General features: G+C 63.8%; 97 protein-coding genes, 4 tRNA genes and 1 pseudogene (2 of these 102 only partly in view). 64 read left to right on the top strand and 38 right to left on the bottom strand.

What is annotated here, in order from left to right; all coding sequences use genetic code 11:
• The 4 genes from EYV96_RS05160 to EYV96_RS05145 form a co-directional block, all read left to right on the top strand.
• Positions 1 to 545 carry the 3' portion of a Csu type fimbrial protein gene (locus EYV96_RS05160; RefSeq protein WP_205746093.1) on the top strand. 64 nt of this gene lie to the left of the window's left edge, so the window shows 545 of its 609 coding nt (coding positions 65-609); its start codon lies off the left edge, out of view; it ends in the stop codon at positions 543 to 545.
• Between the two features lie 4 nt (positions 546 to 549).
• The gene (locus EYV96_RS05155; protein ID WP_131150396.1) at positions 550 to 1,278 is read left to right on the top strand and encodes a fimbrial biogenesis chaperone; all 729 of its coding nucleotides are present in this window, start codon (positions 550 to 552) and stop codon (positions 1,276 to 1,278) included.
• Between the two features lie 63 nt (positions 1,279 to 1,341).
• The gene (locus EYV96_RS05150; protein ID WP_131150395.1) at positions 1,342 to 3,693 is read left to right on the top strand and encodes a fimbria/pilus outer membrane usher protein; all 2,352 of its coding nucleotides are present in this window, start codon (positions 1,342 to 1,344) and stop codon (positions 3,691 to 3,693) included.
• On the top strand, positions 3,690 to 4,664 hold the full coding sequence (locus EYV96_RS05145) for a Csu type fimbrial protein (protein ID WP_131150394.1): 975 nt from the start codon (positions 3,690 to 3,692) through the stop codon (positions 4,662 to 4,664). The genes EYV96_RS05150 and EYV96_RS05145 overlap by 4 nt, the downstream gene beginning before the upstream one ends.
• Before the next feature lie 155 nt (positions 4,665 to 4,819).
• Here the strand turns inward: EYV96_RS05145 and EYV96_RS05140 are convergent, their stop codons facing one another.
• Together EYV96_RS05140 and EYV96_RS05130 are read right to left on the bottom strand one after the other, a co-directional pair.
• Positions 4,820 to 5,095: a hypothetical protein gene (locus tag EYV96_RS05140; protein WP_131150393.1), complete on the bottom strand. Its 276-nt coding sequence runs from the start codon at positions 5,093 to 5,095 to the stop codon at positions 4,820 to 4,822.
• A 551-nt stretch (positions 5,096 to 5,646) separates the two neighbouring features.
• Positions 5,647 to 6,600, bottom strand: a complete 954-nt coding sequence (locus tag EYV96_RS05130; RefSeq protein ID WP_131150392.1) for a hypothetical protein — start codon at positions 6,598 to 6,600, stop codon at positions 5,647 to 5,649.
• A gap of 208 nt (positions 6,601 to 6,808) precedes the next feature.
• Here EYV96_RS05130 and EYV96_RS05125 point away from each other — a divergent pair, with 208 nt between their 5' ends.
• The 3 genes from EYV96_RS05125 to EYV96_RS05115 all read left to right on the top strand — a co-directional run bounded on the left by EYV96_RS05125 (position 6,809) and on the right by EYV96_RS05115 (position 10,043).
• Positions 6,809 to 7,135, top strand: a complete 327-nt coding sequence (locus EYV96_RS05125) for an EF-hand domain-containing protein (protein WP_240732344.1) — start codon at positions 6,809 to 6,811, stop codon at positions 7,133 to 7,135.
• Between the two features lie 582 nt (positions 7,136 to 7,717).
• Complete coding sequence (locus EYV96_RS05120; protein ID WP_205746092.1) at positions 7,718 to 7,957, top strand: hypothetical protein; 240 nt, start codon at positions 7,718 to 7,720, stop codon at positions 7,955 to 7,957.
• A 409-nt stretch (positions 7,958 to 8,366) separates the two neighbouring features.
• Positions 8,367 to 10,043 carry an amidohydrolase gene (locus EYV96_RS05115; RefSeq protein WP_131150391.1) on the top strand — a complete coding sequence of 559 codons (1,677 nt, stop codon included), beginning with the start codon at positions 8,367 to 8,369 and terminating at the stop codon, positions 10,041 to 10,043.
• 153 nt (positions 10,044 to 10,196) lie between these two features.
• On the opposite strand, the gene EYV96_RS05110 is transcribed toward EYV96_RS05115, so the two are convergent.
• Positions 10,197 to 10,778, bottom strand: coding sequence for an FMN-dependent NADH-azoreductase (locus EYV96_RS05110; protein ID WP_131150390.1), 582 nt, complete (start codon positions 10,776 to 10,778; stop codon positions 10,197 to 10,199).
• 115 nt (positions 10,779 to 10,893) lie between these two features.
• Here EYV96_RS05110 and EYV96_RS05105 point away from each other — a divergent pair, with 115 nt between their 5' ends.
• From EYV96_RS05105 to EYV96_RS05095, 3 genes are read left to right on the top strand one after another with little or no spacing between them, the layout of a single operon-like run.
• On the top strand, positions 10,894 to 11,859 hold the full coding sequence (locus EYV96_RS05105) for a LysR substrate-binding domain-containing protein (RefSeq protein ID WP_131150389.1): 966 nt from the start codon (positions 10,894 to 10,896) through the stop codon (positions 11,857 to 11,859).
• 52 nt (positions 11,860 to 11,911) lie between these two features.
• Positions 11,912 to 13,057, top strand: coding sequence for a pyridoxal phosphate-dependent aminotransferase (locus tag EYV96_RS05100; RefSeq protein WP_131150388.1), 1,146 nt, complete (start codon positions 11,912 to 11,914; stop codon positions 13,055 to 13,057).
• On the top strand, positions 13,045 to 13,848 hold the full coding sequence (locus tag EYV96_RS05095; RefSeq protein ID WP_131150387.1) for an amidohydrolase: 804 nt from the start codon (positions 13,045 to 13,047) through the stop codon (positions 13,846 to 13,848). The genes EYV96_RS05100 and EYV96_RS05095 overlap by 13 nt, the downstream gene beginning before the upstream one ends.
• Before the next feature lie 72 nt (positions 13,849 to 13,920).
• Here EYV96_RS05095 and arsC read toward each other — a convergent pair whose 3' ends face one another.
• From arsC to EYV96_RS05075, 4 genes are read right to left on the bottom strand one after another with little or no spacing between them, the layout of a single operon-like run.
• Entirely contained in the window at positions 13,921 to 14,271 is a 351-nt protein-coding gene (arsC, locus tag EYV96_RS05090) for an arsenate reductase (glutaredoxin) (RefSeq protein ID WP_131150386.1), read from the bottom strand.
• A 12-nt stretch (positions 14,272 to 14,283) separates the two neighbouring features.
• Positions 14,284 to 15,936 carry a pseudouridine synthase gene (locus EYV96_RS05085; RefSeq protein WP_131150385.1) on the bottom strand — a complete coding sequence of 551 codons (1,653 nt, stop codon included), beginning with the start codon at positions 15,934 to 15,936 and terminating at the stop codon, positions 14,284 to 14,286.
• Positions 15,933 to 16,925, bottom strand: a complete 993-nt coding sequence (gene scpB, locus EYV96_RS05080; protein ID WP_131150384.1) for an SMC-Scp complex subunit ScpB — start codon at positions 16,923 to 16,925, stop codon at positions 15,933 to 15,935. Before scpB ends, EYV96_RS05085 begins: the two co-directional genes overlap by 4 nt.
• Positions 16,926 to 16,961: 36 nt before the next feature.
• A complete protein-coding gene (locus EYV96_RS05075; RefSeq protein WP_131150383.1) occupies positions 16,962 to 17,867 on the bottom strand; it encodes a segregation and condensation protein A in 906 nt (301 codons plus the stop codon).
• A gap of 481 nt (positions 17,868 to 18,348) precedes the next feature.
• On the opposite strand from EYV96_RS05075, the gene EYV96_RS05070 reads away from it, so the two are divergent.
• Together EYV96_RS05070 and EYV96_RS05065 are read left to right on the top strand one after the other, a co-directional pair.
• Positions 18,349 to 19,524: a DNA polymerase IV gene (locus tag EYV96_RS05070; RefSeq protein WP_165488599.1), complete on the top strand. Its 1,176-nt coding sequence runs from the start codon at positions 18,349 to 18,351 to the stop codon at positions 19,522 to 19,524.
• A gap of 74 nt (positions 19,525 to 19,598) precedes the next feature.
• The gene (locus EYV96_RS05065; RefSeq protein ID WP_131150381.1) at positions 19,599 to 19,970 is read left to right on the top strand and encodes a PilZ domain-containing protein; all 372 of its coding nucleotides are present in this window, start codon (positions 19,599 to 19,601) and stop codon (positions 19,968 to 19,970) included.
• Between the two features lie 103 nt (positions 19,971 to 20,073).
• Here the strand turns inward: EYV96_RS05065 and EYV96_RS05060 are convergent, their stop codons facing one another.
• Positions 20,074 to 21,756, bottom strand: a complete 1,683-nt coding sequence (locus tag EYV96_RS05060; protein WP_131150380.1) for an AMP-binding protein — start codon at positions 21,754 to 21,756, stop codon at positions 20,074 to 20,076.
• 126 nt (positions 21,757 to 21,882) lie between these two features.
• Between EYV96_RS05060 and EYV96_RS05055 the strand changes: the two genes are divergently transcribed.
• Complete coding sequence (locus EYV96_RS05055) at positions 21,883 to 22,335, top strand: hypothetical protein (RefSeq protein ID WP_131150379.1); 453 nt, start codon at positions 21,883 to 21,885, stop codon at positions 22,333 to 22,335.
• 56 nt (positions 22,336 to 22,391) lie between these two features.
• On the opposite strand, the gene acnA is transcribed toward EYV96_RS05055, so the two are convergent.
• Positions 22,392 to 25,142 (bottom strand): aconitate hydratase AcnA, encoded by a 2,751-nt coding sequence (acnA, locus tag EYV96_RS05050; protein WP_131150378.1) that lies wholly within the window; start codon positions 25,140 to 25,142, stop codon positions 22,392 to 22,394.
• 407 nt (positions 25,143 to 25,549) lie between these two features.
• On the opposite strand from acnA, the gene EYV96_RS05045 reads away from it, so the two are divergent.
• Together EYV96_RS05045 and EYV96_RS05040 are read left to right on the top strand one after the other, a co-directional pair.
• Positions 25,550 to 28,141 (top strand): bifunctional aconitate hydratase 2/2-methylisocitrate dehydratase, encoded by a 2,592-nt coding sequence (locus EYV96_RS05045; protein ID WP_131151501.1) that lies wholly within the window; start codon positions 25,550 to 25,552, stop codon positions 28,139 to 28,141.
• Between the two features lie 215 nt (positions 28,142 to 28,356).
• Entirely contained in the window at positions 28,357 to 29,265 is a 909-nt protein-coding gene (locus EYV96_RS05040; RefSeq protein ID WP_131150377.1) for a LysR family transcriptional regulator, read from the top strand.
• 5 nt (positions 29,266 to 29,270) lie between these two features.
• Here the strand turns inward: EYV96_RS05040 and hflD are convergent, their stop codons facing one another.
• Genes hflD through EYV96_RS05025 form a run of 3 tightly spaced genes read right to left on the bottom strand, consistent with a single transcriptional unit; the run spans position 29,271 to position 31,520 of the window.
• Entirely contained in the window at positions 29,271 to 29,894 is a 624-nt protein-coding gene (gene hflD / locus EYV96_RS05035; RefSeq protein WP_131151500.1) for a high frequency lysogenization protein HflD, read from the bottom strand.
• 10 nt (positions 29,895 to 29,904) lie between these two features.
• Complete coding sequence (mnmA, locus tag EYV96_RS05030) at positions 29,905 to 31,041, bottom strand: tRNA 2-thiouridine(34) synthase MnmA (RefSeq protein WP_131150376.1); 1,137 nt, start codon at positions 31,039 to 31,041, stop codon at positions 29,905 to 29,907.
• Positions 31,038 to 31,520: an NUDIX hydrolase gene (locus EYV96_RS05025; protein WP_131150375.1), complete on the bottom strand. Its 483-nt coding sequence runs from the start codon at positions 31,518 to 31,520 to the stop codon at positions 31,038 to 31,040. The genes mnmA and EYV96_RS05025 overlap by 4 nt, the downstream gene beginning before the upstream one ends.
• A 134-nt stretch (positions 31,521 to 31,654) precedes the next feature.
• Between EYV96_RS05025 and clpS the strand changes: the two genes are divergently transcribed.
• Both clpS and clpA read left to right on the top strand, forming a co-directional pair.
• A complete protein-coding gene (clpS, locus tag EYV96_RS05020; protein WP_131150374.1) occupies positions 31,655 to 31,981 on the top strand; it encodes an ATP-dependent Clp protease adapter ClpS in 327 nt (108 codons plus the stop codon).
• A gap of 65 nt (positions 31,982 to 32,046) precedes the next feature.
• Positions 32,047 to 34,317: an ATP-dependent Clp protease ATP-binding subunit ClpA gene (gene clpA, locus EYV96_RS05015; RefSeq protein WP_131150373.1), complete on the top strand. Its 2,271-nt coding sequence runs from the start codon at positions 32,047 to 32,049 to the stop codon at positions 34,315 to 34,317.
• Between the two features lie 99 nt (positions 34,318 to 34,416).
• Here the strand turns inward: clpA and infA are convergent, their stop codons facing one another.
• On the bottom strand, positions 34,417 to 34,635 hold the full coding sequence (infA, locus tag EYV96_RS05010; protein ID WP_019466733.1) for a translation initiation factor IF-1: 219 nt from the start codon (positions 34,633 to 34,635) through the stop codon (positions 34,417 to 34,419).
• 83 nt (positions 34,636 to 34,718) lie between these two features.
• A complete protein-coding gene (locus EYV96_RS05005) occupies positions 34,719 to 34,994 on the bottom strand; it encodes a polyhydroxyalkanoic acid system family protein (protein ID WP_131150372.1) in 276 nt (91 codons plus the stop codon).
• Positions 34,995 to 35,097: 103 nt separating this feature from the next.
• Between EYV96_RS05005 and EYV96_RS05000 the strand changes: the two genes are divergently transcribed.
• The 12 genes from EYV96_RS05000 to EYV96_RS04945 all read left to right on the top strand — a co-directional run bounded on the left by EYV96_RS05000 (position 35,098) and on the right by EYV96_RS04945 (position 44,218).
• A complete protein-coding gene (locus tag EYV96_RS05000; protein WP_131150371.1) occupies positions 35,098 to 35,865 on the top strand; it encodes an FHA domain-containing protein in 768 nt (255 codons plus the stop codon).
• Positions 35,866 to 35,936: 71 nt separating this feature from the next.
• Complete coding sequence (gene serC, locus EYV96_RS04995; protein ID WP_131150370.1) at positions 35,937 to 37,022, top strand: 3-phosphoserine/phosphohydroxythreonine transaminase; 1,086 nt, start codon at positions 35,937 to 35,939, stop codon at positions 37,020 to 37,022.
• Between the two features lie 78 nt (positions 37,023 to 37,100).
• Positions 37,101 to 38,204: a prephenate dehydratase gene (gene pheA / locus EYV96_RS04990; RefSeq protein WP_131150369.1), complete on the top strand. Its 1,104-nt coding sequence runs from the start codon at positions 37,101 to 37,103 to the stop codon at positions 38,202 to 38,204.
• A gap of 42 nt (positions 38,205 to 38,246) precedes the next feature.
• Positions 38,247 to 39,554: a 3-phosphoshikimate 1-carboxyvinyltransferase gene (gene aroA, locus EYV96_RS04985; protein WP_131150368.1), complete on the top strand. Its 1,308-nt coding sequence runs from the start codon at positions 38,247 to 38,249 to the stop codon at positions 39,552 to 39,554.
• 57 nt (positions 39,555 to 39,611) lie between these two features.
• Positions 39,612 to 40,388 (top strand): 3-deoxy-manno-octulosonate cytidylyltransferase, encoded by a 777-nt coding sequence (gene kdsB / locus EYV96_RS04980; protein ID WP_131150367.1) that lies wholly within the window; start codon positions 39,612 to 39,614, stop codon positions 40,386 to 40,388.
• A complete protein-coding gene (locus EYV96_RS04975) occupies positions 40,385 to 40,861 on the top strand; it encodes a low molecular weight protein-tyrosine-phosphatase (protein WP_131150366.1) in 477 nt (158 codons plus the stop codon). The genes kdsB and EYV96_RS04975 overlap by 4 nt, the downstream gene beginning before the upstream one ends.
• Before the next feature lie 39 nt (positions 40,862 to 40,900).
• Positions 40,901 to 42,727 carry an excinuclease ABC subunit UvrC gene (uvrC, locus tag EYV96_RS04970; protein ID WP_131150365.1) on the top strand — a complete coding sequence of 609 codons (1,827 nt, stop codon included), beginning with the start codon at positions 40,901 to 40,903 and terminating at the stop codon, positions 42,725 to 42,727.
• A 126-nt stretch (positions 42,728 to 42,853) separates the two neighbouring features.
• Positions 42,854 to 43,483, top strand: coding sequence for a CDP-diacylglycerol--glycerol-3-phosphate 3-phosphatidyltransferase (gene pgsA, locus EYV96_RS04965; protein ID WP_131150364.1), 630 nt, complete (start codon positions 42,854 to 42,856; stop codon positions 43,481 to 43,483).
• Between the two features lie 37 nt (positions 43,484 to 43,520).
• Positions 43,521 to 43,596: transfer RNA gene (locus EYV96_RS04960), tRNA-Gly, on the top strand.
• Positions 43,597 to 43,749: 153 nt separating this feature from the next.
• Positions 43,750 to 43,825, top strand: a tRNA-Gly gene (locus EYV96_RS04955).
• Between the two features lie 81 nt (positions 43,826 to 43,906).
• Positions 43,907 to 43,980 (top strand) — tRNA-Cys (locus EYV96_RS04950).
• 151 nt (positions 43,981 to 44,131) lie between these two features.
• A tRNA-Leu gene (locus EYV96_RS04945) sits at positions 44,132 to 44,218 on the top strand.
• Between the two features lie 224 nt (positions 44,219 to 44,442).
• Here EYV96_RS04945 and EYV96_RS04940 read toward each other — a convergent pair.
• On the bottom strand, positions 44,443 to 44,787 hold the full coding sequence (locus EYV96_RS04940) for a hypothetical protein (RefSeq protein ID WP_131150363.1): 345 nt from the start codon (positions 44,785 to 44,787) through the stop codon (positions 44,443 to 44,445).
• Between the two features lie 736 nt (positions 44,788 to 45,523).
• Between EYV96_RS04940 and EYV96_RS04935 the strand changes: the two genes are divergently transcribed.
• The gene (locus EYV96_RS04935) at positions 45,524 to 46,177 is read left to right on the top strand and encodes a response regulator (protein ID WP_131150362.1); all 654 of its coding nucleotides are present in this window, start codon (positions 45,524 to 45,526) and stop codon (positions 46,175 to 46,177) included.
• Between the two features lie 76 nt (positions 46,178 to 46,253).
• Here the strand turns inward: EYV96_RS04935 and rne are convergent, their stop codons facing one another.
• On the bottom strand, positions 46,254 to 49,460 hold the full coding sequence (gene rne, locus EYV96_RS04930; protein WP_131150361.1) for a ribonuclease E: 3,207 nt from the start codon (positions 49,458 to 49,460) through the stop codon (positions 46,254 to 46,256).
• Positions 49,461 to 49,797: 337 nt separating this feature from the next.
• Here rne and EYV96_RS04925 point away from each other — a divergent pair, with 337 nt between their 5' ends.
• Positions 49,798 to 50,766 (top strand): RluA family pseudouridine synthase, encoded by a 969-nt coding sequence (locus tag EYV96_RS04925; protein WP_131150360.1) that lies wholly within the window; start codon positions 49,798 to 49,800, stop codon positions 50,764 to 50,766.
• Here EYV96_RS04925 and EYV96_RS04920 read toward each other — a convergent pair.
• Both EYV96_RS04920 and EYV96_RS04915 read right to left on the bottom strand, forming a co-directional pair.
• Positions 50,744 to 52,222 carry a CPBP family intramembrane glutamic endopeptidase gene (locus EYV96_RS04920; RefSeq protein WP_131150359.1) on the bottom strand — a complete coding sequence of 493 codons (1,479 nt, stop codon included), beginning with the start codon at positions 52,220 to 52,222 and terminating at the stop codon, positions 50,744 to 50,746. The genes EYV96_RS04925 and EYV96_RS04920 overlap by 23 nt on opposite strands.
• Positions 52,223 to 52,244: 22 nt before the next feature.
• Entirely contained in the window at positions 52,245 to 52,586 is a 342-nt protein-coding gene (locus EYV96_RS04915; RefSeq protein ID WP_131150358.1) for a 4a-hydroxytetrahydrobiopterin dehydratase, read from the bottom strand.
• Positions 52,587 to 52,733: 147 nt separating this feature from the next.
• Here EYV96_RS04915 and EYV96_RS04910 point away from each other — a divergent pair, with 147 nt between their 5' ends.
• Positions 52,734 to 53,342: an NfuA family Fe-S biogenesis protein gene (locus tag EYV96_RS04910; protein ID WP_131150357.1), complete on the top strand. Its 609-nt coding sequence runs from the start codon at positions 52,734 to 52,736 to the stop codon at positions 53,340 to 53,342.
• 66 nt (positions 53,343 to 53,408) lie between these two features.
• On the opposite strand, the gene EYV96_RS04905 is transcribed toward EYV96_RS04910, so the two are convergent.
• Together EYV96_RS04905 and EYV96_RS04900 are read right to left on the bottom strand one after the other, a co-directional pair.
• Complete coding sequence (locus EYV96_RS04905) at positions 53,409 to 53,762, bottom strand: c-type cytochrome (protein WP_131150356.1); 354 nt, start codon at positions 53,760 to 53,762, stop codon at positions 53,409 to 53,411.
• A 21-nt stretch (positions 53,763 to 53,783) separates the two neighbouring features.
• Positions 53,784 to 54,107 (bottom strand): c-type cytochrome, encoded by a 324-nt coding sequence (locus EYV96_RS04900; protein WP_131150355.1) that lies wholly within the window; start codon positions 54,105 to 54,107, stop codon positions 53,784 to 53,786.
• Positions 54,108 to 54,303: 196 nt separating this feature from the next.
• On the opposite strand from EYV96_RS04900, the gene EYV96_RS04895 reads away from it, so the two are divergent.
• The gene (locus tag EYV96_RS04895) at positions 54,304 to 55,389 is read left to right on the top strand and encodes a glycoside hydrolase family 18 protein (protein WP_165488598.1); all 1,086 of its coding nucleotides are present in this window, start codon (positions 54,304 to 54,306) and stop codon (positions 55,387 to 55,389) included.
• 74 nt (positions 55,390 to 55,463) lie between these two features.
• Here EYV96_RS04895 and EYV96_RS04890 read toward each other — a convergent pair whose 3' ends face one another.
• The 4 genes from EYV96_RS04890 to EYV96_RS04875 all read right to left on the bottom strand — a co-directional run bounded on the left by EYV96_RS04890 (position 55,464) and on the right by EYV96_RS04875 (position 59,272).
• Positions 55,464 to 56,702: a TraB/GumN family protein gene (locus EYV96_RS04890; protein ID WP_131151499.1), complete on the bottom strand. Its 1,239-nt coding sequence runs from the start codon at positions 56,700 to 56,702 to the stop codon at positions 55,464 to 55,466.
• Positions 56,703 to 56,803: 101 nt separating this feature from the next.
• The gene (locus EYV96_RS04885) at positions 56,804 to 57,694 is read right to left on the bottom strand and encodes a carbon-nitrogen hydrolase (protein WP_131150353.1); all 891 of its coding nucleotides are present in this window, start codon (positions 57,692 to 57,694) and stop codon (positions 56,804 to 56,806) included.
• Between the two features lie 115 nt (positions 57,695 to 57,809).
• The gene (locus EYV96_RS04880) at positions 57,810 to 58,847 is read right to left on the bottom strand and encodes an agmatine deiminase family protein (RefSeq protein WP_131150352.1); all 1,038 of its coding nucleotides are present in this window, start codon (positions 58,845 to 58,847) and stop codon (positions 57,810 to 57,812) included.
• A gap of 83 nt (positions 58,848 to 58,930) precedes the next feature.
• A complete protein-coding gene (locus EYV96_RS04875) occupies positions 58,931 to 59,272 on the bottom strand; it encodes a hypothetical protein (RefSeq protein WP_131150351.1) in 342 nt (113 codons plus the stop codon).
• A gap of 291 nt (positions 59,273 to 59,563) precedes the next feature.
• Here EYV96_RS04875 and EYV96_RS04870 point away from each other — a divergent pair, with 291 nt between their 5' ends.
• Genes EYV96_RS04870 through recJ form a run of 3 tightly spaced genes read left to right on the top strand, consistent with a single transcriptional unit; the run spans position 59,564 to position 64,100 of the window.
• The gene (locus tag EYV96_RS04870) at positions 59,564 to 61,471 is read left to right on the top strand and encodes an ABC-F family ATP-binding cassette domain-containing protein (RefSeq protein ID WP_131150350.1); all 1,908 of its coding nucleotides are present in this window, start codon (positions 59,564 to 59,566) and stop codon (positions 61,469 to 61,471) included.
• Positions 61,468 to 62,388 carry a phosphoglycerate mutase gene (locus EYV96_RS04865; protein WP_131150349.1) on the top strand — a complete coding sequence of 307 codons (921 nt, stop codon included), beginning with the start codon at positions 61,468 to 61,470 and terminating at the stop codon, positions 62,386 to 62,388. Before EYV96_RS04870 ends, EYV96_RS04865 begins: the two co-directional genes overlap by 4 nt.
• Entirely contained in the window at positions 62,385 to 64,100 is a 1,716-nt protein-coding gene (gene recJ / locus EYV96_RS04860; RefSeq protein ID WP_131150348.1) for a single-stranded-DNA-specific exonuclease RecJ, read from the top strand. Before EYV96_RS04865 ends, recJ begins: the two co-directional genes overlap by 4 nt.
• Before the next feature lie 4 nt (positions 64,101 to 64,104).
• Here recJ and EYV96_RS04855 read toward each other — a convergent pair whose 3' ends face one another.
• A complete protein-coding gene (locus EYV96_RS04855; RefSeq protein WP_131150347.1) occupies positions 64,105 to 65,265 on the bottom strand; it encodes a GGDEF domain-containing protein in 1,161 nt (386 codons plus the stop codon).
• A 258-nt stretch (positions 65,266 to 65,523) separates the two neighbouring features.
• Here EYV96_RS04855 and EYV96_RS04850 point away from each other — a divergent pair, with 258 nt between their 5' ends.
• On the top strand, positions 65,524 to 65,898 hold the full coding sequence (locus EYV96_RS04850; RefSeq protein WP_131150346.1) for a SpoIIAA family protein: 375 nt from the start codon (positions 65,524 to 65,526) through the stop codon (positions 65,896 to 65,898).
• 2 nt (positions 65,899 to 65,900) lie between these two features.
• Here the strand turns inward: EYV96_RS04850 and EYV96_RS04845 are convergent, their stop codons facing one another.
• Genes EYV96_RS04845 through EYV96_RS04825 form a run of 5 tightly spaced genes read right to left on the bottom strand, consistent with a single transcriptional unit; the run spans position 65,901 to position 71,011 of the window.
• Positions 65,901 to 67,055: an ABC transporter permease gene (locus tag EYV96_RS04845; RefSeq protein WP_131150345.1), complete on the bottom strand. Its 1,155-nt coding sequence runs from the start codon at positions 67,053 to 67,055 to the stop codon at positions 65,901 to 65,903.
• Entirely contained in the window at positions 67,052 to 68,224 is a 1,173-nt protein-coding gene (locus EYV96_RS04840) for an ABC transporter permease (RefSeq protein WP_131150344.1), read from the bottom strand. The genes EYV96_RS04845 and EYV96_RS04840 overlap by 4 nt, the downstream gene beginning before the upstream one ends.
• Positions 68,221 to 69,219, bottom strand: a complete 999-nt coding sequence (locus EYV96_RS04835) for an HlyD family secretion protein (RefSeq protein WP_165488597.1) — start codon at positions 69,217 to 69,219, stop codon at positions 68,221 to 68,223. Before EYV96_RS04835 ends, EYV96_RS04840 begins: the two co-directional genes overlap by 4 nt.
• Positions 69,216 to 70,625 (bottom strand): TolC family protein, encoded by a 1,410-nt coding sequence (locus EYV96_RS04830; protein ID WP_165488596.1) that lies wholly within the window; start codon positions 70,623 to 70,625, stop codon positions 69,216 to 69,218. Before EYV96_RS04830 ends, EYV96_RS04835 begins: the two co-directional genes overlap by 4 nt.
• Before the next feature lie 50 nt (positions 70,626 to 70,675).
• Positions 70,676 to 71,011: a hypothetical protein gene (locus EYV96_RS04825; protein WP_131150342.1), complete on the bottom strand. Its 336-nt coding sequence runs from the start codon at positions 71,009 to 71,011 to the stop codon at positions 70,676 to 70,678.
• Here EYV96_RS04825 and asnB point away from each other — a divergent pair.
• The 11 genes from asnB to EYV96_RS04770 all read left to right on the top strand — a co-directional run bounded on the left by asnB (position 70,992) and on the right by EYV96_RS04770 (position 85,953).
• Positions 70,992 to 72,659 carry an asparagine synthase B gene (asnB, locus tag EYV96_RS04820; RefSeq protein WP_131150341.1) on the top strand — a complete coding sequence of 556 codons (1,668 nt, stop codon included), beginning with the start codon at positions 70,992 to 70,994 and terminating at the stop codon, positions 72,657 to 72,659. The genes EYV96_RS04825 and asnB overlap by 20 nt on opposite strands.
• Positions 72,660 to 72,770: 111 nt before the next feature.
• Positions 72,771 to 73,896, top strand: a protein-coding gene (gene prfB, locus EYV96_RS04815) for a peptide chain release factor 2 (RefSeq protein ID WP_131150340.1) whose coding sequence is annotated in 2 segments (ribosomal slippage) — positions 72,771 to 72,845 and positions 72,847 to 73,896 — 1,125 coding nt in all. Because the reading frame shifts where the segments join, the coding sequence is not laid out codon by codon here.
• 109 nt (positions 73,897 to 74,005) lie between these two features.
• Entirely contained in the window at positions 74,006 to 75,523 is a 1,518-nt protein-coding gene (gene lysS / locus EYV96_RS04810; protein WP_131150339.1) for a lysine--tRNA ligase, read from the top strand.
• 3 nt (positions 75,524 to 75,526) lie between these two features.
• Entirely contained in the window at positions 75,527 to 75,832 is a 306-nt protein-coding gene (locus EYV96_RS04805; RefSeq protein ID WP_131150338.1) for a YciI family protein, read from the top strand.
• Positions 75,829 to 76,092, top strand: a complete 264-nt coding sequence (locus EYV96_RS04800; RefSeq protein WP_131150337.1) for a BolA family protein — start codon at positions 75,829 to 75,831, stop codon at positions 76,090 to 76,092. Before EYV96_RS04805 ends, EYV96_RS04800 begins: the two co-directional genes overlap by 4 nt.
• 238 nt (positions 76,093 to 76,330) lie before the next feature.
• Positions 76,331 to 79,840 carry a chromosome segregation protein SMC gene (gene smc / locus EYV96_RS04795; RefSeq protein ID WP_131150336.1) on the top strand — a complete coding sequence of 1,170 codons (3,510 nt, stop codon included), beginning with the start codon at positions 76,331 to 76,333 and terminating at the stop codon, positions 79,838 to 79,840.
• A gap of 147 nt (positions 79,841 to 79,987) precedes the next feature.
• Positions 79,988 to 81,037 carry a cell division protein ZipA gene (gene zipA, locus EYV96_RS04790; protein ID WP_131150335.1) on the top strand — a complete coding sequence of 350 codons (1,050 nt, stop codon included), beginning with the start codon at positions 79,988 to 79,990 and terminating at the stop codon, positions 81,035 to 81,037.
• A 420-nt stretch (positions 81,038 to 81,457) separates the two neighbouring features.
• Positions 81,458 to 81,838 carry an HU family DNA-binding protein gene (locus tag EYV96_RS04785; RefSeq protein WP_131150334.1) on the top strand — a complete coding sequence of 127 codons (381 nt, stop codon included), beginning with the start codon at positions 81,458 to 81,460 and terminating at the stop codon, positions 81,836 to 81,838.
• A gap of 234 nt (positions 81,839 to 82,072) precedes the next feature.
• Positions 82,073 to 82,843 carry a response regulator transcription factor gene (locus tag EYV96_RS04780; protein WP_131150333.1) on the top strand — a complete coding sequence of 257 codons (771 nt, stop codon included), beginning with the start codon at positions 82,073 to 82,075 and terminating at the stop codon, positions 82,841 to 82,843.
• A 336-nt stretch (positions 82,844 to 83,179) separates the two neighbouring features.
• On the top strand, positions 83,180 to 85,492 hold the full coding sequence (locus EYV96_RS04775) for a YadA C-terminal domain-containing protein (RefSeq protein ID WP_131150332.1): 2,313 nt from the start codon (positions 83,180 to 83,182) through the stop codon (positions 85,490 to 85,492).
• A 107-nt stretch (positions 85,493 to 85,599) separates the two neighbouring features.
• Positions 85,600 to 85,953: a hypothetical protein gene (locus EYV96_RS04770; protein ID WP_131150331.1), complete on the top strand. Its 354-nt coding sequence runs from the start codon at positions 85,600 to 85,602 to the stop codon at positions 85,951 to 85,953.
• A gap of 19 nt (positions 85,954 to 85,972) precedes the next feature.
• Here the strand turns inward: EYV96_RS04770 and EYV96_RS04765 are convergent, their stop codons facing one another.
• Positions 85,973 to 87,070, bottom strand: coding sequence for an OprO/OprP family phosphate-selective porin (locus tag EYV96_RS04765; RefSeq protein WP_240732424.1), 1,098 nt, complete (start codon positions 87,068 to 87,070; stop codon positions 85,973 to 85,975).
• A 560-nt stretch (positions 87,071 to 87,630) separates the two neighbouring features.
• Here EYV96_RS04765 and EYV96_RS04760 point away from each other — a divergent pair.
• The 5 genes from EYV96_RS04760 to EYV96_RS04740 all read left to right on the top strand — a co-directional run bounded on the left by EYV96_RS04760 (position 87,631) and on the right by EYV96_RS04740 (position 94,425).
• Positions 87,631 to 89,073 carry a DUF3300 domain-containing protein gene (locus EYV96_RS04760; protein ID WP_131150329.1) on the top strand — a complete coding sequence of 481 codons (1,443 nt, stop codon included), beginning with the start codon at positions 87,631 to 87,633 and terminating at the stop codon, positions 89,071 to 89,073.
• Between the two features lie 11 nt (positions 89,074 to 89,084).
• Positions 89,085 to 89,975 carry a DUF2950 domain-containing protein gene (locus EYV96_RS04755; RefSeq protein WP_205746091.1) on the top strand — a complete coding sequence of 297 codons (891 nt, stop codon included), beginning with the start codon at positions 89,085 to 89,087 and terminating at the stop codon, positions 89,973 to 89,975.
• Positions 89,976 to 90,012: 37 nt separating this feature from the next.
• Positions 90,013 to 91,284, top strand: a complete 1,272-nt coding sequence (locus EYV96_RS04750; protein ID WP_131150328.1) for a BamA/TamA family outer membrane protein — start codon at positions 90,013 to 90,015, stop codon at positions 91,282 to 91,284.
• Between the two features lie 22 nt (positions 91,285 to 91,306).
• Positions 91,307 to 93,883 (top strand): hypothetical protein, encoded by a 2,577-nt coding sequence (locus EYV96_RS04745; RefSeq protein WP_131150327.1) that lies wholly within the window; start codon positions 91,307 to 91,309, stop codon positions 93,881 to 93,883.
• A gap of 86 nt (positions 93,884 to 93,969) precedes the next feature.
• Complete coding sequence (locus tag EYV96_RS04740; RefSeq protein WP_131150326.1) at positions 93,970 to 94,425, top strand: hypothetical protein; 456 nt, start codon at positions 93,970 to 93,972, stop codon at positions 94,423 to 94,425.
• A gap of 107 nt (positions 94,426 to 94,532) precedes the next feature.
• Here the strand turns inward: EYV96_RS04740 and EYV96_RS04735 are convergent, their stop codons facing one another.
• The 3 genes from EYV96_RS04735 to EYV96_RS04725 form a co-directional block, all read right to left on the bottom strand.
• A complete protein-coding gene (locus EYV96_RS04735) occupies positions 94,533 to 95,000 on the bottom strand; it encodes a YybH family protein (protein ID WP_131150325.1) in 468 nt (155 codons plus the stop codon).
• Positions 95,001 to 95,088: 88 nt separating this feature from the next.
• Entirely contained in the window at positions 95,089 to 95,556 is a 468-nt protein-coding gene (locus EYV96_RS04730; protein WP_131150324.1) for a glycine zipper domain-containing protein, read from the bottom strand.
• A gap of 68 nt (positions 95,557 to 95,624) precedes the next feature.
• Complete coding sequence (locus tag EYV96_RS04725) at positions 95,625 to 96,209, bottom strand: DUF4136 domain-containing protein (RefSeq protein ID WP_131150323.1); 585 nt, start codon at positions 96,207 to 96,209, stop codon at positions 95,625 to 95,627.
• Between the two features lie 439 nt (positions 96,210 to 96,648).
• Here EYV96_RS04725 and EYV96_RS04720 point away from each other — a divergent pair, with 439 nt between their 5' ends.
• The gene (locus EYV96_RS04720) at positions 96,649 to 97,308 is read left to right on the top strand and encodes a hypothetical protein (protein WP_131150322.1); all 660 of its coding nucleotides are present in this window, start codon (positions 96,649 to 96,651) and stop codon (positions 97,306 to 97,308) included.
• Between the two features lie 8 nt (positions 97,309 to 97,316).
• Positions 97,317 to 98,321, top strand: a complete 1,005-nt coding sequence (locus tag EYV96_RS04715; RefSeq protein WP_205746090.1) for a hypothetical protein — start codon at positions 97,317 to 97,319, stop codon at positions 98,319 to 98,321.
• 12 nt (positions 98,322 to 98,333) lie between these two features.
• On the opposite strand, the gene EYV96_RS04710 is transcribed toward EYV96_RS04715, so the two are convergent.
• Complete coding sequence (locus EYV96_RS04710) at positions 98,334 to 100,583, bottom strand: patatin-like phospholipase family protein (protein ID WP_165488594.1); 2,250 nt, start codon at positions 100,581 to 100,583, stop codon at positions 98,334 to 98,336.
• A 272-nt stretch (positions 100,584 to 100,855) separates the two neighbouring features.
• Here EYV96_RS04710 and EYV96_RS04705 point away from each other — a divergent pair, with 272 nt between their 5' ends.
• The 3 genes from EYV96_RS04705 to EYV96_RS04695 all read left to right on the top strand — a co-directional run bounded on the left by EYV96_RS04705 (position 100,856) and on the right by EYV96_RS04695 (position 103,589).
• A complete protein-coding gene (locus tag EYV96_RS04705) occupies positions 100,856 to 102,466 on the top strand; it encodes a sensor histidine kinase (RefSeq protein ID WP_131150320.1) in 1,611 nt (536 codons plus the stop codon).
• A 23-nt stretch (positions 102,467 to 102,489) separates the two neighbouring features.
• On the top strand, positions 102,490 to 103,068 hold the full coding sequence (locus EYV96_RS04700) for a response regulator (protein WP_240732343.1): 579 nt from the start codon (positions 102,490 to 102,492) through the stop codon (positions 103,066 to 103,068).
• Positions 103,069 to 103,166: 98 nt separating this feature from the next.
• Positions 103,167 to 103,589, top strand: coding sequence for a response regulator (locus EYV96_RS04695; protein ID WP_131150318.1), 423 nt, complete (start codon positions 103,167 to 103,169; stop codon positions 103,587 to 103,589).
• Between the two features lie 13 nt (positions 103,590 to 103,602).
• Here EYV96_RS04695 and EYV96_RS04690 read toward each other — a convergent pair whose 3' ends face one another.
• Positions 103,603 to 104,799, bottom strand: coding sequence for a hypothetical protein (locus tag EYV96_RS04690; protein WP_131150317.1), 1,197 nt, complete (start codon positions 104,797 to 104,799; stop codon positions 103,603 to 103,605).
• 274 nt (positions 104,800 to 105,073) lie between these two features.
• Between EYV96_RS04690 and EYV96_RS04685 the strand changes: the two genes are divergently transcribed.
• From EYV96_RS04685 to EYV96_RS04660, 6 genes and pseudogenes are all read left to right on the top strand, one after another.
• Positions 105,074 to 106,048: a sulfate ABC transporter substrate-binding protein gene (locus EYV96_RS04685; protein ID WP_205746089.1), complete on the top strand. Its 975-nt coding sequence runs from the start codon at positions 105,074 to 105,076 to the stop codon at positions 106,046 to 106,048.
• Entirely contained in the window at positions 106,045 to 106,872 is an 828-nt protein-coding gene (cysT, locus tag EYV96_RS04680) for a sulfate ABC transporter permease subunit CysT (RefSeq protein ID WP_131150315.1), read from the top strand. The genes EYV96_RS04685 and cysT overlap by 4 nt, the downstream gene beginning before the upstream one ends.
• The gene (cysW, locus tag EYV96_RS04675; RefSeq protein WP_131150314.1) at positions 106,872 to 107,756 is read left to right on the top strand and encodes a sulfate ABC transporter permease subunit CysW; all 885 of its coding nucleotides are present in this window, start codon (positions 106,872 to 106,874) and stop codon (positions 107,754 to 107,756) included. The genes cysT and cysW overlap by 1 nt, the downstream gene beginning before the upstream one ends.
• A pseudogene (locus EYV96_RS04670) lies at positions 107,753 to 108,811 on the top strand (sulfate/molybdate ABC transporter ATP-binding protein); the annotation flags it as partial. The gene cysW and the pseudogene EYV96_RS04670, both read left to right, overlap by 4 nt.
• Positions 108,812 to 109,081: 270 nt before the next feature.
• The gene (locus EYV96_RS04665) at positions 109,082 to 109,627 is read left to right on the top strand and encodes an HdeD family acid-resistance protein (RefSeq protein ID WP_240732342.1); all 546 of its coding nucleotides are present in this window, start codon (positions 109,082 to 109,084) and stop codon (positions 109,625 to 109,627) included.
• A gap of 383 nt (positions 109,628 to 110,010) precedes the next feature.
• Positions 110,011 to 111,672, top strand: coding sequence for an MASE1 domain-containing protein (locus EYV96_RS04660; protein WP_131150311.1), 1,662 nt, complete (start codon positions 110,011 to 110,013; stop codon positions 111,670 to 111,672).
• 231 nt (positions 111,673 to 111,903) lie between these two features.
• On the opposite strand, the gene EYV96_RS04655 is transcribed toward EYV96_RS04660, so the two are convergent.
• Together EYV96_RS04655 and EYV96_RS04650 are read right to left on the bottom strand one after the other, a co-directional pair.
• Complete coding sequence (locus EYV96_RS04655) at positions 111,904 to 112,368, bottom strand: hypothetical protein (RefSeq protein ID WP_240732341.1); 465 nt, start codon at positions 112,366 to 112,368, stop codon at positions 111,904 to 111,906.
• A 282-nt stretch (positions 112,369 to 112,650) separates the two neighbouring features.
• Positions 112,651 to 113,111, bottom strand: partial view of a methyltransferase, TIGR04325 family gene (locus EYV96_RS04650; RefSeq protein ID WP_165488592.1) — the 3' portion only. The gene runs 352 nt beyond the window's last position; the window shows 461 of its 813 coding nt (coding positions 353-813); the start codon falls outside the window, past its right edge — the gene reads right to left on this strand; it ends in the stop codon at positions 112,651 to 112,653.

Raw genomic sequence — 113,111 nt, 5'->3', positions numbered from 1 at the left:
CTGCGTTCCGGAGAATTGCTTTGAAGTGCTTTCAACTTGCCTCGTCATCCCTCGTCGCACTGATCATGTTGGCGTTACCTGCGGCCCATGCGGAGATGCGTGTCAACGCCACGGCCACCGCCAACTTCAATGTCACTCTCACCCTGACGGCCGGCTGCACGATCGCGGCCAATCCCCTGAATTTCGGTTCGGCCGGTGTACTGGGCACGGCAATCAATCAGCAGACGACGCTGTCGATCACCTGTACGAATACAACGCCCTATAACGTCGGCCTTGATGCGGGTTCGGTGCCGACGTCGACGATTGCGAATCGACTCATGGCAGGTACGGCGGCGGGCAACACGGGCTCCACGGTGCAGTTCCAGTTGTTTACGGATGTGGCGCGTACGACGATCTGGGGCAATACGCCAGGCACGGACACGGTGACCGGTACGGGTACGGGCGTCACGCAGACACTCACCGTCTACGGTCAGGTGCCGGTGCAGGCGTTTACGCCGCGACCGGATAACTACCTGACCAGTATCACTGCGACGGTGAATTTCTAAGCCGATGCGATTCGCGCGAAAGGCGGCAGGGATCGTCGCCCTGGGCGTCGGGGTGTTGGCTACCGATGCGCTGGCGACGTCCTTGCAGATATCGCCGGTCCTGATCGAGATGCCGGCCCACGCCAATGCGGTGGGCATGACCTTGACCAATCCGGGCGATGAGCCGGTTTACGGGCAGGTGCGGGTGTACCGCTGGGACCAGAGTGTCCTGGACGACACATTGGAACCGACGCAGGAAATCGTCGCCAGCCCGCCGCTGGTCAAGGTGCCACCGCACGGGGAACAGCTGATCAGGTTGATTCGCCCGGTGCGGGAGCCGGTGTCGGTCGAGCGCAGCTTTCGCGTCTTGATCGATGAGATCCCGCAGCCCGGTACGGTCGCCAGCGACAGCATCACGATTCGTTTGCGCTACTCCGTGCCTGTTTTCGTCCAACCGCCGGCATTGGCAGGTGCGCCGGTGCTGTCGTGGCAACTGAAGCGTGCTGGCGAAGGCTGGCTGCTCTGCGCGACGAACTCGGGCGAGCGCCACGGCCAGGTGGGCGAGGTGACGGTGGTGACAGACCGCGGCGAACAGGCATTGAACCAGGGGCTGCTTGGTTACGTGCTGCCCGGTCACGAACGGCACTGGAAGGTACCGCTGGCGGATGCATCGATCCGGGGGCCATTGCGCCTTCGCGCGAAGATCAACGGCCAGTCGGAAGAGGCAACGGTTCAGGTGTTGCCGTCGGAATGAAGGGTGCGTGTTGCGTGGTGAGGTCGCCTCCGGCGGTCGCGCGACACGCCGCCCGTTTGGAGCATGGATCGCGAAGTGCAGGAAACCCCCGCCGCCATCCGCTGCATGGTCCTGGCCATGCTGGCGATACCCACTGCGGATGCAGAGACGCCCAGTCAGCCGATCGATGCCGTGGACGCCATGGCATTTGAGCAGGCGAGCGTGCATTCGCAGTCGGTCTATCTCGAGGTGATGCTCAACGGCGAGCCGCTACCTTCGTTGCTCCGGTTCTCCGATCTTGGCGGCCGGCTGTTTGTCGACCGGTCGACGCTCGACGCCATGGGACTGGACATGAGCAAGGTGGATACGGGCCGCATGGATGAAGTGGCCCTCGATGCGCTGCAGGGTCTGACGTATCGCTACGACGCCGCCAGCCAGCGCGTGGATATCGATGCAGATTGGCGCCTGCGTGGCACGCATACGGTCAACGCGAGACAGGTTCAGGAGGCGCCGTCGGCAACATCGGGTCGCGGATTTCTCGTGAACTACGACGCGCTTGTCCAATCGGATGCCCATTCGCGCGCAGCCTTGTGGTCCGAACAACGCTACTTTGATCAGCGTGGCGTGTTCAGCAACATTGGCGTGGCGTATGTCAACACGACGCGTCGCCGATATATCCGCTTCGACACGTCGTGGAGTCACTCCGATCCCGCGTCGCTAACGACCATCCAGCTAGGCGATTTCATTTCGACGTCGCTGACATGGTCGCGATCGGTTCGCATGGCGGGCTGGCAGTGGCGCAGCAATTTCGCGTTGCGGCCGGATCTGGTCACCTTTCCCCTGCCGACGTTGTCAGGTTCGGCGGCGGTGCCGTCATCGGTGGATGTCTATATCAACAACGTGCGCCAGATGCAGACCGAAGTGCCCTCGGGCCCGTTCGATGTCATCCAGGTGCCCGGTATCACGGGCGCGGGGCAGGCGACGCTGGTCACTCGCGATGCGCTGGGTCGATTGTCGACCACGGTATTGCCGCTGTATGTGGATTCGCGTTTGCTGACCAAGGGACTGTCCAGCCATTCGATGGAGGTGGGTTTGGTGCGTCGGCGTTATGGCTGGGTTTCCAACGACTACGCGTCGAGTCCGTCGGGTAGCGGTTCCGTGCGTTACGGCGTGAGTAATCGCCTGACGCTCGAAGGCCACGCGGAAGGAGCGTCTGGCCTGTTCAACGGCGGCGCAGGCGCACTGCTTGGCCTGGGGTCGGTTGGCGTGGTCAATGGCGCGCTGGCTGTCAGTCGCGGTCGCTGGCGGGGCAGCCAGCTCAACCTGGGCTACCAGTGGATTTCGCCAAGGCTTTCGATCAGCGTCGAAGCGACGCGCAGCTTCGGACGTTATGGCGATCTGGCCGTTCGTGAAGGTGCGCCTGTGCTGGCCTCCACCGAGCAAGTGAGTTTCGCCTTGCCATTTGGCGGCCAGCAGACCTGGGCGGTGAGCTATATCGGTTACAAGTTGCCGGGCCGGGCGAAGTCGCGCGTGGGTTCCATGTCGTACAACGTGACCCTGTCTCGGCGCATGTCGATGTTTGTCAGTGGCTACCGGGACTTCGCGCGTTCGCGGGATCAGGGCTTCTTCGCAGGCTTCAACATCGCGCTGGACGATCGCATCTCCGTGAACCTGGCGGCGGGGCGCCAGGACGGGCGTCCCTATACCCATGCAAGTGCCTTGCGCTCGCCGGACTATGACGGTGGGTGGGGTTGGTCGTTGCAGTCCGGTGGCAGCAGTGGGTCGACGTATCGACAGGCGCAGCTGCAGCGCCTTGGCAGCGTTGGGCAATGGAACACCACGGTGGATGCCATGGCAGGGCGGCGCACGGCGTCGATGGAATGGCTTGGTGCCGTGGTTTTCATGGATGGCCGCATGAAGCCCGCGCGCACCGTGCAGGACGCATTTGCGCTGGTCTCGACCAGTGGCCAGGCCGGCGTTCCGGTGCTGCATGACAATCGGGTCATCGGTACGACGGATGGGGGAGGGCATTTCCTTGTTCCCGATTTGAATGCGTACCAGATCAACCGTGTCTCCATCGATGCGATGAACATTCCCCTTGGGGCGCAGATCGAACAGACGCGCATGGCGGTGGTGCCGCAGGCGCAGTCGGGCGTGCTTGCTCGCTTTGGCATTACGCATCGCCCCGGAGCATATCTCCTGCTGCGGGACGTGGATGGCAAGCCGCTGCCGCCGGGTCTTCGCGTAAGACACGCGGAGAGTGGCGCGGAGACGGTGACCGGATACGACGGAGCGACCTACGTGGAAGACGTGCATGCTTCGAATCGGCTGATTGTCGAAGGGCCGGGGCGCCACTGCATCGTTCGGTTCGATGCGTCCCCGCTGAATGGGCCGGGCACGCAATCAGCGGAGCACCTCACGTGTCATTCGCCATGAGTCGCTGTGCCGCCAAGTGGTTGGTGTGCCTTTCCGTTGCGCTGGCCTGGTTGTTGTTCGGTGAGAGTGTCCGCGCAGAAACCTGCTCGGCCACCGCGACATCGATCGACTTTGGCAATGTCAGTCCTGTCTCAGGGGCTTCGGTCGATGCGGCAGGAACCGTCACCGTTCAGTGCACGTGGTCGGCGATCACGCTGACACCTTCCGCGCTCGTCTGCCTCAACCTGGGTGGCGGTACGAGCCCGCGCTCGCTGACGCACGCCAGTCGGGGCATGACTTACGATCTTTACCAGGACGCCGCGCGCAGCCTGATCTGGGGATCGGTCTACAACGCAAGTAATCCGATGCCGGTCATTCTCACCAAGCCCGCCACGGGCACCACGGCGAGCGTGACGGTCCCTTATTACGGACGCATAGCGGCAAATCAGCCAACGATTCCCATCGAGGCGAGCGCCAATACGGTCTATAGCCAGGGTTTTCAGGGCAACCAGACATCGCTCAATGTCGCCTTCTACGCGCTTATCGCCCCTACGTGCGGGACGCTGACCATATCGAACGGTACGTTTCCATTCACGGCCAGTGCAACGGTGGTCAGCAACTGTCTGATCTCCGCGACGAACGTCAGCTTCGGCACGGCGGCATCGCTACGCAGCAACCTGAGCGCCAAGGGTACCGTATCCGCGCGCTGTACCAACGGAGGTGCATACCGCATATCGCTCAATGGCGGAAGCAGTGGCAATGTCGCCGCAAGGACCATGAGGAAGACGGGCGGTAGTGCGGTGAGTTACCAGCTATATCTCGACAGCGCCCTGACGACGCCATGGGGCGATGGAACATCCGGTACGAGTCGCGCTACGGGCACGGGGACCGGTCTGGCGCAAAGTCTCAGCGTGTACGGAAGGGTGCCGGCGCAAACCGCTCCTGCGCCGGGAAGTTACAGTGACACCATCATTGCCACCATTGAGTTCTGAGCGAGTCGCTTTAATCCTCGGTACCCCGGAGGCTCTGGCTCGGTGCGTGCGGTCTTGGGCGTTGGCATGGGGCCGATTGCGGCGCACAGCGTGAGTCAGTCGTTGCGCGTTGTCTTTGCGTCAGATGCCTTGACGAACTTCAGCACGTGGCGGCATCAGAACTCGACGAGCCAATAGTCGACGCTCGGCTCGTCGGGTGCTGAAGGTTCATCGACGGGTAGTCCGCGTGACACAAAGCGGATCTGCGCGGCCGCGTGGTGCAGGCATGAAACATCGGGACGTTCTTTCGGGCTGACAGCGGGCGCTGGCCGCTCAATCAGGCAACTCTCGCGAATGGTCAGGCTAACCGGCACGGCGGCAGATTCTTTCCCGTGCGCGGTCCAGGGCAGCGCACACAACGACAATCCAAGGGCAATGGCGAGATTGCGCATGTCTGCTGATCAAGTGGTGGTCTCTGCTTGATTGACGGCAGTTGCGGGGAAAGCTTTAACGTCAGGGTGGGGGAAGGACTGAGTAAGGGCCGTGAATGCGGGGAGAGTAGTGAACGGTGAACTGTGAACGGTGAACGGTGAACGGTGAACGGTGAACGGTGAACGGTGAACGGTGAACGGCGAACAGCGAACAGCGAACAGCGAACAGCGAACAGCGAACAGCGAACAGCGAACAGTGAATAGTGAATAGTGAATAGTGAACAGCCAACAGCCAACAGCCAACAGCCAACAGCCAACAGCCAACAGCCAACAGCCAACAGCCAACAGCCAACAGCCAACAGCCAACAGCCAACAGCCAACAGCCAACAGCCAACAGCCAACAGCCAACAGCCAACAGCCAACAGCCAACCGCCAACAGCCAACCGCCAACAGCCAACCGCCAACAGCCAACAGCCAACCGCTAACCGCTAACCGCTAACCGCTAACCGCCAACCGCTAACCGTTGACTGTTCACTGTTCACTGTTCACTGTTATCTGCTAACTGCGCCTCCTCAGCTGTCGCGCTTGAGTTCTTCGAAGAACGCCATCGGATGCAGGCAAAGCATGTCCAGGTTGCTGGCGTCGAAGTTGATGAAGATGCGGTCACCCTTGGTTGGATGCTGCGTCGTTCGCACCTTGGGAGTCGCATAAACGAAAGCAAGCACGGGCTTCTTGCCTTCTGCGGCTTCACGCAGCTGGGGTTCGAGCAGGCGTTGGGTCCGGTAGCTTTCGAGGCTTGATTTGTCGACGAAGATGGCGGGCTTTTCGTGGGCGAGTGGGGCACCTGCATCGTCTTGCAGCTCGATGCCGGAATGGAAGGCGATGCGATAGTCGCCGTTGTTCATGGCGGTGACCCACGCTTTGCCCCAATAAACGCGAGGACGCACCAGGATGGGCGCTTTCCGGTTTGGGTAGATGGATTCGAAGAGCGTGTTGTAGGGAACGCCTTCCGCTTCACCGACGCTCACCGTCGCCCGGGTGTCGGTATCGGACTGCCGGTGCTTGACCCATCGGGTGACCAGACTGCGCACGGTAAACAGTTGGCGTCGAACCGGGCCGCGAGTGCGATTGCGTGCAGGCGAAGTGCCCTGGCCGATGCGGAAGCCGCTGCCAGCAGGCTCACCCTTGTCTCGGGCGTCGTGGCTCGCGGGGCGGGAAAGCTGGAAGACGTCTTCGCCCAGGCCCTCTGCCGTTGGGTCGCCGCCTTCTGCTGCCTGGTCGCGGGACTGCTCGGCCAAGAGGATCGGGCAGGCAGGTGAGTGCGAGTAAGCCTTGAAGTATGGCTGCACCTTAAGGCTCTGCTCGGGTTTGTCCATGTTGGCGCAGGTCACCTGGCCGTCGCACACGTCTTCAGGGCACTGAAAGGCGCGTTTGTCCTTGATGTGGGCTGACCAGAAGAGCTCGTAGGCCTCTTCGGCCGTGATGTAGTCCTTCCACTCCAGGCTGTAGGCGACATCAAGGTGCATGGGGGCTCCTGGCCGTCAGTCGTGTCCGCATCCCAAAAGCATAGCGGACCGGACGAACGTTGCTTGAGCTGGGTCAGGCGCGTGGTTCTCTTACACGCTGGTCGGCGCGCACCCTCCTGCAGGTTGGCTGAATCAGCCCTCGACCTTCGCATTTTGCCGACTGACGGCGGTGCCATACTGATAAGGCATTTTCCTCCGGAGACGACACATGCAGACGATGCGTTACTGGGTGCTGGCCCTGGCCCTGGGTGCGGCGATGCCGGTCATGGCGCAGAGCGGCTATGGTGCCATTGCGAACAAGATGGCCAACGCGGCGAAGAATTTCGACGTCGCCGACAAGGATCACGACGGCTTCCTGACCAAGGAAGAAGCGAACTCCGGTTCGACGCCCTTTATCGGCGCGCACTTCGACAAGATCGACAAGAACCACGCTGGCAAGGTGTCCAAGGAAGACGTCGTCGAATACATCAAGTCCGTGCGCAAGCCCGCTCCCGCGGCCGCACCGGCAGCGGCTGGATCAACGGCCAAGCCATGAGGCAGGGCAACTCCACGGATGACTGACATCCGTGGAGCTGCGTCTGTCGGCCCGCGCTGATCGTCGCGCCTTCAGTTGATGGATTTCGAGCTCGTTTTGTAAGTCGTCCATGTCGAAAGAATTTGTGCCGGGAGAAACACAGTTTCACTGGGTTTTCCTCACAAAGTCTCCACACAGATCAGAATTCCCCTACATGACCTGACGGGGATGCCTGCTTGGTCGGAATATTCGTTGAGAGCATTCTGATCATGCCCCGTGAGTCAGGCGGTGTATCCCACGATTCACGTCAGCCGATGACCGGGGCGTTCTTCATGCATGGCTCATGCCCCTGAGCCTCTGCTTTGGCGCCTCGCCCCCCGAGGCGCTTTTTTCATTCTGGGCCCCTGGCTTTCTGCGGTGTTGCACTTCCGATACATGCGCGCGTTGAAGTAGTCGTTCGCCTACATGCGTAAGTGTCTGTGTCCGATAGGCGGATATGGCAATACACGTCAGTATTTACTTGCTCAGTTGTAAGGACACAGCTGCATTCGAGCAAAGGGTCATGTCCGAGCAATTGGCTCCTTCCCTACAAAGGACCCACTGATGATCGTGTACTCGCTCAAGCAGTCCCCTGAAGGTCATTGGAGCGTTTGTCGTTCCGGCTTTTCCCTTTTCAGCAATCTTCGCCTTGGTGCGGCGATCAACCTCGCCCGCGAAGTCGCGCGTGATGAACACGCCCGCTCGGGTCGCGCCGTGTGCGTGGAGATGCCTGGCCTGGAATCGAGCATTCGTCTTGCGCAGTACGCACGGCCGGAGATGATGCTGCAGGCGGCGGCGGCCTGAGAGCTTGCACGTGACGTCAGCGGCCCGATGCCGGTCGCTCCGTCATCGCTGCATTTTCCGTTCTCCCGAAGTGCTGAGCTTTTTCCGCCACGCAGCGCCGCGCTGCCAGCGCGAAGCTGCCGACCATCCGGTCAGCTCCCGAGCATCCTCACTTTCCAGGCTTCGCGACGCACCTGTTATCGAAACGGCGCATTCGGGTTTTCGATCCTTCATTCGCCCTCAGTTCGAGTCAGCTGACTGCAGAGCCTTCCCTTGCGGGTAGGCCACCCGATGATCCGGCGCCGTGCATGACCGTGTTGCACAGCACCATGGGCCGCAGACGGCACATCGGCTTCCACGACACCCTCCGAATCTTGTTTCACCGATATGAAGTCGGCAAAGTGCGACGGTCCTTTGTCGGAATCCGCCCATGAATGTGTCGCTTCGTCGTGCTGTCCTGTCCGCTCTTGCCTTTGCCGTGCTGCCGTTGCACGCCACCACCTTGCTGTACAACGCACGCATCCACACGATGGATCCCGACAAACCGCAGGTCTCGGCCATGGTGTGGGGTAACGACGGCCGCCTGGAGGCCCTGGGCGACGCCAAGGACCTGACGGCGAAATTTGCCGACGCCACCAAGATCGATGCTCAGGGCGCCACCATCATTCCAGGGCTGATTGACGCCCACGGCCACTTGTTGGGTCTGGGCATGGCACGTAGCCAGGTGGATCTGGTGGGCGCCAATTCGCGGGCCGAAGTGCTGCAGCGTTTGAAGGATTGGGCGGCCAAGTTGCCCAAGGACGCGTGGCTGATCGGTCGCGGCTGGGATCAGAACCGCTGGCCGGAAAAGCACTTCCCGACGGCCGCCGATCTCGACGCCGCCTTCCCGGATCGCCCGGTCTACCTGGAGCGCATCGACGGACACGCCGCATGGGTGAACACCGCCGCCATGAAGAAGGCCGTCAAGCCGCTGGATGGCGACTGGCAGCCGGACGGCGGTCGTATCCTGCGTGTCGGCAAGCGCGCGAATGGCATCCTGGTCGACGGAGCCGTGTTACTGGTCTCCGACGCCATTCCGCCGATGACCCCGGCGCAGACGCGCGAGGCATACCAGCTCGCCTTCAAGGAGGCTATCTCCTACGGTCTGACGGGCGTGCACGACGCGGGCGTCAGCCTGAAGGACTTCAAGGTCCTGCAGGCCATGGCGAAGGATGGCGAAATCCCGCTGCGCCTGTACGAAATGGCTGACGGCAACCACGAGGCACTCGCGTGGCTTTGCTCACAGGGCGGTCACTGGGCCGATCCTACGGCACGACTGCGCATGCAGACGGTCAAGCTCTATATGGACGGCGCGCTCGGCAGCCGTGGCGCCGCACTGCTCACGGACTACAGCGACGATCACGGCAACAAAGGCATCTTCGTGACTTCGCCGGAGGACTATCGCGTCGCCGTCGAAAAGGCGCACGGTTGCCATGTCCAGGTAGCGACGCATGCGATCGGCGACCGCGGGAATCGCATGGTGCTGGATACCTACCAGGCCGTGCTGGGCAAGGATTCGGCGACCGACCATCGCTGGCGTGTTGAGCACGCGCAGATCGTGGCGCTGGACGATATTCCGCGCTTCGCTCAGTTGGGTCTGATCGCTTCGATGCAGCCGACGCATGCCACCTCGGACATGCCGTGGGCCGAACAGCGCCTGGGCAAGGATCGCCTCAAGGGCGCATACGCCTGGCAGCGCTTCCTGCATGAAAAAGTGCCGCTCGCCTTTGGTTCGGACTTCCCGGTGGAAAGCGCCAACCCGATGCTTGGCTTGTATGCCGCAGTGACGCGTCAGGATCTGGCAGGTCATCCGCCGGGTGGTTGGTATCCGGACCAGCGCGTCAGCCGCATTCAGGCCATCGCCGGCTTCACGCGCACGGCCGCCTATGCGGCCTTCATGGAGAACGAAGTAGGCATGCTGAAGGCCGGCATGCGCGCTGACTTCGTGATGCTCAATGCCGATCCGCTGACCATCGAGCCGCGCCAGATTGCCGAGCTGAAGCCGCTCAGTACCTGGGTCGACGGTCAGGTCGTTTACAAGGCCGGTCAGGCAAGCACGAGCAAGTAAGCGACAACACCGACACGGCTGACGGCAAAGTCGTCGGCCATGTCAGGCCCGTGCTGTCAGGTCATGCCGAGCTGAAGAGTCGGTCCACGCAGGCCAACAACAGAAAGCTCCCCCTGCAAGCAGGGGGAGTCCGTCATCGTCCGGCCAACCGTCTTACGCGGCCTTGCGAATCACGCCACCGATGGCGGCTTGCGCCGACTGCAACGCTTCGTTCTTGTGATCGGCGCTGACGTTCACGCCTTCGGCGCGGACGAATTCAACGTCGGTGATGCCGATAAAGCCCAACACGGCGCGCAGGTAGCTTTCCTGGAAATCCATGGCGGCAGCGGCACCGGCGCTATAGAAGCCACCGCGGCTGGAAGCCACGATCACGCGCTTGCCCTTGGCCAGGCCTTCCGGGCCTTCGGCGGTGTAGCGGAAGGTCTTGCCGGCGACGGCGATGCGATCGATCCACGCCTTCAGCGCGCTGGGGATACCGAAGTTGTACATCGGGGCGCCGATGACGACGACGTCGGCGGCCAGGAATTCGTCCATCACGTCGGCGCCCATGGTGGCGGCCGGGTCGGCGGCGTCGGCTACGGGGGCCCAGTGCGGCAGGGGATTGGCGGCCACGTCGCGGTAGGTCACGTTCAGGCCCGGCTGTTCATGCTTCAGCTCAGTTACGATGGCTGCGGTCAGGCCGCGCGACACAGAGTGGGCACCCAGGGCGCTGGAGTCGATGTGCAGGACGTTCATGGCTATTCCTCGATGACGAGCCGGCGGGGCCGGCGACGTGAATAAGGATGCTCCTTGAACAATCAGGCGATAAGTCGGGTATTCTTGAACGTATTGTTCGCACAAGAGAACACTAATGACGGTATTGGACGGCGCCCTGCAGGACCTCAATGACCTGTATTTCTTCGCCTCCGTGGTGGAATACGGTGGTTTCTCGGCTGCCGGGCGCGCCCTTGGCATCCCCAAGTCGCGCCTGAGCAAGCGTATCGCGCAGTTGGAAGATCGCCTGGGCGTCCGACTGCTCCAGCGCACCACGCGCCGTTTCGTGGTCACCGAGGTCGGCGAACGCTTTTATACGCACTGCCGGGCGGTGCTCGAAGAGGCCCGGGCTGCCCAGGATGCCGTCGATGAGCTGCGCGCCGAGCCGCGTGGCGTGGTCCGCGTCAGTTGCCCCAATTCACTCGCCCAGACCGTCGTGGGGCACGTGCTGCCAGAGTTCCTGGCTAAGTACCCCAAGGTCCAGGTGCGCCTGCAGGCCACCAATCGTCGTGTCGACGTGATCGGCGAAGGCTTCGACGTCTCCATTCGCGTGCGCAACAAGCTCGACACCGACGCCATGCTGGTCGTGCGCACTTTTGGCCAGTCGCGCGTACTGCCGGTGGCAAGCCCCGAGCTGCTCAAGCGCCTGGGGCACCCCAAGTCGCCCGACGAGCTGGCCACGATGCCCGCCCTGACCATGAACGAGCACGAAGGCGCCCACAACTGGGAACTGATCGATGCGCAAGGCCAGCGCGTGGTGGTGGATATCCAGCCCCGGCTCATCTGCGGTGAATTTGCGGCTCTGCTGCAGGCGGCCATCTATGGCATCGGTGTGACGCTGCTGCCGGAATTTGTCTGCGCGCCCGCGATCAAGGCCGGTCAGCTTGAGGTGGTGCTTCCGGACTGGAGCGTGCCCCAGGGCACCATGCATTTTGTCTACCCCAGCCGTCGCGGCCTGCTGCCGGGCGTGCGCGCCTTCGTGGACTTCCTGGCCGAGCGGTTGCCTGAAGCGACACGTGAAAAACACGAGCAATGCAGCAAGCGGCCCGAGCCGGCAGCCTGAGCGGCGCGGCGTGCTAGCATCCTTGGTTTAGCCTTCCATACCCCCAAATCCCATGCATATCGATACCAAGCTCCCGAAGGTGGGAACCACCATCTTCAGCGTCATGAGCCAGCTCGCGGTCGAGCACAAGGCCGTCAATCTCGGCCAGGGCTTTCCGGATTTCGAGCCGCCGCAGGCGCTGCGCGATGCGGTGGCCCGCGCGATGGGCGAGGGCAAGAATCAATACGCGCCGGGTATCGGCCTGCAATCGCTGCGCGAGCAGATCGCGCTGAAGACCGAGCGCATGTACGGTCGCCGCATCAACGCCGATACGGACGTGACGGTGACCTCGGGCGCGACCGAGGCCCTGTTCGCCGCCATCGCAGCCGTCGTGAGCGCGGGCGACGAAGTGATCGTGTTCGATCCGGCGTATGACAGCTACGAGCCGGCGATTGATCTGCAGGGCGCGAAAGCGGTGCACATCCCGCTGACGGTGCCGAGCTTCGGCATCGATTGGCAGCAGGTACGCGACGCGATTACGCCGCGCACGCGCATGATCCTGGTGAACAGCCCGCACAATCCGTCTGGCGCGGTGCTGTCTTCCGGCGACCTGGATGAACTGGCCGCCATTGTGCGCGATACGAACATCATCGTGCTGTCGGACGAAGTGTACGAACACATCGTGTTTGACGGCGCGCTGCATCAGAGCGTGCTGCGCCACGCGGAGCTGGCCGAGCGCAGCATCGTGGTGTCTTCGTTTGGCAAGACCTATCACTGCACCGGTTGGAAGGTCGGCTATGCGGTGGCGCCAAAGGCCTTGTCGGCGGAGTTCCGCAAGGTGCACCAGTACCTCACGTTCTGCACCTTCCATCCCGCGCAGGTCGCCTTTGCCGAATTCATGGCGAGCACGCCGGAGCATTACCTCGAACTGCCGGCGTTCTACCAGGCCAAGCGCGATCGTTTTCGTGATCTGATCAAGCCCTCGCGTCTGAAGCTGCTGGACGTGCCCGGCGGCTACTTCCAGCTGGTCGATTACTCGGCCATTCGCGACGAGTCCGACGTGGCCTTCTGCGAGTGGCTGGTGAAGGAAGGCGGCGTAGCGGCGATTCCGCTGACACCGTTCTACGACAAGGCGCCGAACACGCGCCTGGTGCGCCTGTGCTTCGCCAAGAGCGATGCCACGATGGAAGCCGCTGCGGAGCGCCTATGCAAGCTCTGAGAGTCTCGCTGATTCAGGGCGCCACGCGTTGGCATGACGCGCCGGCGAACCGCGATTACTACGGCAAGCTGGCGCGCAGCGTGGCAGGGCAGAGCGATCTGATCGTGCTGCCGGAAACACTGTTGTCAGGCTTCAGCAACGACACGCGTGCAAGTGCGGACACGATGGATGGCGAAGGCGTGGCGTGGATTCGCGCGCTGGCCCAGGAAGTGGATGCCGTGATCTGCGGCAGCCTGGCCATTCGCGAAGGCGGCACGGTTTACAACCGTCTGATCTGGGCGCGTCCCGACGGCACGTTCGCGCAGTACGACAAGCGACATCTGTTTCGCATGGCCGGCGAGCACACGCGTTACGGCGGTGGCAACGAGCGCCTGGTCGTGGAGCTGAAGGGGTGGCGCATTCTTCCGCAGGTTTGCTATGACCTGCGCTTCCCCGTGTGGCTGCGCAATCGTCGGCTTGAGAGTGCAGCCGGTGGCATGGATTACGACCTGGCGATTTTCGTCGCCAACTGGCCGGCGCCGCGTCGCCAGCCGTGGCGCACATTGTTGCGGGCACGCGCGATCGAAAACCTCAGTTACGTCGTGGGCGTCAACCGCGTCGGCGTGGATGGCAATGATTTGCCGTATGCGGGCGACAGCGCAGTGATCGACCCAGTGGGTGAAGCGCTGGTCGAACTGGGTTCGCAGGAGCAGGTCACCACGGTGACGCTGGATCCGGCACCGCTGTTGGCACATCGCGAGCGCTTCCCGGCGTGGATGGATGCGGACGAGTTTTCGCTGTCGCTCGACTGACGCGTTATCGAAGCTGGAAAAGAAAAGGCCGGGCATTTGCCCGGCCTTTTTCGTGCAGCGACCCGCGCGTCATCAAAGAATCGACAGCACCGCTTCCGGCGGACGACCGATGGCCGCCTTGCCGTTCGACACCACAATGGGTCGCTCGATCAGGTGCGGGTGCTCGGCCATCGCGGTGATCAGCAGGGTGTCGCTGAGCGTCGGATCATCGAGACCCAGCTCAGCGTACTCGGCCTCACCTTTGCGGATCAGTTCGCGCGGCGTCATGCCCAGCTGCGTCAGCAGCTGGGTGAGTTCCTCAATGCTCGGAGGCGTTTCGAGATAATTGACGACGTCGCACACGCAGCCGCGTTCTTCCAGCAACGCCAGCGTGGCACGCGATTTGGAACAACGGGCGTTGTGGTAGATCCGAACGTGGTTCATCGCTGGGGCAACTTAAAAGTTGCCGCCACGATTGCCGCCGCCGCTGCGTCCACCGCGACCGCCACCGCCGCCGCCATGGGGGCGACCGCCGCCGTGACCCTGGGGACGATTGCCGCCGCGCTGCTGCGGACGACCACCCTGGCCACCGGCGCTGCGATTGCCGCCGCCGGCACCGCCGCCACGCGAACGATTGCCTTCGCCGCCGCCGAAGCCGCCGTAGGGGCTACCGCCGCCCTGGCCCTGCGGCTTGCCGCCACGACCACCGGCACGATTGCCATCGCGGGCCTGACCGCCGCCGAAGCCGCCGCGGTTGCCATCGCGCTGCTGACCGCCGCCGAAACCACCACGGCCGCCTTCGCGCTGACCGCCACCGAAGCCGCCGCGATTACCTTCGCGCTGGCCGCCGCCGAAGCCGCCACGACCGCCTTCACGCTGGCCGCCGCCGAAACCACCACGACCGCCATCACGCTGACCACCGCCAAAGCCGCCGCGACCACCGCCGCCGGCACCGCCTTCGCGCGTCTCACCCGCGAACCAGGTGCGCACCGACGGCAGCTCCTGACCCGGCGCCACGCCGCGCTTGCCACCACCCTTGCGACCACGACCGGGGCCGCCTGCTCCGCCCGCGCGCTCGGGGCGTGCGACGTTACCGTTCACTTCCTTGCCCGGCTTGCGGCGCTGCTGCTTGCCGCGCGCGGGTTCTTCGCGAATACGATCGAAGGCGCGAATTTCGCGGGCTTCGTCGTGGTACGAACCGCTCCAGTTGGCACCGGCGCCGCGCTCGGGGCGGTACTCGGTGACGTTGCGGTTGGCGCGGCGCTGATGCAGCACCGGGCTCAGCGTCAGCACCGGCTGGGGTGCGCCCAGGCCGCTGGTCTGGCGCAACTGCTTGACGGCTTCTTCGCCCAGCGCTTCGCAGTCGCCGCGACGGAGCATGCGCGGGAGTTCCACGCTGCCGTAGCGGATGCGCTTGAGGCGGCTGACCAGGAAACCCTGCGAGTCCCACAAACGACGGACTTCGCGGTTGCGACCTTCGCGGATGACGACGCGGAACCAGCTGTGGCTGCCGCCGCGGCTGATGATGCCGATTTCGTCGAAGCGGGCGGGGCCGTCTTCCAGCTCCACGCCCGCCTTGAGCTTTTCGATCATCTCGTCGGGCACTTCACCGTGGACGCGGCAAAGGTATTCACGTTCGAGGCCGCTCTTCGGATGCATCAGCGCGTTGGCGAGTTCGCCATCGGTGGTGAGCAGGAGCAGGCCGGTGGTGTTGATGTCCAGGCGACCGACGGCGACCCAGCGCGCGCCCTTCAGTCGCGGTAGCTGTTCAAACACCGTGGGACGGCCTTCGGGATCTTCGCGGGTGGTCACCACGCCTTCGGGCTTGTGGTAGACCAGCACTTCGGTTTCGTCGCGGTTATCGGTGGCGACGACGAACTGCTTGCTGTCGATGACCACGCGGTCGCCGGCATGGACGCTGGCGCCGATGGTGGCGGGCGTGCCGTTGACTTCGACTTCGCCATTCTGGATGCGCTGTTCGAGCATGCGACGCGAGCCGAGGCCGGCATTGGCAAGCACCTTGTGCAGGCGCTCTTCCAGGGCGGGGGCGGCGGTTTCGGTGCGCGCTTCGCGCTTAAGGGTCAAAACGGATTTCTGTGGCGCATTCATGCGCGGTACTCCTCAGTGTCTTCTGTCGCGTCGCCTTCGTCGGCGTCCGCGGCGGTCTCTGCCTCGGCGGCAGTGATGGTTTGATTCTCGGCGAGTGCGTCGCCGGGTTCGGTCGATTCGCTGGCATCACTGGCCAGCTCGGGTTCTTCGATGGGTTCGACGGAATGGGGGGCTTCGTCGACCTCGGCGTCGGCGACGGCGATGCCGCCAACGTGGAATTCGGAGTCTTCTTCTTCCGTGGTGTTGTCCGATGATTCGTCATCGGGCGTCATGGCTGCGTCTTCGCCGGATTCGGTGTGCGTGATGCTGGCTTCGCCGGCTTCCGATGTTTCCCCGGCTTCCGCCTCGGCTGCCGCACGGGCCAGCGCTTCGGCTTCTGCTTCGGCATCGCCATCCGGATCGATCGGAAGATCCTTCGCCTTGGGCGGGACGCTTTCATCCGCAAAGCGCATCTGCGGATCTTCCATGTCGCGGATTTCGGCCAGCGGCGGCAGCTCGTCCAGCGACTTCAGGTTGAAGTAGTCGAGGAAGGCGCGCGTGGTGCCAAAAAGGGCGGGCTTGCCCGGCACGTCGCGGTAGCCCACCACGCGGATCCACTCGCGCTCTTCCAGGGTCTTGATGATGTTGGACGACACCACCACGCCACGAATCTGTTCGATTTCAGGTCGGGTGATCGGTTGGCGGTAAGCGATCAGCGACAGGGTTTCCAGCAGAGCGCGCGAGTAGCGGCTGGGCTTTTCCGTCCACATGCGCGAAATCCACGGATGGACGTCGAAGCGCACCTGGTAGCGGAAACCCGAGGCGACCTCCCGCAGCTCGACGCCGCGACCGGTGCAATCCGCGGCCAGCGCTTCGAGCGCCTTGGCGATCTGCTCGCGGTCGACTTCGTCTTCTTCGACGAAAAGATCGCCCAGCTGCTGCACCGTCATGGGCTGGCTGGCGGCAAGCAGGGCTGCCTCGATGATGTTCTTCAGTAGCTCGATCTGCATGGCTGATCGGATGCGGTTGCCTGGTGGAGAGCCGGCTTATTCGCCGGCGGAAGCCCGTTCGGGCGTGTCTTCTTCGATGGACTCGTCGGCCTGGGTGACCTTGGCTTTCACGTAGATCGGGCCCAGTGATTCTTCCTGCACGATTTCCACCAGCATTTCCTTGGCCAGCTCCAGCATGGCCAGGAAGGTGACCACGACGCCAAGGCGGCCTTCGGTGACGTCAAACAGCGTCTCGAAGCGATGGAAACTGGCGTCGTTGAGCTTGCCCAGCAACTCGCCCATGCGCTGGCGGACGCTGAGGGCCTCACGTTTGATCGCGTGGTGGCCGAACAGCTCTGCCCGGTGCATGACGTCCTTGAGCGCGAGCAACAGCTCCTTGAGGTCCAGCGGCGGCGGCAACTTGATGACCGTGCGCTCACCCGAATCGGCGTGCACCGGCACCGTGTCGCGCTCGACGCGGGGCAGGGCTTCGATGTCCTCGGCGGCTTTCTTGAACCGCTCGTATTCCTGCAACCGGCGGACCAGCTCGGCGCGGGGATCTTCTTCCACCCCTTCTTCCGCGGGTGGACGCGGCAACAGCAGGCGCGATTTGATCTCGGCCAGGATCGCGGCCATGAGCAAATACTCAGCCGCCAGTTCCAGTCGCATGACGTCGCGCATCATGTCGATGTATTCCATGTACTGCCGGGTGATCTCGGCGATCGGAATATCGAGGATGTCGAGGTTCTGTCGACGGATCAGGTAGAGCAGCAGATCCAGGGGACCTTCAAACGCCTCCAGGATGACCTCGAGGGCATCCGGGGGGATATACAGGTCTTGCGGCATCTGCAGCAGCGGTTCGCCGCGCACGATGGCCAGCGGCATTTCCTGCTGTTGCGGAATGGACGCAAACGCGTCCATCGATGCTGCTACGGGCTGAGGCTCGACTGGCTCAGTGCTCATCAATAATGTCGTTGGGCCGCTCAAAGTCGGCTTGCTGTGCGTTCAACACGTTCGGAACGTTTCGTTCCACCGGCATTCGCTCAGGAATGTCCCCGCTCAGGTGAGGGCCGTCAGGCGACACCCGTATAGCTACTTGCGCGATGCCCAGCCGTTGCGCCGATTGCGCCAACGTCACGGAACGCCATGATGAAAACGCGCTGCGGCGATTTCAGGTCATGCTGGCCGAGAGGGACCTTTGTGCGTCGTTGCCGAAACTGCGGGCAGGGCGCAAGCCGAGGCGCGTGATAGCTGCGTCACGGACGATACAAGAGGTCTGCTGAGTGCATCGGGCGGGTGCTCAAGGCGCCGGGGCTAAACCGACGCGTGTGCACCCTCTGACCCACGCGATTCCAAGATTAACGGCTACATGGGCTTAAGTCCAGTGTGTGGGCATGAACGCTTCCAGTACACAGCGGCGTAAGGCCTAGGCAAAATGTCTCCGATGGCAGCCTCTGAACGATCGATCATCCACGTCGACATGGACGCGTTCTACGCGTCAGTGGAGCAGCTTGATCGCCCGGAGCTGCGGGGGAGGCCGGTGATCGTGGGCGGCCTCGGGCCGCGCGGGGTGGTCTCGACCTGCAGCTACGAGGCCCGACCGTACGGTGTCCGCTCGGCCATGCCGACAGCGCAAGCCCGGCGGCTGTGCCCGGACGGGGTCTACCTGGTGCCCCGGATTGAGCGCTACAGCGAGGCGTCGGCCATCGTATTCGAGGTGTTCCATGAGGTGACGCCCCAGGTCGAGGGCTTGTCCCTGGACGAAGCGTTCCTGGACGTCACCGCCAGTCTCAAGCTGCTTGGGACCGTTGAGTCGATCGGACGGCGGATCAAGCGGTCCATTCTTGAGCGCACCGGGCTGGTGGCGTCCGTCGGCATGGGACCGAACAAGCTGGTGGCCAAACTGGCCAGTGAAATGTCGAAGCCCGACGGTTTCCTGCGCATCCGCGGAGGCGAGGCGCGTACGAAACTGGCGCCGCTGCCGGTGGGGCGCCTGTGGACTGTGGGCAAGGTCACCGAGCAGACCCTGCATCGCATCGGCATCCATACGATCGGCGAATTGGCAGCATGTGACCCTTCGCGTCTGACCCGTGCGCTGGGACGTCAGGCGCCGGTATTGCAGGCGCTGGCGCGAGGCGAAGACAGCCGTGCCGTGGAGTCGGAGCGGGCCGAGCAGTCCATCGGTTCGGAGCACACGTTTGACACCGATGTGGCCGACCGCAACCTTGCCGAAGCGTGGCTGCTCAAGCAATGCGAGCGCGTTGCGGCGCGCGTACGAGCCCGCAACTTGCGCGGCGCCACCGTGACAGTGAAGCTACGCGAACCGCCCTTCACGACGTACACGCGGCAGGCCTCGCTGGCTGCGCCAAGCGCATCGGCCAGCGAGATTTTCGAGGTGGCACGACGCTTGCTTGGTGCTTGGTGGCAGACGCAGCCCAAGCCGCGCCTGCGCCTGCTCGGTGTCAGTCTCTCGGGGTTTGATCGGCTGCCACAGGAGGACATGTTCGTCGAAGGCGCCAGGGGAGCGGCGACCGATCAGGTGCAGGACCGGATCAATCTGCGCTTTGGCAACGGCAGCCTGGTTCGCGCGGGGAGTCTTCGCACCCGCGAGCCGGAATGAGACCCGACCCATCTGGCATGGTGGGCGGGGGTACGAAAAGCATCGCGGGAAGGCGTTGCGACGGGAGGAACAGCATGACCAAAACCGATGGCAAGACCAGCAGTGGTCAAGAACCGGAGCACCTGCGCCCCGCGCGCATGCGCATCGAGACCACTGTGCTCATGAGCCGTGGCAGTCAGTCACAGCCCACAGAGCTGGTCGATATCTCCGCCACCGGTGCACTTCTGCGCCGCCCCTTGGGCTGGCAAGGCGAAGTGGGACAGAGCTGGGTGCTGGACATCATTTTCGGCCACGACCTCCATATCCATCTGGAAGCACAGGTGGCCCGCGTCTCCGATCGCCATATCGGGCTGGCCTATACCCGGATCCCCGAAGACAAGCAGGTGCCGTTGTGGAACCTGCTCGGGGGCTACGCCGACATCCTGGAGATGTGGCGGGACGACTAAGGGAGGAACGGTAAACGGTCAACAGTAAACGGTAAAAGCTCTGCTCTTACTGTTTACCGTTTACGGTTCACAAAAAAAGCGCCCCGAAGGGCGCTTTTTTTACTCAGGCGCTAGCCTTCTTCTCGTCGCGCAGTTCGCGACGAAGGATCTTGCCGACGTTCGTCTTGGGCAGGCTGTCGCGGAACTCGATCACCTTCGGGCGCTTGTAGCCGGTAAGGTTTTCGCGGGCGAATTCCTTGATCTGCTCCACCGTCAGCGACGGGTCCTTGCGGACCACGAAGAGCTTCACGACTTCGCCTGAATGCTCATCCTGCACGCCGACGGCGGCCACTTCGGCCACGCCGGGGTGCTGCATGATGATGTCTTCGACTTCATTGGGGTACACGTTGAAGCCGGACACCAGGATCATGTCCTTCTTGCGATCGACGATATAGACGTAGCCGCGCTCGTCCATGCGGGCGATATCGCCGGTGTGCAGCCAGCCGCTGGGCTCGAGCACCTTGGCGGTTTCATCGGGACGCTGCCAGTAGCCCTTCATGACCTGCGGGCCGCGCACCATCAGCTCACCCACTTCGCCGATCGGCAGCGGCTGGCCTTCTTCGGACCAGATGGCGACGTCGGTGGACGGGATCGGCAGGCCGATGGAGCTGTTGTAGTCGGGGATATCCAGCGGATTGATGCAGACCGCCGGCGAGGTTTCGGTAAGGCCGTAAGCCTCGGCGAGCGTCACACCGGTGACCTTCTTCCAGCGTTCGGCCACGGCGCGCTGCACGGCCATGCCACCACCGAGGGTCAGATGCACCTTGGAGAAATCGACCTCGGCAAAGCCGGGCGTATTGAGCAGGCCATTGAAGAGTGTGTTCACGCCGGTCATGGCGGTGAAGCCGGACTGCTTCAACTCCTTGACGAACTTCGGCATGTCGCGCGGGTTGGTGATGAGCCAGTTCAGGCCACCGAGGCGCATGAAGACCAGGCCGTTCGCCGTCAGCGAGAAGATGTGATACAGCGGCAGGGCCGTGATGATCACTTCTTCACCCGGCTTGGCGCTGGCGCCGATCCAGGCACTGGCCTGCAGCATGTTGGCGATCATGTTGCCGTGCGTGAGCATCGCGCCCTTGGCGACGCCGGTGGTGCCGCCGGTGTACTGCAGGAAGGCGATGTCGTCGTGGGTCAGCTCGACCGATGGCAGCGCGTGCGATGCCCCCTGGCTGAGCGCATCACGGAAGCGCACGGCCTGCGGCAGCGAGTACGCCGGCACCATCTTCTGCACATGCTTGACAACAAAGTTGTAGACCAGGCTCTTCGGGAAGCCGAGCAGGTCGCCGATGCCGGTGGTGACGATGTGCTTGACCTTCGTCTCCGCGACGACTTCCTGCAGCGTGGCGGCGAAGTTGTCGAGCACCACGATGGCCTTGGCGCCGGAGTCTTCAAGCTGGTGCTTAAGCTCGCGCGCGGTGTACATCGGGTTGGTATTGACCACCACGAGGCCAGCGCGCAGCGCGCCGAACAGGGCGATCGGATACTGCAGGACGTTGGGCATCATGATCGCGACGCGATCGCCCTTGGCGAGCTTGAGGACGCCGGTGAGGTAGCCGGCGAACTGACGACTGGCGGCATCGATCTCGGCGTAGGTCAGCGCCGTGCCGAAATTGGAGAAAGCAGGGCGACCGCTGAAGCGCTCAAAGGCTTCATCCAGCACCGCGGCAACCGAGGCGTAGGCGTTGATGTCGATCTGCGCGGGTACGCCTGCCGGGTAGTGGGCCAGCCACGGACGCTCATTGCTCATGTTGGATCCTTAGCTCCTGTTTCGACTGCCGGGCGCGCCCTGTGACGCGCATGGCATGATGTTGTCACGGCATTGGAGCATACGCCCGCGTATAGCGGCAAGCCGCGCTGCAACGAGGAAATTTCCATGCCCCGATGGACGCAAGTGCTTCATCGCCTTCTGTTTGTTTCGCTGGCCCTGACGGCGCTCGCCGCCTGTCGCGGCACGCCTGACGAAACCCGCATCCGCGAAGCGATCGCCGAATCGGCCAAAGCGGCGGGCGCGGTTGACGCTTCCGGCACGCTCGCGCATCTCACCGACGATTTCGATGGCAATGGTGGCGAGCTGGTCCCCAAGGACTTCGCCAACATGCTCCGCCTGGCGAAGCTTCGCGGGGAGACGCTGCATGTGCTGATGGGGCCGGTCGAGGTGGAGCCCCGGGGCGATCGGTACGTGGCGCGTTTCACCGTCACGCTCGGAAGCGGCGGCAAGCTGCTGCCGTCGAGCATCGGCATGTACAAAGTGGAGACGGCGTGGCGGAAAGACGGCAAAGAATGGAAGTGCTTCTCCGCGACGTGGGAACGTCTTGGCGATGGCTAGCCGCTCGCATCGTCCATAGAAGAACGCCGCCCTCGGGCGGCGTTCTTCGTTGAGCCTCAGGCCGCCTTCTTGCTGGCGAGCTGGCGCAGCACGTACTGCAGGATGCCGCCGTGGCGGAAGAACTCCCGCTCCTTCGGCGTCAGCAGCAACACCTTCACCGTGAACTGCTTCTTGCTGCCATCCGGGCTGGTCGCCGTGACCTTGGCTTCCCGCGACTCGCCGCCGTTGAGGCCGAAGATGTCGAAGGTTTCGTTGCCCGTGAGGCCCAGGCTCTGCGCGTTCTCGCCATCCTGGAACATGCACGGCAGCACGCCCATGCCGACCAGGTTGGAGCGATGGATGCGCTCGAAGCTCTCGGCGATCACAGCCTTCACGCCGAGCAACAAGGTGCCCTTGGCCGCCCAGTCACGCGATGAGCCGGTGCCGTATTCCTTGCCGGCGATCACCACCAGCGGGGTCTTGTCGGCCTTGTATTTCATGGCCGCGTCGTAGATGGCCATCTGTTCGCCGGTCGGCACGTACTTGGTGTAGCCGCCCTCGACGCCATCGAGCATCAGGTTCTTGATGCGGATGTTGGCGAAGGTGCCGCGCACCATGACGTCATCGTTGCCGCGACGCGAACCGTAGGAATTGAAGTCCTTCGCATCGACGCCCTTGCTGATCAGGAAGCGGCCGGCGGGGCTGTCCTTCTTGATCGAGCCGGCGGGCGAGATGTGGTCCGTCGTGATCGAGTCGCCGAACAGGCCCAGCACCTTGGCGCCGTGGATGTCCTCGATGCTGCCCGGCTCCTTGGTCATGCCGTCGAAGTAGGGCGGGTTCTTGATGTAAGTGGAGTCGTCCCACTTGTAGACCGAGCCGTCCGGCGAGGCGATCTGGTTCCAGCGACTGTCACCCTTGAACACGTCGGCGTAGTTCTTCTCGAACATGGCCGGATTGATGGCGCCGGCGATGGTGTCCGAGATTTCCTTGTTGGTCGGCCAGATATCCTTGAGGTAGACCGGGTTGCCTTGCTGGTCGTTACCCAGCGGATCCTTGGTGAGATCGATATCCAACGTGCCGGCAATCGAGTAGGCCACGACCAGCGGCGGCGAAGCGAGATAGTTCATCTTCACTTCCGGGTGCACGCGGCCTTCGAAGTTGCGGTTGCCCGACAACACCGATGCCACGGCGAGATCGCCCTCGGCAATGCCCTTGCTGATTTCCGGCGGCAGCGGGCCGGAGTTGCCGATGCAAGTGGTGCAGCCGTAGCCGACGATGTAGAAGCCGACCTTTTCCAGTTCCTTCAACAGGCCGGTCTTTTCGAGGTAATCGGTGACCACCAGCGAGCCCGGGCCGAGCGAGGGCTTCACCCACGGCTGCGCCTTGAGGCCCTTGGCCGCGGCCTTCTTCGCCAGCAGGCCCGCGCCCAGCATCACCGCCGGATTGGAGGTGTTGGTGCACGAAGTGATCGCGGCGATCACCACGGCGCCATCGCCGAGCTTGAAGGTTTCACCGTTGCGCTCCACGCGCACGCCGCTGTCGGTGATGTCGTTCGCCGGATTGCCGATGGCGGCCGTGCCACCTTCGCTGATGAAGTTCGACGTGTCCTGATTGCGCGGCTTGCGATGCGAGGTGAGCGGGCCGACGGCGTCTTCGAAACTCTTCTGCACGCCTTCGAGCAGCACGCGATCCTGCGGGCGCTTCGGGCCGGCGAGCGAGGGACGCACGTCGCCAAGATTGAGTTCCAGCGTGGTGGTGTACGTCGCATGCGGCGTGCTGTCGTCATGCCACAGGTTCTGCGCCTGCGCGTACGCTTTGACTAGCTGGATCTGCTCGTCGCTGCGGCCGGACAGGTGCAGGTAGTTGAGCGCTTCCTGGTCGATCGGGAAAATGCCGCAGGTTGCGCCGTATTCCGGCGCCATGTTGGCAATGGTGGCGCGATCGGCCAGCGGCAGATGCTTGAGGCCATCGCCGAAGAATTCGACGAACTTGCCCACCACGCCCAGCTTGCGCAGCATCTGCGTGACGGTAAGCACGAGGTCCGTTGCGGTGACGCCTTCGGACAACTTGCCACTGAGCTTGAAGCCCACCACCTGCGGAATCAGCATCGACGACGGCTGGCCGAGCATGGCCGCCTCGGCCTCGATGCCACCCACGCCCCAGCCCAGCACGCCGATGCCGTTGATCATGGTGGTGTGCGAGTCGGTGCCGAAGACGGTGTCCGGATACGCCCAGGGCTGGCCGTCCTTGTCCGCGGTAAACACGACGCGTGCGAGATGCTCCAGGTTCACCTGATGCACGATGCCGGTACGCGGTGGCACGACCTTGAAATTGTTGAAGGCCTTCTGGCCCCAGCGCAGGAACGAGTAACGCTCCTGATTGCGATGGAATTCGATCTCGACGTTCTTCTCGAGCGCGGCTTCGGAGCCGAACACGTCGACCTGCACGGAGTGGTCGATCACCAGTTCGGCGGGTGCCAGAGGGTTGATCTGGTTGGCGTCGCCGCCGAGCTTGACCACGGCGTCGCGCATCGCGGCCAGGTCCACCACGCAGGGCACGCCGGTGAAATCCTGCAACACCACGCGCGCCGGCATGAACGCGATTTCGACGTCAGGCTCCGCCTTGGGGTCCCACGTCGCCACGGCCTCGATTTCTTTCGACGTGACGTTGAGCCCGTCCTCGTGCCGCAACAGGTTCTCCAGGAGGATCTTCATGGAGTAGGGGAGTTGCTTGAGGTCGAAGCGTTGGCCGAGCTTGGCCAGGCTGGCGATCTGATAGGAGCTGCCGTTGACGGTGAGGGTGTCGCGGGTGGCGAATGAATCCAGCATGGGGATAACTCCTGTTGCGTAAGTCTGGCGGACGCCCCGGGGGGAGCGAAGCAGAACGATCCTAGAAGACCGAACGTGAGAGTTATTGCAAGGAAAGGCAACCCCTCCCTTCGTATTCCGGCGAGTTTGCGCCTTCGTCGTGACCGTTCAAGCGCTCAGGTCCGCAATTTGGCCCTGTCCCCATGCAAGATTTCGAACGCAGGCGGAAACGGCGTCTCGGATTGCGGCCGTTTGGGCCCGGCTGGCAAAATAGGCAGCTGTAACAACGCCGGGAAACCGCATGGCGGCGGGCTTCGCGCCCCGTCCGACCCACGCAAGGTCCACACGCGACGCTGCACAAGCACCGTCCTGCCGAGGGCTGGATGACCGGCGATGTCATCCTCGAGTTCAACCATCAGGACGAGAACATGCTCAACGCTTATCGCCAACACGTCGCCGAACGCGCCGCCCAGGGTATCCCCGCGCTGCCGCTGTCGGCCCAGCAGACTGCCGACCTGATCGAACTGCTGAAGAACCCGCCGGCTGGCGAAGAGACTTTCCTGGTCGACCTGATCACCCACCGCGTGCCGGCTGGCGTGGACGATGCCGCCAAGGTCAAGGCGTCCTACCTCGCCGCCGTGGCATTCGGTACCGAAAAGTGCGCGCTGATTTCGCGCGAGAAGGCGACCGAGCTGCTGGGCACCATGCTCGGCGGCTACAACATCCACCCGCTGATCGAGCTGCTCGACGACGCGCAGGTCGGTGGCATCGCCGCCACGGCGCTCAAGAGCACGCTGCTGATGTTCGACGCGTTCCACGACGTCAAGGACAAGGCCGACAAGGGCAATGCCAACGCCAAGGCCGTGCTGCAGAGCTGGGCCGATGCCGAGTGGTTCACCAGCCGCCCGGAAGTGCCCGAGAGCCTGACCATCACCGTGTTCAAGGTGCCGGGCGAAACCAACACCGACGACCTGTCGCCGGCCCCCGATGCCACCACGCGTCCGGACATCCCGCTGCACGCCCTGGCGATGCTCAAGAACAAGCGCGACGGCGCGCCGTTCCAGCCGGAAGAAGACGGCAAGCGCGGTCCGATCCAGCAGATCCTCGATCTGAAGAACCAGGGTCACCTCGTGGCTTACGTCGGCGACGTCGTCGGCACGGGTTCCAGCCGCAAGTCGGCCACCAACTCGGTGCTGTGGTGGACGGGTGAGGACATCCCCTTCATTCCGAACAAGCGCTTCGGTGGCGTGTGCCTGGGCAGCAAGATTGCCCCGATTTTCTACAACACGATGGAAGACGCCGGCGCGCTGCCGATTGAACTCGACGTGTCGAAGATGGACATGGGCGATGTGATTGAGCTGCGTCCGTACGACGGCAAGGCGCTGAAGAACGGTGAAGTGATCGCCGAGTTCCAGGTGAAGTCCGACGTGCTGTTCGACGAAGTGCGCGCCGGTGGCCGCATTCCGCTGATCATTGGCCGTGGCCTCACCGCCAAGGCGCGTGAAGCGCTGGGCCTGGCTCCTTCGGAGCTGTTCCGCCTGCCGCAGAACCCGGCCGATACCGGCAAGGGCTACACGCTGGCGCAGAAGATGGTCGGTCGTGCATGCGGCCTGCCGGAAGGCGAGGGCGTGCGTCCGGGCACCTATTGCGAGCCGAAGATGACCTCGGTGGGTTCGCAGGACACCACCGGCCCGATGACCCGCGACGAGCTGAAGGACCTGGCCTGCCTGGGCTTCTCGTCTGACCTCGTGATGCAGTCGTTCTGCCACACCGCCGCCTATCCGAAGCCCGTGGACGTGAAGACCCACCACGAGCTGCCGGCCTTCATCTCGACCCGTGGCGGCATCTCGCTGCGTCCGGGCGACGGCGTGATCCACTCCTGGCTCAACCGCATGCTGCTGCCCGACACCGTCGGCACCGGCGGCGACAGCCACACGCGTTTCCCGATTGGCATTTCGTTCCCGGCCGGCTCGGGCCTGGTGGCCTTCGCCGCTGCCACGGGCGTGATGCCGCTGGACATGCCCGAATCCGTGCTGGTGCGCTTCAAGGGCGAACTGCAGCCAGGCGTCACGCTGCGTGACCTGGTCAACGCCATTCCGCTTTACGCCATCAAGCAGGGCCTGCTGACGGTGGCCAAGCAGGGCAAGCAGAACATCTTCTCGGGCCGCATTCTGGAAATCGAAGGCCTGCCGAACCTGAAGGTGGAGCAGGCGTTCGAGCTGTCCGATGCGTCGGCCGAGCGTTCGGCCGCCGGCTGCACCGTGCATCTGGACAAGGCGCCGATCATTGAATACCTCAACAGCAACATCACGCTGCTGAAGGTCATGATCGCCCAGGGTTACCAGGACGCGCGTTCGCTGGCACGTCGCATCAAGAAGATGGAAGAGTGGCTCGCCAACCCGCAGCTGCTTGAGCCGGATGCCGATGCCGAATACGCCGCCGTCATCGAGATCGACCTGGCTGACGTGCATGAGCCGATCGTGGCCTGCCCGAACGACCCGGATGACGTGAAGACGCTCTCCGACGTCGCCGGTGCCAAGATCGACGAAGTGTTCATCGGCTCGTGCATGACCAACATCGGCCACTTCCGCGCCGCTTCGAAGCTGCTCGAAGGCAAGCGCGACATCCCGACCCGCCTGTGGGTGGCCCCGCCGACGAAGATGGACCAGCAGCAGCTGACCGAGGAAGGCCACTACGGCGTGCTCGGTACCGCCGGCGCGCGCATGGAAATGCCGGGCTGCTCGCTGTGCATGGGCAACCAGGCACAGGTGCGCGAAGGCGCCACCGTGATGTCGACCAGCACCCGCAACTTCCCGAACCGCCTGGGCAAGAACACCAACGTGTACCTCGGTTCGGCCGAACTCGCCGCCATCTGCTCGCGCCTCGGCCGCATCCCGACCAAGGACGAGTACATGACCGACATCGGCGTGATCAACGCCAATGGCGAGAAGATCTACCGCTACATGAACTTCGACCAGATTGCCGAGTTCAAGGATGTGGCGGATTCGGTGACGGCATGACGGCATGACGGCCTGTAAACGGGAAACGGGGAACGGTAAGAGCTCGTTTCCCCAACCCCTGAGGCAACTAAGAGAGCCCGGCTTCGGCCGGGCTCTTTTTTTGGGGAAGTGAAAGCCACAAGGTGAAGTCACGGCTTCACCCCATTCACCATTCACCATTGACCGCTCTTCCGTTCCCCGTTCCTCCGTTCCCCGTTTCTCCCTACTATGCCCCCATGATTTCCTCCCACCTCTCCGTCGTCTCCCTCCGCGACCTCATGCTGGTCCAGGCCGTGCGGCGGCATGGCAGCTTCAACAGCGCGGCGCGTGCCATGCACATCAGCCCCTCGGGCTTGTCGCACCAGGTGCAGAAAGTGGAGCAGGCGCTCGGGACGCCCTTGTTCGAGCGTGGTGGCCGACGTGTCGTGCCGACCGCCGGTGGGCAGCGGCTCCTTGAGCAGATCGATGCGGTGCTGCTGGCCGCCGAGCATCTGCAGCAGGCGGCGAAGGCAGGAGAAACCGCCTTTGGGGGCGAGTTGCGACTGGGTGTGCTGGCCACGCTTGGGCCGTATCTGCTGCCGCATCTGATCGCGCCGTTCCCGCAGCATTTTCCCGGCGCGCGCCTGAGCATTTCCGAAGGCAAGCCACGCGGATTGATCCGGCGTCTGCAGGAGGGTGAGCTGGATGCGGTGTTGGCACCGCCGTCCGCGGCGGTCAGCGGTATCGCGATGCGCCCGCTGTTTTTCGAGCCCTGGGAGATCATGCTTCGCACCGATCATCCGCTGGCATCGCGCAAGACGATTGCGCTTGATCAGCTGGACGCAGGCGAGGCGACGCTGATGACCGAAAGCCACGCCGACCATGTGCTTGGTGGCGGTCACGTGCAGGATGTGAGTCTCGAGAGCCTTGCGGCGCTGGTGGGATTGCGTGGCGGTTACGCGCTCGTCCCGGCGCTGGCTCATGATCGACTGGCATCCATGCCCGACGTGGCACTGGCCAAGATTCGAGGGCAGGCGCCTGGGCGCGAAATTGCGCTCTATTGGCGTGAAGCTTCGCCGTGGCACACCGATCTGCAGGCTTTCGCCGATCTGCTTCGCAAAGTGGCCCGGCAGCGCCCGGGCCTGCGCGTTATCGAGACAGGCTGAAGAACTCAGCCGTTATCCAGCGTCGATCCCGTCAGCAATCCACGTGCAATCATGCTGCACTGTTTGCGATTGATCAGCAGCTGCCACTGGCGGCCACCGACCTGACGCCAGAGCACGGCCGAGCGAACTGCGGCGAGCAGACTCGCGCGCACCTTCTCGACAACGGCCGGTTGCTGAAGCTGCTGCGGATTGCCGGTCACCATGACGCGCGGCTTGAGCGTGGACAGCGTGGACGCATACAGATCGGCCAGTCGCTTGGTGACCTGGGCCGAATTCTGACCGAAATGCTCGACCTGGCGCTGGGCCGACACGATGCCTTTCTGCAGGTCGTCAGTCAGCGCGCGATTGCGCGAGAGGCTGCGCTCGAGTCGCATCACCGTGACGGCCATGCGCGTGATGGCCATGTCGCGCGCGTTGTCATCCAGCTGGGCAATCAACTGGCGCAGGCCAAGGCGAACCGCCGAGACATGTCCATAAACGCCAACGACTGACGGCGCATCGATGCGAAACACGCTGGCGATGCTGGCGTCGAAGGCCGTCTCGTCGCAGCGTCCTTCGCTGGCGAGTTGTTGGGTGAGGGCGGTGGCCTGGAAGAGGCCGGCCAGCGCGACAACGCGCTCCTCGGTCATGGTGAAGGCATCAAACACGATCGGGCAACTCGTTGGCGAGGGGGGATTCGATGGCTTTCCAGCCACCGTAGGGAGCATCGGTCACGGCAATGACGGCACCACCGAGACAGGCCTCGCCATCGTAGAACACGACGGACTGGCCGGGTGTCACGGCACGCTGGGGTTCGTCGAAATGGACCTCCAGCAAGCCCGGATACACGGTAACCGTGCATGCCTGGTCCTGCTGGCGATAGCGCGTCTTGGCGGTGCAGCGGAACGACGTGGCGGGCGGGCGCCCGGCCACCCAGGTCGGTGCCTCCGTGCGCAGGCGGGTCGAGTACAGCCACTCGTTCTCGCCACCCTGCGCCACGAACAACACGTTGGCTTCGACATCCTTGCCAACGACATACCAGGCTTCACCGCTGGCGCCGTGACGGCCGCCGATGCCCAGGCCGTTTCGCTGGCCCAGCGTGTAATACATCGCACCCTGGTGGTGTCCGATCAGTTCGCCGTCGGGGCTGCGCATCTCGCCGGGACGGGCGGGGATGTACTGCCCCAGGAATTCACGGAAGTCGCGCTCGCCGATAAAGCAGATGCCGGTGGAATCCTTTTTGGCGTGCGTCGGCAGGGCCGCTTCCTGGGCGATCTGGCGAACTTGCGACTTTTCGATCTCGCCGACGGGAAACAGCGTAAAGGCGAGTTGCTCCTGTCCCAGCGCGTGCAGGAAATAGGTCTGGTCCTTGGACGCGTCGACCGCACGCAGCAGGCGATATTCGCCATCGACGCCGTCGACGCGCGCGTAATGGCCCGTGGCGATCTTTTCGGCGCCCAGCGTGCGCGCTTCATCCAGGAAGGTCTTGAACTTGATCTCGCGATTGCACAGCACGTCGGGATTGGGCGTGCGGCCCGCGCGGTATTCGGCCAGGAAATGCTCGAAGACGCCGTCCCAATACTCGGAGGCGAAATTGCGCGCGTGGAAGGGAATGCCCAGGCGCCCGCATACGGCAACGGCATCCTTGCGATCGGCATCGGCCGTGCAGGGGCCGTTGCGATCGTCTTCTTCCCAGTTCTGCATGAACAGGCCTTCGACCTGATGGCCGGCCTGCTGCAACAGCAAGGCAGCCACCGAGGAATCGACGCCGCCGGAGACGCCAAGCATGACCTTCACGAGGAGGGATCCTCCGGAAGCAGGCTGGCGATCGCGGACAGCGGCAGGCGCTGGCCGGCAAGCCAGGTGTCGATGCTTTGCAGGACGAGAGGGCTGCGTAGCCTGTCGCCCAGGGCGGCAATCTCGGCGCGGGTCATCCAGAGCGCGCGGCAAATGCCGTCGTCCAGGCGTCGGCCGGGGTCGTGGCTGACGGGGCGGGCGGAGAAACTGAAGCGGATGACCCCGTCACCGTGTTCGGTGCTTTGCCACTGGTGCACGCCGATCAGATGTTCCAGTTCGACCGTCCAGCCGGTTTCTTCCAGGGTCTCGCGCACGGCAGCTCGCAACAGGCTTTCGCCGTCATCCAGATGACCGGCCGGCTGGTTGTAGGCGATGCGGCCACCGACCTCTTCCTCGACCATGAGGTAGCGATCGCCGTCCGCTACGACGCAGGCGACGGTCACATGGGGGCACCAGATGGGGGCGGGGGTGTCGTTCATGGGCGTGTATATGGCGCCGGTGACGGCACTGGAAAAGGCGTCATTGTGCCACTACCTGAAGGGTCAGCGCCCGGGCGGGGTCGATCCACCTGCCCGGCGTTATACTGCCCACCAGGATCTGAAACCTCGAAACCATGGCGCACGAACCCGAACACGAGCAAGGAAATCAACACGGCCTGGCACTGGAAGTGTCCCGCCCGGAGGTGGCACGGCCACCGCTGTTCCAGGTGGTGCTGCTCAACGACGATTTCACCCCGATGGATTTCGTGGTCGAAGTGCTGCGCAGCTTCTTTAGCCTGGACCAGGAAAGAGCGGTGCAGGTGATGCTCCATGTACATACCCGTGGCAAAGGTGTGTGCGGCGTCTTTACGCGGGAGGTAGCCGAAACCAAGGTGACCCAGGTGAACGAATATTCACGTGCTCATCAGCACCCTTTGTTGTGCACTATGGAAAAGCTCTGAGCGCCCCCATTTCGTGGTCATCGCGGCCTTAGCGCCGCCCTGCCATTCAAGCGGAGAAGGTCCGGATGTTCAGCAAGGATCTCGAAGTCACCATAGGCCAGTGCTACAAGCAGGCCCGCGAGCAGCGCCACGAGTTCATGACGGTGGAGCACCTGCTGCTGGCGCTTACCGACAACCAGTCCGCCCTGGGTGCCTTGCGCGCCTGCGGGGTGGACCTGCCGCGCCTGACGCACGAGCTGGAAAAGATCATCGCCGAGACCGTACCGGTCCTTCCCCATGGCGATGAGCGCGATACGCAGCCGACGCTGGGCTTCCAGCGCGTCCTGCAGCGCGCGGTCTACCACGTGCAGTCCTCGGGTCGAAAGGAAGTGACTGGCGCCAACGTGCTGGTGGCCATTTTCGGCGAGAAGGACTCCCACGCCGTCTACTTCCTGCACCAGCAGGAAATCACGCGTCTGGACGTGGTCAATTACATTTCGCACGGCATCGCCAAGATCGGCGACGAGCCGAGCGCCGGCATGTCCGGTGCGGAGCGTGAAGGCGAGGAAGGCGGCGAGTCGCGGGGCAACCCCCTGAGCGAGTACGCCAGCAACCTCAATGAGCTGGCGCTCGAAGGCAAGATCGATCCGCTGATCGGTCGTCAGGACGAGATCGAGCGCACGATCCAGGTCCTTTGCCGCCGCCGCAAGAACAACCCGCTTTACGTGGGCGAGGCTGGCGTGGGCAAGACGGCCCTGGCAGAGGGCCTGGCCAAGCGGATCGTCGACGGCGACGTCCCGGAAGTGCTGGAAAACGCCACCATCTGGTCGCTCGACCTGGGCGCGCTGGTGGCTGGCACCAAGTATCGTGGCGACTTCGAGAAGCGCCTGAAGGCGGTCATTTCCCAGCTGAAGAAACAGCAGGGCGCGATCCTCTTCATTGATGAGATCCACACCATCATCGGTGCCGGTTCGGCGTCGGGCGGCACCATGGATGCCTCCAATCTGATCAAGCCGATGCTGGCGTCGGGCGAGCTGCGTTGCATCGGGTCCACCACGTTCCAGGAGTTCCGCGGGATCTTCGAGAAGGATCGCGCGCTGGCCCGTCGCTTCCAGAAGATCGACGTGGTCGAGCCGACCGTGGCCGACAGCATCGAAATCCTCAAGGGCCTGCGTTCGCGCTTCGAGGAACACCACAACGTGGTGTACACCAATGAGTCGCTGAAGGCGGCAGTGGACCTGTCGGTCAAGCACATCCCCGACCGCCTGCTGCCGGACAAGGCCATCGACATCATCGATGAAGCGGGTGCCCGCCAGCGTCTGCTGCCGGCGGACCAGCGCACGGGCAAGATCGACGTGCCTGAGGTCGAGTACATCGTTGCCAAGATGGCGCGTATCCCGGCCAAGCAGGTCTCGGCATCGGATCGTGACGTCCTCAGGAACCTTGAGCGCAACCTGAAAATGGTGGTGTTCGGGCAGGATGCCGCGATCGAGGCGCTGGCCGCGTCGATCAAGATGGCCCGCTCCGGTCTGGCCGACCCGGCCAAGCCGATCGGCTCTTTCCTGCTGGCCGGCCCCACCGGCGTGGGCAAGACCGAAGTCACCCGTCAGCTTGCCATGCAGCTGGGCATCGAAATGATCCGTTTCGACATGTCCGAGTACATGGAGGCGCATTCGGTGTCCCGCCTGGTCGGCGCACCTCCGGGTTACGTGGGTTTCGACCAGGGTGGTTTGTTGACCGAGGCGGTCACCAAGCACCCGCATGCCGTGCTCCTGCTCGATGAAATCGAGAAGGCGCATCCGGACGTCTACAACATCCTGTTGCAGGTGATGGACCGCGGCGTGCTGACCGACACCAACGGTCGCGAGGCGAACTTCAAGAACGTGGTGGTGGTGATGACCACGAATGCCGGCGCCCAGCAGGCATCGCGTCGCGGCATCGGCTTCGTCAAGCAGAGCCACCAGATGGACGCGATGGAAGTCATCCGTCGCACGTTCACGCCGGAGTTCCGCAACCGCCTGGACGCCATCATCCAGTTCAATGCGCTGGACTTCGACCACATCCTGCGTGTGGTGGACAAGTTCATCATCGAGCTGGAGTCGCAGCTGTCGGAGAAGCACGTCACGCTCGACGTGGATGCCGATGCCCGTCGCTGGCTGGCCGAGCATGGCTTCGATCCGCAGATGGGTGCCCGCCCGATGGCGCGCGTCATCCAGGAGAAGGTCAAGCGTGCGCTTGCGGACGAACTGCTGTTCGGCAAGCTGGCCGAGGGTGGCAAGGTGCACCTGAGCGTCGCCGACGGCGAGCTTAAGGTGGATACGGAAGCCGCTGCACCGGTCCCGGCCGAGGTCTCCTGACCTCGGCGCCTGGACCACAGGCATGCAAAAAGGCCGCGCCTGGTGCGCGGCCTTTTTTGTTTGTACCGCCAGCCCGGCGACAAGCGCCCTGAGCTGGAATTACTTCATGCGGTACGTGATACGACCCTTGGTCAGGTCGTAGGGGGTCATCTCCACCTTGACCTTGTCGCCGGTCAGGATGCGGATGTAATGCTTGCGCATACGGCCGGAGATATGGGCGGTGATGACATGCCCATTTTCCAGCTGCACGCGGAACATGGTGTTGGGCAGGGTCTCCTGGACCGTGCCTTCCATTTCGATGACGTCGTCTTTGGCCATGCGTTCCGGTCGGTAGGGAGGCGGCCGTCATGGCCGCGTAAGCCTTCGATTATGCCACGGATGCGGCCGTGGTTAAAGATTCATCATGCGAAGTATTCATCCAGCTTCCGGCGGATTTCCTGTTCCACCATGCCCTTGAGGGGCGCCAGCATCATCCCGAGCTCTGCATGGACCTGGATCTGGGCGGGTTCGACGGCGATCGAGCCGTTCACGCCCGGACGGGAAAAGCTCAGGACGTCGCCGTTCCAGGTCCCATCCATCCCAAATTTCTCACGCATGCGGTCGGCGACCTTGTCGACCACGGCACGTGCCTCGGCCACGGAGAGCTGATGCGGGCGGCGGATGTCGATTTTGGGCATGACGTGAAGACCTCGCAGTAAAAGTCGGGATATTAAGCGAATTATGGTCAGACAAGTCTCAATGTTCTGCTAGAGTCCTGCCCGTCAATCGACTGGTTCACAGATGCGTATCGAGTTTCCCAATTCGGCCCGTGAAGACTTCCGTTGGGATCAGGCGCAACTGCGGATTGGCAGCGCGCCGGACAACGATCTGATCCTGGCCGCGCATCAGGCCGGACCGCATCACCTTCGCATCCAGCAGGACAAGCGTGGCTGGGTGCTCCAGGTCCTTCCCGCCGGCAATCGCATTTATCTCAATGCCCGCCCCGTGCGCGAGCGCGCCATCCTGCGGGCGGGCGACATCCTCAGCGTCGGCGACTGCCGCATGGTGCTGTGCGCCGATGAGCCGCCCCAGGGGCGCAAACCGCTGACCGTGCCCGCGCTGGAGCGCTGCACGGTGGGGCTGCGCGTCGTGGCAGGGCCGCACTCCGGTCGCGTGTTCCCGCTTCAGGAAAAGCTTGAACTGGGGCCGCATGGCCGCATCCCGCTGGAACTGCCCCAGGGTGAGCAAGCGGCCCTTCGGGTCGTCTGGCGCGCCAGCCAGCTGTGGTTGGAGTCGGCACAGCAATCCGAGCGCTACCCGCTGCGGGTCAACGGCGTGGTGACCGACGAAGTGGCCCTGTTGCCTGGTGACCAGATCGGCCTGGCCATGCACCGTTTCGTTGTGGATGCGCCGGGCATGGAGCCCGAGCCCGAGATCGTCGCTCCGCCTGCCATGCCGGAGCACTTGCCCGAGGAGGACGCCGGTCCTCGCGGGGAGGTGTGGTGGCTGATCGTGACAGCGGCCGTTCTGGCGCTCGGCATTGCCCTGATCTTGCTCGTTCGTTTCTGACGTAACCGTTGACGCAGGCTTGTTGCGACGCGGCATAATGCGGCGTTTCAGCCCTCCGCGAGGCAGTGTCAGTGAGCAGGCTTTGGAATTTCAGTGCAGGTCCGGCGGCCATCCCCACGGCCGTGCTCGAGCAGGCGCAGCGCGAGCTGCTCGAATGGAATGGAAGCGGTGCATCGGTGATGGAGCTTTCCCATCGCGGCAAACGCTTCATTGCATTGGCAGCCCAGGCTGAAGCTGACCTTCGCGAACTGATGAGCATACCGGCGGACTATGCCGTGCTGTTCCTCCAGGGGGGTGCCACCCAGCATTTCGCCCAGATTCCGATGAATCTCGCCGCCGAAGGCGCCCGCGCTGACTACATGGTCGCTGGCCACTGGGGTGAAAAGGCCGCCAGCGAGGCGGCGCCCTATGTGCGCGTGAACATCGCGGCGAGCAGTAAGTCGGACCAGTACCTGCACCTGCCGTCGCCCGAGTCGTGGACGCTCGACCCCGGCGCGGCCTACGTTCACTACACGCCCAATGAAACGATCCACGGCGTCGAGTACCACGACATTCCGGACGTGGGTGAGGTACCGCTGGTGGCCGACATGTCGTCGAACATCCTGTCCGGGCCGGTCGACGTATCGCGCTTCGGCCTGATCTATGCTGGCGCCCAGAAAAACATCGGCCCATCGGGCCTCGTGGTGATGATCATTCGCCGCGATCTGCTGCAGCGCGCCACGCGCCCGATGGCCAGGATCTTCCGCTATGCCGAGCATGCCGCGGCCGACTCCATGCTCAACACACCCAATACCTGGGGCTGGTACCTGGCCGGGCTGACGTTCCAGTGGCTCAAGGATCAGGGCGGCCTCGTGGCGATGGCTGAGCGCAACCGCGCCAAGGCCGACCTGCTTTACAACGCCATCGACGGCTCTGGCGGTTTCTATCGCAATCCGATCGCCGTGGCCGACCGGTCGCGCATGAACGTGCCTTTCACGTTGCACGACAGTGCGCTGGATGCGGCATTCCTCCAGGCGTCGGAGGCTGCCGGCTTGCTGGCGCTGAAAGGTCACAAGGCACTCGGCGGCATGCGCGCGTCGCTGTACAACGCGGTGCCGCTGGAGGCCGTGCAGGCACTTGTCGGCTTCATGGCGGATTTCGCCCAACGTCACGGATAGGCTTGGCAAGGGTAGGCAGGGGTGCCGATCAAAGGCACACTGCGACCATCATTTGGACATCTAGACATCCAGACACTCATGACCGAATCAGGCAAGACCGAACCTTCCAACCCGCTGGGCCAGGTGCGCGAGCGAATCGACAGCATTGACCGGCAGATCCAGGAGCTCATTTCCGAACGCGCCAACTGGGCGCAGGAAGTGGCGCGCGTGAAGGGCGAGGGTCTTTCCGCCATCGACTATTACCGCCCCGAGCGCGAAGCGCACGTGCTGCGCATGGTGGTTGATCGCAACCACGGCCCGTTGTCGGACACGGAGATGGTGCGCCTGTTTCGCGAAATCATGTCCTCCTGTCTCGCGCAGGAAGATCCTCTCAAGGTGGGCTTCCTCGGGCCGGAGGGCACCTTCAGCGAGCAGGCCGTGCGCAAGCATTTCGGCCATGCCGCCTATGGCCTGCCACTGGGCAGCATCGAGGAAGTTTTCCAGGAAGTCGCCGCCGGTCACGCCGATTTCGGCGTCGTGCCGGTGGAGAACTCCGGGCAGGGCATGATCCAGGTCACCCTGGACATGTTCCTGACATCCGAAGCCACCATCTGCGGTGAAGTCGAACTTCGCGTGCACCAGTGCCTGCATTCGCTCAATGGTCGTCTGGAAGACATCAAGCGCGTTTACGCGCACGCGCAGTCACTGCAGCAGTGCAAGACCTGGCTTCGCATCAACCTGCCGGGTGTCGAGTGCATCGCCGTCAACAGCAATGCGGAAGCCGCGCGCCTTGCCCGCCATGCTGACGATGCGGCGGCCATTGCCGGCGAAACGGCCGGTCGCGTCTATGGACTCAAGACGCTCGCCAAGGGCATTGAGGATCGCGCGGACAACACGACCCGCTTCCTCGTCATCGGTCGCTCACTGTTTCCGCCGTCGGGCAACGATCGCACGTCGCTGTTGATTACCGTCAACGACAAGCCTGGCGCGCTGTACGACGTGCTGAGTCCGTTCGCCAAGCATGGCGTCAGCATGAACCGCATTGAGTCTCGCCCGGCGCATACCGGCAAGTGGCAGTACGCGTTCTTCATCGATGTGTCCGGCCATGTGCAGGACGTGCCGATCCAGGCCGCGATGCAGGAAATGGGTGGTGCGGCGGCGACGGTGCGCGTGCTCGGTTCCTACCCGGTGGCCTTGCCCTGATTTGAAGCCGTGGGCGCGGCCCGGGCTGTGGAGAATGGTTTCGTGAAACAGTTGGATTGGATCAGCCGGCCCGGACATGGCCTTCACGGCGTCGTGCGCGTGCCGGGCGACAAGTCGGTGTCCCATCGCGCCATGATGCTGGGCGCCCTGGCGAACGGTCGCTCGCACGTGCGTGGTTTTCTCGAAGGCGAAGACACGCGCGCAACGGCAGCGGTGTTGCAGCAACTTGGCGTGCGCATCGAGACGGTTGGCGATGGCGAGCGCATCGTGCACGGCGTGGGCTTGCATGGTTTGCGCGGCGCGGATACGCCGTTGGACTGCGGCAATGCCGGTACCGGCATGCGCCTGCTTGCCGGTCTGCTGGCCGGTCAGTCGTTTGACAGCGTCCTCGTAGGCGACGAGTCGTTGTCGAAGCGCCCGATGCGTCGCGTCACCGAGCCGCTCGCGGCCATGGGTGCAAGCATCGATACGCAGGATGGCCTGCCACCCTTGCAGGTGCACGGCGGGAAAAACCTTCGTGGCATTCGCTACACCTTGCCGGTGGCCAGTGCCCAGGTGAAGTCGGCCCTCTTGCTGGCGGGACTTTACGCCGAGGGCGAAACGGAAGTCATCGAACCGCATCCGACGCGCGATTACACGGAGCGCATGCTGGCGGCCTTTGGTTGGCCCATTGCGTTCGAGCCGGGTCGCGCACGCTTGTCCGGTCGTCATGAAATGAAGGCGACTGATATTGATGTGCCGGCCGATTTTTCATCCGCGGCATTCTTCCTCGTCGCTGCCAGCGTGGTGCCGGGCTCGGAGCTGCGGTTGCCGGCCGTCGGACTCAATCCGCGCCGCACGGGCTTGCTGCACGCGTTGCGCCTCATGGGGGCCGACATTCGTGTGGAGAACGAGCGTGAAAGTGGCGGTGAGCCGGTGGGCGACCTGATCGTTTGCCACGCGCCGCTGCACGGCATCGAACTTCCGGTCGAGTGGGTCCCGGACATGATCGATGAGTTCCCGGCGTTGTTTGTCGCCGCGTCCGTGGCTTCGGGCCGCACCGTGGTGCGTGGCGCCGCGGAATTGCGGGTCAAGGAATCCGATCGCATTGCCACGATGGCGGCAGGCCTTCGCGCCATTGGCGCACGCATCGAGGAAACGCCCGATGGCGCCATGATTGATGGCGGTTCGCTCGCCGGTGGCACGGTCGAAAGCCATGGCGATCATCGCATCGCCATGAGCTTCGCCATCGCGGGACTGTTGTCGCGCGACGGCATTCGGATCGGTGATTGCGCCAATGTGGCGACGTCGTTTCCGGGATTCGTCGAGTTGGCCAGTGCCTGCGGTTTCCAGCTCGGCATTGCCGACTGACACCCTCGTGTGGCGGGGCGCGAACCGTTAGGCTTGGCTCCTTGCAGAGAGGTCGCCATGTCCGAACGCGTTCCGCCCTTTATCGTCGCCATTCCTGCCCGCTTTGGGTCCACCCGCCTGCCGGGCAAGCCACTGCGTTTGATCGACGGTGTGCCGATGGTGGTGCGTGTGGCGCACCGGGCCCTGCAGGCAGGCGCGACCGATGTGGTAGTGGCCACGGATGACGAGCGCATTGTCCAGGCGCTGGACGGGCAGGGCGTCAGGGTCTGCATGACGCGCGCCGACCATGCCTCCGGCAGCGATCGCCTGGCGGAAGTGGTCGCGCACTACGGCTGGCCCGATGATGCCATCGTGGTGAACCTGCAGGGCGACGAGCCGTTTGCACCGGCCGCGGGTATTCGCGAAGTGGCGCGTGCGCTGGCCGAAGACGATGCGCCCATGGCGACGCTGGCGACGCCGATCGAAAGCGCCCATGAGCTGTTCGATCCGAACGCGGTGAAACTGGTGCGCGCAGCCAATGGTCGCGCCCTCTACTTCAGCCGCTCGCCGCTACCGTGGGCGCGCGACGCCTTTGCCATCGACCGCGACCGGTTGCCGGCCGACGTGCCGTTCCTCAGGCACATCGGCATCTATGCCTATCGCGCCGGTTTCCTGCATCGCTACACCAGCCTGTCCCGCACGCCCCTGGAGCATGCCGAGTCACTGGAGCAGTTGCGCGTCATGGAGCATGGCTTTCCCATCGCGGTCCGCCTGACGCCTGAGCCGTTCCCACCTGGCATCGACACGGAAGCCGATCTCATTCGCGCCGAGCAATGGCTGGCCAGCCAGGGATGAGCGCACCGCGCCTGCTGTTTCTTTGCCTGGGTAACATCTGTCGTTCGCCGCTGGTGGAGGCCGTAGCGCGGCAGCGCATGGCGGAAGCAGGTCTGGATGTGGAGGTGGCTTCCCGGGGGACGGGCAACTGGCACGCAGGCAACCCTGCCGATGCGCGCATGTGTGAGGTGGCGCACGTTGCCGGAATTGACCTTTCCCCCCATCGCGCGCGCCAGCTTTCCCGCGCGGACGGGAACCACTTTGACCTGGTTTTCGCCATGGACGAAGACAACCTGCGTGAAGGACAGGCCATCGTCGACGCAGTCCGTCGGGACAACGTCGTGCTCTACCTGCCGTGGGCCGGCGTCTCCGAGCCGCGCGAGTTCCCTGATCCCTATTACGGCGGCCTCGAGAGTTTTACCCGGTGCGTCGCGCTGGCCGAGCGTTCGGTTCAGGGCCTGATCGAGCGGTTGAAGCGGGACGGCCTGGTCTGAACACGGCCAGGGTGTCGCAAAACCGCTAGAATTAAGGGCATGCAGCCCGATCCGATGCCGGCCTTCGATGGAAAGGCCTTCGTTCGTACCCTCACCACGTCACCCGGCGTTTACCGCTACTTCGATGCGGACGGTGAGCTGCTGTACGTGGGCAAGGCGGGCAATCTCAAGAAGCGTGTCGGCAGCTATTTTCTCAAGCCACGGATGGAGCCGCGCATTGCGGCGATGGTGGCTCAGATCGCACGCGCCGAAATCACCATCACGCGCACGGAAGGCGAGGCGCTGCTGCTCGAATCGCAGCTGATCAAGTCGCTCAAGCCGCGTTACAACATCCTGCTGCGCGACGACAAAAGCTATCCGTACATTTATCTGTCGGGTGGCGAGGACTATCCGCGACTGGCTTTCCATCGCGGCGCGAAGAACATGCCGGGGCGCTACTTCGGGCCGTATCCGAGTACGTTCGCCGTGCGCGAAAGTCTCAATCTGATGCAAAAGCTGTTCAAGGTGCGGCAGTGCGAGGACAGCTATTTCCGCAATCGCTCGCGCCCGTGTCTCCAGCATCAGATCGGCCGTTGCACGGCGCCATGCGTCCAGTTGATTACCGTCGAGGATTACCGCAACGACGTGCGTCATGCGGAGATGTTCCTCGAAGGACGGAGCAGCGCCGTCATCGATGAGCTGGCCGGGGACATGGACAAGGCCGCCAGGGCGCTGGAGTTCGAGCGCGCAGCCGCCATGCGCGACCAGGTGGCCTCGCTGCGTCAGCTGCAGGCACAGCACCACGTCCAGGGCGCAAGCGCGGACATGGACGTGATTGCCTGCCGCATCGAGTCGGGCATGGCATGTGTGAGCGTGCTGTTTTTCCGCAACGGCATCAGTCTGGGCACGCGCGACTTCTTTCCGCGCCTGCCGCTGGACGCCGAGCCCGCCGATGTCCTGTCCCAGTTTGTCGCGCAGTATTACCTCGACCGTCCGGTACCGCGGGAGCTGATCCTGGGCGAACCCATTTCCGATCAGGACATTCTTGCGGATCTGCTGACGCAACAATCCGGTCGGACCGTTGAGCTGAAGCACAGCGTGCGGGGCGAGCGCGCGCGCTTCCTGCAGATGGCAGAGCGCAATGCGCAGGCGTCGCTGACGGCTCGTCTCGCCAGCCGGCAGACCCTGGGCGCCCGCTTCGACGATTTGCAGAAGCTGCTCGAGCTGGACGAATCGCCGCGGCGCATCGAGTGCTTCGATATCAGCCATACCATGGGTGAGGCAACGGTGGCCTCGTGTGTGGTCTTCGGTCCGGAAGGTCCTGAGAAGTCCCATTACCGTCGCTTCAACATCACCGGCATCACACCGGGCGACGACTACGCGGCTATGCACCAGGCGCTGACGCGCCGGTTCCGCAAAGTGGCCGAAGGCGAGGGTGCTTCACCGGATGTCTTGCTCATCGATGGCGGTAGCGGCCAGGTGGCACAGGCGCTGGGCGTCCTGAAGGAGCTGGGCGTTGCAGGCATTCACGTGGTCGGTGTCGCAAAAGGGCCCGGTCGTCGCGCGGGTGAGGAAACCCTCGTGCTGGCGGATTCGGGCCGGAATCTGCACCCCGGTCCGGCTTCGCCCGCGTTGCATCTCGTCGCGGCGGTGCGTGACGAAGCGCACCGGTTTGCCATCAGCGGGCATCGCAAGCGGCGTGAAAAGGCGCGCGAACGAAGCGTGCTGGAGGACGTGCCTGGCATTGGCGCGCGTCGGCGCTCGGCGCTGCTCAAGGCCTTTGGTGGTCTGGCGGGCGTGGAAGCCGCGGGCGTCGAAGAACTGATGCGCATCAAGGGGATTGATCGCGGCCTGGCTGAACGCATTTATGCGGCATTGCATGGCTGAGGACGCAGGTTGCCACGTTCGCCTTCGCAAGATTGTTGCGGTATCGCACGGATGGCCAGCGGCAATTCCTCACCCCCGACCAGGCTCGGGCGTGCGACACTGCTCCCACTGGATTTGAAGAACGACATGCACATCAATCTCCCCACCTGGCTGACCCTGTTCCGCGTCGCGTTGCTGCCGGTGATGGTGGTGGTGTTTTACTGGCAGTTCCCCGGGCACAACATCACGGCGGCGATCGTATTCATACTGGCTGCCATCACCGACTGGCTCGATGGCTATCTTGCGCGACGCCTCAACCAGACCTCGGCTTTCGGCGCGTTCCTGGATCCCGTCGCTGACAAGCTGATGGTGGCGGTGACGTTGTTCCTGCTGGTCGAAGCCCATCGCGGTGGGTGGCCGGGTATCGTGATGGCGGTGACTGCGGCGATCATTGTCGGTCGCGAAATCAGCGTGTCGGCCTTGCGTGAATGGATGGCCGAGATCGGCATGCGGGCGGCCGTGAAAGTCGCTTTTGTCGGCAAGCTGAAAACCGCCATGCAGATGGTCGCCCTGGTGGTGTTGATCGTGCAGCACGAAAAGAGTGCAGAAGCGCTTCGCCTTTATCACATTGGTGAAGGACTTCTGGTGATTGCCGGCGTGCTTACGATCTGGTCCGGTTTCTACTACCTGCGCGCCGCATGGCCCATGATGCGCGGCGAGCCGCCTCATCGTGATGGCGTGGAAACGGATTCCACGTCGCATTCAACGAATGCTTGACGACTGTCATTTAGCCATTACAATGCGCGACTCCGATGCGGGAATAGCTCAGTTGGTAGAGCACGACCTTGCCAAGGTCGGGGTCGCGAGTTCGAGTCTCGTTTCCCGCTCCAGATTCAAACAAAGCCCTGGACCCTGTCCGGGGCTTTGTTTTTCCGGTCTCCGGAACACCGCGATCAGGGCGCGTCTCAGCGGTGAAATGTGAAAAAAAGTTGTCGCAGGGTCTTCACAAAGTCAGATTTGCTGCTATTATTTCTGACTCCGATGCGGGAATAGCTCAGTTGGTAGAGCACGACCTTGCCAAGGTCGGGGTCGCGAGTTCGAGTCTCGTTTCCCGCTCCAGATTCTGCAAAACCTCGGTTTTCCGGGGTTTTGTTTTTTAAGGCGAAGCGTAATTTTTTTGGTTACGATTCGTGCGTCATCGGCCAGATGGCAGAGTGGTTATGCAGCGGCCTGCAAAGCCGTGTACGCCGGTTCGATTCCGACTCTGGCCTCCAATGACGATCATCAAAGCGCCCATGGGCGCTTTTTTGTTGCATGTCGCTCAGACGACGGGCGAAGCTCATAACGGCGGTCATGCCGCATGTTTTGATGCGTCAGGGCCGGGGCAATCTCACATGTTAGGATGCGCCGCGATCGCAGCTCCGTGCCCGGATGGCGAAACTGGTAGACGCAAGGGACTTAAAATCCCTCAGCCGCAAGGCTATGTGGGTTCGATCCCCACTCCGGGCACCATATCTGCAAGATGCGATGGAGACGCCAGCGGCGTGCGTATCACTTCACCTCGGCGAAGTGCGCGGATTTGCCGCTTCTGTCGAAAGCTGATTGTTGCGGCCCCTGCACACGGAAATATACAGATCATCCTTGGCGGGAAATCGTCTTGATCCCGTGTGATTCCTGGCCCGCGAGCGCCTTCGGTCCCACACAGAGATCGGCGGATCCGGATGTGGCGGCATTCTTCAGTTCAAGCAACGAGCGCCATGCCGCCTTGCCTTGATCGTGAGGACCTGACTGCGGGTTTCGACGTCATGCACGATGACTGACCAGGACAATTTGTCCGGCGCGGGCGGGGGCACGCTGAGCATGCAGGTCTTCCCGGCTTCGAGACACATGCCCTTGTCATAAGGTAGTGCCCGGCCGCAGTCGGAGCTCGCTTCGGCGCCACGGCGGAACATGGTGGGCGAGGCGCCGAAGGCATGGCAGAACCATAGGCCACGTGCTTCGAGGTCGGTGCTGGGCGCGGCGTCGAAATGACCGTTGTCCAAAATCAGGCCCGCCCATTCCTGCTTGCGATCGGACCACACGGTGCGATCAGGCTGTCGATCGGCGAAGTCCCGACGTGGCTCTTCCGAAGAATTACTGCAACGGATCAAGGGGTTCGACGCTGTGCGCCGAGTGTTAGCTGGGCCAACCGCCTTGGTCTGAGGTGGGTGGCGTCGCATCGGATGCTCCTATTGCTGCGCCGCAGCTTGGCCTTGTGGATAGATTTCGCTCAAATTTGCGAACCAGCGCACATTTTTGCTGGTATTCCTGTAGGGGGAATCCGTGCTCTTCAAAATTGCGTGCTACAGCGCCTCGGTGGCGTTTCCTATTTTCCTGGCTGTTCGATCAGCCATCGACGGTCCTTTCATGCGCCACCGCGACGCCCGGCGTGATGCGGAGATGCATCGCCGTCGTTGAAATTTGGCAAGGCGCGTTTCCGTGCACATGGCGGCACGATCTTAGGGATTCGTCGCGACTTGGGATCGGTGGCTGGCATCAGGGTGCCTGGGCGGATGTCGATCGGCCCCGATGCGGTGTACTGCTGAAAAAACAAGGCTCTTTTGCGCTCATGATTGGCTCATGAGGCGCCAAGTAACCGTAGGTCCGCGCTGACAGACCCCCTTGGGGGGATGAAACATACTTAGGACGCCTCAGACGAAACCCAGCGGTAGTGGGCATGAGGGAAGGTCTCAACCAGACGGGTGCGACTTTCGGTGCTTGCATTGGACTAATGCATGCAGCCTAATTTCCTAATAGTTTCCCAAGGAGGGTGGCCGGGTGATCAATCTGGTCTTGATCGACGATCACGAACTCGTTCGCACGGGCTTTCGGATGATCCTGCAGCAGCAGCCAGATATTCGGGTTTGCGGTGAGGCGGGCACGGCCGAAGAGGGTCTGAAGCTGATTCGAGCACATGAGCCGCACATCGCCCTCGTGGATGTTCATATGCCCGGCATGAGTGGCATCGAGCTGACAGAGCGCGTGGCACGCAGCAAGCTGGCGACCCACATCATCATCATTACGGTGGTTGATGACGCGCGTTTTCCGAAGCGTCTGCTTGACGCCGGCGCCCTGGGTTACCTCACCAAGGGCTGCACGGCTGAGGAGCTGGTGAATGCGGTTCGCCAGGTCGCAGGCGGTCGACGCTATCTCGCGCCGACGGTGGCACAACAGCTGGCTCTGGCAACCCTCGATGGTGAGGGCTCGCCGTTCGACGCGTTGTCGAGCCGTGAGCTGGAGGTCGCGATGATGCTGGTCAGGGGCAAAGCCCTCACCATCATTGGTGAGCAACTCAATCTGAGTCCGAAAACAGTGTCCACCTACAAGCAGCGGCTGATGGAAAAGCTCCAGGTCGACCATGTGGTGGGGTTGGCCCATCTGATGACCATCCACGGTCTGCTCGATACGCATAACAATCAGGTGGGCGGATAGCCCCCGACAACGGATAACAGCTACAAAAAAAGCCGGACGCAAGGTCCGGCTTTTTCATGCGTCAGTACAGGCTGGATCAGCCGCCGGAATGACGATGCTGGTCCTGCTTGTCGCTTTCGCTGTCCACCGCGGGTTCCTCGGATGCGGCAGGCTCGGCATCGTGGTGATGCAGGCCTGCATGGGCCAGGAGGTCACCCTGCTTGGGCAGGATGGCCGGAGCCGTCTCGGCCGGCTGCTCGACCGGGGCGGGGACGTCCTGTCCGGTCTGCACCGTGGAAGCTTCCGGTTCGACGGCGGCCACCGACGTCTCCTGCGCCGGAGCAGCGACCACGTGGGTCACAACAGGCTCAGGCGTCTCGGCCAGGGCTTCCGCTGGCGCAGACACGATTTCCTTCAGCGCAGGAGCTTCGAAGACGGGCTGCTCGAAGTGCGTAACCACGGCTTCGGCCTGCTGGGCCTCAAGGACCGGGCTCGCGTCCGTCGTGACGACTGTGGCGGCCTCGACAATGGTATCGACCACCGGAATCGCACGCGACGATTCGGTTACGTCGGAAGCGACGTGCTCGACATGCGTTTCGACCGCGTGGGTTGCATGGGCGACCACGGCAGCCGGTGCCTCCGCAGCTTCCGCCGGTTCCTCGTTGCGCGCCGGAATCGGCGGCAGCACGGGCAGGTTGAAGGCGGCCGGGACGGGGGCGGCGGTTTCGATCACGGGCGCCGGCTCAACCGGGCCGGCAATGGGCATGACCGGTTGCGCGGCTTCAGCCACGGCAATGCTGGCGGCGGCCGTGGCCACCGTTGCTGCCATCACGCTATCGGCTGACTTCGCCGTCGGCGCGACTTCCGCATGAGGCGCGGCCGAGGCATGGCTGTCCGTGATGTCTTCCTCACGATCTTCATCGTCCAGATCGACGCCGTCTTCCGACGCGTCCGTCTGGGCATGGGCCGGATTGGCATCGTCATGACGGCGGCGGCGGCGACCACCACGACGGCCACGGCGACGACGCGGCTGACTGCCGTCGCCTTCCGTGGAGGTTGCAGGTGCGCCGCCCTCGACCGTGACGTCGGTCGCGGCCTGGGCCAGTTCCAGTTCCTTCGCTTCATCGGCCACGGGCGCCGCCGGGATCGGGCGGGGCTGCTGGGCTTCTGCGGCAGGCTGCGAGGCCGCGGCCTGGCGCTGCTGGCGCGGTTCCTGCGCCTGCTTCTGTGCCTGTTCCTGCTTCGGCTGCTGCGGATTCTGCTGCTTGCGTTCGTTCGGCTGGCCCTGTTCCTGCCGGGGCTGACGCGGCTGCTGATCCTGCTTGCCCTGATCCTGCTTGGGCTGCTGCTGGCGCGCGTTCTGCTGCTCGTTGCCGCGCTGGCCCTTTTTGCCCTGCTGCTGTTGCTGGTTTTGCTTGGGCTGCTGCTCGCGCGGTTCACGCGGCTCACGGCGCTGCTGTTGCTGCTGGCGACCCTGGCCCGAGCCCTGCTGACCGCGACCACGTTCGTCGCGGCGCTGGTTGCGCTGTTGCGGCTGCGAGGACTCGCGCTTGGTTTCGACCGGGGCCGGAGCCGGCTCGGAAGCGCCACGGAACCAGCCGAGGAGGCGCGAAACAATGCCGCCCGACGGCGCCGGGGCGGCGGCCGGACGAGCAGCCGGCTGTGTTGCTGCGGCAGCAGCGGCGACTTCTTCGCGCAGCGGGGCCGGCGAGGCCGGGACCACGCCGCTGACGGCTGGCTGTTCGCTGCTACCCAGTGTCTGGCCCATCTTCGGCAGCGGCGAGGCTTCGACCGCCGTCAGGCGCTCGTAGCTCGGCTTGCTGTGGTCGCCCATGTCCGCTTCGCGGATGCGCTGGATTTCGATGTGCGGCGTTTCAAGCTTGTCATCGGCCACGATCACCACATGGACCTTGTTGCGCAGCTCGATCTCAACGACGCTGGCGCGCTTCTCGTTGAGCATGAAGTTGGCCACGGTCGCAGGGGCCTGCACCAGCACCTGGCCGGTGTTGTCCTTCATGGCGTGCTCTTCGATCAGACGAAGGGTCGACAGCGCCAGCGACTCGACGCTGCGGATATGGCCGTGGCCATCGCAACGCGGGCAGACATTCTGAGTGGCTTCGCCCAGCGAAGGACGCAGGCGCTGGCGCGACATCTCCAGCAGGCCGAAGCGCGAGATACGACCGATCTGCACGCGGGCGCGGTCCAGCTTGAGGGCCTCCTTGAGGCGCTCTTCGACTTCGCGCTGGTGCTTGGGGCTGTCCATGTCGATGAAGTCGATCACGATCAGGCCGCCGGCATCGCGGATGCGCAGCTGGCGGGCGATTTCCACCGCCGCTTCCAGGTTGGTGTTGAACGCCGTTTCCTCGATGTCGCTGCCCTTGGTGGCCTTCGAGGAGTTGATGTCAACGGCGGTCAGCGCTTCGGTCTGGTCGATGACGATCGAGCCGCCGGAGGGCAGGCGCACCTGGCGGTCGAACGCGCTCTCGATCTGTGTTTCGATTTGGTAGCGCGAGAACAGCGGGGTGTCGTCCCTGTACAGCTTGAGCTTGCGCAGGGCATTGGGCATGACCTGCTGCATAAACTCACGGGCGTCCTGGTACAGCGATTCCTCGTCGATGAGGATCTCGCCGATGTCATTGCGCAGGTAGTCGCGCAGGGCGCGGATGAAGAGCTTCGATTCCTGATAGATCAGGAAGGGCGCCTTCTGGGCGCTGGCGGCGGCCGAGATGGCCTTCCACAGCTGCAGCAGGTAATCGAGGTCCCACTGGAGCTCTTCGGCGTCGCGGCCCATGCCGGCGGTGCGCACGATGAGACCGACGTCGTCCGGCACGGTGAGGTGCTCGAGCGCCTCCTTGAGGGCCTGGCGATCTTCACCCTCGATGCGACGGGAGACACCGCCGGCCTTCGGGTTGTTCGGCATCAGGACCATGTAGCGGCCGGCCAGGCTGATGAACGTGGTCAGGGCGGCGCCCTTGTTGCCACGCTCTTCCTTTTCGACCTGCACGACCACTTCCTGACCTTCCTTGATGAGGTCACGGATGTTGGCCTTGTTGGGATCCAGGCCCGGCGTGAAGTACTCGCGGGCCACTTCCTTCAGCGGCAGGAAGCCATGGCGCTCGGCGCCATAGTCGATGAAGCAGGCTTCCAGGGAGGGTTCGACGCGAGTGATGCGGCCTTTGTAAATATTGGCCTTTTTCTGTTCGCGAGAGGGGATTTCGATATCGAGATCGTAAAGAGTCTGGCCATCGACGATGGCCACACGCAACTCTTCCCGCTGAGTTGCGTTGATCAACATGCGCTTCATTGTGAGATTCCCTTGGCTTGCCGCGCGTCGCGTGCCGCGGTGGCGCCGAAAGGGCGGCCTGCCGGGGATCGCGCCGCTGCGGTTAAGCGGCAAAATGACGGCACCGTTTCCGGTTCCGGGGTATTCGTGGCATTGCGCCAGCCGCCCCGGCACGTCATTCGAGCCGGACAAACGACAACCCGAACCGTTACGATGAAAGGGAGCAGCGACCGGCTGCCGGGGTGGCGAACCGTCGCTATCCTCGCCGGCGTCACGGGCGGGCGTCCTCGCAACCGCCGAACATCGGCGGGCAGGACATAGCGCTGGCCGAGTATCCTATCTAGTCAGGTTTTTTTCAATGCAGACGGTAACTTCCCATGACGCACCTCAAGGTGTGCGTCAAGTTGAGATCGGCCCCGAGCGGGACGGCCAGCGCATCGACAACGCGCTCATGACCATCCTCAAGGGCGTGCCCAAGAGCATGATTTACCGGCTCCTGCGCACCGGGCAGGTGCGTGTGAATGGCAAGCGCGCCAAGCCGGATCACCGTCTCGTGGCGGGTGATACGCTGCGAATTCCGCCGGTTCGCGTCGCCGAACGACCGGTGGACAAGGGGCCGCCGCCGTCCATGGTTCAGGCTGTCCTGGATGCAGTCATCTTCGAGGACAAGCATTTCATCGTCATCGACAAGCCGGCCGGGATTGCCAGCCACGGTGGCAGCGGCGTGAGCCACGGCGCGATCGAGCTTATCCGCGCGGGTCGCCCCAAAGACCACATCGAACTGGTCCACCGCCTCGATCGCGACACCAGCGGGGTATTGGTGTTCGCCAAGACCCGGGCTGGCCTGACCGGCCTGCAGGCCGCGATTCGCGAAGGCACGGTCACCAAGCAGTACCTCTGCCTGATGACCGGTCATCCGGGCAAGGCCAAGTTCGACGTTAACGCACCCCTGCTCAAATCCATCCTCCAGGGTGGCGAGCGCATGGTAAGAGTGGCGGATAACGGCAAGCCCTCACTCACTTTTTTCCGCGAGATGGAGCAGTACACCGGCGCGCGCCTGATGCAGGCGACGCTGGGCACCGGCCGCACGCATCAGATCCGCGTGCATGCGCAACATGTCGGCCATCCGCTGGCAGGTGACGAGAAGTACGGCGATCGTGATGCGAACAAGCGCTTTAAAGCCAAGGGCCTGCAGCGCTTGTTCCTGCACGCCGCGCACATGAGCTTCGAGCTGGATGGCAGGGCTTACGGGTTTTCCGCGCCGCTGCCAGATGACTTGAAGACATTCCTGGATCGGCTTGGAACTAAAGGAAAAAGCGCGCGCTGACCTCGAGCGAGCGGATTAGTCCGCCGGTCAGGCCCGCCTCAACGATCAGGGCGCACAGCGCGTGTGCGACGGCGATGGGCAGGATGCTGCGCCAGCGCAGGAAGCACGCCGCCCAGGCCAGCTCAGCCAGGAAGCACAGCTGCATGACCGCCCCATTGGGGGTGTGCAGCAGGGCAAAGACCAGGGCGGTGGCAATCCAGGCCACCGGCTTCGGTGTTCGCCACGCCTCGGCGCGTGGCAGCACCACGGCCAGCATCAGCCACTGTTGTAGCGCGGCCCAGCCGAGGTAGGTCAGGGCGTGCCGCCACAGGGGCGCCGTCCATCCGGATCCTTCCAGCCAGGCGAGCAATACGGCCACCGGCACCAGTGCCAGCGGTGACAGCCATGCCGGAAATGACGATCCGAGCCAGCGCCAGGGATGCGGCCGTGTCCGCCAGCCTCGCCAGGCCGCGAAGAGCACGGCAGCCAGAAAGGCGAGTGCGGCAGGTCGGGCGAAGTCCGTGCCCCATTGCAGCCCGGCGATCAGCCAAAGCAAGCCGAAGAGGATGGCCGGAAGTTCCCATCGGGGACGGGGACGCCATGCGAGCCAGGCCAGCACGGCCAGATAAGCGGCGCAGAGCGCAGCAGCCCCGTGTTCCAGGTGACCTTCCGCCGGGGCGGGCTGCGCATGATCGCCATCGACGGTGATGACGGCCGAGGGCGCCCGGGGCAGGAGGCGATCACGCGTGGCCAGCCAGTCATTGGCTCCCTGTCGCCCATCGAGATGGACGCGCGCCAGCGGAGGTAGCGCCAGCATGTCGCCCGGCTTCATCCCGGAGGCGCTGGCGGGCTGGCTCGGCGTGACGGGCGGGGCGCGCGTGATCAGCGCTGCGCGACGAAAGGCGACGCTGGCCTGGGCGGGCATCGTCATCCGTAACCGAAGCAGCCAGGCGATCACCGTCGGGCGTGGGCAGGCGCTGCCATCGGCTTGTCTGCCCGTGACGTCGTCCAGGGGGATGGCAAGCATCGGTTCATCGGCATCGACGTCGTAGGACTGATCGGAGGTGCAGATGGCGGCGGTGCGATCAACCTGCCAGAGGACTCGCACCTGCGTCGGTGCTGAGACATGCAGGACAACCTGCAGCAGCGGCCAGTGCGCGACGTCCATGGGCGAGCGAACAGGCAAGCCCACTTCAAATGCCGAGCCATCGGTCGAGGTGGCAAGCAGGCCTTCGTCATCGGTCGACAGCTGCACATGGCCGAAGATTTTCTGCGCCACCAGGTCGCGTGGCTTACGCAGCTCCCACGACCACAAGGGGTCACCGTACTCAGCGACCCAAAGACGATGCTCGGCCTCGTGCAGGAGATGCGCGCGCGTGGTTTCCCTGCCGATCCAACCCAGCAGCCACAGGCACGCCAGCACGGCCGCCACGCAGCTTGCCGCGATAAGCCAGCGGCGTGTGGAGGTGTCGGTCATGCGGGCTGCGGGTAAGGGGCGATCAGTGGGCGAGGAGGGTTTCGACGCGCGCGGCGCAGATGAAGTCATTCAACGAGAGACCGCCGACATCGTGCGTGGACCACAGCACCTGGCAGTGGCCGTAACCCGCCTCCAGGTCCGGATGGTGATCTTCCTGGTTGGCCATGAATCCCACCGCATTGATGAAGCCCAGCGTGTGGTGAAAATCCTTGAACTTGAAGTCCTTGACCATCGCCTTGCCATCGGCCGTCACAGTCCAGCCCGGAAGCTCGGCCAGCAGTGCCTTGACCTGGGTGGCATTGAGCGCGTTTTCGGGGCCCTTGCGCGGGATGCAATGCTGGTTGGCGAGGTCGGCGATCGTCATGGCAGTTCCTGGAGCGAGGCAAAGGTCGCAAGGGTCGAAGTTGCCCGATAAAAAGTAAAGCGATGGATCGTTTGCCGAAATAGGACTAAAATGGTGCTGTTTCGGTCGCCGGAGTCAGACGGCACCTGGATCAGACGTGGAGCAGGCATGATCGACATTTCCGAACGCGCGCAGCAACACTTCCTGCGCCTTCTTTCCCAGCAAGGCATCGAGGGGCTGAGCATTCGCTTGTCAGTAACCTCGCCGGGTACGCCTGCAGCCAATTGCGAACTCGAATTCTGTGAGCCCAACGAGCTCTCCGGCAACGAATGGACGGTCGAGTGCGAGGGCTTTCTGTTCCACATCGACGGCAACAGCGCCTCGTGGCTGGACGGTGCCAGCATCGACTACGAGCCCAATCTGACCGGTGGCCAGCTCAATATCAGCGCCCCACGCATCAAGGGCGAACTGCCGGGCCTGGAGTCTGGCCTGGTCGAGCGCGTGCGCTATGTGCTTGAGGCGGAAGTGAATCCACGCGTCGCTTCCCATGGTGGCCGGATCACGTTGCTTGAAGTGAGTGCGGACGGCGTGGTGCTTCTTCAGTTCGGCGGGGGTTGCCACGGGTGCGGCATGGTCGATGTCACGCTCAAGCACGGCGTGGAGAAGACCCTGCGCGAGCGCGTGCCGGAGATTACCGAGGTACGCGATGTTACGGATCACCAGGGCGGCGAAAATCCCTACTACCGCAAGAAAGAAGGACAGTCCGCGCTGGGCTGAGCACCACGAAGTCGCCCACAAAAAAGCCCGCCGATCGGCGGGCTTTTCGCATCCGGGCTGGACGAATTACTTGTCGCCCTGGATATGACCGTTGAGCGTATCGAGCTTGGTCGGCAGGCTCGAGAAGTAAGCCGCGACGTCTTCGATGTCCTGCTCGGACAGCGTGGCGACAAAGCCCTTCATGATGGCGTTGTTGCGGTGGCCGTCCTTGTACTCATGCAGCACCTGCTGCAGGTACACGTTGTACTGACCCGCCAGTCGCGGGTACTGCGGATCAACCGCATTGCCGTCGGTGCCGTGGCAGGCAAAGCACGTGGCGGCCTTGTTCTTGCCGGCTTCGATGTTGCCCGAGGCCATGGACTGGGTGGAAGCGAACGCCAGGATGGCGCCGAATGAAATCAGGGTAAGAGCGCGATTCATGCGGGTGAGATCCTTGGCGGCTTACTTGGTAAGGCTGGAGAGATAGGCGGCGATGTCTTCGATGTCCTTGTCGGACAGACTCTGCGCCTGAGCCACCATGGTCGGGTGGGTGCGGTCGCCGCTCTTGTAGCCATGCAGCGCATTGACGATGTACTGCTCATTCTGGCCGGCGATCTTCGGCACCGGGTAGCGCGGGTAGGCGTTCTCGTAACCTGGCACGCCGTGGCAGCCGTTGCAGGTGTACACGAGTTTGCGGCCAGCGGCCTTGTCGCCTGCGGCATGAGCGTTGCCAGTGACGAGTAGTGCGGCGGCGACGGTCAGGCCGAGCAGTTGCAGTCGATTCATCGAGATCATTCCCACGATTCCGGCGGGTACATGGCGGTAAGTCGCGGAAGTATAGTGTCTGGGTCCAAGCAGGAACAACTTTTCGTCCGAGCCCTCCCCAAAACCGGGCCCGGCCCTCACGACTGTGCGAAAGAGGATGGCCATGCAGAAACTGATCCGAACGGGCCGGAAGGCCTTGGCTTGGCTGGTATTTGCAATGCTTGCGGGCGCCGCTCAGGCCCAGCCGGCCGGCGCGCCAGCGCACCCTTACCGGATCGTCGGCTACGTGGCCGACGCCAGGCCGCTGCCGCCCATCAGCGCAAACAAGCTGGACGTGATCAATTACGCCTTTGCGACGCTCGATCCCAAGGGCGACATCGTGCTGCAGAGCCCCAACGCCGCTGAATCCCTCGCGGCGCTGACGGCGCTTCGCAAGATCAACCCGCAGCTGAAGATCGTGGTGTCCGTGGGCGGTTGGGGCGCGGATCATTTCTCCGAGGCTGCCCTGACTGACGCCTCGCGCACCAGGTTTGCCGACGACGGCGCGCAGCTCATAGAGAAGTACGACCTCGACGGCATCGACATCGATTGGGAATACCCAACGCTCCCCGGCGACAACATCAGTCATCGCCCTGAAGACAAGCGCAATTTCAGTCTGATGCTCGAAGCGCTGCGCGCGCGACTGGACAAGCTCGGTGCCACGCATGGAGGTCGTCATTACCTGCTGACCATTGCCGCGGCTGACAGCGAATTCGTCGCCGGCATCGAGATCGAGCGTGTGTCGCGCTCGCTCGACTGGATCAACTTGATGACCTACGACTTCCACAACGGCCTCACGCCAACCACCGGGCATCACGCGGGGCTGCATCCTTCGGCGCTGGATCCGGCGAATGATCGCGCCGCAGACAAGGCGGTCAAGCAGTTCCTCGATGCAGGCGTCCCGGCGAAGAAGCTCAATCTGGGCGTGCCGTTCTACGGTCGCGCATTTACCGACGTAACCGCGACACACAACGGCCTGCAGCAGAAGTACGGCAGATTCCTCTCTGCACCCACCTGGGATGAGCTCAAGGCGAACTTCATCGGCAAAAACGGCTATGTGCGTTTCTGGGATGCCAGGGCTCAGGTGCCCTATCTCTGGAATGCCAGCACGCGCACCTTCGTGACCTACGAAGATCCGCAGTCGCTCAAGCTCAAGATGGACTACGTGAAGCGGCACAAGCTCGGCGGTGCCATGTACTGGGAGCAGGGCCTCGATAAGCAAGAAGAGTTGCTTGACGTGATGGACAAAGCGCTCCGTCACTGAGTTTGCGGCAACAGATACCACATCGCCCCGTCAAGGACGGGGCGATGTAAGCCAGCCAGCCGGACCCTGCAGGATCAGAACAGGCTTTTGAAGATGTGGATGCCCGCGATGTACTCAGCGGCCACCGTGCCGATGCATACGAGGAAGAAATTCAGCAGCGTGCGGGCGATGCGATTGCGCCACCAGCCGCGCCAGTGACCGATGTCGTCGCGCAACGTGTCGAAGTCCGCCACGCGCGGCTTGCGCACCCAGGCCTCGACCATCGCGCTGATGCCGCCGGAAGGAATGCCGGGGCGGAATGGCTTGATCGGTCCGGCAATGGCGGCCGCAAGCACGCTCAGCGGATGGCCGCCTGCGACGATGGCGCCCAGGGCCGAGAGGCCCGCTGTCCACATCACCCAGTCGCGCAGTGCCTGAGCCCCGAGCGCCGCATTGCGATGAAACGCAAAAGCAATGGCGGCGAACACGGCCAGCACCAGGCCGATCGCCAGGTACTTCGGCCACTTTGACTTGGGAGGCGACTTCGCGAGCTCCGCAGCGAGCGTTGCCGGATCGTCCTGCTGCGAACGCAGGGCTTCGCACATTCCTTTGAGATGGCCCGCGCCGATGACCACCAGGACGCGACGCTGCTCGGCAAATCCTGAGCGTTTTGCCTCCTCGCGCAGGCGCGCCGCCATGTAGGCGTCACGTTCGGCGATCAGTGCCTGGTAAAGCGGTGCGGAGTCGCGGGCAAACTCGCCGAATGCACTCTCCAGCATGTCGCCCTGCTTGAGCTTTTCGATCTCCTGCTCTTCGATGTTCTCGCGTTCGAAGACACTGGCAATCAGGCCACCCAACAGGCCAAAGCGCTGCATGAAACTTACGCCGCGCCATGCGCGCTTGAGCGTCGTGCCGACTTCGCGATCAACCAGCCACACCGGAACGCCGCGCAGGTCCGCGCCGTCCATGGCCGCCTTCATTTCCGCGCCGGGCTGGATGCCGTACTGGTCGGCCAGGCGCTTCTGGAACGAGGAAAGCACCAGGCTGGCGCCCACCATGCCGGCCTTGCCCTGGCGGATGACCTGGAACAGGTCCATCTGCTTGATGGCGTCGGGATGGCGCATGCCCTGCGCGCGACTTGGGCAAAGCTCCACGGCAACCGCGTCGAAATGCTCGAGATCCAGCAGGGCGTCGACCGCTTCCACGCTGGTACGCGACACGTGCGCTGTGCCGAGCACCACGTACTCCACGCCATCGCGGAACACCCGCTCGATCGGCTGGCCCTGCAGGGCCGCTGGCAAGGTGTCGGCAGGCAACGTGTCGTCCAGGCTCATGCGTTCGTCATCGTGGGGTGGAAAGTCCTGCATGGGGGCAATGCCGTTCCGGGCAAGACCGGGGTGTCATCAGACACCCCGTTTAGGAAATTTCGTTCGGCTCAGTCGCGGAAACGCTTCAGCAGATCGCCGTAGGCGTCGATGCGGCGGTCACGGAGGAACGGCCAGATGCGGCGAACGTGCTCGCTACGCGCCATGTCGACATCCACGATCAGCAACTGACGACCTTCCGTCCCGGCCTGGGCCAGGAACTCGCCCTGGGGACCGGCAACGAAACTACTGCCCCAGAACTGAATGCCGGCGCCCACGCCGGACACATCCGGCTCATAGCCCGTGCGATTGACCGACAGCAGCGGCAGGCCATTGGCGACGGCATGGCCGCGCTGGACGGTAACCCAGGCCTCGCGCTGGCGTTCCTTCTCGGACGGCTCGTCGTTCGGATCCCAGCCGATGGCGGTCGGATAGAGCAGCAGGTCCGCGCCAGCCAGCGCCATCAGGCGGGCGGCTTCCGGGTACCACTGATCCCAGCACACCAGCACGCCAAGCCGGCCCACGGAGGTTTCGATGGGATCGAATCCCAGGTCGCCCGGCGTGAAGTAAAACTTCTCGTAGAAAGCCGGATCGTCGGGGATATGCATCTTGCGATATTTGCCCGCGATCGCCGCCGAACGATCAAAGACCACGGCAGTATTGTGGTACAGGCCGGTCGCGCGCTTCTCGAACAGCGAGGCGACGACCACCAGCTTGAGTTCCTCGGCCAGCTTGCCCAGACGCTCGGTGCTCGGGCCGGGAATCGTTTCAGCAAGGTCGAATTCCGTCACCGACTCGTGCTGGCAGAAATACGGGCCGTTGTGCAGCTCCTGCAGCAGCACCAGTTCCACGCCCGCCTTGGCCGCTTCGCGCAGCCCGGCTTCGATGGCGTCGAGATTGGCGTCGCGGCTGCCGCGATCGGTTTCCTGCAGCAGCGCAACTTTGAGAGTCTTGCGGGTCATGCCGATATTCCTGTTCGCCCCCAAAGGGATGGAGATGGGGATGGGGAAGAGTCTAGCGGACGGGCGTCAGGGCCCTGTCCATGCGCCCGAGATGTGCGGGCGCAAGGGGCTTCAATCAATGCGCGATGCCGGCTGGCAGCTGCATGGTGATGCAATGCAGGCTGCCGTTCTGCCAGATCAGCGGGCGGCAGGGCACCTGCACGATTTCGCGGCCCGGATGGGCCTGGCCAATGATGCGCGCGGCTTCGTCATCCGCCTTGTCGCCATAGGCCGGTACCAGCACGGCACCGTTGACGATCAGGTAATTGGCGTAGGACGCGGCGAGGCGTCGACCTTCGTCGAGAATCGGTTGGGCCCAGGGCAACGGATACAGCGTGTAAGCCTGGCCGTCCCTGGTGCGCAGGGCGGCAAGCTCGTCGCCCATTCGCTTGAGTTCGTCGAAGTGCGGGTCGCTCGCGTCGTCGCAGGCCTGGAACACGATGCGATGGCCTGGTGCGAAGCGGGCCAGCGTGTCGATATGGGCGTCGGTGTCGTCGCCTTCCAGATAGCCGTAGTCCAGCCACAGGATGCGATCGGCGTGCAGGCCATCGCGCAGGATCGCGCTCATGTCCTCGCGCGACTGCTCCGGATGGCGCTGGGTCAGGCACTTCCACGTCGTCAGCACCGTGCCTTCGCCGTCGCTCTCGATGCCGCCGCCTTCCAGCGCCCAATCGATACGCTTGTGGCCGGCCTGGCCAAAAATGCCGGCCTGCACCAGGCCCGCGACCAGCGCGTCATCCTGTTCCGCGCCGAACTTGCCGCCCCAGCCGGTGAAGCGGAAATCTGTCAGCTGGAAGGCACCGTGGCCGTCGTTGAGGGTGATGGGGCCGGAGTCGCGCAGCCATGTGTCGTCGTAGGGCAATTCGACCAGGCGCACGCGCGACAGATCGACCCTGGCCTCGCGCAACAGGGCTTCGACGTGGGCGCGAAGCGCCGCATCGGCCACCACGATGATCAGCGGCTGGAAACGGGTCACGGCGCCAGCCAGGGCCACATAAGTGGTTTCCACCTCGGCCAGGCGGTCGGCCCAGTCGGTATCGGCGTGCGGCCAGGCGATCAGAACCGCAGACTGCGGTTCCCATTCCGCCGGCAGGCGCAGGGAAGAAGTGGTCATGGGGAAACTCGCGCTGCAGAAGGGCAAACGCGAATTGTAGGGGAGGGGGGGAGGGTTGAGTAGCGCTCCCCCTGGAAAACGGCTTAGTTCACCAAGGCAGGATTGGTGTTATTGCCCGCCGGGGTGTTCAGCACGGCGTGAATCACGTGGCTGTGCTCGAAATACACGATGAAGGTCGAGTATTCCCAGCGGTTGATCGTCGGGTGCTTGGAGGTGTCGCCGCCGCGCGGCGTGAGCTTGCGCTCCGGAGCGCCGTATTTCTTCTCCACCTGGCCCATCGACATGCCGCGCTGGGGCAGATCCATGCCCTTTTCCTGCTGCACGCGGTTGACCAGCAGGTTATCCGCGTGGGCAACGGGCGAGGCCGACAGGCCGGCCAGGGCCAGCAAGGCAACGACGGGCAGGCTGATGCTGAACTTGTTCATGGTCCCCTCTCCACGCGACAGGGCGCAGTCACACTGCGCGTCTGCTGGTTAATCCGGCGTCCCGGCGGTGTATCCCCTAGGTCTGCGTCGCCGGGCCATTCAGCCGCAGCGTGCAATGCCGCGACGTTGTATCAGATGACCGGCTACCGCGCCATGTGGTGTCGCGACTTGTGCGATGGGTTACTCAGTTGGCCGACCGTGGCGCTACGGTGGAGCGCCAGCCTTGAGCGCCCATCCCCGCTATCATTCCCCCTTTGGGCGAAGCCCGCCCCGCCAAGACGTCCCTTCATCATGATCTCCTTCCGCCATTTCGCGCTTCGCCGCGGCAGCCGGCTGCTGCTCTCCGACATCGACCTGGTCATCCAGAGTGGGTGGCGCCTGGGCGTGGTGGGGCGCAACGGCTGCGGTAAGTCCAGTCTCTTCGCGGCCCTGCAGGGTCAGGTGGAAGCCGACTCCGGCGACCTGGACATGCCCGCCCGCCTGCGCATGGCCTCGGTGGCCCAGGAAACCCCGGCCCTCCCTGATCCGGCCATCGAATATGTGATGGCCGGCGACGTTGAGCTGGCCGCGGCCCTGCGTGACGAACTGGATGCGGAGGCGCGCGGTGATACCGAAGCCATGGCCAGGGCGCACCACCGGATCGAGGAGCTGAACGGTTACGACGCCCGTGCGCGTGCCGGTCGCTTGCTGCATGGCCTGGGTTTCACGGCCGATACGCACGAACGCGCGGTCAAGGAGTTCTCCGGCGGCTGGCGCGTGCGTCTGAACCTGGCCCGCGCGCTGATGGCGCCGTCCGAACTGCTCCTGCTCGACGAACCGACCAACCATCTGGATCTGGACGCTGTGCTGTGGCTGGAAGAATGGCTGCGCCGCTACCAGGGCACCTTGCTGGTGATCTCGCATGACCGCGAATTCCTCGACGGCGTGATCACCCATACGCTTCACCTCAACGAAGGTCGCGGCAAGCTCTACACCGGAAACTACAGCGCCTTCGAGCGCCAGCGGGCCGAGCAGTTGCGCCTGCAGCAGATCGCGCATGATCGCGAACAGGCTGAGCGCGCGCATTTGCAGTCTTTCATCGATCGCTTCAAGGCCAAGGCCAGCAAGGCCAAACAGGCACAGTCGCGCATGAAGCGACTGGAGAAGATGGAGGGCACCGAAGCGGTGCGCGCCGAGCGTGCGTTCCACTTCCAGTTCGCCAAGCCCGACCGCCTGCCTGATTCCATGCTGCAGCTGGAAGAAGTCACCGCCGGCTACGCCGATCCTGAGGGCGGCCCACCGGCCGAGATTCTGGTTGACGTGCGTTTTCGCCTGGAAGCGGGCGAGCGTATCGGTCTGCTCGGCCCCAACGGCGCCGGTAAGTCCACGCTGGTCAAGACGCTGGTAGGCGAGCTGACGCCGCTCGCCGGCGAGCGCAAGGCGCACAAGGATCTGAAGATCGGTTACTTCGCCCAGCACACCGTTGAAAGCCTGCATGAGGGCTCCAGTCCCTTCAACCACCTGCAGGAAAAGGCGCCGGGCGTCGCCGCCCAGGTGCTGCGCGACTTCCTCGGTGGCTGGAATTTCGCTGGCGATCGCGCCTTCGAATCGGTCGATGGATTCTCCGGCGGAGAACGTGCGCGCCTGGCGCTGGCGCTGATTGCGTGGGACAAGCCGAACCTCCTGCTGCTCGACGAACCGACCAACCACCTGGATCTCGACATGCGCGAGGCCCTGGCCGACGCCCTGGCGGATTTCGATGGCGCGCTGGTGCTGGTGTCGCACGACCGCCACCTGCTCGGCATGGTGTCCGACAGTTTCTGGCGCGTCGCCGACGGCAAGGTCGAAGCTTTCGACGGCGATCTGGACGACTATGCGCGCTGGCTGAAATCGCGCAACAGCGAGGCGAAGAAGCGCAACAAGACGGTCGACAAGACCGTCGAAACGCCGGTTGAGTCGGCCGCTGATCGCCGTCGCGCCGATGCAGTGCAGCGCGAGAACGAAAAGGCCGCACGTCAGAAGGTCAGGAAGCTCGAAACACGCATCGCCACCATCGACAGCGAATTGAAGGCGCTGGAGGCGAAACTCGCCGACCCCGCGACTTACAACGGTTCCACGGCAGAGATGATGAAACTCGGCCAGCGCCAGACCGAGCTTCGCCGCGAAAAGGAAACGCTCGAGGGTGAATGGATGGAACTGTATGAGACGCTCGACGCATGAGCGCCGTTGATGGCCGCCCTCCGCTGACCTGGTGGCTGCCGTCCCTGCAGCGATTCGACATCCGTTCGCCCGTCCGGGCCTGGTTGCGTCGCGCGGACCGGCTTGCCGATGGCGCGGTCGGCTATATCGATGGATTGAGGGCAGCGTTTCCGCTTGAGGGTGAACTTCCCGCCGCTGCACTGACGCGTGAGCTGCTTGCCGGTGACGCGGGCACCGATGTCTGGCTGAGCGCCGACCCGGCGTGGATCCAGCCCGATATCAACGGTGCCCGTCTGCTTGCCTGCGGGCGGCTCGGGCTGACGATGGACGACGCGCTGGCGCTGGCCGAGGCCTTGTATCCCACGTTTGCCGAGGTCGGCATGGCGCTGGAGGTCACCTCACCCGACCGCTGGCACGTTCGCGTCGATGCGGACGATGTGCCCGCCTTTGCTGCACCCGAGCAAGCGCTGGGTGAAGACCTCTACATGCATCTGCCGCAAGGTCCGCAGGGGCGTCGATGGCGCGCGCTGATCACGGAAGTGCAGGTTGTCCTTCACCAGCATCCGCTCAATGAACAGCGCCGCGAGCGAGGCATGCCGCCGGTCAACAGCCTCTGGCTGTGGGGTGGTGGTGTCTTGCCACCCCGTGTCCGGACATCCTTTGAAGGCGTGGTCACTGACGATGTCCTGATGCGTGCATTGGCGCAGCGCGCAGGGGTGTCCGCCATGGCATGGAAGGACGCTGATGTCGAGCGGCTGCAAACCGGATGGCTGATGGACCTGCAGGGCTTGCCCTGGCAGGACATCGAAACGAACTGGCTTTCTCGCATCGAGGCATCCGGCCGTCGCCAACCGGTGAAGGTTCATTTCGCCAGCGGCGAAATCTGGCTCCGCAAGCCCTGGCATCAGCTGCGATTCTGGCGAGGCAGCGCGACATGAGCGCGAGCGAAGTCCGGCGTCGCGTGGCTGCGGGCGTGCCAAGCGGGTGGGGGCATGAGGTCCATCCCGTGCTGCAGGCGATCTATGCGGCGCGCGGCGTGCTGACGCCCGCACAAGCGGATCATCGCCTGGCCTGCCTGCTCACGCCGACCATGCTGGGTGGCATGGAGCGGGCCGTCGAGCTGCTGATGAAGGCCGTGGCGGAAGACTGGTCGATTCTCGTTGCGGGCGACTACGACTGCGATGGCGCCACCGGTACAGCTGTGGCTGTGCGTGGCCTGCGTCTGCTGGGCGCGCGTCACGTGAACTACGCCGTGCCCAATCGGTTCTTGCATGGCTACGGACTCAGCCCGGCGCTGGTGGAATCGCTGGAGCCCAAGCCAAGGCTGATCATCACGGTCGACAACGGCGTGGCCAGTATCGCAGGCGTGGCTTGTGCGCAGGCGCTCGGCATCAAGGTGATCGTCACCGATCATCACTTGCCTGGCGAACAGTTGCCGGCGGCCGATGCGATGGTCAATCCCAACCTGACCGACGACACATTTCCCAGCAAAGCACTGGCGGGCGTCGGCGTCGTGTTCTACCTGTTGCTGTCCTTGCGCGCCGCCTTGCGTGAACGCCAGGCCTACGCGGATGGCCCGGAGCCGGATCTTTCGAGTCTGCTTGATCTGGTGGCCCTCGGTACCGTCGCGGATCTGGTTCCACTGGATTACAACAATCGCGTGCTGGTCGAGGGCGGACTCAAGCGCATCCGCTCGGGACGCGCTTGCGCCGGCATTCGTGCATTGATCGAGACCGGCAAGCGCAGTGTGTCCACGCTATGCGCGAGCGACATGGCCTTTTCGGTGGGTCCGCGCCTCAATGCCGCAGGCCGACTCGAAGACATGCGCCTTGGCGTGGAATGCCTGCTGACTGACGAGCCGGCCATGGCTCGTCGCTATGCCGAGCAGTTGAGCGCGATCAACCAGGAGCGCCGCGACCTGCAGGCGTCGATGGTCGCCGAGGCTGAGGTGATGGTCGGCGTCGCCACCAGCAGCGACGCTGTGGGCGTGGCCTTGTATGAGCCCACCTGGCATGCAGGTGTCGTCGGCCTGGTTGCCTCCAAACTGAAAGAGCGGCTGCATCGGCCGATCTTCGCCTTTGCGCCGGCAAGCGAAGACAACGTCGACGAGCTGCGTGGATCGGGGCGCTCCATCGCAGGATTCCATATCCGCGATGCGCTGGCGGCCATCGATGCGCGCGAGCCGGGCCTGATTGAGCGCTTCGGCGGCCATGCAATGGCCGCCGGGCTGAGCCTGAAGGCGGTCGATTTCCCCCGCTTTGCAGCGGCATTCGATGCCATCGCGCGACAGTGGCTGAGCGAAGAGCAACTGCAGGCGGCGCTCTACACCGATGGTGAGCTGCCCATGGGCTCGGCGACGCTGGACCTGGCGCGCCAGATCCGCTTTGGCGGCCCGTGGGGTCAGGCCTTCCCGGAGCCGTTGTTCGACAACGAGTTCGAATGCGTGAGCTGGCGCGTCATGGGCGAAACGCATCTGCGCTTCGATCTGCGTGACCCTCGCGATGGCTCACGCCTGGAAGCCGTGATGTTCAACGCTTACAAGGGGACGCCGCCCCCGGCGCGGATGCGTGCCGTCTTCGAACTGGGCATCAACGACTGGCAGGGGCGTGAAAGCGTGCGGCTTCTGCTGCGGCAGATCGAAGCCGTGTGAGGGTTCAGGCCTGACGGGCCTGGATCACTTCGTTACGCCCCTGGGATTTTGCCTGGTACAGCGCTTCGTCGGCGCGCGCCACGATGGCCTGAAATGTTTGCCCGTCCAGCGCCGTCGCCACGCCGATGCTGGTCGTCATGGCGATGGACTTGCCACGATAGGCGAACGGTACATCGGCCAGTTCCGCGCGCAGTTGCTCGGCCATGGACGACGCCTCATGCATGGACCAGCCAGGCAGGCCCACCACGAATTCTTCGCCGCCATAACGGCCGGCGACCGCATCGCCTTCGGGCAGGTGGCGACGAATCATGCGCGCCACGTGGCACAGCGCGGCATCACCCGCATCATGGCCCCAGGTGTCGTTGACCTGCTTGAAGTAATCGAGGTCGATGACCAGCAGGGAAAACGGCTGGCCGGCCTGCCGTGCGCGCCCCAGGCTGAGGACGCCGTCGTTGATGACCGCGCCGCGATTGAGCAGGCCGGTAAGCGAATCCATGCGCGCCGTGCGCCGTAGATCGACCATCAGTCGCTCCGTCACCATCAGCAGCAGCGAGAAATAGCCGGCCAGGCCCACCACGATGCCGGCGACGTAAGTGATGATGATGGGCGAGCCCGCCGCGAAGGCGTTCTGTCCGGCGTCGGGATTGAGCGGCAGCGTCGCGCGATAGGCGAAGTGCAGGGCGTCGGCCACCATGATGGCGGCGGCGATGCGGCAGCTGAGCCGGACATCGCGCGGCGCGTAGCGAAGCAGATAGGTGACCGTCCATGCATCCCATGCGACGGACACCGCGCTGAAAAGAACAACGCGCGTTCGAAGGTCGGGCGTGACGTAGGTGAACCAGATATTGAGCGCCGAGTAGAGGGCGACCAGCATGAGTGGCCAGCGCCACCGAAGCGGGCGGCCGACATGCAGTGCCACGCCTTTCAGCAGCAGTGCCGACGCCAGGGTGACCGTGACGTTGGCGACGCTGATCGACAGCCAGTCGGGGATCTGGTTGCGCAGCCCGAGCAGGATGATGCCGATCGTGCCGATCCACAGGCTGGTCACCCACCAGCGCAATACCGGCAACCCGCGCAGCACCAGCATCAGGGACGTGAACCCGATGCACGCGCCAAGGCTGCAAAGGAATCCGACGATGGCGAGAGTGGGTAGATCCAGTTGCATGTCTGCTCCTGCGGAGCCGCCCGCCAGCCATGCGTGCGAAATGAAGACCTTGGGGGGTTCTGCTTGGGTTGTATTGCGCCGGGAAGCGCCTGACGAGCGTACACGGCCCGCCCCGACATCGCATCCCACGGCATGCCAGAAGGAGGATCGGCCGTCTTCGGGAAAACTTGAGCGCACGGCTTAGCATGCATTTCACATGATGTTTCCGTCGCATGCGCGAGCGTGGCAGTCAGGTTTCCAGCGCGAAGGGCCCCCGCCATGATCGTTCAGATGACCGGCCTGCCTCCGGGTGTGATCGGCTTTACGGCCCACAACCAGGTTACGGCAGCGGATTACGAACGGGTGATCATCCCGGATATCGAGGCCGCATTCGCCATCAATCGAAAACTGCGCGTGATCTTCCACATCGACCAGGACTTCACCGGTTTCGACGCCGCGGCCATGTGGGATGACGCCAAACTCGGCATGCGTCACTTCAGTGGCTGGGAACGCGCTGCGCTGGTGACGGACGTGGGCTGGCTGCGCACGTTGTCCAAAACGCTGGGCTTTCTTTCGCCCGGGGAGTTTCGCCTTTTCAGCACGGCGCAACTCGATGAGGCGCGCGCCTGGGTGTGCGAGGCGGAAGGCGGTTGATCTTAAGGGTCGGTAAGAACGGTGGTGGTGGATGCGTGAGGTCGCGGTGACAGGGCCAGCAATCGCCACGCACCCAGCCCGCCGTACAGTACGACCAGCAACGCCATCTGCCCCAGTTCGGGCGCAATGTCACGCAGGCTCGCTCCCATCTGATTGAGCTTCACCATGGCCTGGATGCCCGGTGTGCTCGGTGCCAGTTTGCCTAGCCACCCCATGGCCGTTGGCATGGCGTCGAGTGGCCAGGAAATGCCACTCAGGAAAAAGATCGGAACGGAAGTCACCGACAGTGACTGCAGCACGCGTGCCTCGCGCATGAAAAAGCTGCCCGTGAACAAGGCCAGCGCCACGATCGATGCAATGAACAGCGGCATCGCGACGAGCAGTCCCGGCAGGTTGCCTCCGCGCGGATAATCCTGGATCCAGAAATTGAGGCCATTGAAGTACAGGCCGTTGATCGTGCCAACGAGCAGGAAAAACAGCACCCAGCCCAGCAACTCCCCGCCGCTGGTGAAACCGCCCTGGCTGCGCCGCACGGCAATCAGCATCGCGGCGCCGAACCACAGTGTCTGCTGCACGATCAGCTGGGCCACGGCCGGCACCACGTAAGAGCCGTAACCTTCGCGCTTGTTGAACATCGGGCGCTCGATGGCGGTCAGCGGCTGCGCCACCTGGGCCATTCGGGGTCCGGCAATGCCTGCTGCCAACAGTTTGCCGCCAACAATATCGAGGCCGGCGCTGGTAACGGCCTTCGCCAGGGATTCGAGGACAGTCTGGTTGCGAATCAGATAGGCGCCGTTGCTGTAGAGCCCGAGCTCACCGGCTTCGCCGCGCCGCACGTCGCGCTCGTAGTCTTTGGGGATGTACAGGTAGCCGTCGATATCGGAGCGCGCAAGCGCATGCTGCGCCGCGTAGACATCTGAAAGTTCATCCACGACCTGCACGCCGTCGACGGCACGGACCTTGCGGATCAGGGCTCGGCTCAGCGCCGAGTGGTCGCCATCGACAATGGCGATCGGCAGTTCGCTTGCTACCTGGTGTCGATAAGCGAGCGGGTAGTAGAACGAGTACAAGATGGTGGCGCCCAGGAGGATCAGCGCCGCCGAGGCATGATGTCGAAGCGTCCGCCACACGCCGCGGAAGCCATCGCGCGCGCTCATGTCGCTACCACGCCGGTTTTGTGGCGGGCGCGGCTCATCAGCCACAGGCACGGCAGCGCCAGCACGATGGGAAAGGCGAGCAGGGCAGCGATCTGGGGCAACGAATCGGCGATCGACGAACCCATCTGCCACTGCTGGTTTTGCAGTCGCATATAGGCGGTGTAAGGCAAGGCATGCGTCCAGACCTGGACAAACATCGGCGCGCCGATGGTCGGGAACAGGGTATTGGCGTAAGCCAGCGACGGCCCGGCGAAGAGGCTGCCCGCGCTGAGCGCCCGCGCAGTTTCGCCCGCCGCACCGGCAAACAGCACGGCGAAGGCCGCGTAGGCCACGTACATGAGCCACTGCGCCAGCGCGATGAGCCAGACGCTGCCTTCGACCGTCCAGCCGCGAATGCCGCTGAGCCACGCCAGGGCAACCAGGTTCCAGGCGGTGTAGACCAAAATGTATGGCAGCAACTTGCCAGCCAGTGCGGCCGCCACCGATCCATCGCCGATCCAGTCGTCCATGCGGCCATCGTCCGCCTCCCGGCAGATCGCGCCGATCATCGCGCACAGGGCTAGCAGGTGAAGCACCGCCGGATGCACCATCGATACCAGCGCCTGCTCGAAGCTCACCTGCGGGTTGAACAACGACACAGCCTGCACGTTAAGCGGCGACGTCGCCGCAACGGGGCGCTGCCCCGCACGCTTGTCGGTCAGGCGGGCTCCTGCCAGCTCGCCCGACAGGCTCTGGATCGCGCCTTCGACGGCGCGGCGGACCTGGTTGCCCGAGCTGTAGAAGCTGTCGTTGAAGAAGATGTAGATCTTCGCACTGAGTCCCCGGTTGATCTCCCGTTCGGTGTTTTGCGGAATGTCGACGATGGCGTAAGCCTCCGCGCGACGGAACAGGCGGCGTGCGGCTTCGTCATCGCTGGTGCTGAGCACGACATGTGCTGACGAGGTGGCATCGATCCGGCGTACCAGCGCGCGACTTACCGGGGAGGCGTCATGGTCGATGACCGCCACCGGAAGCTCGGTCGCCACGCTTGGGGTGAAAATCCACGCAATCACGACGACAAGGATCAACGGAAAACCAAACAGCAAGAACTGGTCCCAGCGACTTCGCGCCACATGCTGCCACTCGCGCCGCCAGCAGCGCACGATGGGCGAGGGCTGTCGCGCGCTCATGTCGGCCAGTCGAACAGGACGCTCATGCCGGGGCGAAGCTCGGGCGGGGCGTTGTCCGGGCGAACGCGGACCTCGAAGGTCTTGATGTCATAGCCCGAGGATTCGCGCGTCGCGCGCCAGGTGGCGAAATCGCCAAGTGGCGCGATGTAGTACACCTTGAAGCGCAGCCGCTTGTCATTGAGCGCCGGAACGGTGCCGCTCAGCTCCTGACCGATCCTGAGCCCATGAAACTGGTTTTCCCGCACATTGAGCGACACCCACAGCTTGTCCGGTTCGAACATGCTGATCACCGGAAGCGTGGGCGGCACGACCTCGCCGACATTTGCGTTGCGCCGGCTGATTTCACCGGCCACCGGTGCCGTAATCCGTAATTCGGCCTGCAAGGCGGCGACTTCACGCACGCCTGCTTCGGCCTGGCTCGCCAGGGATTCGGCGCTCTTGATGTCTTCCGGTCGTGCGCCGCCAAGGGCCTTTTCATACTGTGCCTTGGCGGCTGCCGCCGCATTCGCGGTGGCTTTCGCCATGGCGACGGCTTCATCCCGCCTCTGCAGGGAAACGACGCCTTCGGCATAGAGGTTGGCGACGCGCGTCACTGTCCTGGCGGCCAGCGCGGCGTTGGCCTCGGAGGCCTGCCACGCGGAACGCGCGCTCTGGATGTCTTCGCTTTGCGCACCATGACGCGCCTTGGCCGCCTGCGATTCGGCTGCCACTTGTTGGGCCTGTACCTGCGCCAGCTTGGCGTCGAGTTCCGGGCTGCTGAGCACGAACAACAACTGGCCCGCTTTGACGCGATCGCCTTCGTGCACCATCACCGCCTCCAGTCGTCCGGGGACCTTGGCGGCCACCTGGATCTGGTCGGTGTCGACCATGCCCTGGATCATCGGTTTGGGCGGTCGGGCTGCGAGCCACAGGCCGAGCACGACGATGGCGACGACGATCACCACGGCCGTCACCACCGCGGCCCGTGGAATCTGCGTCGAACGAGGTGCGGTCATGGCGACGTCTCCGCGAGCACTTTGTCCGCCCCGCGCATCAGTGCAGGGTATTGGTCCATCTGGCCCGTGGCGTCGAGCAGTTGCGCCAGGGTGACATCGAAGTTGTAAGCAGCTGCCGCGCGCTCCACGAGCGCTGCGGCGAGGAGATTTTCCGCGTCAATCATTTCTGTCGCAGTCCCCTGACCTTCGCGGAAGGCCAGTGCCTGGATGCGCACGTTTTCGCGTGCCAGCGCCTCGCTCGATTGCAGCAGTTCGTACTGTTCTCTTGCACCCATCAGCATTTCGTAGGCCGTGGCAACAGCCGTGCGGACCTGGGTTCGCGCTTCATGGGTGGCATCCTGTGCCGCTTCGCGCGCTCGCCGGGCGGCACTGATGCTGCGCTGGCGGTCAACATTGGACAGCAGCTCGTAGCGTACGCCGATACCGACGATCCAGTCCGGATCAATGACCAGCTGGTCGCTGCGCTTGAGGTTGTATTCACCCAGCAGCACAACCGTGGGTTTCCACTGCGAACGCGCGGCACGCTCGACCTGCGCAGCGGCGTCGGAGGCCGCATCGAGGCTGCGAACTTGCGCATTGCGGTTGTCTGCGCGCTCGACATAGGCCTGCTTGGTGTCCAGTGGCGTCGTGATGAGGAACAGCGGGCTGGCGAGCGTGAGCGTCTGCTCGGTACGAAGCAGGTTGGAAAGTGCGATGCGCGCCGATTCGAACGTGCGCGCCGCGGCCTGGCAGCCGCGCAAGGAAGCGTCGCGAGCCACTTCCACCTGCATGCGCTGCGCGCGCGTCGCCATGCCTTGTCGTTCCATGGCCTGGGCGTTTTTGAGGTGCTGCTCCATGCCGTCGCGAACCTGACAACGCACGGTCTGCATCTGCTCGGCCAGCGCCTGGCCAAAGTAGAGCGTAGCCAGTTTCACGCGCTCAGCGTCGTGCGCGTGTTCGGCCAGCGCTTCCGCCTGACGCTGCATGGCGCGTGCGCCTTCCTGTGCCGACGTGATCTTGCCGCCGGTGTAGACCGGCCACAGCGCCGAAACGACCGGGCGCAGCACGTCTTGCGTGTAGCTGAACTTGACGTCGGGCAGGGAGCCGAAAAAATCCTGGATCGGCGGAGGGATCGGCTTGCCATTGGCAGTTACGTCGTTCAGCGCCGGCAGGCTCGCCGAGTCCAGCGTCTTTTGGTATCGAAAGGCCTGGACCGCAAGCGATACGGTCGGCAGGTTCAGCGAATCCAGCGATGCCGCCGTATCCGCGCGACTGTCGCGAAATGCGTCGGCCGCCTTGATGGCGTCAGAGACTGTATCCAGCCGGCTTGACGCATCGGCGTACGTCAGTGGCTTCTGAGGCAGTTCAGTGGCCTGTACGCAAGCGGATCCCGCAAGCCAGAGCCCCGTCGCAAGACCGGTGAGCATTCCCCCGCGCCGCAAACCCATCCCGACTGGCCCATCCCGTTGCGATGGGCTTAGTGAACGCAGGCACAGGTGAAATGGACGCCAAGACCGGGCTCATCAAAAAGCGCTTGCGCGCGGCACAGGCTTCTGCTCAACTCAGATGCCATGTACATCCGCGCCATCAATGCCGCTCTGAACTCTGCTGCCGCCAAGGCGCCGTCGGTGTTGGTCGCCCGTAATAATCGTTCGAACAATAACGCCCCCAATCCTGGGTGGGCCGGCGCGTAGCCGAAGTTCGACGAATCAACTACGCGACGAAGGCCCGCCCAGTGCGGGCCTTCGTCGTTTCCGGGCCCTGAAAAAACCGACGCGACGAGGAAATCCACCATGTGTTCAATATTCGGCATGTTCGATCTGCAACCGGGCGACGACCTTGCCGCCCTGCGGCGCCAGGCGCTGGAGCTGTCCCAGCGCCAGCGACACCGCGGCCCCGACTGGAGTGGCGTGTTCGTGGATGCGGGGGTGATCCTCGTGCACGAGCGACTGGCCATCGTTGACCCGGCGAGCGGTGCGCAGCCGCTACGCTCTCGCGACGGTTCGCTCGCACTCGCCGTCAACGGTGAGATCTACAACCATCGCGAATTGCGTGCCGCCAGTGATTACGATTTCACCACTGGCTCCGATTGCGAAGTGATCAACGCGTTGTACCGGTCACGGGGAGCGGACTTCCTCGGCCAGCTCAATGGCATCTTCGCCTTCGCCCTGTGGGACAGCGAGTCGCAGCGTTACCTGATTGCCCGCGATCCGCTGGGCGTGTGTCCGCTGTACTGGGGGCACGATGCGCAGGGGCGCCTGTGCGTGGCTTCGGAAATGAAAGCCATCGCCGACCTTTGCCCGGACGTCGCCATCTTCCCGCCCGGCCACGTTTACGACAGCGCGACCGGCGAGCTGACGCGCTACTACAGCAAGCCATGGCGCGACTACCGTGCGACCCGGGGCAGCGAGATCTCACCGGTCGAGCTGAAGCAAGCTTTCGAACAGGCGGTCCACCGGCAGCTGATGACCGACGTGCCCTACGGTGTCTTGCTTTCCGGCGGACTGGACTCGTCGCTGGTGACAGCCTGTGCCGCCCGTTTCGCCCGTGAACGCATCGAGGATGACGATCGCAGCGAAGCCTGGTGGCCGCGGCTGCATTCGTTCGCCATTGGCCTGGACGGCTCACCTGATCTGGCCGCAGCGCAGATCGCGGCCGAAGCGCTGGGAACGGTGCACCATGGTTTCGTTTACACCTTCTGGGAAGGGCTGGATGCGTTGCCCGAAGTGATCCGCCACATCGAAACCTACGACGTCACCACCATTCGCGCTTCGACGCCGATGTATCTGCTGGCCCGGCGCATCAAGGCCATGGGCGTGAAAATGGTGCTCTCTGGCGAAGGTTCGGACGAAATCTTTGGCGGGTACCTGTACTTCCACAAAGCACCGTCGCCCGAGGCCTTCCACGAGGAAACCGTGCGCAAGCTCGATGCCCTGCACAGCTTCGACTGCCTGCGCGCGAACAAGGCCATGATGGCCTGGGGCGTGGAGGCGCGCGTGCCGTTCCTGGACCTGGCGTTCATCGATACGGCCATGGGTTTCGACGCCCGGCAGAAGATGGCGTGCGCAGGGCGCATCGAGAAGGCCATCTTGCGCGAAGCGTTCCAGGGCGCCTTGCCGGACTCGATCCTGTGGCGGCAGAAAGAGCAGTTCAGCGATGGCGTCGGCTATGGCTGGATCGACGGGCTCAAGGCGCACGCCGAGCAGGCCGTGACCGATCGCGAATTTGCCGCGGCGGCCACGCGCTTCCCCCATAACCCGCCGGCCACCAAGGAGGCCTACCTCTATCGCCGCATTTTCGAGCAGTTCTATCCCGGGGCTGCTGCGGCAGCGACGGTTCCGGGTGGGAAATCCATCGCCTGCTCCTCGCCGGCGGCGCTGGCCTGGGATCCGGCATTTGCCGCGGCGGCCGATCCCTCTGGCAGGGCGGTGAAGGGCGTCCATTCCAACGCCCTTGGGTGATTGGCCAGCGATCAGCGGGAAAAGCAAGCGCGCGGGGCCTGCTTTTCCCGTTTCCTGTTAACCGTTTACCGTTCCCCTGCTATTCTTCCTCCTTTTCCAAAGCCCAATCCCATGATCGAAACGAATCCGATCCTCGCGCAGATCGCGGACCTGTCCGGCCGCATCGAGTCGCTTAGGGGGTATCTTTGACTACGCCACCAAGCGTGAGCGTCTCGAAGAAGTAAGTCGCGAACTGGAAAGCCCCACCGTGTGGGACGATCCGCCGCGCGCGCAGGAGCTGGGCCGCGAACGCGCCCGCCTTGACACCATCGTCACGGGTATCGACACCATCAGTGGTGGCCTCACCGACGCGGGCGAGCTGCTGGAGATGGCGGCCGCCGACAACGATGAAGACACCGTCCGCTCGGTGCAGGACGACCTCACCAGGCTCGAAGCCAAGGTCGGCAAGCTGGAATTCCAGCGCATGTTCTCCGGCAAGATGGACGCCAACAACGCCTTCGTGGACATCCAGGCCGGCGCCGGCGGCACCGAAGCCCAGGACTGGGCCGAAATCCTGCTGCGCATGTACCTGCGCTGGTGCGAATCGCGTGGCTGGAAGACCGAGCTGCTGGAGGTTTCCGGTGGTGACGTCGCCGGCATCAAATCCGCGACGTTCCGCGTCGAAGGCGACTACGCCTACGGCTGGCTGAAAACGGAAATCGGCGTGCATCGCCTGGTCCGCAAGTCGCCGTTCGACTCCGACAACCGCCGCCACACCAGTTTCACCTCGGTGTTCGTGTCGCCGGAAGTCGATGATGACATCGACATCGAGATCAATCCGGCGGACCTGCGCACCGACGTATACCGTTCGTCCGGCGCCGGTGGTCAGCACGTCAACAAGACGGAATCGGCCGTGCGTATCACCCACGTGCCCACGAATACCGTGGTGGCCTGCCAGACCGAACGCAGCCAGCACGCCAACCGCGACCGCGCCATGAAGATGCTGGCCGCCAAGCTGTACGAACTGGAAGTTCAGAAGCGCAACGCCGAAAAGGATGCGCTGGAAGCTTCCAAGTCCGATATCGGCTGGGGCAGCCAGATCCGCAACTACGTGCTGGACCAGAGCCGCATCAAGGACCTGCGCACGGGCATCGAACGCTCGGACACGCAGAAGGTGCTGGACGGCGATCTGGATGAATTCGTCGAAGCGAGCCTGAAGTCCGGCCTGGATGCCGGTGCCAAACGCGTGGACGCATAAGCAATTCACCTGGCCTTGAGAGACGTGCCTGCTGGCCGGTTTGTCGGATGTCCCGACGCGACGGCAGGCCGACCTGACGCAACCCACCTACGTTTCAACCTGGATCACCATGCAAAACGAAATCGACGCCCCCCTGGACGAAAACCGCCTCATTGCGGAACGACGCGAGAAGCTTTCGGCTCTGCGCAAACAGGGCGTCGCGTTTCCGAACGACTTCAAGATCGATACGTTCACCGGTGACCTGCAGGCGGAATTCGCCGATGCGGAGAAGTGGACGGCTGAAGCCATCGAGGGCCTGAATCGCCAGGTCAAGGTGGCCGGTCGCATCATTCTCAAGCGTGACCAGGGGAAGGTCGCCTTCGTGCAGATGCAGGACGTCAACGGTCGCATCCAGTTGTTCATCCACCAGGGCACGGTGGGTGAGGAGACGTTCAAGGCGTTCAAGAGCTGGGACATGGGCGACATCGTCGGCGCCGAAGGCACCGTGATGCGTACGCGCACGGGCGAGCTGTCGATCAAGGTCGACAAGCTGCGCCTGCTGACCAAGAGCCTGCGTCCGCTGCCGGACAAGCACCACGGCATGGCCGACGTCGAGCAGCGCTATCGCCAGCGTTACGTCGACCTGATCGTCACCGAAGACGCACGTCGTACCTTTGCACAGCGTTCAAAGATCATCGGCTTCATCCGTAAGTGGCTGGAGGCCGAGCCGCGCCGCTTCATGGAAGTGGAAACGCCGATGATGCACGTGATCCCGGGCGGCGCCACGGCGCGTCCCTTTGTCACGCACCACAACGCGCTGGACATGGACCTCTACCTGCGCGTCGCGCCGGAGCTGTACCTCAAGCGCCTTGTCGTTGGCGGCTTCGATCGCGTGTACGAGATCAACCGCAACTTCCGCAACGAAGGCGTGTCGACCCGTCACAATCCCGAATTCACCATGCTCGAGCTGTACCAGGCCTATGCCACGTACACCGAGATCATGGACATCACCGAGTCGGTGATCCGCGAAACGGCGAAGAACGTCATCGGCACCACCAAGCTGATGTGGGAAGGCAACGAGATCGATGTCGGCCCGGCGTTCCGTCGCTGGAGCATGGAAGACGCCGTGCTCGAGCTGAATCCGGAAATCCGTCGCGACGAACTGCGTGATCGCGCTGCCATGGCCGCCCACTGCAAGCGCCTGGGCATCCATGTGAAGGACGGTTACGGCTGGGGTCGACTGCTGCTGGAAATCTTCGAGAAGACCGTCGAGCACACGCTGATCCAGCCGACCTTCATCACCGACCATCCGGTGGAGATTTCGCCGCTGGCTCGCGAAAGCGACACCAATCCGGGCATCACCGATCGCTTCGAGCTGTTCATCAATGCGAAGGAGCTGGCCAACGGCTTCTCCGAGCTCAACGATCCGGAAGACCAGGAGGCGCGGTTCCGCGCCCAGGTGGCGGCCAAGGATGCCGGCGACGACGAAGCCATGCACTTCGACGCCGACTACATCCGCGCCCTTGAGGTCGGCCTTCCGCCCACCGGCGGCCTGGGAATCGGCATCGATCGCCTTGTGATGTTGTTGACCGGCGCCTCGTCGATCCGCGACGTGTTGCTGTTCCCCTATATGCGCCCGGAGGCCTGATCCATGTGGTTTGCCATTGTTGGTACTGACGTCCCCGATTCGCTGGAGAAGCGCAAGTCTGCGCGTCCGGCCCACATCGAACGCCTGCAGAAGCTGCTCGATGAAGGCCGCCTGTTCGTGGCCGGCGCTTTCCCGGCGATCGAGTCAGAAGATCCGGGCCCGGCCGGTTTTACCGGCAGCCTGATCCTGGCCCAGTTCCCGTCGCAGGCCGAGGCCGAAGCCTGGGCCAAGGACGATCCGTACATCGCGGCCGGTGTCTACGCCAGCGTCAGCATCAAGCCCTTCCGCAAGGCATTGCCAGCCGCATGACCGCGGCAATGGTCGAGCAGATTCGCCAGCGCCTGGTCCAGGCGTTGGCTCCGCTCGACATCGAGGTGGTCGACGAGGGGTACAAACACGTCGGCCACGCCAATGAAGGGAAGGGTCACTACCACGTCCGCGTGGTGAGCCTTGCGTTTGCGGGGCAGCTTTCGATCAAGCGGCACCGGATGATCTATGCCGCCCTGGACGGTCTGATGGACGATGGCGTCCACGCCCTGTCGATCGAGGCCCGTGCGCCGGGTGAGTGATGCGTGGCCAGGTTTGGGGTTGGCGAGTGCATCCGGGCTGATCCGCCTCGGGTGGCCGAAGGGTCCGCAGACGGCCCTGCTTCGGGTCATCACTAATAATTGCTTTGAATAACATTGGTCTAGCCGGCAATGTTAAAGTGAAACAACACGCCCGTTTCCATTGCGGCACCCGCCCGGCTTTGGCACAGTGGCGCATCGCCCGAAACCCGGGCATTTCCTCCTTCCAGCTGACGTCCGCATGCGCCTGACTACGATCAAACTCGCCGGCTTCAAGTCGTTCGTCGATCCCACCACGCTTCACCTGCCGACCAACATGACGGGTGTCGTGGGCCCCAACGGCTGCGGCAAGTCGAACATCATCGACGCGATCCGCTGGGTGATGGGCGAGAGCGCGGCCAGCCGACTGCGTGGCGACTCGCTGACGGACGTGATCTTCTCCGGCTCGAACTCGCGCAAGCCGGTCGGCCAGGCCACCGTGGAACTGATCTTCGACAACAGCGACGGCACGATTCAGGGCGAATACGGCCAGTACGCCGAGATCTCGGTGAAGCGTCAGGTGACGCGCGATGGCCAGTCGGCGTACTTCCTCAATGGTGCGCGCTGCCGTCGTCGCGACATCACTGACCTGTTCCTTGGCACGGGCCTGGGCCCGCGCAGCTACTCGATCATCGAGCAGGGCATGATCAGCCAGATCGTCGAGGCCGCGCCCGACGAACTGCGCGTGCACCTGGAGGAAGCCGCTGGCATCTCCAAGTACAAGGAGCGCCGCAAGGAAACCGAGAGTCGCATCAAATCCACGCGTGAGAACCTCGATCGCGTGAAAGACGTGCGCGACGAAGTGGACAAGCAGCTTGAACACCTCAATCGCCAGGCACGTGCCGCCGAGCGCTGGAAGGCCCTGAAGGAGGAACAGACGCGCAAGGAAGCCGAGCTTCGTGCGCTCGAGTATCGCCACCTCAAGGGTCAGCATGATGGCGAGGGCGCGGGCCTTTCCGCCGCTGAAACCGAAATCGAAAAGCGCGTCGCCGAGCAGCGCCATGTCGAAGCGCAGCTGGAAAGCGTGCGCGAGAACCACACCGCCGCGACCGAGCATCTGAACACCGTGCAGGCCGAGGTCTACAAGGTTGGCGCCGAAATCGCCCGTGTGGAGCAGCAGGTTCGCTTCAACCGGGAAACGGCCGATCGCCTGCAGCGCGCCCAGGGCGAAGCTGAGCGCGAGCACGAAGAACTGGCCGCGCATATCGCCACCGACCGCGACCAGGTGGAAACGCTGCGCATGGCGCTGGCGGAAGGCGAGCCGCGCCTGGAAGCCCTGCAGCAGATGCAGGACGACACAGCTGACGCGCAGCGCGACACCGAAACCAAGCTCGCCGACTGGCAGCAGCGTTGGGACACCTACACGCGCACGGCGGGTGAAGCCAGTCGCGCGGCCGAAGTCGAACGCACCAAGCTCGCCTACCTGGATCGCCAGTCGGTCGATCTGTCGCGGCGTCGCGAGACGCTGGAAGCCGAACAGAAGGCGACCGACGTGGCGGCGCTGGATGCGGCTTCCGAACAGCTGCACATCGAACACGATACCCAGCGCGAGCGCGTCGAATCGCTGGGCGGTCTGCTCGATCAACACAAGCTCACCTACGAAAAAGTGCTCGATGAAGAGCGCCAGGTGCAGTCCTCGCTGAACGAGGCGCGCCAGCAGTTGCAGACCGCCCGCGGACGCCAGGCATCGCTCGAGGCGCTGCAACATGCCGCGCTTGGGCAGGAAGAAAACGCCGCCAGCGGCTGGCTGGCCCGCCTCGGCCTCGACAAGTCACGTCGCCTGGGCGAATCGCTCCAGGTGGAAGCCGGTTGGGAAACCGCGGTGGAAACCGCGCTCGCCGGATTCCTCGACAGCGTCCTGGTCGATGGTGCCCACGGCCTGGCGGCGGAATTCGCCGATGTCGAGAACGCTGACATCGCCTTGCTCGATGGGGCGGAAGGCGGTGTGAACACCTCCGGCACGCTGGCCGCGCACGTGCGCGGTCCGGCCGCCGCGCTGTCGATCCTCAGCCATGTGCTGGTCGCCGACACGCTCGATGAGGCGCACCAGCGCGTCGCCGGGCTTTCGGCGCTTGCGCCTTACCAATCGGTCATGACGCGTTCTGGAGAATGGCTGGGTCCGGGCTGGGCCCGCGTCCGTCGCGCCCAGGGCAATCAGGTGGGCGTGCTCGCGCGTGAGCGTGACATGCGTGTGCTGGCCGAGCAGATTGCGACGCTGGAAGCGCGCATCGAGGAAGCTACCGCGCAACTGGACGATCTGCGCACCAACAAGTTCGAAGCCGAGCGCGCCCGCGACGATGCGCAGCGTGAGCTGTACAACGCGCATCGCCGCCAGTCGGAACTGGCCGGCCAGTTGCAAAGCCACCGCGGCAAGATGGAAACCGCGCGCGCCCGTTCAGAAAAGGTCGCCGGGGAAATCAGCGACCTGGTCAATCAGCTGGACGAATTGTCGGACCAGACGCGCGATGCGCGTGCGCGCCTGGATGAGTCCGTTGGCAATATGGGCGACCTCGAAGACCAGCGTCGCGATCTCGAAAACGAACGCCGCGCCTTGCTCGAATCACGTGAAGAAGCCCGGATGAATGCGCGGGAGGCGGCCGACCAGGCGCATGCGCTGGCACTGAGCATGGAGTCCAAGCGCTCGTCGCTCAGCTCGCTGGAGCAGGCGCTGTCGCGCATGGACACGCAGATCCGCCAGATCGCCGCGCGTCGCACCGAAATCACGGAACAGCTCGCTGCCGGCTCCGACCCGATCGCCGAGCTGGAAGCCGAGCGCCAGACCTACCTGGACCAGCGCCTGCTGGTGGATCGCCAGCTGGTCGATGCGCGCCGTGCGCTCGAGGATTGCGACGGCGAGTTCCGTCGCCTTGAGCAGGAGCGCCAGCGTATCGAGCAAAGCCTCAACAAGCTGCGTGAGAGCCTGTCGGAGAAGAAGCTCGCCGCGCAGGCGCTCCAGTTGCGAGCCCAGCAGCTGGCCGAAGCCATCATGGCATCGGGCCTCGAACTGGAACCGCTGCTTGCCGAACTGGCCGAAGACGCTGATGCAAGCCAGTGGCGTTCGCAACTGACCGACATCGGTCAAAAGATCCAGCGCCTGGAGCCGGTCAACCTCGCCGCCATCCAGGAACATGCGGAACAGAGCGAGCGCAAGAACTACCTCGACAACCAGCTGGCCGACCTTGCCAGCGCCATGGAAACGCTGGAGGGTGCGATCAAGAAGATCGACCGCGAGACGCGCCAGCGCTTCAAGGAAACCTTCGATCGCGTCAATGCGGGCGTGCAGGAGCTGTTCCCGCGCCTGTTTGGCGGCGGCCATGCGTATCTGGAACTGACCGGCGATGATCTGCTCGACACCGGGGTGGCCATCATGGCGCGCCCCCCGGGCAAGCGCGTGTCGAACATCACCCTGCTATCTGGCGGTGAAAAGGCGCTGACCGCCGTTTCGCTGGTGTTCGCCATCTTCGGCCTGAACCCGGCACCCTTCTGTCTGCTGGACGAAGTGGATGCGCCGCTGGATGAAGCCAACGTCGGTCGATTCTCCAACATGGTGAAGGAGATGAGCGAGAAGGTTCAGTTCATCTTTGTCAGCCACAACAAGGCCACGATGGAAGCGGCGTCGCAGTTGTGCGGTGTGACCATGCGCGAGCCGGGTGTGTCGCGACTGGTGCAGGTGGACCTGGCCGAAGCGGCCAAGCTGGCCGGCGCGGCCTGACGGCAAGCGGACTCGTGTGGGCCGATGCCCGCGCGGTCCAAGGCCGTCGAGCCGCACTTCGGTGGCAGGAACGCGCATCATAGGCGCATGGATCCGGGCTCGACGGCCCATCAATGAACAACGTTGGACGTTTTTGGAGAACCTTTCATGACCCCGCAGCCCGTGCTCGCCTTTGCGTGGAATCCGGCCGTCGGCATTCCGATGGCCATCGTCGGCCTGATCGTGCTCGCGCTGATCTGGCTGTTCGGCCAGCCAAAGAAAGAGCAGGGGCGTCGCCGCGTGGTCCTTGCACCCGGTGAAGAGCGTCGTGATCCGACGTTTGGCGACGTCGACATCCGTGGCGATGGCGAACCTTCCTTCAGCGCGCGCGACGACTTCCAGATGGACTTCGATACCAAGCCTGCGCAAGGCGAGCTCGACATGGGCCTTCGCGAGGAACTGGAGCGCCTGGGTCAGACGCTGGCAGGTGAGCGCCAGGGGCGCCCGACCATGAGCAAGCCCTCCAGCGGTGCGGCGTCGATCATCGAGGCTTTGCGTGCGCCGCCGGAAGAATTCCTTGCGTCGCAGCAGATGCCGGTGGCGCCCGCGCCGATTCCGGGCGCAGCCGTCGAAGCGCCGAAGCCCGTTCCGATGGCGGCCGAAGCGTCTTCCGTCGCCATGTCACCGGCACCTGACGCACCAGCTCCCGCCAAGCCCGAGGCGCCGCGTGTGCCGCCGCGCTCGGATCTCGGCAAGCGCCCCGCGCAGATGCCTGTCGAGCGCATCGTGACGCTGTTCGTGGTGGCGCGTGAAGGTGAAAGCTTCCACGGTACTGACCTGATCGTGGCGGCGGAAAAAGCCGGGCTCGAGTTTGGTGACATGGGGATTTATCACCGTCTTGTCGACGGCAAGCGCGAGCAGGGTCCGGTGTTCAGCGTCGCGAACATGCTCAAGCCAGGCAACTTTGACCTGTCGCGGCTGGAGGCCCTGCGTAGCCCGGGCCTGAGTTTCTTCATGACCTTGCCAGCGCCGATTCCGGCACTGGATGCGTGGGACGCGATGTTGCCGACGGCGCAACGCCTGGCGGAGCTGCTCGACGGCCAGGTCCTGGACGAGGAGCGCAACGCGCTCGGTCGCCAGCGCATTGCGCACATCCGCGATGAACTGCGCGGCTGGGATCGCGACCATGAAGGCAAAGAAATCGTCTTCGGTCGCTGAACCGGGCACGTCTTGGACACATGCAGCGGCGCCTTCGGGCGCCGTTGCTGTTTATGGATCGGGCGGAACGCCCTGGTGGCTGGCTGCACCTCGAAGGCCTGGCTTTGCTTCGTGCCGCGATGCCCATCCATGCGAGATGGAGCCCTTGGCAAGATGCCCTGGGTCCAGCCGGTTGCCCATCATGGGACGAAACGCACGGGTTCTACCCCTTGGCGGCAGCTCTCCGGGGTCACCCGAGGTGGTCCAAACGGCTTGTTTTGGGGGGTGAAACGGCCGCCACGATAAAAAAACGCTGAAAAAGGCATGCCAATAGGCACATTTCTTCAATTCCCCATTGGCGAGCATGCACTCTTTGCCATACATTCCACCTGCCGAGAGGCAGTCAGGTTTATCCAAACCATCAAATACCACGGGGAATGTATGGCCAAGACGCAGAAAGCCGCCAAGAAGACCACCGCCAAAGCAGCTGCCAAGCCGGCCGCTCTTAAGCCGATCAAGGATGCTCTGAGCAAGTCCGCTCTCGTCGCTCACGTCGCTGACGCCAGCGGTGTGGTCGCCAAGGACGTGCGCGCCGTTCTCGCTGCGCTGGAAGGTGCCGTGGCTGGCTCGATCCACAAGAAGGGCCATGGCTCGTTCACGCTGCCGGGTCTTCTGAAGATCACCGCTGTCAACGTGCCGGCCAAGCCGAAGCGCAAGGGTGTCAACCCGTTCACCAAGGAAGAGCAGTGGTTCGCTGCCAAGCCGGCTTCGGTGAAGGTGAAGATCCGTCCGCTCAAGAAGCTGAAGGACGCGGCCGCCTGATCAGCGGACTGCACAAACGCGACGGCGCGAGCCGTCGCGTTTTTTTATGCCCGGCGTTCGCGTTGACGCACCGCCGGAAGAGGGAAGCTTCGCTTTGCCTTGATGATATGGCTACGAAAGGGTCGCCACTTTTCGCAATGACGGTGTATATCGTTTGGACGTCCAAATGAATGCCTTGCCGCGCCATGCCGGCTGATATAGTCAGGCGCCACTGATGCAATAACGTTGGTGCACATGGAAGCAACTTCAGTTGGCGATGTCGCGGAACGTGCCTTGCCGGCCTGGCACGTCGCGGTGCTGGAAGACGATGCGTCACTTCGGGACCAGGTCATCGTGCCTGGCCTGGCGCAGTTCGGATTCAAGGCGACGGGACTGGGCAGCGCCGCCGAGCTCTATCGCAGCATGCTGGCCCATGCCTTCGACATGATCGTCCTTGATCTGGGCCTGCCGGACGAAGATGGCGTTTCGGTGGCGCGCTATCTGCGGCAGTTTTCGGCGATCGGCATTCTGGTCCTGACCGGGCGCGAGCGTCAGCATGACCAGGTGCACTCACTGGATGCCGGCGCGGACGTATTCCTGCGCAAGCCCGCCGGCGTGGCCGAGCTTGCTGCGAGCCTGCACAGTCTGGGCCGGCGTTTGCAGGCGCCGCTGCCCGGAACAACCGTCGACAATGAAACCCATTCGCCCGGTCAGGGCGACTGGCGTCTTCAAACGGGTGGCTGGCACCTCGTCTCACCTGGTGGTGTCGTGGTCAGCCTTTCACCGTCCGAGCGCTGCGTCATGCAGTTGCTGGTCGATGCCCGGGGTGCGGTCGTGACCCGCAAGGACATCATCTTCGCGCTGCGGCAGGACTCCTACGATTTTGATCCGCACCGACTCGAAATGCTCATCTACCGGCTGAGACGCAAGGTGCGCGAACTGGCGCTGCCCGTGCTTCCGCTGGTCACGGTGCGCAGCAGCGGCTACGCCTTTGTGATCGGTCATCCTGCAGCTTCTGTTCCGTGAGCCGCCGCGTGAGCTGACTTGCGGCGCCCTCGCCAGTGACTAGGAACGTTCTGACGCAGCGCCACGCGGGTCGAGGCAAGGTGAGACTTTCACCAAGCCCGATGGGTTTGCCAGGCGATGGCAATCGTCTGCCAGTGCCCGCTCTGGCCACGGTTCAAGGGATGGCGTGAGGATTGTTCTCGGTGAGGTTCCGTTGGATTGCGTGCGTGAAGGCTTCGCGTCGCTGTCCGACGCTCCGTGTCCAGCGCGGAACGCCTGAGTACCGGCCTGGATACCTCATCGGTGTCCTGGCGTGGTGCGACATGGAGTGACGCTGGATAAGGCAACGGAGACACGATGAACAGGATTTTCGGCAAGGTTTGGATGGGCGCTCACCGGGAACCGGACGTGGCACCGGAGTGCGCCGGCCGCAGGCAACAAGGTGGAAGGCCGCTGAAAGCGGTCACATGGACGGCACTGCTGATGGCCGCATGCGGTGCGGATACATCGTGGGCCGACGTCGTGAGCGAGACGGCATCGGAAACGGCGAAATCGAAGCAGGTCCCCTGGCTTGTGGCCCCCGTGGGCACGCCCGATCCGGATGACAGTTACGCCGATGGCGGTGGCGCAACGGCGGGCAGCAGGGCCACTTCCATCGGCGCCGGATCAAGTGCAGGTGCGGATGACTCATCGGCCTACGGCGCGCGTGCGAAGGCCATGGGTGCTTCTGCCTCGGCCTTCGGCGCCAATGCATGGGCGCAGGAAGGCGATGCGACCGCACTGGGCGCCCATGCCCAGGCACTGCGAGCCAGCGCAACGGCCGTCGGGAGCGGCGCGCAGTCGCAGGCCGAGTCGTCAACCACCATTGGCTACGGCGCACAGGTGACGACGCCAGCACTCCATGGCACGGCGCTCGGTGCGCGAAGCCAGGCCACAGCGCGCGGCGCTGTCGCCATCGGTGCCGACTCACTGGCGGATCGCATCGATACCGTCGCGGTGGGGCGTGCCGGAGGCGAGCGACAGATCACCCACGTGGCGGCCGGCACGCAGGGCACGGATGCGGTGAACCTGTCGCAATTGGAAAAAGTGGCCAGCGCCGTGATGGATGCGAGCCTGTACTTCCGCGCCGAAGGTCTGCGCGATGGCAGCGACAATGCCTCGGCTGTCGGAGACGGCGCGTTGGCAGCAGGCCGCAGCAGCCGAGCGACGGCCAGTGGCGCGGTGGCCGTGGGTGCGGACAGCGTGGTCGCGGGCATCGGCGCCGCTGCCTTGGGTCAGGGCGCCTTCGCCCAGGGCGACGCATCGACCGCGCTCGGCCAGGGCGCCCAGGCTTGGGGCCTTGGCAACGTGGCCATCGGCTCGCATGCCACCGCCGATGCAGCGCAGGCGGCCACGGCGATCGGATTGTCCAGCCAGGCAAGTGGCGAAGGCTCGGCGGCCGTGGGAGCGGGCGCTCAGGCGTGGGGTAACGGAAGCATCGCGTCCGGTTTCAGTTCCCGCAGCCTCGGGGAAGCTGCCGTGGCGAACGGTGCTTACAGCGCGGCTTCGGGCCATTTCAGTACGGCGCTCGGAGCACGCGCGGTTGCGCAGGGCGATCGCAGCACGGTCGCCGGTAGCGATGCCTGGGCCGAGAGCGACGACGCCGTGGCCTTCGGGGCTTGGGCGCATGCCGTCGGTACAGGTGCAGCCGCCCTGGGTAGCGGCGCTACCGCATCAGCGCCAGACGCCGTGGCTCTGGGTTCGCTATCCCTGGCCGATCGCGCGCAGAGTGTGTCGGTGGGGCGTGTTGGCCACGAGCGGCAGGTCACCAACGTCAAGGCGGGAACCGAAGACACCGATGCGGTCAATGTCCGACAGTTGAAGGATGCGGTGGACGGACTCGGCGGCGGCGCCCCCACGCACGCGGTGACCTATGACGACGCCGATCACGGCACCACGACTTTTGACGGCGCCGACGGCACGGTGTTGGCCAACGTTCGCAGGGGCGGCGTGCACGCCAGCAGCATGGAGGCCGTCAATGGTGGCCAGTTGCACGAACATGGGGACCAGGTCGCCACACACCTGGGTGGCGGTGCCACGATGACGGCACTAGGCATCACGGCGCCGGCTTATCTGATTCAGGGTGTGAACTTCGGCAACGTCGGTGATGCCTTTGCCGCTGTGGACAGCAAGCTCGGCGATCTGGACGTTCGCGTGGGTGACCTTGAGGCAGGTGGCTCGGGTGGCACCCGGCCCGATCCCGGTACGCCGATCCCGCCGGGTCAGATTGAAGAGGCCCTGGTTACCGCGCGGCGTTATGCGGATAACAGCGCGCAACAATCGCTCAAGGATGCCAGGGCCTATACCGACCAACGTGTGGCAAATCTCGTTAGCAAGTCGGAATTCGACAGTTTCCGGTCGGACGTCAACGGGCGATTCAACACGCTGGGCAACCGCATTCATCGCGTAGGTGCCATGAGTTCCGCGCTGGCCGGCATGGCAGGCGCCATCGCCGCGGCGTCAGGAACGGATCAACGGGTCAGTGCTGCGGTCGGTGGCTACCGCGGCCAGGGAGCTCTCGCGGTCGGCTTTGGCGCCCGGATACCCGGCGAAGGCGCCGTGCTTGTCGGTGGTTCGTTGGCCGGCGGCGGTGAATCGAGCGGCACCGTGGGTGTCAGTTTTGGGTGGTAGGGAAGCGTTGCCTCAGGGATGAGGCATTCCGTCGACGGCCGTGTCGTATTCCGGCACGCGCCGTCGACATCTTGATGCGATGTTCTTTCGGATTCCGGGAAACACACATGCAAGCCAACCTGATGCGAACAGCCTTCGTGGCGCTGATGTGGTCGCTCTCACCGTCGGTCCATTCCAGCTCAGGCGTCGCGCCCTCACCTGAGGATTCGTCGCTCGTCGAGGAGGATGCTCCCGACGGGAGCCGCGAGGACGCCTTCGAGCCATGTAGTCATCGCGCGCGCTTCGTCCGTCATGACATGCCTGTGCCTGTGCGTGTCACAGAGTCGCCTCGCACGCTTCCCAGGCCGGCCAGCGACAACACGGTGCCAATCGATGCGGCGCGACCTCAGGAGCGCTTTAGCGGGGCGTGTGGCGGATTGTTGTCTGGCGTCGTCGTACCGGAAACGGTCATGTCAACGTAAAGCGTCCCGTCGCGCAGCCTCAGAATTCGTACTGCAGTCGTCCCACCAGGGCCGTGGGGTGCTTGCCGTCGAACTCGGCGCCGCGCTTGTCCAGTTCAAAGGCGTGGATCAGATTCAACGAAAGCCGCACCGATCGATCGAGGTACCAGTTCACGCCCAATGACAGATTGGTTTCAGCGCCACCCTGGATATCCAGGTCATTGAGGTCGGTGCGACTGATTCGGGCGGCCAGTTCCAGCGCGCCGCCGCCGTGCCCGTTCCACGGCGAGCGCGGCTCGACGCCGCCGAACGTGGCGTTGCCGTCCCGATACGGCCGCGTGTCATCGGTGAGGAACCAGCTCGCATAGGCATACCAGCCACGAAAGTTCAGCGAGGGCAGGCCGTTGTCACGAGGCACGCGCGCGTGCATCCACTCCGCTTGCCAGGAAAACGGCCCGCGTACATGCGCCGCCTCGAAGCCGTAGCGTATGACGCCATTGGCGTGCGCGATCGTGCCCGTATCGAGGAAGACATCGCCATTGGATAGTTGAACCTCGGGCGCTGACTTGAATCGCTGCTCATGATCGGACCCCGAATGGCGCGTCGAGAACGTCGCGGCAAGGTGATACAGGCCGTCCTCGACGTGCAGCAGCCGCACCAGTCGGCCGGTGAGGGCGACGCCACGCTGCGTCCGTCCTTCGTCCTTGGTGCCTGCAGTGAACAATCCATAGCTCCATACCCAGGGTCCATGAAAATCGTTCGACGCGATGCCGACGCTGCGGCTTGGCGCCAGGGCATTGGTGGTGGCCCGTTCAAGAAAGGTCGTGGTGCGGAAGCTGCCGTATTGCTCCAGGCCGAAGGGCTCTTGCTGATTGCCGATGGTCAGTGTTCCCACGCGAGGCAAGGCCTTGCGCAGATAGACGTCTTTGAACTCGAGCCTGCCGTTGACCAGTTCGCTGTCCGCGTAGAAAAGCCAGTCACGCCACACCATGCGCCTGAAATTGATGTCGGCGCGGCGGACGCTCAGGCTGTTGTGGCCCAGGGCGTCGTCCGAATAGCTGGCAGCGTCGATCATGAGGTAGCCGTTCACGCGAAGGCAGGCCACCGGCAGGTCAAAGCCGCCTTCGAGCGGGCGCATCAAGGACAAGCGACGAAGGAAATCCTCATCAGCATGGGGTGCATCGCCTTCGGAAGGGGTTTCCGCATCGGCTGCGACGGGAGCTTTCGACGTCGTGCTGTTACACGCCGCATGGCCGAGGGCGGGTCCCAGGCACAGAAAGAACGTCCACGCGGGCCACCCCCGACGTCGCCGGCGCCTGTGCCCCTCGCCCGGAGTCGGCGTCCGCTGGCATTCCTTCACCGTCATGAAGTCATCGAACCATGCCGGGCGTGGTGAGGCGAGTGAATTTGTACGTCAGCGTCCTAAGTAAAACTACGTACGACCGGTTCACATGCGCCACGGCGGCAGACGCTCCAGAGGCTTCTTGCCAGGGCGCGTCCGCACCCCGATGGCGCCTTGCACAGCCGCGTCATGGAGATCGATCACCGATAGGTAAATTTGCTTAAGCACGGCACGCATAAATGCGCTGGCGATGCCGGCTACGTGGTCACAAGCTGTGAAAGCCTGTGCAGTGGTATCGCTGCGGCGGTGCATTCGCTGGCAGGCACTTCCGATCCAACGCCGATGGGAGTGAGCGCATGAACAGCCAGATCTGGCGAGCGGGTTCCACGGGATTGCTGTTCGTGATGCTGGGCATCATGTCCGGGCCCACGGGTGCACAAAGCAATCCATCCCCATCGAGCGCGCAGGCCGCCCCGAGCAGCCAGAGCGCCCCGGTCTTCAAAAAGGAACAGCTCGATCAGCTGCTCGCTCCGATCGCGTTGTATCCGGATGCCTTGTTGTCGCAGATCCTGATGGCGACCACGTATCCCAGCGATGTGGCGGAAGCGGCGGCCTGGTCGAAGGCGCACCCGAAGTCGCAAGGTGACGAAGCCGTCAAGGAAGTCGCCAATCAGCCGTGGGATCCCAGCGTGCAGTCGCTCGTCGCCTTTCCGCAGGTGTTGGCGCAGTTCTCCCAACAGCCGGACTGGGTCCAGAACGTCGGCGATGCCTTTCTGGCGCAACCCAAGGACGTGATGGATTCGGTGCAGCGCTTGCGCGCACAGGCCCAGAAGGCCGGCAACCTGAAATCCAACGATCAGCAGAAGGTGGTCGTGCAGCAGTCGACGCCCGATACCACGGTGATCGAGATCCAGCCGACCAATCCGCAAGTGGTCTACGTGCCGAGCTACAACCCCACTGTGGTGTATGGCTCATGGGCCTACCCGAGCTACCCGCCGCCGTACTGGCCGCCGCCGCCGGGATACGCGTATCCGGTGATGAGCGGGCTCGCCGCGGGCCTTGCCTTTGGCGCTGGCATCGCGATCACCAACTCGCTTTGGGGCGGTTGCAACTGGGGTGGTGGTGACGTCGACATCAACGTCAATCGCTACAACAACATCAACACCAATAATCGCATTAGCGGCAATGGCAACCGTAACGGCAACGTCGGCTGGAACCACAACGCCGAGAACCGGCGTGGTACGCCTTATCGCGATTCCGGCAGCCGCCAGAAGTATTCGCCGGGCGTCGGCGGCGCGGATCAGCGGCAGGCATATCGCGGGCGCACCGATTCGCGCGATGCACAGCGCCAGAATGCGTTCAACGATTTCAATCGCAGCACGGGTGGCGGCGCCGCGTCCAACCTTCGCCAGAACCAGGGCGCGGGCCGGGACAACGTGGCCTCGCGCGACCGCGCGGGTGCCGGTAACCGGCAAGGCTCGCAGGGCATCGGTGGCGATCGCGGCAATACCGCCAATCGCGGCGGCAACCGTGCAGGAACGGCCGATCGTGGCGGTGACTTCGGCAATCGCGGCGGCGGTGACTTCAATCGCGGCGGTCAGGCCGGCAATCGCCAGGCGTCGTCCAATCGCGGCAGCGCCTTCAGTGGTGTGCAGCAGCCCTCGGCTTCCCGTTCGCAGATGCAGCGGGGACAGTCGAGCCAGCAGTCCTTCCGTAGCCAGCGGCCCTCGTCGTCGGGTCGCCAGGTATCCCGTCCCAGTCCGTCGCGTGGTGGCGGCGGTGGCCGTGGCCGTCGATAGAGGAAATGCCCATGATGCGCTCATCGATCACCCGTTCCCTGCTGCCGACGCTGGTAGTTGCCGCGCTGGCGATGGCTGGCAGCGTCCTTGCGCAGGAAGCGTTCCCTTCGGCGGACAAAGCGGCCGAAGCCTTTGTCCAGGCCATCAAGTCGCATGACGAGAAGGCACTGTCGAATCTTCTTGGCGCCGACTGGAAAACGTTCATTCCCACGGAAGGCATCGACCAGGAAGACCTCGATACTTTCCTGTCGCGTTACAACGAATCGCACCGCATCGTCGGTGATGACAAGGCATCGCATCTGGAAGTCGGCAAGGACACCTGGAGCTTGCCCATCCCGCTGGTCAAGAAAGCCGACGGCTGGCATTTCGATGTCAAGGGCGGCAAGGACGAGATCCTGGCCCGCCGGATCGGCGCCAACGAACTGGCCGTCATGCAGGGCATGCTGGCGTACTACGACGCACAGCGCGAGTACGCGACGCTGGCGACAAAGTTCGTCGGTCTTCCGGTCTATGCAGAGAAACTGATCAGCTCGCCCGGCAAGCACGACGGACTGTATTGGCCAGACAAGGACGGCGAGCCGGAGAGCCCGCTTGGCCCCGAGTTCGCATCCCACAAGCAGGGCGAAGGATTCAACGGCTACCAGTTCCATGTGCTGACGGCGCAAGGTGCGTCCGCGCCTGGCGGCGCCTACAACTACGTCGTCGGCGGAAAGATGCGCAACGGCTTTGCACTGGTTGGCTACCCCTCGCAGTACGGGCGCACCGGCGTGATGACCTTCATGGTCAGTCACGACGGCGAGATCTTCGAGAAGGACCTTGGCAAGGACAGCGCCAAGATCGCGACGGCCATGACCAAGTTCGACCCGGACAGCAGTTGGAAAGAAGTCACGCCCGACCAATAACCGCCTGCCATGGGGATGGATGAGGATGAGCCAGCACATGGAAGGACCGTTTGTTGTCGGAACGCGTTTTCGTTTGCGGTATGCGCTGCTGGTCGCGTTGGGCATGGCGTTCGTCCATTCCACTTCGGTGGCTGCGCAGGACGCTTCGCCCATTGCCGAGAAAACGACGGAGCCGGTGTCGAAATCCACCGACGCCGTCAGCAGCAAACCCACCACGGACGATGCTCCGCCGAAACAGACGTTCTGGCAGCTGTTGAAGGATCCACAGGACGGATCCTTCGACATGTCACGCTGGCTGTTGCAGCACCGCGGATTCCTGCTGGTGCCGATCATCATCACCGAGCCCGCCGTCGGCAATGGCCTCGGCGCATCGGCCGTGTGGTTCCACCGGCCCAGGCAGTCGCAGGAGTCCAGGGATCGTGGTGACGTCATTCCGCCGGACATCTATGGCTTCGGCGTCGCCGCGACGGAAAACGGCACCAAGGGCGGCGGTGGCGGCGGCAAGTTCCATTTCAAGGACGATGCCTGGCGCTATTCGGTGGGGGGTGGCAAGGCGTCAGTCAACCTGAATTACTACACCCAGGCCGGTCTGCTGCCGTCGCACAAGATCGGCTACAACCTGGATGGCGTGATGCTGTTCCAGCGTGTGTCGAGGCGTCTTGGCTTCAGCAAGTGGTATGTGTCGGCGCAGTGGATCTACATCGACCTCGAGAGCAAACTCAACTTCGAGAGCGACAATCAGTACTTCAAACCGAAGGAGTTCGCCAAAAAGTCGTCGGGTCTGGGCGTTGCCATTGAATACGATTCGCGCGACAACACGCTGACGCCCAACAAGGGCATGCTGACCATGATCGAAGGCACCTTCTACGGGCCCGGCATTGGCAGCGACAACACCTACCAGGCCTATCGCGCACACACCTTCGGTTACATCCCCTTCGCGGACAACCGCTGGATCCTTGGTTTGCGCGCCGACTACCGGTCAGCCCGCGGTGACGTGCCGTTCTATCAGCTGCCCTTTATCGACCTGCGCGGCATTCCCAGTGCGCGGTATCAGGACACCTCCGTGGCGATGCTGGAAGCGGAGATGCGCTGGAACCTGACGCGTCGCTGGGCATTGCTGGCGTTCGGCGGCGTCGGTCGCGCGTGGGGACGCCGCGTCAGTTTCGGCGATGCCGACAACGAGGCGACCAAGGGCGTGGGCTTTCGTTATCTGATCGCAAGGCAATTGGGCATGTACATGGGCGTCGACTGGGCCTGGGGTCCGGACGATCACGCCTGGTATCTGCAAGTTGGCAGCGCGTGGCGTTGAACTCGTCCCATCGAGGTGGATCATGTTGAAGCTCAGGTACGTCATCCTCGTTCTGATCCTGGTGTGCACCGGCGGGACGCTCGCGCTGGCACAGCAGCCCCATCCGACGCCGTCGGCGAGCGCGGCCAACGCGCCCCGCACCGGACAATGGCCGCGCACCTATGACGTCAGCGGCCAGCATCTGGTCATCCACCAGCCGCAGCTCGACAGCTGGGAAGGCAACCAGCTCAAGGGCCGTGCTGCCGTGGCGGTGCGTACCGGCACGGTCACGGGCAGTGACGGCAAGCAGCATGACAAGCTCAGTTACGGCGTGATGTGGTTCAGCGCGCGCACGGACACCGACAAGATGGCGCATACCGTGGCGCTTTCGAACCTGACGGTGGAGAAGGTGAGCTTCCCGACCGACACGGCCAGGCAGGATACGTATCTTGCCGCGCTGCGTGAGATTGCCAAGCGTGGCGGTCAGGTAGTGAGTCTGGACACCTTGCAGGCGTCGCTGGTGATCAGCCAGCAAATGAAGTTCGACAACAAGGCCGCAGTCAAGAATGATCCGCCGGACATCGTGTTTGCCTTCCAGCCTGCCTTGCTGGTTTTGATCGACGGGAAGCCGGTATTCAAGTCCTCCGGCGTAACGGGTGTGTCGCGCGTGATCAATACGCGTTCACTTGTGCTGGAGCAGGGCGGCAAGTATTACCTGGCGGTGGCCGGTCGCTGGATGACGGCAAGCAGCCTTCAGGCACAGTGGACAAGCGCGACCAGCGTGTCGCCTGCGCTCGAGCAGGCCAAGAAGCAGGCGGTGGATGCGAAGCTGGTCGATGTACTGGATCAGCCGCCTCCGGCCCTGAAAACGGCACTTGATCGTGGCGTTACGCCGGAGATCGTGTTGCGCAGTTCGCCAACCGAATTGATCCAGTTTGACGGTGAACCGCAATTCGACGCCGTGCCTAACACCCAGCTCGCCTACGCCAGCAACACCGGGTCGGATGTCTTCGTCGACCAGGGCCACGACGGGGCCTGGTATGTCCTTATTTCCGGACGCTGGTTCACCTCGAATTCGACCAACGGACCCTGGCGTTTCGTCGATGGCCGCAACCTGCCGCCCGACTTCGCCAAGATTCCGTCCGATAGCCCCAAGAGTGCGGTTCTCGCGTCGATCCCCGATACACCGGAAGCACGTGAATCGCTCATTGCCAACGCGATTCCGCAGACGGCGTCGGTCAATCGCAAGCAGGCGAAACTGCAGCTGACCTATGACGGGCAGCCGCAATTCAAACCCATCGACGGCACGTCGCTTTCGTACGCATGGAACACGGCGGTGCCGGTGATCAAGGTCACGGACGTCAGCTACTTTGCCGTACAGAACGGTGTCTGGTTTACGTCGGGCAGCCCGAATGGGCCCTGGGCCGTTGCCTTGAGCGTGCCCAGCGTCATCTACGCGATTCCGCCGAGCTCGCCGCTTTACTACGTCACCTATGTGCGCGTGTACGGTTACGACGGCGATACCGTGTATGTCGGTTACACACCCGGTTACTACGGCACGGTGGTGAGTGACGGCGTGGTGGTTTACGGCACCGGTTACGCCTGCAATCCCTGGGTGGCTGATTACTGGTACGGCTGCCCTGCCACGTACGGTTTCGGCGTCGCCTTCGGTTGGGATCCGTGGGTGGGCTGGAGCTTTGGTTTCGCGTGGGGCATGGCATGGTCCAGTGCCTGGTACGGCCCGTGGTGGGGCCCGTGGGGCTACTGGGGTGGCTACTATCCCTACTATCCCGGTTACTGGGGCGGCGGCATTGCCGTGGCCAATGTCTATGGTCGATGGGGCAACAGCGTCGTCCAGGGCCAGCGCGCCGCGTGGGCCGATCCCTGGACGGGCAACTACGGCCGTGGTGCGCGAGGTGGTTACTACAACGAAGCGACGGGCGGTCGCGGCGTGGGTCGTGCCGGCGTCAACACCAATATCTACACCGGGACGACGACGGCGGCAGCGGCAGGCATTCGTTATAACCCGCAAACCGGACGCGTGGTTGCCGGGCAGGGCGGCGCGGCCGTCAACCCGTATACCGGCAATGCCGTGGCCGGCGGCAGTCGCACCACGGTGAACACGGAAACCGGGCGCGTCACGCAATCGGCCGGCGCAGCGGGGCGCACCGACCAGGGCGCGGGCGCAGCGGGTGCATTCAACACGCAAGGGGCGGGTGGCAATGCCAAGGGCGCCGGTTACGTCACCTATGATCGCGCATCGGGCGAGGTGAACCGGGGCGGCGTCGTCGCTGCGAACGATTCGATCTACGCAGGCAAGGATGGCAACGTCTACAAGTACGACAAGGACAATGGCTGGCAGCCAGTCGACAAGCCGGCCGCGGCCGATCGTGCCCAGCGCCCGGATACCTCCAACATCGATGCCGATCGCGTTGCCCGTGATCGTGGTGCCGACGTCAATGCCGCGCGCAATGGTGAATACCGCGGCGGTTCGAACTTCGAACGCAGCAACTACGACAATCGCTACCAGGGACGCATGGGCGGTTATCGCGAGCGTTCCGGTGGAGGTCGCTTTGGTGGTGGTGGCGGCATGCGGATGGGTGGTGGTCGCCGTCGTTAACTGAACGTTGGCGTCAACCGTTCACATTCAGGGAACAGCCGGGCCGGTGTAGTCGGTGAGACTCAAACAGAAGGAGCCACCGACCTATGCATCGGCCCACTCTTTTCGCGTTGTGCGCGAGTGCCGCGTTGACCCTGGCGGCATGCCATTCGTCCGATCAGGACGCGACGTCCGACACGGCGCCGGCCGCCCCGCATTCCGCGCCGGCGATTCCGCCTTCGCATCCCGCCGTGACGCCTTCCACTGCGCCGGCCTCGACGGTCAACGCGCCAGCGATGTCAGGCACGGCTGCGCAGGGCGGCACGCCGGCTGCCAGCCTGGGTGAAGACCATCCGGCCGCGCGCGACGCCTGCCTGGCGGCGGTGGCGAAGGAAACCAATCTCGATTCGTCAACGCTGAAAGTCACTGACGTTGCCGCTGCCGAAGCCGGCGTGGGCGTGACGATCACGGTGCCTGGCGCGCAAGCACCCTGGACGTGCCTGGCGGATGACCAGGGGCATGTGCAGGGTGCGAAGTACATGGGAGCGCCTGCGGCGCAGTGAACGGCGAACAGTAATCGGGTAACAGTAAACGGTGAACAGTAAGAGCATTGCAGCTCCGCGCTCTTACCGTTTGCCGTTCACTCTTCACCATTCACCGATCTCACCAGTCAGCTGGTGTGATCGTGGATCATCTTCCAGCCATCCTTCGTCTTCTCCCAGACCAGCGAGAAAATGCCATCGTCCTTCGCGGCGGTGCCGTGCGCGGAGCGGTCGAGATGGAAGCGACCGGTGACGATCGCATACTGCGCCTTGCCGTCCGCACAGGGAAGCACGCGCACGTCGATATCCGAATAGGTGAGCTTGCCCATCTGATCCTTGTTCGCGTAGTTCTTGCGATAGCTGGCGAGGATCGGCTGGAAGCCCTTGCGCACACTGGCGCCGACGAAGGTGGTGTCGGGCGAGTCCTTGTAGCCGGCGGCAAAGGTCTCGATGTCGCCACGGTTCCATGCCGCTTCGGTGTCGCTCATGACCTTGCGGATGGCCGCAACGTCCGTGGCATCGTCGTTGGCAAAGGCCGGCGCGGTGAAACCGGCAATGACGAGGCCGGTGAGCAAGGCAAGTGTGGCAAATCGCATGGTGCATTCCCCGAGGTAGTAGACCCCGGGGAAGTTAGCACTGGTCCAGGCCGGGCAGGTGTGCCGGAGGTCGTCCCCGGCCCGCGACTCAGAGGGTGTAGCCCTTGCCGCGCATGCAGCTGGCGTACGCCTGGTTGAAGGTATTCATGGCTGACGATTGCTGGGCTTCGGCATTGGCATTGGCCGCCCGGCGCTCCTGCCGTGCCCTGGAGCCCCCCGCGACCACGCCCGCTGCCGCACCCACGGCAGCGCCATGGCCGGCATCGTCGTTGGCCACGCCACCGACCACGGCACCCGCCGCCGCGCCACGCACGGCCCCGCGCGCACGCTGCCCACCGCCGACGGTCGTGCCCGTCTGCTGCGGCGCGGGCTGCGACGCGACGTTGGGGTCAATACCGGTATTGCTCTGCGCCCAGCCTCGACAGGCCTGCGTGTCGGAGGCCTGCTTCTCGGCGCTCTGGCCCTGGGCCGGATACGCCGGAGGTTGCTGGGCGTTTGCGGACAGGCTGCCAAGGGCGACCAGCGCGGTGCCCAGCAGCATCGACCATGCTTTCATGTGATCACCTCTTCGGGTCAATGCTCGCGAACGCCTCAAGGCGCCGCGAGCGATGGACGTGCACCGGATCAGCGCAGGACCCCGTCAGCCTTGAGCTTGGGGATCAGAGTCGCGGCGAGTTGCTGCGTGGCCTTGGGAATGTCGTTGGTCCCCAGGCCTTGCGTCGTCACGGTCCAGACCAGCTTCTCCGAACGCGCGTCCCAGATGCTGGTTTCCAACGTCACCACTTCGTACTGCGTGACGCTCGGCGTTGATGCCCAGGCGCCGCCGTACCAGCCGTAGAAGCCGCCGTAACCGGGGCCGGACGGTGTGACGTTGACGCGCTGTTCAACGCGCTGCAGTCGCGTCACCAGGATGATTTCCGCGCCGGTGTGCTTGACCAGTTCGCCGAGCTTGGCACTACCGTCACTACCCGGCGGGATCGATGCGTAGCTCGCTGCGGCCTGGTATCCGGCCGAGTGCAGCTGCTGCACGAAGGTGTCTTCGAAGATGCGACGGGTCGTGTCGCCTCGTGCCACGCCGACGACAAGCACGTTGGATGCCGGCGGTCCGCTCCAGCCCGGATCACGCCATTCATTGGTGACACTGACCGACGCACACGCCGTGACGACCAGCGTAGTGACGGCAAGAACGGCCAATCGCGACAGGTTCATATGCCTCTCCGGGAAACGGCGTGCTGATAGGCCCCCTGCCGAGGCGGTGTCAACCCGATCCGGACCGGGGGAGGGTCGAGGGAGTTCGGACGAGGTTGTCTTGCTGGCAGGGGAGATCGTGCGTTGCGCAAGCGTTCCCGGCGATGACTTTCCGGTTCCGTCCCGCGCAACGACCATGCAACTGGCGCCCGCCATCCGTGGCACGCGCCATCGCATGCAGCATGCGACCGGGGGTGATCGGTGTTAAGCGAACTTCCACCTGCGTCGGCCCAGTAAAACTACGTAGCCCGTCGACAGCGCACGGCAAGCCACGTTGCACCCCGTAAAACTACTGGGCCGGAACAAGTGATTCTGCGCTCGTGAGCGGGCATGCCGATGACTGACCATGGGGGCCCCGCAGCCGATGCTTGCGGAACGTCCTGTCCAAGGAGAATTGAGCATGATCAAGTCATACGCATGGTTGCCGATGGCGATTGCCGTGGCCCTCGCTTCCACGGTTGCGGTCGCGCAGGAAGACGCCGCCAAGGGGGCCGCGACCACGTCCACCACGGCGCCACGCGCGGTCGGTGAAACCATCGTCGTCCACGCCACGGTCATCAATGTCGATCAGTCGACCCGGTTCGTGACGCTCAAGGGCAAGGACGGCAAGGAAGTCACCGTCGAAGCCGGCGATGACGTACGCAATCTCGATCAGCTCAAGGCTGGCGATACGGTCACGCTGAAATACCATCGCGCCCTCGCGCTGGACATTCTCCCCGCCGGCAGCGTCAAGCCCGATGCCGTCGTTGAAGGCGGCGCGAGCCGTGCGGAGCCAGGCCAGAAGCCAGGAGGCGTGGTGGGCCAGTCGGTCACCATTACCGCCACGCTCACGGCCATCGATCTGCAGAAGCACACCGTGACCCTCAAGGGGCCCGAAGGCAACGAGAAGACGATCGAGGTGAAGGATCCGGTGCGCCAGGCAAACATGGCCAAGCTCAAGGTCGGTGACATGGTGCGGATTACCTACATCGAAGCCGTGGCGGTTGAGGTCAAGGGCGACGCGGCCAAGTCCAAGTCCAAGGGTTCAACGTCCAAAACCAAGAGCAAAGACGCCCAATGAGCCACGCGGTGAGTCGTCAGCGCAGAACTCCGGGCCTGCGCTTCGGCGGCTCACCCCTTCACTTGCTGGGTCGCAGTGCGCTTGCGTTCGCTTTGCTTGCCGGCTTCTCCACCGCGCACGCCCAGCAGCAGCCCCTGCGGGAAGTGTTTGCCAGCCGCCTGCAGCAGCGAGTCAATGGCGTGATGGCGATGATGGGCTATGTGCAGACGCCCGACGTGACGTCGGGCTCGCTGCATATCAGCGATGGCACAACGGACAATCCGTCCTTCAACAACACTTCCCTGGGTGGGGGGTTCACGTGGAGTCGTGATTTCCCGCTGTACCTCGAGGGCACGGCGGGCTACGCCCGCTACGACCCTAAATTCATCGCCTCCGATGGCATCGAAGAACGCTGGGTACCGGCCAAGTGGAACAGCTTCGTGGCCACCGTGGGCGTGGGCTGGGATGTCCATCTGGCTGAGGAACTGGTGCTTCGCCCGATCGCCATGGGCAGCTACGGCCGCGTTGTCAGCGATGTCACTTTCGGCGTGCGTTTCGTCAACGATAACTTCGACAAGAACATCGACTTCCTCGCGCATGGCCGTCTTGAGTCGACGGGGCTGGGCGGTTCGCTGATGCTTGATTACGAGCATTATCGCGAGAAGTACGAAATTGACGTCGAGCTTCGTTACACCAACATCTACATGCACAGCACCGGCGACACGGCGCCGGCGGTGCGCGGGCATGCCCGCAACGAAAATGCCAACCTCTGGGCCCGCTGGCGCGCGCCGACGGGCATGCACGCACTTGGCCGGCCCGTGCGCTACGTGCTCGAGTTTGCCCATACAAACTACTTCGGCCAGTACGTCGATGCGCTGAATCTCCAGCACCTGACGTCGTTTGGTATTGGCCTGGAACTGGACACGAGCAAATACCACCCCCTGTGGATCTCCCGTGCCCGCGCGGTCATGCGCTACGTCACCGGCCCCAATGTCGAAGGCTGGTCGCTGGGCCTGGCCGTCACGTTCGACTGACGGGCCCCGGGCTCACAGCGACGGTCGCAACATCGATCCGAATGTCAGATAGATCGAAGAGTGCCCACCCTTGGCGTAGCCATAGCCCAGGAAGACCGGGCCCAGCGGCGACTGCAGGCCGGCGAAGATGCTGCCGGCGAAGATCAGCGAATTGAGATTGACGTCGCTCTTCACGCGCCAGGCATTGCCGGCCTCCAGGCTTGCGCCGATGTAGATGGGCGTCGAGAAGATCGCGTCGAGCTTGCCTGTCCGGCGATAGACGATCGTACGCAACAACGCCGCCTGGTCACCGTGTAGTGCGCGTTCCGGATAACCCGACAGATTCAGGAAGCCGCCGAGGAATTGCTCCGTCTCGAGCGCGCGCGTGTCATCCAGCGCACTGGAAAGCCGAAGGCCGAGCAAGAGGTGATAGCGTCCGTTGCTCAGCCCCCAGTCCGGCACCCAGTCGGCGTTGAAGCGTGCCACGTCACCTTTCAGATCGCCGCCGAGGAACGTGCGGTAGCTGTCATAGCTGAGATCGAAGCGAACGCCACGCGTCGGGAACTGAGCGCTGTCGAGCGTATCCCAGTTGATCCTTGCGCCAATGGACGCGAACTGCTGGGTCTGGTCCGGGAAATCCGTCGGGTTGCCAATGCGCAGGTAGCCGGAATCGCGGCCGCGTTGCACGGTAGCCGAAATGCGCCAGTAGCTTGTGGGCGACCAACCGGTTTCGATGCCGACGATGCGCCGGCTGACGCGGTATTCGGCCAGTTCCTGGTCGCCTTCCAGGTCGTACGCCGGCACGTTCTCCTTGCGGCCGAAGGCAAACGGCTGGATGTAGGTCTCGGCGAATTTGCCGAACGGTTGATAGAACTCGGTGCGCAGTCCGGTGATGCGTCCCATCCACACCGTGTTGCGCCACTCCGCGCCGTAGCGATTGAGATTGGTGGCTGTCACTTCGCCGGAAAGCAGGTATTCGCTGCGCCCGTCGAAATCGTCGTCGAGCTGGAATCCCAGCTTGCCGTAAATGCCGCCCCATGGCTTGTCATTGGGGATGATCAGCAGGCCGCGGTCGCCATCGCGCTGTTGCAGGCGGTAGTCGATCTGCTGGTAACTGCCACGCCCGTAGACATTGCCGATCTGCTGCTCGGTGACCTTGGGGTCGAATGGCTTGCCGATTTCCTTGCTCATGGTTCGGGCAACGAACTCGCCTGTTTTGGTGTGGTTGATGTCGACGTTCAGAAATGCAATGAGCTGTGGATCGAAGTTGCGTTGCCGATGATTCGCGGCGTAGCGCGCCCACACCTCGGGTGAAACAGCCATGGCGCGAAGTTGGGGCAGCGCCGCTTCGGCCGCGGCGCGTCCGATGGCAATGGCTTCGGCGCTGCGATTGAATTCCGCGGCCGTGATGTCGCCAAGCGCCGGGCGGATCAGTACGTCATTGGGCGTGAGGGTCGCGATCTGACGCTCAGTCTTTTCGATCATCAACGCGCTGACCATCTGATTGAGGATGGCAACGGGGTTGTTCAGGGCTTCTCGCTTGTCCAGCGGCGAGCCGACGTCAACGACAATCAGTCGTTGCGCACCCATGGTGCGGATCACGTCGATGGGTACGTTGTCCATCAGGCCGCCATCGACCAGTAGCGTGTCATCGACCACGGTAGGCGCGAATGCGCCGGGTACCGACATGCTGGAACGAATCGCGACGGGCAGGTCACCTTGCGAAAAAACCACCGGTTTGCCAACTACGATATCGGTGGCGACGGCGCGGAAGGGGATATTCAACTTATCGAAATCGTGCACATCCCATGTCGACAGCAAGAGCCGACGCAGGAGCAGGATCAGCTTCTGTCCCTGGATGAGGCCGGTTGGCGTGACGATGTGTCCATCTTTGTAGCCCACCTCGAAATTGAGCAGGTAGCGATAGTCAGCGTCCTTTCGGCGCATGGGCATGATGGCGCGCGCCGGATCATCGGAAAAGAGATCCTTCCAGTCGAGCGTGCCGATCACCGACTCAAGCTCGGTGGAGTTGTATCCAGCCGCGTAGAGACCTCCCACGATCGATCCCATGCTGGTGCCGGTGATGCGGCAGATGGGGATGTGTTCGCGCTCAAGCACCTGCAGGACGCCGATGTGGGCTGCACCGCGCGCGCCGCCGCCGCCCAGGACAAGGCCGATGCACGGTGAGGGCATGGGTGCAGGCGAGGGTGGCTGGACCGGCGCCTGTTCGGCGGCCAACCATGCCGGGCACAGCAGTACTGCGGCTGCCAGTAACCAACGCATAGGCTTCGTCTCCATGCCTGCGGTGGTGTTGGGCAGCTCACCGCACGACGTGTGCATGGTGTACCGACCGCTGTCGCACGCACAGCGAAGAATCGTCGGCGGTGCTTAAGTAGTTTTACGTAACGTCGTAAATATAGGAATGAATTGGCAAATTTGACCCCGTTTCATCACGGTTCATTCATCGGACCCTGCTGTAAATTTTACGCATCCGGCACGGGGAGCATGGCCGGGTGAGTGGGGTGGCGCGTCAGTCCTTGGGTCGAGGAGATTGCATGCGCATCGCGACAACGGATGTGCCTGGTATTTCGTCGTCTGTCGTGTGGGGCATCGCGATGTTCGTTGGCGGTGTCTTCGCGCAGATTGCGTCGGCATTGCTTTGGAGTTATCCAAGCGGCTCGCCGGTTCTGTGGATTCCCGGCGGGTTGCTGTTCGCCGCTTTGCTCACGGCACACGCGCGCTGCTGGCCCGCGTGCTTGCTCGGCTTTCTCCTGGGCCTGGTCGCCTTCGGCGTCCTCACGGGATCCGGCCCGGCTGGCATGCTCATGCTGGGTCTGCCGGTGGTCGTGCTGGTCCCGGCCACGGTGTGGTTCCTCCTGCGCATCCCTTCGCACGACGATCCTATCGATCGTTGGCCGTGCCTCTTCGGATTCATGGCCTTCGGCATGGTCGCCTTGCCGTTGCTGAGCGCGGCGGTGGTGGGCTGGCTCAATGACTGGTTCGATCTGCAGGATCCGCGTCTGCAAGACTGGCAGAACGTCGCGCTCAGCCATGCATTGGGATACACGTTGTTCGTGCCGGCATGGGCGAGCATCGTCCTTCGCGGCGAGTTGCTGCAGAAATCACGTCGCGGTGGCGCGTTCGACGTGGTCTTCTTCGGGCTGGCGTTGGCGTTCACCTGGTACATCTGGAAATGGTTTGGCGAACTGGCTGCGCTGCAGCCGGTGCTGTTGCTCATGCCCGCGCCGCTCATCGTCTGGTCGGCCATGCGCTATCACCTTGCGGGCGTGTGCGTGGTTGTGCTGGCCATCGCGATGATGGCGATTTACATAAGCGAAACCGGGCAGGGGCCGTTCTATGCCGGCTCGGTGGGTGTCACGACACGCGTGGTGCAGGTCTGGACGATGCTGGTCGCTGCCTTGTCGCTTTTGCTCGGTCAGGCGATGGAGCAATTGTCGAGCATTCGCATGGCGCTGAACGACACCCACGTCGAGATACGCAAGCTGGCGGGTCAGCTCGTGGCGACGCAGGAGCAGGAGCGGGCGCGCATCGCGCGTGAGCTCCACGATGACGTCAATCAACGGTTGGCATCGGCATCGATTCTCCTGAGCATGCTCAAACGCAAGCCGCCGGAAGCGGCGCGCGAAGGCATGACACGGTTGCAGGGGCAGCTCTATGAGCTGTCGGATGCGATCCGCCAGCTCTCGCACGATCTTCATCCGAGCATGCTCAAGCAGACGGGCCTTGCCGATGCATTGCGCCGTCTTTGCTCGACCGAGCGCTATCACAATGGGCCTGCCATTGATGTCGACGTTCGCGGGGATACGGAAAACCTTCCCGAGGACGTGTCGCTGGGATTGTATCGGGCAGCGCAGGAAGGATTGTCGAATGCTATCCGGCATGCATTCGCGCAGCAGATTGTCATCACTCTTGAAGTAGATAGCTATTTCGCAAGCCTGACCGTCGAGGATGACGGTCGTGGTTTCGATGCCAATTACGACAACCGAGGCGCCTCAAAGGGATTGGGCCTGGTCAGCATCGATGACCGCGCAAGGTTGTTGAACGGCAAGTTCGTCATCTATACGGGCGTGGGCAAGGGAGCACGGTTATGCATACAGATTCCGCTGCGGCAACACTACCAGCAGGAAAGGCGGCTCCACGCGTAGTGATCGCTGATGATCACCGCATTGTGGCCGAGGGTATCGAGCACATCCTGGCGGAAGATTACGAACTGCTTGCCGTCGTTTCTGATGGCTATGCGCTGATCGATACGGTGCGCCGACTGGAACCGGATGTGGTGATCGCCGACATCAACATGCCCGGCTGCAGCGGGCTGGATGCGCTCAAGCAGTTGCGAAGCGAGAACAACCGGACGCCTTTCATTTTGCTGACGATGCACGCGGAGCCAGCGCTCGCGTCCAGTGCCATGCGCAGCGGCGCCAGCGGCTACGTCCTCAAGATGTCGGCGGGTGAAGACCTGATCGACGCCATCCAGCAGGTCCTGGCCGGTTCGACTTACGTCACGCCTTCGTTGGGTGCCCGCTTCCTGTGCAGCAATGCGCGCGACATCCAGAATCTCACCACGAAGCAGTGCGCGGTGCTGCGCCTGGTTGGCAAAGGCCTGCGGTCGAAACAGATTGCAGCCGAGCTTGGCCTTTCGGTGCGCACGGTGGAGGCGCACAAGTACACGATGATGCAGATGTTCGGCGTGCACTCCACGCTGGAAATGGTGCGAAAAGCCGAGGAGCTTGGCGTTCTACACTGCTGAGAAAGTCAGTATTTTTACGTAGCAATCAGCGGTCATTTTCTATATCGCCGCGCCCCGCTTCGGTTCATCCTTGGCTTGTCCAGCCTGGGTTGATCGCAATGAAGAAAGCGACGGTCTTGTTGGCCGAAGATCATCCAACGGTGGCCGAGCAACTCCGACAGTTGCTTCAGGAATCGTTCGAGGTGGTTGCGGTCGTGGCACATGGAGAGGCCCTGGTGAAAGCGGCAGGGCGGCTCCTGCCCGACGTCGTGGTCACCGATATCAGCATGCCCGGGATGGATGGCCTGCAGGCGGCCAAGGAGCTGCGGTCGCGTCGCCCCTCGCAGGGCATCGTGTTCATTACGGTGCATGATGACGCGGCCCTTGCGCGCAAGGCGCTGGGGATTGGCCTTGGATATGTGCTCAAAGGCGAGGCGGGCGAGCAGCTGATCGATGCCGTGAACGCCGCGTTGCGCGGCGAGCCCTACGTTTCTTCAAGCCTTGGCATCGATCTTTACGACATCCATCGCGACGCGATGTAAGGGTCTCGGTTCGTCAGAACAACATGCCGACGATGGTCTTCAGGATCGTCTGCAGCGGGATGGCCGTGATCCAGATGGGTGCAAAGGGAAGCAAGGACATCACGATCAGCATGACCGCGGTCTGACGACTGAAAATCGCCGGCTTCATGTCATACACATTGCCGACGACGGCGTACAGGTCGGTCGTCGCCGAGAAGTCGGGCTGGGAGAGTGACTCGCCGTCGATGAGCGTGCCGTCGGCAAGCCACCGGTGTTCGAACGCATCGCCGACGTGGCTGGCCAGCATGCCGTAGCGCATGACGCCGTCGCGCTTGGTGATGCGCAGCAGCTTGGCAAAGATAAGTGGTGGCGAAATAAAGAGCACGGTGAGCACGGCGGCCGTGATGATGGGCGTTGCATTGTGGTCGGCCAGCTTGACGCCTTCGTGAAACACGCGATTGGCAAGCGTTCCTGCCACGACCGTAGAGAAACCCAGTGCAACGGGTGCGAAGGCGCGAGGCGTCATGGCGAGGAACTGAAGCCCTCCAGCATGATCGGGATGCGAAGCAATCAGGCGCAGGCCTTCTTTAGCGACGCGACTCAAGAATCGCACCCAGATGAACAGGCGCCACAGCCACGCCAGCGCAAGACCCAGCAGCAGTGGGAGACTCACGAGCATGTGCCACGCACCGGCAAGCGTGATGCGGCCCGTGCTGGTGAGGTGCTGCCACGCGGGGAATTCACGGGGGTCCACCGTCAGCGCCAACAGCAAGACGAGGGCATAGACAATGACGCCCAGGGTGACGGACGGCCAGACGCTCTGGCCGAGCTTGCGTGAACTCGATGCCAGCTCCTGGTACCAGACGACGCGGTCGGGGTCGAGCATGCGCGAATGCACGAAGTGCCAGGCGGCAACTTCCAGCCGGGGGCGTGCGATGTATTCGGCGATGATCAGCGCGGGCACGGCGATTAACAGGCGTGCGTGCACGGCGATATCCGTCAGGAACGAAAGTGCGGCTCCATTGCCATGAAGCCATTCCTGCGCCAGGCAGAGAATTGGCAAGGGAAGCCAGCCCAGGGCAATGGCATGCAGGATCCGCGTACGGGCTTCCGGTAGCTGACCCGGAGGAATGAGGTGAGCGCGACGGAGCAGTCGCACGTGGTTGGAGTCGGTGAAGATGGGCTGGTGGTCGCCTGGGCGGGTCGGCTGTTCGCTGGACGATGTGGACATGGCGGTGCGCTCCGATCGGGCGGCCGGGTTTCTCGCGCCGCGGCCATCGCTCCCAGTATTCACGTCATGCACGGCGCTCAGGCAGCGAACTCCTACCTAGGTGCTGGCTAGTAAATCTACGCATGGCGTGCGACGCATGGCCGCGAAGGGTGGCATGTGCATATGCACACAGATCATTTCTGCGCGGATTTGCGGCTCGGGAATATCGTGGACAAGGGCCGACCGGTCCGTCGGCGAGGAAGAGGCCATGGGCTGGCAACGGAAGATAGGTGCGATGTTGCTGTTGGTTGCGGGAGCCGCTGCCCACGCGCAGGACGCCAGGCTGCTCAACGTCTCGTTCGATCCGACCCGTGAGTTGTACAAAGAGGTCGATGCGGCCTTTTCCGCAAAGTGGAAGCGGGATACGGGCCAGGATCTCAAGGTCACCAGTTCACACGCAGGTTCGGGCAAGCAATCCCGCGCCGTCCAGGATGGACTTGAAGCGGACGTGGTGACGCTCGCGCTTGCCTGGGATATCGACGTGCTCGCTGACCATGGCCTGCTCCCGAAGTCATGGCAGTCACGGCTGCCGCAGCAGAGCACGCCGTACACGTCGACGGTCGTGTTCCTGGTGCGCAAGGGCAATCCGAAGCACATCCATGACTGGCCGGACCTGGTCAAGGACGACGTGCAGGTGATTACGCCCAACCCGAAAACCTCCGGCGGCGCTCGCTGGAATTTCCTCGCAGCCTGGGGTTGGGCGCAGCGTCAGCCGGGCGGGACCCCCGCTTCCGCGCGGGCGTTCGTCACCCGGCTGTATCGCCACGTACCCGTGCTCGATGCCGGTGCGCGCGGTGCGACCCAGACCTTCGCGCAGCGGGGCATCGGCGACGTTCTCATTGCGTGGGAAAGCGAGGCGCTGCAAACGCGGCAGGAACTGGGCGCCGATAAGTTCGAGATCGTTGCGCCGTCGCTTAGCATCCTGGCCGAACCACCCGTCGCGGTGGTCGACAGGAACGTCGACAAGCATGGTTCGCGCAAGCCGGCCGAGGCGTATCTGCGGTTCCTGTATTCAGGAGAAGGCCAGGAGCTGGCGGCGAAGTATTTCTATCGACCGCGTGATCCGGCGGTGGTCGCCCGACATGCTGGCCAGTTCGTCAACGTGCACACATTCACGCTGGCGGAGACGTTCGGCGACTGGCGCGCCACCCAGGCGACCTACTTCGCCGATGGGGGCATCTTCGACCAGATCAGCGAGGCGCCACGTTGAATCGACGCCACACGCTGCCGGGTTTCGGGTTGAGTCTGGGCGTGACGATCTCCTGGCTCAGCCTGATCGTCCTGCTACCACTGGCGGCATTGGCATTTCGTGTCGCCGAGCAGCCCTGGGATGCCTGGTGGGGCCTGTTGCGTCAGCGTCGCGTGCTGCTTGCGCTGCAACTGAGTTTTGGTGGCGCGGTGCTGGCGGCGTTCATTGATGTCGTGCTCGGCATGCTGCTGGCGTGGGTGCTCGTGCGCTATCGATTTCCGTGGCGCCGGCTTTGCGATGCGCTGATCGATTTGCCGTTCGCCTTGCCGACGGCCGTCGCTGGCATTGCGCTGACCGCCTTGTACGTGCCCGACGGATGGCTTGGCCGGTGGCTGGCCGTGCTGGGCGTGCAGGTGGCCTATACGCGGCTTGGCGTCTTGATGGCCATGGTCTTTGTCGGTTTGCCCTTTGCGGTGCGCACGCTCCAGCCAGTGCTTGAGTCGCTTGAAGCCGACGTCGAGGAAGCGGCGTGGACACTCGGTGCCTCGCGCTGGCAACGTTTCCATCGCGTGGTTCTCCCTGTACTGACGCCGGCGCTCCTGACTGGATTTGCGATGGCGTTGGCGCGCGCTGTCGGTGAATACGGTTCGGTGATCTTCATTTCGGGAAACCTTCCCATGCGCACCGAAATCGTTCCGCTGCTGATCGTGCAGAAAATCGACGGCGGCGGGGATATCGCGCCGGCGGCGATGCTCGGAGCGTGCATGCTGCTCCTGTCCTTGCTGGCACTCCTGTCGGTACATGGCTTGCAACGCTGGAGCGGTCGATGGCGGGAGGTGCGTTGATGGCCGCCATCGCGTTGCAGGTATCGCATCGACATGCCGGAGGATGGATGCGGTCGGGATTGATCGTGCTGGCCTGGCTGGTCGTGGGGGTCATGTTGGTGCTGCCGCTGGCCGTGGTTTTCGCGCAGGCCCTGGCCAAGGGGTGGGGTGTTTTCGTCGCGGCACTCATTGACGACGATGCGCGCGACGCGATGCGACTGACGCTGCAAGTGGCGCTGATCGCCGTGCCGGCCAATACCGTATTCGGCATCGCTGCAGCGTGGGCGATCAGCCATTACCGGTTTGCCGGACGCACCTGGCTTGAAGCGTTGATCGACCTGCCGTTCTCGGTATCTCCCGTGGTCGTGGGCCTGGTCTGTGTGCTGGCCTATGGCGCGCATGGCTGGTTCGGACCATGGTTCGCGGCGCATGACATCAAGGTGGTATTCGCCGTGCCGGGACTGGTGCTCGTCACCGTCTTCGTGACTTTTCCCTTCGTGGCACGCGAGCTGATTCCTGTCATGCAGGCGCACGGTGGCGAGGAGGAGCTGGCCGCGCGAACCCTGGGCGCATCGGGTTGGCAGATCTTCTGGCGGGTCAGCCTGCCGCGCGTGCGCTGGGCGCTGCTGTATGGCGTGCTGTTGTGCAACGCGCGCGCCATGGGCGAGTTCGGTGCGGTGTCGGTGGTCTCGGGGCACTTGCCCGGCGTGACCAGTACGTTGCCGCTGCAGGTGGAGCAGGTTTACAACGGCGGGAGCGTCAGCGCGACCACTTCGGCGTTCGCCCTGGCATCGTTGTTGGCTTTGCTGACCCTGGTGACTCTGGTGGTGAAGCGCACCCTTGAATGGCGCCACGGTGGTGAGCTGGCGGCGAACGCGCGCATCGCGGGGGAGCGCATGCCATGACACTCGAGATACGCCAGCTGACGCGCCGCTTCGGCGCATTCGTCGCCCTCGATCGCGTGTCGCTCGACGTGGCGCCCGGGGAGCTGGTGGCGCTCCTGGGGCCATCGGGCTCAGGCAAGAGCACCTTGCTGCGCATCCTGGCCGGGCTCGATGCGCCCGATCAAGGTAGCGTCCTGCGCGACGGTGAAGACCTGCTTGCGCATGACGCCAGCCGGCGAGGCGTGGGCCTGGTGTTCCAGCACTATGCCTTGTTCGCGCACATGACCGTGTTCGAGAACGTGGCATTCGGTTTGCGCGTGCGTCGTCGCGCGCTCCGACCTGGACGTCAGGCGATACGGCAGCGCGTGCTGGCCCTGCTCGAGCGGATGCAACTGGCGGAATACGCGGCGCGTTACCCCTCGCAGCTTTCGGGTGGCCAGCGCCAGCGTGTCGCCCTCGCTCGCGCACTGGCGGTCGAGCCCGCGATGCTTTTGCTGGACGAGCCCTTTGGTGCGCTTGATCAGCAGGTGCGCGTGAGCCTGCGTGGCTGGTTGCGCGATCTGCAGCGGTCCCTCGGGCTGACCACCCTCATGGTGACGCACGATCAGGAAGAGGCGCTCCAGATGGCCGACCGCGTTGTCGTGATGCACGAGGGCCGGGTCGCGCAGGTCGGTCGACCCGACGCCATTTACGATGTGCCCGCCAGTCCCTTCGTCCATGGTTTTGTCGGGCGAGGCACCCGGCTTCCGGCGATTGTGGTGCCAGGCGCCTTGCTGGTATCCGGTCACCGCCTCGCCGGCGACACCGAAGGCTGGGAGCCGGGCAGGGAGGTCGAGGCCTGGGTGCGGCCGGAGGATGTGCGGCTTGCCCCTCGCGTGCCATGGGGGGTGCCGGCCCGCATCGAAAGCCTGCTGTCCCGCGGTGCGACCGTTCATGCCGCCCTCGCGATCGACGGGGCGTCCGGCATCACCCTGGATGCCGAATGGCATGCGGGTGACGTAGCGCGGCTGTCCCTCCATGAAGGCGACCAGGTCGCCATCGCCTTCGCGCGGCTGCGCCTCTACGGAACCGAGCCCGATCCGCGACTGGTGGGCGTGTTCGTGCCGCACGGCGCGTTCGGAACGCCCGAGCATGGATTTGCCGACCGCGGCATGTGGTCGCAGCGGCGCGTCTGATTCGCGCAATACCCTGCGCTCGCGCGCAGCATCCTGCCTTCACGAGCTTTCGACCCCGCCGTCCTGAAAGTACCGCCATGGCCGTCTGCCACGCGGACGGCGCGTTGTCGCGGAAGGAGGATCGCCTCGTTCCAGGGACCCGGGCACGCTTAAGGGGGAGTGATGCATTCCATGTTTGGAGAGAGCCTGGCCCGTAGCTGGTGGGTGCTGATGCTGTACGGGGTGATCTCGGTCCTGTTTGGCCTGAGCGCGCTCGTCTGGCCTGGCACGACGGTAATCGCGCTGACCTGGGCATTCGGCATCATGGCCCTGGCCGAAGGCATCACCAGCATCCTTGCGCTGTTCAACCGCGACGTGCGCATTTCCAAGGCGCTGCTGTTCGTCTACGCGGTGGCATCGATCATCTTTGGTCTTCTGGGCATCTTCCACCCGGCGGTGGTGGCGAGCGTGCTGCTCGTCTTCCTGGGGGCGTGGCTGGTCGTCGCGGGGATTTATCGCATCCTGCTGGCCATTCGCATCCGCAAGCACATCAAGGGTGAGTGGATGATTGCCCTCAGTGGCGTCCTGGCGATTGTCCTGGGCGTGCTCTTCGTGGGGTACCCGGCGGCCGGCCTGCTGACCCTGGCGATCTGGATCGGAGCCGCGGCCCTCATCTACGGCATCCTGCAGATCGTGGCGAGCCTGCAATTGCGCAAGCTGAGCCACCTGGCCGTTTGAACTGGCCGGCAGGCCGACAACGGCTGTCGGCGCCGGACGTTTTCGGATGTAGGCCCAGCAAAAGCGGCCGGGTAGGACATGTACTGGGCACTTCTAGGAAAGTTTCTGGTCCCAGTCATGACCAAAGCACTGGCGCAGGAGCGCCAACATGGCAAAATGGTGAGTGATTTGCTGACGTCGAAGCCTGCCCAGCCGAGACGTAAACGAGGCAAGTGTGATGTCTATCACACTTTCGGATGATCAGCCCCGTTTAGACCGATCCATCGGCGTAGCGCACGGGGGCAAACCGTTTGATCATTCGTAGGTCGGGGGCGTCGGGGATAACGCCACCAGCTGCAGCGAGATCCGCCCATGCAGTTCGAGTACCAGCGTGAGCGAGAGGGATGAAAGCTACGACGGGGAAGGAAGCTATGCAGGAAGGAACAGCACGGTTCGCATGGGCTCGCCACATCGCTGTGGCGGCTCTTTATGCTGCCTGCTACATGCTGCTCCGCGCTGTTTCGGTTTCCAACTGGAGCCTGCCGGCCAGCCTGCGCCTGGCGGCACTGCTGTTCGTTCCCTACCGCTACTGGCCCGCGATGATCGTCGGCGAGTTCCTGCCGCTGGGGTTCATTTCGTACATCTGCCGCGAAGAATTCGGGACGACCTGGGCGCTGCTGGCGGCCATTCCGCCGATCCTGCCTTGCGCACCGGTGGTCGCGTGGTTCCGTCGCCGGACCCGGCTGCTGCAGTCGGAGGGGCGGGTGGACATGGCGCTCCTGCTGGTAGCGATGCTGATTTGCGCCGTCCTGACGACGGCAGGCAATACCGCCGCCCTGGCGGTCGTGCAGTCGCCCGACAATACCCCGCTGCAGGGCGTGACCTTGCAGATCGTGTTTGGATATTTTCTGGGTAATTTCCTTGGCGCACTGACCCTTACGCCGGTGATGATCGCCGCGCGCGGCTGGCTGATGGGTAATACCCGCCTGTGGCTGGGTCATGCGATGGCCCGCGGCGGATTGCTGCGCAACGCTTTCGTGTACCTGGTGCCGGTCCTGGTTGCGCTGGGCCTGATCGGCTACGCCGGCTCCGGCGACACCATGCAGATCTGCCGCATTGCCATGTTCCTGCCGGTCGCCTGGCTGGCCTTGCGCCATGGCTGGCAGGGTGCCGCGGTGGGTGGCGCCCTGGCCAGCATCGCGGTGGCCTTCACCGCATCGGTGGTCCGCGATCCCTATGTCATCCAGGCCCAGGCGATCATCGCCTTCGCCATTTCCACCTTGCTGATGTTCGGCTCGCGTATCGCGCGCCAGTCGGATGTCGATCTGCGCGACCACCTGGTCAAGGAGCAGGGCCTCCTGCTGGCTCAGCAAGGCCTTTATCAGGAAGAGCAGCGCCTTCGCCAGGCGGCCGAGGCGCTGGAACACGTCGGCCAGTCGATGCGCGACATGCAGAACCGGCTGCTCGACCGCCTTCGCCACACGCTGCCCGCCAACGAAGAGCGTGCGTATTCGCGCCAGGCGGCGCTGGCCCAGCACGAAATGCATCGCCTCACCAACGCGCTCTATCCGCGCGCATGGCGCGAGCGCGGCGTGCCGGCCACCCTGCAGGACGGGCCGCTGGCACAGGCCGTGTCGATGACGGGTGCCAGCTACAAGTGCGTTCTTGCCGGTCGGGGGCTTAGCCTGCTCGCGCCCGACGTGCACATGACCTTGTACCGGCTGGCGAGCGAGGCACTGGTCTACGCGCTCACGCGGCAGTCCATTCGCCACGTCGAGCTGACGGTCCGCGGTGGCCTGACCCACGGCCAGCGCTGGGCGGTCATGCGCATGGATTGCGTGCGCGACGCGCTTGCCGGCGACACAGCAACGGCGACCGAGTCCTGGAAGAAGGTGATGTCCTTGCTGGGTGCCGCCGGCCTCGGCGTGGAGACCATTCGCGAACGCGCCCAGATCTATGGCGGCGGCGTCCATGTGCGTGAAACGTCGGCAGGTCTGCGGATCACGATCCTGCTGCATGACGCATTGCGCACGATGAAGCCCGGCGCGCAGGCGCAGCAAGGGTGAATCGGCGTCTCTGACGCCGGTAAATGGTGAATGGTCAATGGTGAATAGGGAAAAGCCCGTGGCTTACAGCTAGGGGCTTTTTCGTTAAGCGCGCTGCTGAAGGCTGGTTGCTCTTCCTATTGACCACTCACAGCGCCGCAGGCGCGGATTCACCGCTCGCGCAGCGAGCACCCCCACACGCATAAAAAAAGCCGCCACCGGATGCCGGTGGCGGCTTGGTGACTTCCTGGATCAGTCGACGCGCGAGCTGCACTCCACCGGATCCTTACAGGTCGACAGGGCAGCGCGCATCATCACGGTGCCATCGGCCTGCGGTGCAGCAAGCACCTGCACGGCGTCGTCCTTGTAGACGATGTCGCCATCGGTACTGGCCGGCGCCGGCTGCGGGTCATCGGGGGTGGCAACGCGGTTGGCGTCCACGCCGATCGGAAGAACCATGAAGCTGCCGCCCGCCGTAGCGATCGCGCCGCGGACATTGCCGTGCAGGTCGTTGACCTGGACGTAGCGAACGCCATTACGCGTGAAGACGTAAACGTGCCAGCGGGCACTGGAGCTCACGTCCTGCGCGTTGGGCCACGACTGGCCCAGACCATTGGTGGAACCGTCGGCAGCCACAGCCTGCGTTCCGACCACCGAACCCGCCAGTAGCGCCAGGGCCACCAGTGCCTTGAATCCACGACTCGGCAAATGCCGCATATGCTTCCCCTCCTGGCAAAAAAATCAAAACGATGCCACAGGGCATCATGACTAAGCAGCCCATCGGGCACAGCGAGTTCGCCTCGGCGTATCACTGACAGGCCAGCGCCGGCGGCTCTGTCGGAGTACTGCCATGGGACGAGTTCGTCTCAGCCTGGGCGGCTGTGCGGATATTGACGCATCTTGAGCGTCGGGTCTGTAATTTTTGCGTGATTCGCGCACGCATTCGGCCGGCCGTTGAACAGCTTGGCCGCTTACACCCCGCCCGGTGTGATGAATATCTCAGTTTTCCAGCGCGAAGCTGAAACCGAAATATCGGTCCAGGGAATGATCAGGGTGAAATGGAATCATGCAACTACGGTGGGGATTTTCCCACCGATCCTTCATGCCGTACCCAAGTGCCTTCAGGTCGTGCAGGAATTCCCGCTCGGCAGTGACGCGATAAGGACAGCACGCGGTTCCCATGTTCTGCACGGTGAAATACGAGTCGCGCGTATGGATCGGCACCGAGTTGAGCAGCAGGAAGCGCGGTAGCTGCTTCAGGCTGCGCAAAAGATCGCCCAGCGTGTAATCGAGATATTGCAGCGAACCCGCCGCGAACAGGATGTCCACGCCACTGGCATCGTGTGCCTGGTCGGTGAAGCTCAGGCGACCGCTCGGATCGTTGTCTTCCGCCCACGCTTTGCCTGCGTCGTTGACCGACGGCACGTCCATGACCTGCCAGCGCATGGCGTCTGGATAGT

Origin of the sequence: Dyella terrae (assembly GCF_004322705.1) — a bacterium.
In the GTDB taxonomy this organism is placed as follows: Bacteria; Pseudomonadota; Gammaproteobacteria; order Xanthomonadales; family Rhodanobacteraceae; genus Dyella_D; species Dyella_D terrae.
The sequence above is the reverse complement of the archived record's forward strand: the minus strand, read 5'-3'. Positions and strand labels throughout refer to the sequence as shown.

What these genes read in the sequence shown, in the direction of transcription:
- EYV96_RS05155 (WP_131150396.1), top strand. Translation starts at nt 550, where the DNA reads ATGCGATTCGCGCGAAAGGCGGCAGGGATCGTCGCCCTGGGCGTCGGG.
- EYV96_RS05150 (WP_131150395.1), top strand. Translation starts at nt 1,342, where the DNA reads ATGGATCGCGAAGTGCAGGAAACCCCCGCCGCCATCCGCTGCATGGTC.
- EYV96_RS05145 (WP_131150394.1), top strand. Translation starts at nt 3,690, where the DNA reads ATGAGTCGCTGTGCCGCCAAGTGGTTGGTGTGCCTTTCCGTTGCGCTG.
- EYV96_RS05140 (WP_131150393.1), bottom strand. Translation starts at nt 5,095, where the DNA reads ATGCGCAATCTCGCCATTGCCCTTGGATTGTCGTTGTGTGCGCTGCCC.
- EYV96_RS05130 (WP_131150392.1), bottom strand. Translation starts at nt 6,600, where the DNA reads ATGCACCTTGATGTCGCCTACAGCCTGGAGTGGAAGGACTACATCACG.
- EYV96_RS05125 (WP_240732344.1), top strand. Translation starts at nt 6,809, where the DNA reads ATGCAGACGATGCGTTACTGGGTGCTGGCCCTGGCCCTGGGTGCGGCG.
- EYV96_RS05120 (WP_205746092.1), top strand. Translation starts at nt 7,718, where the DNA reads ATGATCGTGTACTCGCTCAAGCAGTCCCCTGAAGGTCATTGGAGCGTT.
- EYV96_RS05115 (WP_131150391.1), top strand. Translation starts at nt 8,367, where the DNA reads ATGAATGTGTCGCTTCGTCGTGCTGTCCTGTCCGCTCTTGCCTTTGCC.
- EYV96_RS05110 (WP_131150390.1), bottom strand. Translation starts at nt 10,778, where the DNA reads ATGAACGTCCTGCACATCGACTCCAGCGCCCTGGGTGCCCACTCTGTG.
- EYV96_RS05105 (WP_131150389.1), top strand. Translation starts at nt 10,894, where the DNA reads ATGACGGTATTGGACGGCGCCCTGCAGGACCTCAATGACCTGTATTTC.
- EYV96_RS05100 (WP_131150388.1), top strand. Translation starts at nt 11,912, where the DNA reads ATGCATATCGATACCAAGCTCCCGAAGGTGGGAACCACCATCTTCAGC.
- EYV96_RS05095 (WP_131150387.1), top strand. Translation starts at nt 13,045, where the DNA reads ATGCAAGCTCTGAGAGTCTCGCTGATTCAGGGCGCCACGCGTTGGCAT.
- arsC (WP_131150386.1), bottom strand. Translation starts at nt 14,271, where the DNA reads ATGAACCACGTTCGGATCTACCACAACGCCCGTTGTTCCAAATCGCGT.
- EYV96_RS05085 (WP_131150385.1), bottom strand. Translation starts at nt 15,936, where the DNA reads ATGAATGCGCCACAGAAATCCGTTTTGACCCTTAAGCGCGAAGCGCGC.
- scpB (WP_131150384.1), bottom strand. Translation starts at nt 16,925, where the DNA reads ATGCAGATCGAGCTACTGAAGAACATCATCGAGGCAGCCCTGCTTGCC.
- EYV96_RS05075 (WP_131150383.1), bottom strand. Translation starts at nt 17,867, where the DNA reads ATGAGCACTGAGCCAGTCGAGCCTCAGCCCGTAGCAGCATCGATGGAC.
- EYV96_RS05070 (WP_165488599.1), top strand. Translation starts at nt 18,349, where the DNA reads ATGGCAGCCTCTGAACGATCGATCATCCACGTCGACATGGACGCGTTC.
- EYV96_RS05065 (WP_131150381.1), top strand. Translation starts at nt 19,599, where the DNA reads ATGACCAAAACCGATGGCAAGACCAGCAGTGGTCAAGAACCGGAGCAC.
- EYV96_RS05060 (WP_131150380.1), bottom strand. Translation starts at nt 21,756, where the DNA reads ATGAGCAATGAGCGTCCGTGGCTGGCCCACTACCCGGCAGGCGTACCC.
- EYV96_RS05055 (WP_131150379.1), top strand. Translation starts at nt 21,883, where the DNA reads ATGCCCCGATGGACGCAAGTGCTTCATCGCCTTCTGTTTGTTTCGCTG.
- acnA (WP_131150378.1), bottom strand. Translation starts at nt 25,142, where the DNA reads ATGCTGGATTCATTCGCCACCCGCGACACCCTCACCGTCAACGGCAGC.
- EYV96_RS05045 (WP_131151501.1), top strand. Translation starts at nt 25,550, where the DNA reads ATGCTCAACGCTTATCGCCAACACGTCGCCGAACGCGCCGCCCAGGGT.
- EYV96_RS05040 (WP_131150377.1), top strand. Translation starts at nt 28,357, where the DNA reads ATGATTTCCTCCCACCTCTCCGTCGTCTCCCTCCGCGACCTCATGCTG.
- hflD (WP_131151500.1), bottom strand. Translation starts at nt 29,894, where the DNA reads ATGACCGAGGAGCGCGTTGTCGCGCTGGCCGGCCTCTTCCAGGCCACC.
- EYV96_RS05025 (WP_131150375.1), bottom strand. Translation starts at nt 31,520, where the DNA reads ATGAACGACACCCCCGCCCCCATCTGGTGCCCCCATGTGACCGTCGCC.
- clpS (WP_131150374.1), top strand. Translation starts at nt 31,655, where the DNA reads ATGGCGCACGAACCCGAACACGAGCAAGGAAATCAACACGGCCTGGCA.
- clpA (WP_131150373.1), top strand. Translation starts at nt 32,047, where the DNA reads ATGTTCAGCAAGGATCTCGAAGTCACCATAGGCCAGTGCTACAAGCAG.
- infA (WP_019466733.1), bottom strand. Translation starts at nt 34,635, where the DNA reads ATGGCCAAAGACGACGTCATCGAAATGGAAGGCACGGTCCAGGAGACC.
- EYV96_RS05005 (WP_131150372.1), bottom strand. Translation starts at nt 34,994, where the DNA reads ATGCCCAAAATCGACATCCGCCGCCCGCATCAGCTCTCCGTGGCCGAG.
- EYV96_RS05000 (WP_131150371.1), top strand. Translation starts at nt 35,098, where the DNA reads ATGCGTATCGAGTTTCCCAATTCGGCCCGTGAAGACTTCCGTTGGGAT.
- pheA (WP_131150369.1), top strand. Translation starts at nt 37,101, where the DNA reads ATGACCGAATCAGGCAAGACCGAACCTTCCAACCCGCTGGGCCAGGTG.
- kdsB (WP_131150367.1), top strand. Translation starts at nt 39,612, where the DNA reads ATGTCCGAACGCGTTCCGCCCTTTATCGTCGCCATTCCTGCCCGCTTT.
- EYV96_RS04975 (WP_131150366.1), top strand. Translation starts at nt 40,385, where the DNA reads ATGAGCGCACCGCGCCTGCTGTTTCTTTGCCTGGGTAACATCTGTCGT.
- uvrC (WP_131150365.1), top strand. Translation starts at nt 40,901, where the DNA reads ATGCAGCCCGATCCGATGCCGGCCTTCGATGGAAAGGCCTTCGTTCGT.
- pgsA (WP_131150364.1), top strand. Translation starts at nt 42,854, where the DNA reads ATGCACATCAATCTCCCCACCTGGCTGACCCTGTTCCGCGTCGCGTTG.
- rne (WP_131150361.1), bottom strand. Translation starts at nt 49,460, where the DNA reads ATGAAGCGCATGTTGATCAACGCAACTCAGCGGGAAGAGTTGCGTGTG.
- EYV96_RS04925 (WP_131150360.1), top strand. Translation starts at nt 49,798, where the DNA reads ATGCAGACGGTAACTTCCCATGACGCACCTCAAGGTGTGCGTCAAGTT.
- EYV96_RS04920 (WP_131150359.1), bottom strand. Translation starts at nt 52,222, where the DNA reads ATGACCGACACCTCCACACGCCGCTGGCTTATCGCGGCAAGCTGCGTG.
- EYV96_RS04915 (WP_131150358.1), bottom strand. Translation starts at nt 52,586, where the DNA reads ATGACGATCGCCGACCTCGCCAACCAGCATTGCATCCCGCGCAAGGGC.
- EYV96_RS04910 (WP_131150357.1), top strand. Translation starts at nt 52,734, where the DNA reads ATGATCGACATTTCCGAACGCGCGCAGCAACACTTCCTGCGCCTTCTT.
- EYV96_RS04905 (WP_131150356.1), bottom strand. Translation starts at nt 53,762, where the DNA reads ATGAATCGCGCTCTTACCCTGATTTCATTCGGCGCCATCCTGGCGTTC.
- EYV96_RS04900 (WP_131150355.1), bottom strand. Translation starts at nt 54,107, where the DNA reads ATGAATCGACTGCAACTGCTCGGCCTGACCGTCGCCGCCGCACTACTC.
- EYV96_RS04895 (WP_165488598.1), top strand. Translation starts at nt 54,304, where the DNA reads ATGCTTGCGGGCGCCGCTCAGGCCCAGCCGGCCGGCGCGCCAGCGCAC.
- EYV96_RS04890 (WP_131151499.1), bottom strand. Translation starts at nt 56,702, where the DNA reads ATGAGCCTGGACGACACGTTGCCTGCCGACACCTTGCCAGCGGCCCTG.
- EYV96_RS04885 (WP_131150353.1), bottom strand. Translation starts at nt 57,694, where the DNA reads ATGACCCGCAAGACTCTCAAAGTTGCGCTGCTGCAGGAAACCGATCGC.
- EYV96_RS04880 (WP_131150352.1), bottom strand. Translation starts at nt 58,847, where the DNA reads ATGACCACTTCTTCCCTGCGCCTGCCGGCGGAATGGGAACCGCAGTCT.
- EYV96_RS04875 (WP_131150351.1), bottom strand. Translation starts at nt 59,272, where the DNA reads ATGAACAAGTTCAGCATCAGCCTGCCCGTCGTTGCCTTGCTGGCCCTG.
- EYV96_RS04870 (WP_131150350.1), top strand. Translation starts at nt 59,564, where the DNA reads ATGATCTCCTTCCGCCATTTCGCGCTTCGCCGCGGCAGCCGGCTGCTG.
- EYV96_RS04865 (WP_131150349.1), top strand. Translation starts at nt 61,468, where the DNA reads ATGAGCGCCGTTGATGGCCGCCCTCCGCTGACCTGGTGGCTGCCGTCC.
- recJ (WP_131150348.1), top strand. Translation starts at nt 62,385, where the DNA reads ATGAGCGCGAGCGAAGTCCGGCGTCGCGTGGCTGCGGGCGTGCCAAGC.
- EYV96_RS04855 (WP_131150347.1), bottom strand. Translation starts at nt 65,265, where the DNA reads ATGCAACTGGATCTACCCACTCTCGCCATCGTCGGATTCCTTTGCAGC.
- EYV96_RS04850 (WP_131150346.1), top strand. Translation starts at nt 65,524, where the DNA reads ATGATCGTTCAGATGACCGGCCTGCCTCCGGGTGTGATCGGCTTTACG.
- EYV96_RS04845 (WP_131150345.1), bottom strand. Translation starts at nt 67,055, where the DNA reads ATGAGCGCGCGCGATGGCTTCCGCGGCGTGTGGCGGACGCTTCGACAT.
- EYV96_RS04840 (WP_131150344.1), bottom strand. Translation starts at nt 68,224, where the DNA reads ATGAGCGCGCGACAGCCCTCGCCCATCGTGCGCTGCTGGCGGCGCGAG.
- EYV96_RS04835 (WP_165488597.1), bottom strand. Translation starts at nt 69,219, where the DNA reads ATGACCGCACCTCGTTCGACGCAGATTCCACGGGCCGCGGTGGTGACG.
- EYV96_RS04830 (WP_165488596.1), bottom strand. Translation starts at nt 70,625, where the DNA reads ATGCTCACCGGTCTTGCGACGGGGCTCTGGCTTGCGGGATCCGCTTGC.
- asnB (WP_131150341.1), top strand. Translation starts at nt 70,992, where the DNA reads ATGTGTTCAATATTCGGCATGTTCGATCTGCAACCGGGCGACGACCTT.
- EYV96_RS04825 (WP_131150342.1), bottom strand. Translation starts at nt 71,011, where the DNA reads ATGCCGAATATTGAACACATGGTGGATTTCCTCGTCGCGTCGGTTTTT.
- lysS (WP_131150339.1), top strand. Translation starts at nt 74,006, where the DNA reads ATGCAAAACGAAATCGACGCCCCCCTGGACGAAAACCGCCTCATTGCG.
- EYV96_RS04805 (WP_131150338.1), top strand. Translation starts at nt 75,527, where the DNA reads ATGTGGTTTGCCATTGTTGGTACTGACGTCCCCGATTCGCTGGAGAAG.
- EYV96_RS04800 (WP_131150337.1), top strand. Translation starts at nt 75,829, where the DNA reads ATGACCGCGGCAATGGTCGAGCAGATTCGCCAGCGCCTGGTCCAGGCG.
- smc (WP_131150336.1), top strand. Translation starts at nt 76,331, where the DNA reads ATGCGCCTGACTACGATCAAACTCGCCGGCTTCAAGTCGTTCGTCGAT.
- zipA (WP_131150335.1), top strand. Translation starts at nt 79,988, where the DNA reads ATGACCCCGCAGCCCGTGCTCGCCTTTGCGTGGAATCCGGCCGTCGGC.
- EYV96_RS04785 (WP_131150334.1), top strand. Translation starts at nt 81,458, where the DNA reads ATGGCCAAGACGCAGAAAGCCGCCAAGAAGACCACCGCCAAAGCAGCT.
- EYV96_RS04780 (WP_131150333.1), top strand. Translation starts at nt 82,073, where the DNA reads ATGGAAGCAACTTCAGTTGGCGATGTCGCGGAACGTGCCTTGCCGGCC.
- EYV96_RS04775 (WP_131150332.1), top strand. Translation starts at nt 83,180, where the DNA reads ATGAACAGGATTTTCGGCAAGGTTTGGATGGGCGCTCACCGGGAACCG.
- EYV96_RS04770 (WP_131150331.1), top strand. Translation starts at nt 85,600, where the DNA reads ATGCAAGCCAACCTGATGCGAACAGCCTTCGTGGCGCTGATGTGGTCG.
- EYV96_RS04765 (WP_240732424.1), bottom strand. Translation starts at nt 87,070, where the DNA reads ATGCGCCCGCTCGAAGGCGGCTTTGACCTGCCGGTGGCCTGCCTTCGC.
- EYV96_RS04760 (WP_131150329.1), top strand. Translation starts at nt 87,631, where the DNA reads ATGAACAGCCAGATCTGGCGAGCGGGTTCCACGGGATTGCTGTTCGTG.
- EYV96_RS04755 (WP_205746091.1), top strand. Translation starts at nt 89,085, where the DNA reads ATGATGCGCTCATCGATCACCCGTTCCCTGCTGCCGACGCTGGTAGTT.
- EYV96_RS04750 (WP_131150328.1), top strand. Translation starts at nt 90,013, where the DNA reads ATGGAAGGACCGTTTGTTGTCGGAACGCGTTTTCGTTTGCGGTATGCG.
- EYV96_RS04745 (WP_131150327.1), top strand. Translation starts at nt 91,307, where the DNA reads ATGTTGAAGCTCAGGTACGTCATCCTCGTTCTGATCCTGGTGTGCACC.
- EYV96_RS04740 (WP_131150326.1), top strand. Translation starts at nt 93,970, where the DNA reads ATGCATCGGCCCACTCTTTTCGCGTTGTGCGCGAGTGCCGCGTTGACC.
- EYV96_RS04735 (WP_131150325.1), bottom strand. Translation starts at nt 95,000, where the DNA reads ATGCGATTTGCCACACTTGCCTTGCTCACCGGCCTCGTCATTGCCGGT.
- EYV96_RS04730 (WP_131150324.1), bottom strand. Translation starts at nt 95,556, where the DNA reads ATGAAAGCATGGTCGATGCTGCTGGGCACCGCGCTGGTCGCCCTTGGC.
- EYV96_RS04725 (WP_131150323.1), bottom strand. Translation starts at nt 96,209, where the DNA reads ATGAACCTGTCGCGATTGGCCGTTCTTGCCGTCACTACGCTGGTCGTC.
- EYV96_RS04720 (WP_131150322.1), top strand. Translation starts at nt 96,649, where the DNA reads ATGATCAAGTCATACGCATGGTTGCCGATGGCGATTGCCGTGGCCCTC.
- EYV96_RS04710 (WP_165488594.1), bottom strand. Translation starts at nt 100,583, where the DNA reads ATGCGTTGGTTACTGGCAGCCGCAGTACTGCTGTGCCCGGCATGGTTG.
- EYV96_RS04705 (WP_131150320.1), top strand. Translation starts at nt 100,856, where the DNA reads ATGCGCATCGCGACAACGGATGTGCCTGGTATTTCGTCGTCTGTCGTG.
- EYV96_RS04695 (WP_131150318.1), top strand. Translation starts at nt 103,167, where the DNA reads ATGAAGAAAGCGACGGTCTTGTTGGCCGAAGATCATCCAACGGTGGCC.
- EYV96_RS04690 (WP_131150317.1), bottom strand. Translation starts at nt 104,799, where the DNA reads ATGTCCACATCGTCCAGCGAACAGCCGACCCGCCCAGGCGACCACCAG.
- EYV96_RS04685 (WP_205746089.1), top strand. Translation starts at nt 105,074, where the DNA reads ATGTTGCTGTTGGTTGCGGGAGCCGCTGCCCACGCGCAGGACGCCAGG.
- cysW (WP_131150314.1), top strand. Translation starts at nt 106,872, where the DNA reads ATGGCCGCCATCGCGTTGCAGGTATCGCATCGACATGCCGGAGGATGG.
- EYV96_RS04665 (WP_240732342.1), top strand. Translation starts at nt 109,082, where the DNA reads ATGTTTGGAGAGAGCCTGGCCCGTAGCTGGTGGGTGCTGATGCTGTAC.
- EYV96_RS04660 (WP_131150311.1), top strand. Translation starts at nt 110,011, where the DNA reads ATGAAAGCTACGACGGGGAAGGAAGCTATGCAGGAAGGAACAGCACGG.
- EYV96_RS04655 (WP_240732341.1), bottom strand. Translation starts at nt 112,368, where the DNA reads ATGCGGCATTTGCCGAGTCGTGGATTCAAGGCACTGGTGGCCCTGGCG.